The sequence below is a fragment of the Streptomyces sp. NPDC048415 genome (assembly GCF_040651675.1).
In the GTDB taxonomy this organism is placed as follows: Bacteria; Actinomycetota; Actinomycetes; order Streptomycetales; family Streptomycetaceae; genus Streptomyces.
On sequence record NZ_JBEZKJ010000026.1, the window covers coordinates 1 to 100,607 of the forward strand.

Annotated in this window: 82 protein-coding genes, 1 other RNA gene, 7 pseudogenes and 1 riboswitch; of the genes and pseudogenes, 53 read left to right on the forward strand and 37 right to left on the reverse strand. The window is 69.8% G+C overall.

Going from position 1 to position 100,607, the window contains the following annotated elements:
• From AB0D27_RS19065 to AB0D27_RS19085, 5 genes and pseudogenes are all read left to right on the forward strand, one after another.
• The coding region (locus AB0D27_RS19065; protein ID WP_362509689.1) for a DoxX family protein at nt 1-299 on the forward strand (299 nt) is incomplete at its 5' end.
• 250 nt (nt 300-549) lie between these two features.
• On the forward strand, nt 550-882 hold the full coding sequence (locus tag AB0D27_RS19070; RefSeq protein WP_362509692.1) for a MazG-like family protein: 333 nt from the start codon (nt 550-552) through the stop codon (nt 880-882).
• Between the two features lie 9 nt (nt 883-891).
• Nucleotides 892-1,019, forward strand: a pseudogene (locus AB0D27_RS19075) (AAA family ATPase); the annotation flags it as partial.
• Nucleotides 1,020-1,032: 13 nt separating this feature from the next.
• A pseudogene (locus tag AB0D27_RS19080) lies at nt 1,033-1,248 on the forward strand (hypothetical protein); the annotation flags it as partial.
• A gap of 169 nt (nt 1,249-1,417) precedes the next feature.
• Nucleotides 1,418-2,113 carry a TetR/AcrR family transcriptional regulator gene (locus AB0D27_RS19085; protein ID WP_362509695.1) on the forward strand — a complete coding sequence of 232 codons (696 nt, stop codon included), beginning with the start codon at nt 1,418-1,420 and terminating at the stop codon, nt 2,111-2,113.
• 7 nt (nt 2,114-2,120) lie between these two features.
• On the opposite strand, the gene AB0D27_RS19090 is transcribed toward AB0D27_RS19085, so the two are convergent.
• A complete protein-coding gene (locus AB0D27_RS19090; RefSeq protein WP_362509698.1) occupies nt 2,121-2,990 on the reverse strand; it encodes an aldo/keto reductase family oxidoreductase in 870 nt (289 codons plus the stop codon).
• 618 nt (nt 2,991-3,608) lie between these two features.
• Between AB0D27_RS19090 and AB0D27_RS19095 the strand changes: the two genes are divergently transcribed.
• The 3 genes from AB0D27_RS19095 to AB0D27_RS19105 are packed head-to-tail and all read left to right on the forward strand — an operon-like array spanning nt 3,609 to nt 6,634.
• On the forward strand, nt 3,609-4,814 hold the full coding sequence (locus AB0D27_RS19095; protein WP_362509701.1) for an argininosuccinate synthase-related protein: 1,206 nt from the start codon (nt 3,609-3,611) through the stop codon (nt 4,812-4,814).
• 50 nt (nt 4,815-4,864) lie between these two features.
• The gene (locus tag AB0D27_RS19100; RefSeq protein ID WP_362509704.1) at nt 4,865-5,593 is read left to right on the forward strand and encodes a 2OG-Fe dioxygenase family protein; all 729 of its coding nucleotides are present in this window, start codon (nt 4,865-4,867) and stop codon (nt 5,591-5,593) included.
• A 39-nt stretch (nt 5,594-5,632) separates the two neighbouring features.
• Nucleotides 5,633-6,634: a DMT family transporter gene (locus AB0D27_RS19105; protein ID WP_362509707.1), complete on the forward strand. Its 1,002-nt coding sequence runs from the start codon at nt 5,633-5,635 to the stop codon at nt 6,632-6,634.
• Here the strand turns inward: AB0D27_RS19105 and AB0D27_RS19110 are convergent.
• Nucleotides 6,569-7,573, reverse strand: a complete 1,005-nt coding sequence (locus AB0D27_RS19110; protein WP_362509710.1) for a LuxR C-terminal-related transcriptional regulator — start codon at nt 7,571-7,573, stop codon at nt 6,569-6,571. The genes AB0D27_RS19105 and AB0D27_RS19110 overlap by 66 nt on opposite strands.
• A 231-nt stretch (nt 7,574-7,804) precedes the next feature.
• Between AB0D27_RS19110 and AB0D27_RS19115 the strand changes: the two genes are divergently transcribed.
• The 5 genes from AB0D27_RS19115 to AB0D27_RS19135 all read left to right on the forward strand — a co-directional run bounded on the left by AB0D27_RS19115 (nt 7,805) and on the right by AB0D27_RS19135 (nt 12,645).
• On the forward strand, nt 7,805-8,017 hold the full coding sequence (locus AB0D27_RS19115) for a hypothetical protein (RefSeq protein WP_362509713.1): 213 nt from the start codon (nt 7,805-7,807) through the stop codon (nt 8,015-8,017).
• Nucleotides 8,018-8,021: 4 nt separating this feature from the next.
• On the forward strand, nt 8,022-8,843 hold the full coding sequence (locus tag AB0D27_RS19120; protein ID WP_362509716.1) for a hypothetical protein: 822 nt from the start codon (nt 8,022-8,024) through the stop codon (nt 8,841-8,843).
• Between the two features lie 284 nt (nt 8,844-9,127).
• On the forward strand, nt 9,128-11,068 hold the full coding sequence (locus AB0D27_RS19125) for a DUF2075 domain-containing protein (RefSeq protein ID WP_362509719.1): 1,941 nt from the start codon (nt 9,128-9,130) through the stop codon (nt 11,066-11,068).
• A gap of 361 nt (nt 11,069-11,429) precedes the next feature.
• Nucleotides 11,430-11,951 (forward strand): hypothetical protein, encoded by a 522-nt coding sequence (locus AB0D27_RS19130; protein WP_362509722.1) that lies wholly within the window; start codon nt 11,430-11,432, stop codon nt 11,949-11,951.
• A gap of 82 nt (nt 11,952-12,033) precedes the next feature.
• Entirely contained in the window at nt 12,034-12,645 is a 612-nt protein-coding gene (locus tag AB0D27_RS19135; RefSeq protein WP_362509725.1) for a hypothetical protein, read from the forward strand.
• Nucleotides 12,646-12,835: 190 nt separating this feature from the next.
• Here the strand turns inward: AB0D27_RS19135 and AB0D27_RS19140 are convergent, their stop codons facing one another.
• Nucleotides 12,836-13,537 (reverse strand): hypothetical protein, encoded by a 702-nt coding sequence (locus AB0D27_RS19140; RefSeq protein WP_362509728.1) that lies wholly within the window; start codon nt 13,535-13,537, stop codon nt 12,836-12,838.
• 1,302 nt (nt 13,538-14,839) lie between these two features.
• On the opposite strand from AB0D27_RS19140, the gene AB0D27_RS19145 reads away from it, so the two are divergent.
• The 3 genes from AB0D27_RS19145 to AB0D27_RS19155 are packed head-to-tail and all read left to right on the forward strand — an operon-like array spanning nt 14,840 to nt 23,705.
• Nucleotides 14,840-17,947 (forward strand): helicase-related protein, encoded by a 3,108-nt coding sequence (locus AB0D27_RS19145; protein WP_362509731.1) that lies wholly within the window; start codon nt 14,840-14,842, stop codon nt 17,945-17,947.
• Nucleotides 17,944-20,727: a DUF1156 domain-containing protein gene (locus tag AB0D27_RS19150; RefSeq protein WP_362509734.1), complete on the forward strand. Its 2,784-nt coding sequence runs from the start codon at nt 17,944-17,946 to the stop codon at nt 20,725-20,727. Before AB0D27_RS19145 ends, AB0D27_RS19150 begins: the two co-directional genes overlap by 4 nt.
• Nucleotides 20,728-20,729: 2 nt before the next feature.
• Nucleotides 20,730-23,705 carry a DUF499 domain-containing protein gene (locus tag AB0D27_RS19155; protein ID WP_362509736.1) on the forward strand — a complete coding sequence of 992 codons (2,976 nt, stop codon included), beginning with the start codon at nt 20,730-20,732 and terminating at the stop codon, nt 23,703-23,705.
• A gap of 723 nt (nt 23,706-24,428) precedes the next feature.
• On the opposite strand, the gene AB0D27_RS19160 is transcribed toward AB0D27_RS19155, so the two are convergent.
• The 3 genes from AB0D27_RS19160 to AB0D27_RS19170 form a co-directional block, all read right to left on the reverse strand.
• Nucleotides 24,429-24,647: a hypothetical protein gene (locus AB0D27_RS19160; RefSeq protein ID WP_362509739.1), complete on the reverse strand. Its 219-nt coding sequence runs from the start codon at nt 24,645-24,647 to the stop codon at nt 24,429-24,431.
• Nucleotides 24,644-24,850 (reverse strand): hypothetical protein, encoded by a 207-nt coding sequence (locus AB0D27_RS19165; protein WP_362509742.1) that lies wholly within the window; start codon nt 24,848-24,850, stop codon nt 24,644-24,646. The genes AB0D27_RS19160 and AB0D27_RS19165 overlap by 4 nt, the downstream gene beginning before the upstream one ends.
• A 182-nt stretch (nt 24,851-25,032) precedes the next feature.
• Entirely contained in the window at nt 25,033-27,666 is a 2,634-nt protein-coding gene (locus AB0D27_RS19170; RefSeq protein ID WP_362509907.1) for an NB-ARC domain-containing protein, read from the reverse strand.
• A gap of 348 nt (nt 27,667-28,014) precedes the next feature.
• Between AB0D27_RS19170 and AB0D27_RS19175 the strand changes: the two are divergent.
• A pseudogene (locus tag AB0D27_RS19175) lies at nt 28,015-28,797 on the forward strand (site-specific integrase); the annotation flags it as partial.
• Between the two features lie 62 nt (nt 28,798-28,859).
• Here the strand turns inward: AB0D27_RS19175 and AB0D27_RS19180 are convergent.
• The 3 genes from AB0D27_RS19180 to AB0D27_RS19190 all read right to left on the reverse strand — a co-directional run bounded on the left by AB0D27_RS19180 (nt 28,860) and on the right by AB0D27_RS19190 (nt 31,014).
• Nucleotides 28,860-29,513 carry a hypothetical protein gene (locus AB0D27_RS19180; RefSeq protein WP_362509745.1) on the reverse strand — a complete coding sequence of 218 codons (654 nt, stop codon included), beginning with the start codon at nt 29,511-29,513 and terminating at the stop codon, nt 28,860-28,862.
• Between the two features lie 440 nt (nt 29,514-29,953).
• Nucleotides 29,954-30,160, reverse strand: coding sequence for a DUF397 domain-containing protein (locus AB0D27_RS19185; RefSeq protein ID WP_362509748.1), 207 nt, complete (start codon nt 30,158-30,160; stop codon nt 29,954-29,956).
• The gene (locus tag AB0D27_RS19190) at nt 30,157-31,014 is read right to left on the reverse strand and encodes a helix-turn-helix transcriptional regulator (RefSeq protein WP_362509751.1); all 858 of its coding nucleotides are present in this window, start codon (nt 31,012-31,014) and stop codon (nt 30,157-30,159) included. The genes AB0D27_RS19185 and AB0D27_RS19190 overlap by 4 nt, the downstream gene beginning before the upstream one ends.
• Before the next feature lie 141 nt (nt 31,015-31,155).
• Between AB0D27_RS19190 and AB0D27_RS19195 the strand changes: the two genes are divergently transcribed.
• Nucleotides 31,156-31,656 carry an ATP-binding protein gene (locus AB0D27_RS19195; RefSeq protein WP_362509754.1) on the forward strand — a complete coding sequence of 167 codons (501 nt, stop codon included), beginning with the start codon at nt 31,156-31,158 and terminating at the stop codon, nt 31,654-31,656.
• Between the two features lie 74 nt (nt 31,657-31,730).
• Here the strand turns inward: AB0D27_RS19195 and rnpB are convergent.
• The 4 genes and pseudogenes from rnpB to AB0D27_RS19215 form a co-directional block, all read right to left on the reverse strand.
• Nucleotides 31,731-32,144: RNase P RNA component class A (gene rnpB, locus AB0D27_RS19200), an RNA gene on the reverse strand.
• A 142-nt stretch (nt 32,145-32,286) separates the two neighbouring features.
• Nucleotides 32,287-33,066 (reverse strand): annotated as a pseudogene (locus tag AB0D27_RS19205) (DMT family transporter); the annotation flags it as partial.
• 19 nt (nt 33,067-33,085) lie between these two features.
• Nucleotides 33,086-33,913 carry an AraC family transcriptional regulator gene (locus tag AB0D27_RS19210; protein ID WP_362509757.1) on the reverse strand — a complete coding sequence of 276 codons (828 nt, stop codon included), beginning with the start codon at nt 33,911-33,913 and terminating at the stop codon, nt 33,086-33,088.
• Between the two features lie 186 nt (nt 33,914-34,099).
• On the reverse strand, nt 34,100-35,545 hold the full coding sequence (locus AB0D27_RS19215) for an RNB domain-containing ribonuclease (protein WP_362509760.1): 1,446 nt from the start codon (nt 35,543-35,545) through the stop codon (nt 34,100-34,102).
• Between the two features lie 157 nt (nt 35,546-35,702).
• On the opposite strand from AB0D27_RS19215, the gene yaaA reads away from it, so the two are divergent.
• Entirely contained in the window at nt 35,703-36,503 is an 801-nt protein-coding gene (yaaA, locus tag AB0D27_RS19220; RefSeq protein WP_362509763.1) for a peroxide stress protein YaaA, read from the forward strand.
• A gap of 161 nt (nt 36,504-36,664) precedes the next feature.
• Nucleotides 36,665-37,315 carry a bifunctional 4-hydroxy-2-oxoglutarate aldolase/2-dehydro-3-deoxy-phosphogluconate aldolase gene (gene eda, locus AB0D27_RS19225; protein ID WP_362509766.1) on the forward strand — a complete coding sequence of 217 codons (651 nt, stop codon included), beginning with the start codon at nt 36,665-36,667 and terminating at the stop codon, nt 37,313-37,315.
• A 170-nt stretch (nt 37,316-37,485) separates the two neighbouring features.
• On the opposite strand, the gene AB0D27_RS19230 is transcribed toward eda, so the two are convergent.
• On the reverse strand, nt 37,486-38,508 hold the full coding sequence (locus AB0D27_RS19230) for an NAD(P)-dependent alcohol dehydrogenase (protein ID WP_362509769.1): 1,023 nt from the start codon (nt 38,506-38,508) through the stop codon (nt 37,486-37,488).
• 122 nt (nt 38,509-38,630) lie between these two features.
• Between AB0D27_RS19230 and AB0D27_RS19235 the strand changes: the two genes are divergently transcribed.
• A complete protein-coding gene (locus tag AB0D27_RS19235; RefSeq protein ID WP_362509772.1) occupies nt 38,631-39,431 on the forward strand; it encodes a helix-turn-helix transcriptional regulator in 801 nt (266 codons plus the stop codon).
• Here AB0D27_RS19235 and AB0D27_RS19240 read toward each other — a convergent pair.
• The 3 genes from AB0D27_RS19240 to AB0D27_RS19250 are packed head-to-tail and all read right to left on the reverse strand — an operon-like array spanning nt 39,419 to nt 42,576.
• Nucleotides 39,419-40,963: a bifunctional RNase H/acid phosphatase gene (locus tag AB0D27_RS19240; protein ID WP_362509774.1), complete on the reverse strand. Its 1,545-nt coding sequence runs from the start codon at nt 40,961-40,963 to the stop codon at nt 39,419-39,421. The genes AB0D27_RS19235 and AB0D27_RS19240 overlap by 13 nt on opposite strands.
• Nucleotides 40,964-40,975: 12 nt before the next feature.
• A complete protein-coding gene (locus AB0D27_RS19245; protein ID WP_362509910.1) occupies nt 40,976-41,719 on the reverse strand; it encodes a C4-type zinc ribbon domain-containing protein in 744 nt (247 codons plus the stop codon).
• Complete coding sequence (locus AB0D27_RS19250) at nt 41,716-42,576, reverse strand: Nif3-like dinuclear metal center hexameric protein (protein ID WP_362509777.1); 861 nt, start codon at nt 42,574-42,576, stop codon at nt 41,716-41,718. Before AB0D27_RS19250 ends, AB0D27_RS19245 begins: the two co-directional genes overlap by 4 nt.
• Before the next feature lie 267 nt (nt 42,577-42,843).
• Between AB0D27_RS19250 and AB0D27_RS19255 the strand changes: the two genes are divergently transcribed.
• Both AB0D27_RS19255 and AB0D27_RS19260 read left to right on the forward strand, forming a co-directional pair.
• Nucleotides 42,844-44,121 (forward strand): hypothetical protein, encoded by a 1,278-nt coding sequence (locus tag AB0D27_RS19255; protein WP_362509780.1) that lies wholly within the window; start codon nt 42,844-42,846, stop codon nt 44,119-44,121.
• Nucleotides 44,122-44,168: 47 nt separating this feature from the next.
• Complete coding sequence (locus AB0D27_RS19260; protein ID WP_362509783.1) at nt 44,169-44,333, forward strand: hypothetical protein; 165 nt, start codon at nt 44,169-44,171, stop codon at nt 44,331-44,333.
• 259 nt (nt 44,334-44,592) lie between these two features.
• Here AB0D27_RS19260 and AB0D27_RS19265 read toward each other — a convergent pair whose 3' ends face one another.
• The 3 genes from AB0D27_RS19265 to AB0D27_RS19275 are packed head-to-tail and all read right to left on the reverse strand — an operon-like array spanning nt 44,593 to nt 47,520.
• Nucleotides 44,593-45,531, reverse strand: coding sequence for a 3-oxoacyl-ACP reductase (locus AB0D27_RS19265; protein ID WP_362509786.1), 939 nt, complete (start codon nt 45,529-45,531; stop codon nt 44,593-44,595).
• A 24-nt stretch (nt 45,532-45,555) separates the two neighbouring features.
• Nucleotides 45,556-46,632: a Zn-dependent alcohol dehydrogenase gene (locus tag AB0D27_RS19270; RefSeq protein WP_362509789.1), complete on the reverse strand. Its 1,077-nt coding sequence runs from the start codon at nt 46,630-46,632 to the stop codon at nt 45,556-45,558.
• A 30-nt stretch (nt 46,633-46,662) separates the two neighbouring features.
• Nucleotides 46,663-47,520: a MaoC/PaaZ C-terminal domain-containing protein gene (locus tag AB0D27_RS19275; protein ID WP_362509792.1), complete on the reverse strand. Its 858-nt coding sequence runs from the start codon at nt 47,518-47,520 to the stop codon at nt 46,663-46,665.
• A 316-nt stretch (nt 47,521-47,836) separates the two neighbouring features.
• Between AB0D27_RS19275 and AB0D27_RS19280 the strand changes: the two are divergent.
• Nucleotides 47,837-48,094, forward strand: a pseudogene (locus AB0D27_RS19280) (ATP-binding cassette domain-containing protein); the annotation flags it as partial.
• A 93-nt stretch (nt 48,095-48,187) separates the two neighbouring features.
• Nucleotides 48,188-49,468: a sensor histidine kinase gene (locus AB0D27_RS19285; RefSeq protein ID WP_362509795.1), complete on the forward strand. Its 1,281-nt coding sequence runs from the start codon at nt 48,188-48,190 to the stop codon at nt 49,466-49,468.
• On the opposite strand, the gene AB0D27_RS19290 is transcribed toward AB0D27_RS19285, so the two are convergent.
• The gene (locus AB0D27_RS19290) at nt 49,446-51,023 is read right to left on the reverse strand and encodes an alpha-L-arabinofuranosidase B (RefSeq protein WP_362509798.1); all 1,578 of its coding nucleotides are present in this window, start codon (nt 51,021-51,023) and stop codon (nt 49,446-49,448) included. The two genes, AB0D27_RS19285 and AB0D27_RS19290, sit on opposite strands and share 23 nt — an antisense overlap.
• Nucleotides 51,024-51,319: 296 nt before the next feature.
• Between AB0D27_RS19290 and AB0D27_RS19295 the strand changes: the two genes are divergently transcribed.
• Complete coding sequence (locus AB0D27_RS19295; RefSeq protein ID WP_362509913.1) at nt 51,320-51,952, forward strand: response regulator transcription factor; 633 nt, start codon at nt 51,320-51,322, stop codon at nt 51,950-51,952.
• Between the two features lie 22 nt (nt 51,953-51,974).
• Here AB0D27_RS19295 and AB0D27_RS19300 read toward each other — a convergent pair whose 3' ends face one another.
• Together AB0D27_RS19300 and AB0D27_RS19305 are read right to left on the reverse strand one after the other, a co-directional pair.
• Nucleotides 51,975-52,364: a hypothetical protein gene (locus tag AB0D27_RS19300; RefSeq protein ID WP_362509800.1), complete on the reverse strand. Its 390-nt coding sequence runs from the start codon at nt 52,362-52,364 to the stop codon at nt 51,975-51,977.
• 51 nt (nt 52,365-52,415) lie between these two features.
• Nucleotides 52,416-53,846: an MFS transporter gene (locus AB0D27_RS19305; protein WP_362509803.1), complete on the reverse strand. Its 1,431-nt coding sequence runs from the start codon at nt 53,844-53,846 to the stop codon at nt 52,416-52,418.
• A gap of 95 nt (nt 53,847-53,941) precedes the next feature.
• On the opposite strand from AB0D27_RS19305, the pseudogene AB0D27_RS19310 reads away from it, so the two are divergent.
• Nucleotides 53,942-54,352 (forward strand): annotated as a pseudogene (locus AB0D27_RS19310) (helix-turn-helix domain-containing protein); the annotation flags it as partial.
• Here AB0D27_RS19310 and AB0D27_RS19315 read toward each other — a convergent pair.
• Together AB0D27_RS19315 and AB0D27_RS19320 are read right to left on the reverse strand one after the other, a co-directional pair.
• Entirely contained in the window at nt 54,318-55,538 is a 1,221-nt protein-coding gene (locus AB0D27_RS19315) for a lipid-transfer protein (protein ID WP_362509806.1), read from the reverse strand. The pseudogene AB0D27_RS19310 and the gene AB0D27_RS19315 sit on opposite strands and share 35 nt — an antisense overlap.
• Nucleotides 55,539-55,545: 7 nt before the next feature.
• On the reverse strand, nt 55,546-57,708 hold the full coding sequence (locus AB0D27_RS19320) for an acyl-CoA dehydrogenase (RefSeq protein ID WP_362509809.1): 2,163 nt from the start codon (nt 57,706-57,708) through the stop codon (nt 55,546-55,548).
• 213 nt (nt 57,709-57,921) lie between these two features.
• Here AB0D27_RS19320 and AB0D27_RS19325 point away from each other — a divergent pair, with 213 nt between their 5' ends.
• From AB0D27_RS19325 to AB0D27_RS19345, 5 genes are all read left to right on the forward strand, one after another.
• Nucleotides 57,922-59,661 carry an MFS transporter gene (locus AB0D27_RS19325; protein WP_362509812.1) on the forward strand — a complete coding sequence of 580 codons (1,740 nt, stop codon included), beginning with the start codon at nt 57,922-57,924 and terminating at the stop codon, nt 59,659-59,661.
• A 249-nt stretch (nt 59,662-59,910) separates the two neighbouring features.
• Nucleotides 59,911-60,561 carry a class I SAM-dependent methyltransferase gene (locus tag AB0D27_RS19330; RefSeq protein WP_362509815.1) on the forward strand — a complete coding sequence of 217 codons (651 nt, stop codon included), beginning with the start codon at nt 59,911-59,913 and terminating at the stop codon, nt 60,559-60,561.
• Nucleotides 60,562-60,583: 22 nt separating this feature from the next.
• Nucleotides 60,584-61,543, forward strand: coding sequence for an N-acetylmuramoyl-L-alanine amidase (locus AB0D27_RS19335; protein ID WP_362509818.1), 960 nt, complete (start codon nt 60,584-60,586; stop codon nt 61,541-61,543).
• A gap of 172 nt (nt 61,544-61,715) precedes the next feature.
• A complete protein-coding gene (locus AB0D27_RS19340) occupies nt 61,716-62,549 on the forward strand; it encodes a hypothetical protein (protein WP_362509820.1) in 834 nt (277 codons plus the stop codon).
• Nucleotides 62,550-62,653: 104 nt separating this feature from the next.
• The gene (locus AB0D27_RS19345) at nt 62,654-63,664 is read left to right on the forward strand and encodes an LLM class F420-dependent oxidoreductase (protein ID WP_362509823.1); all 1,011 of its coding nucleotides are present in this window, start codon (nt 62,654-62,656) and stop codon (nt 63,662-63,664) included.
• On the opposite strand, the gene AB0D27_RS19350 is transcribed toward AB0D27_RS19345, so the two are convergent.
• Complete coding sequence (locus AB0D27_RS19350) at nt 63,661-64,215, reverse strand: hypothetical protein (RefSeq protein WP_362509826.1); 555 nt, start codon at nt 64,213-64,215, stop codon at nt 63,661-63,663. The two genes, AB0D27_RS19345 and AB0D27_RS19350, sit on opposite strands and share 4 nt — an antisense overlap.
• A 174-nt stretch (nt 64,216-64,389) precedes the next feature.
• Between AB0D27_RS19350 and AB0D27_RS19355 the strand changes: the two genes are divergently transcribed.
• Nucleotides 64,390-64,680 carry a hypothetical protein gene (locus AB0D27_RS19355; protein ID WP_362509829.1) on the forward strand — a complete coding sequence of 97 codons (291 nt, stop codon included), beginning with the start codon at nt 64,390-64,392 and terminating at the stop codon, nt 64,678-64,680.
• A 15-nt stretch (nt 64,681-64,695) separates the two neighbouring features.
• Here the strand turns inward: AB0D27_RS19355 and AB0D27_RS19360 are convergent, their stop codons facing one another.
• The 3 genes from AB0D27_RS19360 to AB0D27_RS19370 are packed head-to-tail and all read right to left on the reverse strand — an operon-like array spanning nt 64,696 to nt 68,329.
• A complete protein-coding gene (locus AB0D27_RS19360) occupies nt 64,696-65,766 on the reverse strand; it encodes a prenyltransferase (RefSeq protein WP_362509832.1) in 1,071 nt (356 codons plus the stop codon).
• A complete protein-coding gene (locus tag AB0D27_RS19365) occupies nt 65,763-66,509 on the reverse strand; it encodes a class I SAM-dependent methyltransferase (RefSeq protein ID WP_362509835.1) in 747 nt (248 codons plus the stop codon). Before AB0D27_RS19365 ends, AB0D27_RS19360 begins: the two co-directional genes overlap by 4 nt.
• Nucleotides 66,503-68,329 (reverse strand): glycosyltransferase, encoded by a 1,827-nt coding sequence (locus AB0D27_RS19370; protein ID WP_362509838.1) that lies wholly within the window; start codon nt 68,327-68,329, stop codon nt 66,503-66,505. Before AB0D27_RS19370 ends, AB0D27_RS19365 begins: the two co-directional genes overlap by 7 nt.
• Before the next feature lie 184 nt (nt 68,330-68,513).
• Between AB0D27_RS19370 and AB0D27_RS19375 the strand changes: the two genes are divergently transcribed.
• Nucleotides 68,514-69,149: a TetR family transcriptional regulator gene (locus AB0D27_RS19375; RefSeq protein ID WP_362509841.1), complete on the forward strand. Its 636-nt coding sequence runs from the start codon at nt 68,514-68,516 to the stop codon at nt 69,147-69,149.
• Nucleotides 69,149-69,324, reverse strand: a riboswitch (TPP riboswitch). Its footprint overlaps the gene before it by 1 nt.
• Nucleotides 69,325-69,385: 61 nt before the next feature.
• Here the strand turns inward: AB0D27_RS19375 and AB0D27_RS19380 are convergent.
• Together AB0D27_RS19380 and AB0D27_RS19385 are read right to left on the reverse strand one after the other, a co-directional pair.
• Complete coding sequence (locus tag AB0D27_RS19380; protein ID WP_362509916.1) at nt 69,386-69,619, reverse strand: ferredoxin; 234 nt, start codon at nt 69,617-69,619, stop codon at nt 69,386-69,388.
• Nucleotides 69,620-69,621: 2 nt separating this feature from the next.
• Nucleotides 69,622-71,079 (reverse strand): aldehyde dehydrogenase, encoded by a 1,458-nt coding sequence (locus tag AB0D27_RS19385; RefSeq protein ID WP_362509844.1) that lies wholly within the window; start codon nt 71,077-71,079, stop codon nt 69,622-69,624.
• Between the two features lie 171 nt (nt 71,080-71,250).
• On the opposite strand from AB0D27_RS19385, the gene AB0D27_RS19390 reads away from it, so the two are divergent.
• The 10 genes from AB0D27_RS19390 to AB0D27_RS19435 all read left to right on the forward strand — a co-directional run bounded on the left by AB0D27_RS19390 (nt 71,251) and on the right by AB0D27_RS19435 (nt 81,810).
• On the forward strand, nt 71,251-72,294 hold the full coding sequence (locus tag AB0D27_RS19390) for an MBL fold metallo-hydrolase (RefSeq protein ID WP_362509847.1): 1,044 nt from the start codon (nt 71,251-71,253) through the stop codon (nt 72,292-72,294).
• 42 nt (nt 72,295-72,336) lie between these two features.
• The gene (locus AB0D27_RS19395; protein WP_362509850.1) at nt 72,337-72,777 is read left to right on the forward strand and encodes a nuclear transport factor 2 family protein; all 441 of its coding nucleotides are present in this window, start codon (nt 72,337-72,339) and stop codon (nt 72,775-72,777) included.
• A gap of 218 nt (nt 72,778-72,995) precedes the next feature.
• Nucleotides 72,996-74,159 (forward strand): serine hydrolase domain-containing protein, encoded by a 1,164-nt coding sequence (locus tag AB0D27_RS19400; RefSeq protein ID WP_362509853.1) that lies wholly within the window; start codon nt 72,996-72,998, stop codon nt 74,157-74,159.
• Between the two features lie 320 nt (nt 74,160-74,479).
• Complete coding sequence (locus tag AB0D27_RS19405; RefSeq protein WP_362509856.1) at nt 74,480-75,706, forward strand: prenyltransferase/squalene oxidase repeat-containing protein; 1,227 nt, start codon at nt 74,480-74,482, stop codon at nt 75,704-75,706.
• Nucleotides 75,703-76,347 carry an SCO2322 family protein gene (locus AB0D27_RS19410; RefSeq protein WP_362509859.1) on the forward strand — a complete coding sequence of 215 codons (645 nt, stop codon included), beginning with the start codon at nt 75,703-75,705 and terminating at the stop codon, nt 76,345-76,347. The genes AB0D27_RS19405 and AB0D27_RS19410 overlap by 4 nt, the downstream gene beginning before the upstream one ends.
• Nucleotides 76,348-76,505: 158 nt before the next feature.
• Nucleotides 76,506-77,603 carry a CbiQ family ECF transporter T component gene (locus tag AB0D27_RS19415; protein WP_362509919.1) on the forward strand — a complete coding sequence of 366 codons (1,098 nt, stop codon included), beginning with the start codon at nt 76,506-76,508 and terminating at the stop codon, nt 77,601-77,603.
• A complete protein-coding gene (locus AB0D27_RS19420; protein ID WP_362509862.1) occupies nt 77,600-79,216 on the forward strand; it encodes an ATP-binding cassette domain-containing protein in 1,617 nt (538 codons plus the stop codon). The genes AB0D27_RS19415 and AB0D27_RS19420 overlap by 4 nt, the downstream gene beginning before the upstream one ends.
• A gap of 98 nt (nt 79,217-79,314) precedes the next feature.
• Nucleotides 79,315-80,106 (forward strand): ECF transporter S component, encoded by a 792-nt coding sequence (locus tag AB0D27_RS19425; protein WP_362509922.1) that lies wholly within the window; start codon nt 79,315-79,317, stop codon nt 80,104-80,106.
• A 406-nt stretch (nt 80,107-80,512) separates the two neighbouring features.
• A complete protein-coding gene (locus AB0D27_RS19430; protein WP_362509865.1) occupies nt 80,513-80,929 on the forward strand; it encodes a transglycosylase SLT domain-containing protein in 417 nt (138 codons plus the stop codon).
• A 194-nt stretch (nt 80,930-81,123) separates the two neighbouring features.
• Nucleotides 81,124-81,810 (forward strand): YoaK family protein, encoded by a 687-nt coding sequence (locus AB0D27_RS19435; RefSeq protein ID WP_362509868.1) that lies wholly within the window; start codon nt 81,124-81,126, stop codon nt 81,808-81,810.
• 209 nt (nt 81,811-82,019) lie between these two features.
• Here the strand turns inward: AB0D27_RS19435 and AB0D27_RS19440 are convergent, their stop codons facing one another.
• Nucleotides 82,020-83,189 carry a steroid 3-ketoacyl-CoA thiolase gene (locus AB0D27_RS19440; protein WP_362509871.1) on the reverse strand — a complete coding sequence of 390 codons (1,170 nt, stop codon included), beginning with the start codon at nt 83,187-83,189 and terminating at the stop codon, nt 82,020-82,022.
• A 445-nt stretch (nt 83,190-83,634) separates the two neighbouring features.
• On the opposite strand from AB0D27_RS19440, the gene AB0D27_RS19445 reads away from it, so the two are divergent.
• A complete protein-coding gene (locus AB0D27_RS19445; protein ID WP_362509873.1) occupies nt 83,635-84,879 on the forward strand; it encodes a cytochrome P450 in 1,245 nt (414 codons plus the stop codon).
• A gap of 299 nt (nt 84,880-85,178) precedes the next feature.
• Nucleotides 85,179-86,690 carry a hypothetical protein gene (locus AB0D27_RS19450; protein WP_362509876.1) on the forward strand — a complete coding sequence of 504 codons (1,512 nt, stop codon included), beginning with the start codon at nt 85,179-85,181 and terminating at the stop codon, nt 86,688-86,690.
• 3 nt (nt 86,691-86,693) lie between these two features.
• On the opposite strand, the gene AB0D27_RS19455 is transcribed toward AB0D27_RS19450, so the two are convergent.
• Nucleotides 86,694-88,739: a bifunctional glycosyltransferase 87/phosphatase PAP2 family protein gene (locus AB0D27_RS19455; RefSeq protein WP_362509925.1), complete on the reverse strand. Its 2,046-nt coding sequence runs from the start codon at nt 88,737-88,739 to the stop codon at nt 86,694-86,696.
• Between the two features lie 383 nt (nt 88,740-89,122).
• Here AB0D27_RS19455 and proP point away from each other — a divergent pair, with 383 nt between their 5' ends.
• The 3 genes and pseudogenes from proP to AB0D27_RS19470 all read left to right on the forward strand — a co-directional run bounded on the left by proP (nt 89,123) and on the right by AB0D27_RS19470 (nt 92,499).
• Nucleotides 89,123-90,502 carry a glycine betaine/L-proline transporter ProP gene (proP, locus tag AB0D27_RS19460; RefSeq protein WP_362509879.1) on the forward strand — a complete coding sequence of 460 codons (1,380 nt, stop codon included), beginning with the start codon at nt 89,123-89,125 and terminating at the stop codon, nt 90,500-90,502.
• Nucleotides 90,503-90,571: 69 nt separating this feature from the next.
• Nucleotides 90,572-91,720, forward strand: a pseudogene (locus AB0D27_RS19465) (DUF2330 domain-containing protein).
• A 107-nt stretch (nt 91,721-91,827) separates the two neighbouring features.
• Nucleotides 91,828-92,499, forward strand: a complete 672-nt coding sequence (locus tag AB0D27_RS19470; protein ID WP_362509882.1) for an O-methyltransferase — start codon at nt 91,828-91,830, stop codon at nt 92,497-92,499.
• Between the two features lie 7 nt (nt 92,500-92,506).
• Here the strand turns inward: AB0D27_RS19470 and AB0D27_RS19475 are convergent, their stop codons facing one another.
• The gene (locus AB0D27_RS19475; protein ID WP_362509885.1) at nt 92,507-92,902 is read right to left on the reverse strand and encodes a hypothetical protein; all 396 of its coding nucleotides are present in this window, start codon (nt 92,900-92,902) and stop codon (nt 92,507-92,509) included.
• Nucleotides 92,903-93,021: 119 nt separating this feature from the next.
• Here AB0D27_RS19475 and AB0D27_RS19480 point away from each other — a divergent pair, with 119 nt between their 5' ends.
• Nucleotides 93,022-93,432: a DUF1992 domain-containing protein gene (locus AB0D27_RS19480; RefSeq protein ID WP_362509888.1), complete on the forward strand. Its 411-nt coding sequence runs from the start codon at nt 93,022-93,024 to the stop codon at nt 93,430-93,432.
• A gap of 122 nt (nt 93,433-93,554) precedes the next feature.
• Here the strand turns inward: AB0D27_RS19480 and AB0D27_RS19485 are convergent, their stop codons facing one another.
• Both AB0D27_RS19485 and AB0D27_RS19490 read right to left on the reverse strand, forming a co-directional pair.
• Nucleotides 93,555-94,232, reverse strand: coding sequence for a hypothetical protein (locus AB0D27_RS19485; RefSeq protein WP_362509891.1), 678 nt, complete (start codon nt 94,230-94,232; stop codon nt 93,555-93,557).
• A 14-nt stretch (nt 94,233-94,246) separates the two neighbouring features.
• Nucleotides 94,247-94,933: a hypothetical protein gene (locus tag AB0D27_RS19490; protein WP_362509893.1), complete on the reverse strand. Its 687-nt coding sequence runs from the start codon at nt 94,931-94,933 to the stop codon at nt 94,247-94,249.
• A gap of 333 nt (nt 94,934-95,266) precedes the next feature.
• Between AB0D27_RS19490 and AB0D27_RS19495 the strand changes: the two genes are divergently transcribed.
• Nucleotides 95,267-95,785 (forward strand): GNAT family N-acetyltransferase, encoded by a 519-nt coding sequence (locus AB0D27_RS19495; RefSeq protein ID WP_362509896.1) that lies wholly within the window; start codon nt 95,267-95,269, stop codon nt 95,783-95,785.
• Between the two features lie 13 nt (nt 95,786-95,798).
• Here the strand turns inward: AB0D27_RS19495 and AB0D27_RS19500 are convergent, their stop codons facing one another.
• Nucleotides 95,799-97,931: an MFS transporter gene (locus AB0D27_RS19500; protein WP_362509899.1), complete on the reverse strand. Its 2,133-nt coding sequence runs from the start codon at nt 97,929-97,931 to the stop codon at nt 95,799-95,801.
• A 166-nt stretch (nt 97,932-98,097) separates the two neighbouring features.
• On the opposite strand from AB0D27_RS19500, the gene AB0D27_RS19505 reads away from it, so the two are divergent.
• Both AB0D27_RS19505 and AB0D27_RS19510 read left to right on the forward strand, forming a co-directional pair.
• Nucleotides 98,098-99,069, forward strand: coding sequence for a peptidoglycan-binding domain-containing protein (locus AB0D27_RS19505; protein WP_362509902.1), 972 nt, complete (start codon nt 98,098-98,100; stop codon nt 99,067-99,069).
• A 628-nt stretch (nt 99,070-99,697) separates the two neighbouring features.
• Nucleotides 99,698-100,363: an HAD-IA family hydrolase gene (locus tag AB0D27_RS19510; protein WP_362509904.1), complete on the forward strand. Its 666-nt coding sequence runs from the start codon at nt 99,698-99,700 to the stop codon at nt 100,361-100,363.
• Nucleotides 100,364-100,607: the final 244 nt, after the last annotated feature.

Genomic DNA, 100,607 nt, shown 5'->3' on the forward strand with positions numbered 1-100,607 from the left:
CTGCGGCGGCCGGCGCGATGGCGGGCGCGGCGACGGTGCACGTACCGAACGGGTTCTTCGCGCAGAGCGGCGGTTACGAGTACGCGGCGTCGCTGGGACTGACCGCGGCGGGCCTCGCGGTGACCGGCCCCGGCCGGCTCTCCCTCGACCATCTGCTGGGCCACACGGTCAACCGCGGCTGGATGGTGCCGGCGGCGCTGGGCGCGACGGCGGCGGCCACGGCGGTGGTCGTGGGCGCCAGGAACAAGAGGCTGCGCAAGGCGGCGGAGGGCGAGCAGGAGACGTTGTTCGAGGAGTAGGCGACGGTGGGCGTGGACCCCGCGAAGGTTGGGGCAAGCCGGCCCCACGGCCGACGAGCAGGCGCCCGGCCCACCAACACTGGGGCAAGCCGGCCCCACGGCCGACGAGCAGGCGCCCGGCCCACCAACACTGGGGCAAGCCGGCCCCACGGCCGACGAGCAGGCGTCCGGCCCACCAACGGTGAGGCAAGCCGGCCCCACGGCCGACGAGCAGGCGTCCGGCCCGCGAACGGTGGGGCAAGCTGGTCCCATGGCTGATGAAGACGTCTGGGATTCGATCGACCGCCTGCACGCCTGGCTGGACGCCCACCGGGCGCACGACGGCCAGGAGGGGCTGCTCCTGCGCATGCTGAAACTGTCGGAGGAGGTCGGCGAGGTCGCCCAGGCGGTGATCGGCGCGACGGGCCAGAACCCCCGCAAGGGCACCACGCACACGTGGGACGACGTCCAGTCCGAACTCTGCGACGTCGTGATCACGGCCCTGGTGGCCCTGCGCACGCTGGCCCCGGACGCCCGCGAGGTCTTCACCGCGCATCTGGCCGGCGTCACCGAGCGCTCGCTCGGACCGGCCCCGACGTCCTGACGGCGCGCCGTGCTGATCATCCTCGGCGGCCTCCCCGCCACCGGAAAGTCCACCCTCGCCCGACTGCTGACCCGCCGCACGGGCGCGGTCCACCTCCGCGTCGAACCATCGAACAGGCCCTGGTCGGCTCAGGCCTGACGACCCACCGGTCTCTACTCCTGGGACGGCGACCCGGCGCATGCCCCGGTCAAGCGCCTCGACCTGCCCACGTCCGACCCCGGCGGCTGGGAGGCGGTCGTCGACGTACCCGACCTCACCGTGCCCGGCGCCCGCGCCCGCGCCCGCGCTCAGCTGATCACGGACGACGGCTCCGCCGACCTGTACGGCGACGGCACGGAGGCCAAGGACCTCACGCGCCCGAAGTGAAAGAAGTCCCGGGCCACGTGGTTCACGGTCACCGGCTGAAGCGGCGCTGCGTTCGGCGTAATCGATGATCGCCGAGGCGGCTCCGCCGCGGTCGTCACCGACCCGGCGCACCCGGGGCCCGCACGCCACGAACTTGTTTTCCACGAACGCGTTCGTTACCTTCTCGGTCATGACCTCAGAGAAGCCGGCCCCGATCAGCAGACGAGAGCGTCCCGCGAAGCCTGCCCTGACCAGGCAGGGCATCATCGACGCCGCGCTGACGATCCTGCGCGAGGAGGGCCTGCACAAGGTGACGATGCGCCGCATCGCCGCCGCCCTCGACACGGGGCCGGCCTCCCTGTACGTCTACGTCCGCAACACCGCGGACCTGCATGCCCAGATCCTCGACTCCCTGCTGGGCCCGGTCGCCGTACCCCCGCCGGAAGCGGGCACCTGGCGCCACCGGCTGAAGACCCTGCTGACCGACTACGGGCAGGTCCTGTTCCAGCACCCGGAGATCGCCCGGATGGCCTTGTCCACCCAGCCCAGCGGCCCGAACTACCTGGCCCTGGCCGACGCGATCCTCGCCCTCCTCGGCGAGGGCGGCGTCCCGGACCGCACGGCCGCCTGGGGCCTGGACCTCCTGCTGCTCCACCCCACCGCCGTAGCCGTCGAACACGGCGACCCCAGGTCCTCCACGCAGAAGACCGAGGACTTCTCCGCCCTCGCCACCAAGATCGCCACGGCGGACCCGGCCCGCTATCCGCACATCGCCCGCCTCGGCGACACCCTCATGTCCGGAGACGGCGCGACCCGCTCCGACTGGGCCCTGGACGTCCTGCTCGACGGAATCCTCGCGGCGGCGTCTCGCGCACCGGCCGAGTAGGCCGCGCTCAGGAGGCGATTCCGTTCAGCTCGGCCAGCTCTTTGGGGGGAAGCTCCAGCCCGGCAGCGGCGATGTTGTCGCGCAGGTGTTCCACCGAGGAGGTGCCGGGGATCAGCAGGATGTTCGGGGAACGCCGCAGCAGCCATGCCAGGGCGACGGCGACCGGAGTGGTCTCCAGACGGGTGGCGACCGCGTCCAACGTGTCCGACTGCAGTGGGGAGAAGCCGCCGACGGGGAAGTAGGGCACGTAGGCGATGCCCTGTTCGGCGAGGGAGTCGATCAGCGCGTCGTCGGCGCGGTTGGCGAGGTTGTAGAAGTTCTGCACGCACACGATCGGCGCGATGGACTGGGCTTCCTTGATCTGCTCGGCGGAGACCGTACTGATCCCGAGATGCTTGATCAGACCCTCCTGCTGCAACTCCGCGAGCACGGAGAACGGTTCGGCGATGGAACCCGGCTCTGGGGCGTCGAGCCCTCCGACCCGCAGGTTGACGACATCAAGGGCGTCCAGGCCGAGGCGCTCGAGATTGTCGTGGACGGCCTGGCGCAGCTCCTCACGGGACAGCGCCTTGGGCCAGCCTCCCTCGGCGTCGCGCCGGGCTCCGACCTTGGTCACGATGTGCAGGTCGCCCGGGTAGGGATACAGGGCTTCCTTGATGATCTCGTTGGTGATGTGGGGGCCGTAGTAGTCGGCGGTGTCGATGTGCGTGATCCCCCGCTCGACCGCCTCGCGCAACACGGCCACCGCGGCATCCCGGTCAGCCGGCGGCCCGAACACGTGCGGGCCGGCCAGCTGCATCGCGCCGTAGCCCACACGAGTGACCGTCAGATCCTCGGCCATGGTGAACGTTCCGCCGGGAAGCGACTGCATCGTCATGTCCATACTCCTGTGCTCTTGGTTCCTGCGGCCCCTCGCCGATGCCCTTGTTCGCTCCGGTCATCAGTGGGGTCGTCATGCCTCAACCCTCCGCCCGGACGGTGCGGGCAGCCAGTGGCCCCGCCTTCCTGGGACTGCCGGTACCAGGCAGCGGGGCGCGGCCGGCCAGCGGCAGCGCACATCGCGCGCACGCCGACAGGGACGAAACGCATGGCCCCGTGGCGCCGCCCCAGGCGCAGGCGGACACCGAGCGCGTGAAGCGGGACCACTGATGTCAGCGTTGCGCCCGTCGGCCACGCCCTGCCTGCGGTCGGTGGATCCGCCGTCCGGGGAGATCCTCGGATCGTTCGCGTCGGTGGCCGGCTTGGTGAACGCCCCGGTACGGCCGTTGTAGACCCACACGGCGGGCGTGTCCTTGAGCTTCCTCGGATGTGCCGTTCCCAGCTTCGGGTCGCGCTCGCCCCGCCGCGCCTGACCACCGCCGTGCGGTCGGCGAGGGCCGGCAACGGGCTTTCCGGGTCCGGCCATGGCCGGGCGCGGCCACCCGGAATCCATTGTCCAGGGCACTCACGCACGGAAGTCTCCTCCCCTGTGACCAGTACAGAGGTTGGAGAGGCCATGCGTCCCCCGCTCATACGTTCTTTCTCGCAGCTCGAAGAGCTCGACCCCGACCGTCCCGTCGTGACCCTGTTCAGCGGCGGTCTGGACAGTTCGTATCTGCTGCTGCGGCTGCGCCGGATGGGCGTGCGCGACGTGCACGCCGTGAGCGTCGACATCGGCGAGGACGAGTCCAGTACGTACAAGCGCCAGGTCGCCGAGGCGCTCGGGGCGACGATCCACATTCTCGACCGGCGCGAGGAGTTCGCAGGGCTGTATGTCGCCCCGGCGATCGCCGCCCAGGCCGTCTATCTCGGCATCCACCCGGTCAGCTCCACGCTGAGCCGCCCGCTGATCGCCCACAGCGCGGTCGGGCTGGCCCGGGGGCTCGACGCCCAGGCCGTGCTGCACACCGCCAACCGCTCGCAGAACACCCTGCGCCGGCTCAACGGGGCGCTGCGGCTGCTCGGTTACGAGGGTGCGTTCGGCAGCCCGTACGACCTGGACCCCGTTACCCGCGACGACAAGCTCGTCGAGCTGCGGGCCGCGGGCATCGACCTGCTCGCCGGGCGGATCGTCAGCGGCGACTCCAACCTGTGGTGCCGCGAGTTCGAGTCGGGCATTCTCGACGACCCCGAACTGCACGAGGTTCCGGAGGAGTTGTACGCCTGGAGTCGGCCGACCGCCGCACCCGGCGAGAGCGACGACCTCACGGTCACCTTCGAGCACGGGCTGCCCGTCGCCCTCGACGGCGAGCCGCTGCCGCTGACCGAACTCGTCGACCGGCTCAACCGGCGGGTCGGCGCGTACGGACTGGGCCGCTACTCCGGGCTCGAGCACCTCGACCACGGCGAGAAGGTCCTCGAGATCCGCGAGATGCCCGCCGCCTGGCTGCTGCTCAGCAGCTACCGGCACATCGAGAGTGCCTGCCTGGACGCCGAACTCATCCTGGAGAAGCGCCATCTGGAGCAGGTGTGGACGCGCGAGGCCCTTGAAGGCCGCTGGTTCGGTGAACTGCGGCTCACCGTCCAGGCTTTCATCGACGCCTGCGCGTCCCGTACCACCGGGTCAGTGACCTGGCGGCTGCGCACCGGCGGCGCCGACACGCGCTCCATCACCACAGGGCAGCCGCTCTATCTGCGCGACCGGGAGGCCTGGGAGGAGCGCGCGATCGACGCCGAGTCGGCGCCGTTCGCCCGAGCGGGGGCGCTGCTCGCCGCTGCCTGATCCGTCGACCGCCTCCCGGACCACCGAACATCAACGTACGGAGCACTTCCATGACCACTGTCGTTGCCCACCCCGTGGCCGTCGACGCCGTCAACGCCCTCGCCGGGCCCGGCGGACACCTGATGCCCGCCGCCGCGCTGTCCGCCCTCGCCGGGGTCGACGGCGCCGACTGGACGCGGTTCGCCGCGCACTGGGACGAGCTCACCCTCGACACGTACATGGCCGACGGCGGCACCTACCGCTTCCGCCGGTACGGCCAGTTCGAACTCGACCCGGCCTCCGGCGAGCTCAGGCTCCTGCCGCACGCCCCGTACCGCCAGGAATCCGACATCAACCCGCTCAACGGCGGCATCGAGCGCGTCTTCGACCCGCTGACCGACTCCTTCGCCGACGACCCGCTGCTGCGCTCCGTGCTCGTCGAACTCGGCCGGATCTTCAGCGCCGTCGACGGTACGACGTCGTGGAACGTGAAGCTCCACCCGTACCGCATCAGTGCCTCCGCCGACCAGAAGGGGCAGCCCGCGCCGGAAGGCAGGCACCGCGACGGGGTCACGTTCATCACCTCGCTGATGATCGGCCGCGCCAACGTCACCGGCGGCGAGAGCGGCGTCTACACCGACGAGGGCGAGCACCTGCTCACCACTACGCTGTCCGAGCCGGGCGACCTGCTGCTCGGCGACGACCGCCGCACTCTGCACTCAGTGACCCCGGTGCAGCCGGTGGAGCCCGAACTCGCCGCCCATCGTGATGTATTGGTGATCGCCTACACCGCGCGCTGAGCCGCAGCCGTTCCGACAGAGTCTGTTGAGGAGTTCCCGATGAGCGTCACCGCGGCCCGCCGTGCCTGGCTGACCGATCTCCCCGTCCTGCTGGTCGCAGTGGTGTGGGGCTCCAGCTACCTCGCCGCCAAGGGTGTCACCACGACGCAGACCGTGCTGGCGGTGCTCGTACTGCGGTTCGCCGTGGTGCTGCCTGTGCTGGTCGTCGCCGGGCGGCGGAAGCTGCGCGCGCTGAGCGGCGCGCAGATACGCGGGGCCGGCGTCCTCGGGCTGATCCTGGCCGGGATCTTCCTGCTCGAGACGTACGGCGTCGTGCACACCTCGGCGACCAACGCGGGACTCATCATCAGCCTCACCATGATCTTCACGCCGATCGCCGAGAGCCGGATGCGGGGGACAAAGCTGTCGCGATCGTTCGTCGCCGCGGCGGGGCTCTCGGTGCTCGGCGTGCTGCTCCTGACACAGGGCGCCGGCTTCAGCGATCCGTCGCTCGGCGACCTGCTGATGCTGGGCGCGGCCGTCGCCCGTACCGTCCACGTCCTCGCGATGTCGCGGATGGAGTCGGTGCAGGGGGCGGACGCGCTGTCGATGACCACGGTCCAACTGGGCAGCTCCGTCGTGGTGTTCGCGTTGCTCTCGGCGATACCGGGGACCGGGAGCACGCCGTGGGCGGCCGCGGCTGACTTCGGGGCCGGAGACTGGCTGGGGCTGCTGTACCTGTCTGCGTTCTGCACGCTGTTCGCGTTCTTCGTTCAGATGTGGGCGGTTCGCAGGACGTCTCCCTCGCGGGTCAGTCTGCTGCTCGGCACGGAGCCTGTATGGGCCGCGGTGGTCGGCATCGCACTCGCGGGGGACCGGCCGGGTTGGCTCGGGCTCGTGGGCGCGCTGCTCGTCCTCGCGGGGACGGCGTGGGGGCGGACCGCGGCTCTACCGCAGCAGCGGGAGGCAGCGGTGGAGCGGGCGGAGCCGGCCGGGTCAGTCGTCGAGCCAGCCGAGCCGGACGGCGCAGACCCCGGCCTGGAAGCGGCTGGCCGCGCCTAGCCGTTCGGTCAGCTCGGAGACGAGGCGGCGGACCGTGCGCTCGGAGACCCCGAGCTTGCGTGCCATCGCCTCGTCGGTCAGTCCCCCGGCGAGCATCCGCACGAGTTCGCGGTGGCGGCCGGTGGGCCGCCAGTCGCCGTCGCCGTCGCCGGGTTCCACTCCGGAGCCCGTGTCGGTCAGCACGCTCGCGCCCGCCCAGCAGTGCTCGAAGAGCTCTCTGAACACGTCGACCAAGGTCTCGCTGCGCAGCACGACCGCGGCGATCTCCCCGTCCGCGGGCTGCGGAGCCGGCACGATCGCCAGCGAGCGGTCCACGACGATGAGGCGCAGCGGCAGCGTGTGCGCGGTGCGCACCTGGGCGCCCGCGCCGCCAAGCCGGCGCAGATAGGCTGCCATGTGCGGTACGGCGGCCGCCGAGCCGAGATGGATCGTACGGATGCCTACGCCGCGGCCCAGGGCGAGCCGGTCCCGTTCGAAGCCCGCCTCGATCATCCCGGCGGGCAGCGCTCGGCCCGGATGCAGTGACAAGACCTCCTCCTCGACGCGCTGCGAGGCGTCCTCCAGGGCCGCGGACACATTGGCCGCGCCCGTCACCAGCTCCATCTGTACGGAGGAGAGTTCGCTGGCGTGCACGGGCTGAAAGTCCGCGACGACCTGCGCGAGCGCGGACCGCGTCCGCTGGACGGCGGTGAGCAGCGCGCTCGTCTGCCGGTCGTCCTCAAGGAGCAGATTGCGCAGGGCGGTGTCCGGGGCAAGCGCCGTCCAGCCGTTGCGGGTGTCGGGCGACGGTACGAACAAGCCCAGTCGGCCCAGCAGTTGGAGCGCCTCGGCAAACTCCGTACCACTCCAGCCCCGATCCTCGGTGAGCAGCTCCGGATGCCAGGAGGCATCGTTGAGGGCGATCCGATAAAGCTCCTGACCCCTTGCGCGTGCGTCCACCCCTGTACGCCCCCACTCCATGGGCCGCTTCCCCTGCGGCCCTCCCCCCAAAAGATCTTAGGAAGCATCCCGTTGCGTGGACAGTGCTGTCCGAATTATGGGCAGCAGGCGCCTGGAAGGCGTCCGCTCCTGGCCATGTCCGGTCCCGGAACTCCCTTGCCCGTAGCCGCTGATGAGCTCGCCGGAACATGCTGGTCACACACCGACCGATCACTTCTGGGGGGAACTTCCATGTCCATATCCGTCTCTTCCACCGCCCCTTCCATCCCTTCCATCCCTTCCATCCCGTCCGCTGCCGCGTCCTGGCGTCGTACGCACCTGCTCCGCGGGGTGTTCGCCGCGCTCGCCCCGGTCCTCGTCCTCGGCGGGGTGGCCGCAACCACGGGCGCCGCACCGCAGGTCGTGACCTCGGCCGCCGGCAATGACTCGCTCATCTGGGGCTGATCCGGTGCCGCGGCCGAGCATCGCCGTCGTCGCCCCGTTGACCGGCCCGCGTACAGCCTGGGGCACGGTCCTTCTCGGCCGGGTCGACCGGGCGCGATCCGCGTATCCGGGGGCCGCCGAGTGGCACGTGCACGACGAGACCCCGGGGGTCGCCGACTCCGTCGCCGACGCCGGTTACACGGCGGTCATCGGCCACAGCGATGCGGACGGCACGTGCCGGGCCCTGCCCGTCTACCGGACCGCCGGGCTGCCCTGTCTGCTGCCGTTCGTACGGGCCGGGGGCCCTGCGCTGAGCTGGGCGCCCAACGAGGACGCACTGGCGCGCACCATCGTCGAGGGAGCGCTCGTGCTGGGCGCGGAGGCGCTCGCGGTGACGCATGACGAGGGGCCGGACTGGGTGGCGCTCGCGCACAGGGTCGCGGCGGCGGCCGCGGCGGCGGGGCTCGCCCTGCGATCGGGAGGCGTGCTGGCCGTTCTGGCGCCGCAGGAACGGTTCGAGCGGTTCCTCGGGGGCGCCGGCCCCGCCGGCCCGGTACTCACCCCCGCAGACTGCGGCCTGGTCTCCTTCGGTGCCCTGGCCCAAGCGGCGGACGGCCGCGAGGTGTGGGCCGTACATCCGCACATGTGCGCGGTACAGCGGGCCGGGACCGCGGTGGCGTCCCTCGCCCAGACCCTCGACGCGGACCCCGCACTGCGCGGGGCGGCCCTGACGGCTGCGGTACGCGCCCGGTCGGGGGCGCTGCTCGCCGCCCAGGGCGGGGTCCTGGGGGACGGCTGGCGGGTGTCACGACTCGGCAGCGTGTGCCCGGCGCGGGAGGGTCTGTGACCCCGCGGACCCGGACCCGAGCCACATCCGCTCCGTCAGCCGTTCCGAGGTGCTGAGCGCCCTGGCCACCGAGGCCAACACCCGCAAAAGCCAGGACATCTGACGCACTGCCTATCGCCGAAGCTGATCGCCAAGGCTCAAGCCCGCCCCCCCCAACCGCCATCGCCCTTCGCCGAGTCCGCCTCATCCCCTCCTCGTGATCCACACACTGACCTAGGATGGCGAGAACCATCTCAGCGGCCCGACGGGCTTCCTGATCCGCCTGCGCGCGGACATCGGAGGACATGCCCCCACCCGCACGAGTCTTCTTCGTGCTGCCTGGGGGCATTTTCTTGCTGTTCCGTGAGTCCGCGGCGTCCGTGGCCGCCCGCATCCTCGAAGGGTCGCTGGCGCTGCATCTGACCGAGAACTTCCGTCACCAGCACGGCCGGAAGCCCGCGCAGGCGGAGATACGTTCCTGGGAGCGCAGCCTCCCCGCGCTCGTCAACGCCCTCATCGAGGCCGGTCTCGACGACGTGGAAGTCATGGTCGAGTACAGCCTGCCCCTCACCAGCAAGCGCGCGGACGCCGTACTCGCCGGCGTGCACCCGACGACGGGCGAGCCGTCGTACGTCGTCGTGGAGCTGAAGCAGTGGAGCGCGGCCTACCCGGAGGAGGACGAGCCGCTGCTATGCCGGATCGACGCGTACGCGGAGCCGGTCCTCAACCCCATCGAACAGGTGCGGGGCTACTGCGAGTACCTGCTGTCGTTCAACGGAGCCCTCGAGCGGATGCCCAGGTCGCTGGCCGGGGTGGCGTTCCTGCACAACGCGACCGAGTTCGGGGTCGCTGGGCTGCGCGCCGTCACCGAGGACCAGCACGGCCGGCTGTACACCGGCGAACAGCGCGGCGCCTTCCTGAACTTCCTTCGCTCGCGGCTCGCCGCGAAGCCCGGAGCGGAGGCGGCGGACGTACTACTCGACGCCAGGATCAGGCCCTCCAAGCAGCTGATGGCCGTCGCGGCGGCCGAGATCCGCGACCGTGAGCAGTTCGTACTCATCGCGGAGCAGCGGGTCGCCTACGAGAAGGTGATGTCCGCCGTACGCAAGGCCAAGCGGTCGAACCACAAGCAGGTGATCGTGGTGACCGGCGGTCCCGGCTCCGGCAAGAGCGTGATCGCGATGTCGCTGCTGGGCGAGCTGTACCGGCGCGGGGTGCCCACGCTGCACGCGACCGGGTCGCAGTCGTTCACCAAGACGATGCGCAGGGTCGCTGGGGCCAAGAAGCGTGAAGTCCAGCAGCTGTTCAAGTACTTCAACAGCTTCATGGACGCGGAGCCGAACGACCTCGACGTACTGATCTGCGACGAGGCCCACCGCCTCCGGAAGACCTCCGCCAACCGCTACACCAAGGCGGAGCTCCGCACCGGCCGGCCCCAGTTGGCAGAGCTGATCGACGCGGCCCGGGTCCCGGTGTTCCTGCTCGACCAGCACCAGGTGGTACGGCCCGGCGAGATGGGGACCAAGGAGGAGATCCAGCGGGCCGCGGCCGAACAGGGCCTCGACTGCGCGGTGGTGGAACTGGACAGCCAGTTCCGGTGCGGCGGCAGTGACGCGTACGAGAAGTGGGTCGTCGACCTGCTCGGCCTGGACGGCGGCACGCCCAGCCAGTGGGAGCCGGACGGCAAGTTCGAGCTGCTGACCGCCGAAAGCCCCCAGGAACTGGAGGACTTCCTCGTCGCGCGCCGCGAGGAGGACTACGGCGCCCGGATGTCGGCCGGCTACTGCTGGAAGTGGACGACCAAGGTCACCCCGAACATGGCGGCGCTGCCCGCCGACGTCGTCATCGGCCAGTGGGCCCGCCCCTGGAACGTGTACGGCGACCGGTCCCTGCTCGGGGCGCCGCCCGCGCCCCTGTGGGCCACCGATCCGGCCGGTTTCGGCCAGGTCGGCTGCGTCTACACCGCGCAGGGCTTCGAGTACGACTGGTCCGGCGTGATCATCGGCCCCGACCTGGTGTGGCGAACGGACCGCTGGGTCGTGGACCGGTCGGCATCGAAGGACCCGTCGTTCACGAAGGCGACGTCGGACGACGACATCAACCGGCTCATCCGCAACACCTACAAGGTGCTGCTGACCCGGGGCATGGTCGGCACGATCGTCCACTCGACGGACCCGGAGACTCGCGAGAAGCTGCGCTCGCTCATTCACCCCGCGTCGGGGGTCGAGGCACCCGCGCTCGTGTAGCCCGGCGCGTGCGAAAGGTGGAACAGCTGCCCCTGCTCCGCAATGTCATCGACGTCGAGGTGTCCATCCCCTTCGCGCACGCTGCTCCGGAGGCCCCTTCTGCCTGTTGCTTGCCTGCAGGTCAAAGCTCTGCGCCGACTGCGCACAGCTGCATCCGTCCACAGATAGTCCACGATGGCGCGGACAGGGTCCGCCAGCTCTGGACTCTCGGCCGGATAGCTGGTCGCTATCCGCATTGGATACATTCCCGCGGGATGGTCGTCCTAGTGGCTCGGTGCTGCACCCGGCGCCTAGCGGGTCGGGCGGGTGCCTCTGGGGCAGGACTGCCAACGATGTGCCTACCTATCAGAGAGGGGTAGCAATGCCTGACGACGACTATGAGGAGGACTGGGAGGACGACGAGGAGCGGGACATTCACGCCCGCATCCACGACGTGGACACCGACAAGGAGATCTACATCTCTACGGTTCGCGATGACGACTACGAACGCTTCGTGGATTGCCGGGTGTACAACCCCTCCCTGAAGGAGTATGGCGAAGGGGTGGCCATCCCCCTCGCGGGGCTCCATGACTTCCTGAAGGTTGTCGAGGATGTTGCCTGGCAAAGGGAGCGGACGGGCCAGATTGATCACCGCTCCCGCGTGTACATGGCCGACGACAAGGAGATCGACGTTTCCACGATTCGCGATGACGGCTACGAACGCTTCGTGGCCTTCCGGGAGTACAAAGTTTCCCTGAAGGAGTACGGCGAAGGAGTGACCGTCCCGGTCGGACTACTCCATGACTTCAAGGACGGCGTGACTGCCGCCTGGCACGCCAACGGATCGGGCAACTGGGAAGGGGACCTGGGGCCCTACATGGGGGCGGAGGGGCCTGATCAATGAATAGTTCAGGCAAATCCGCATTAGCTGGATCCAAAGTGATCAATAGTCAGACCCTGAGTTAAGTGACTATGGAGCTGATCCGATGGAAAATCCTGAGTGGTGGCTGACCGACTACACCTTGGATGACGTCGACTGGGAGCCAGTGGAACAGTGGGGCGGCACGGTGTACGGCCTTGGCTCGGTCAAAGAAAACGGCGGCCATGTGGCCGTATTCACCACCGGTGAGCACGTCGACATCCAGATCGGCGCGTACAAAGAACGTGCTACCGCGTGCCTTAATGCGTTCCTCATTGACAGCATGATGACTGACCCAGGCCCTGGCGCCCTGATATGGGGATCAGTACACCTGTGCAGCAACCTGGAGTCAGGGCGCACATACATCTTCCTCAACCGCGGGGATGAAGAACATGTGCTGAAGGGACGAGGCAGCTACGCAGAGATGGTGATCGAGGCGGCCCGGTTGTTCCTCGAAGGTGCCGAGGAGGGTGGGGAGTACGACAACGACGGGGAGTTGGAGCCTCACGAGTCTGCCGAGCGGAAGGTTGGAGAGGCCTTGCGTAAGCTCCGGGCGGACGGCCTGATATGTGTGGGGAGGGCTACGGAGCCAGCGGTCAGCATGGCCAAGGTGGCGAAGGCTCTCAAACTCTCCCGTACTCACCTCGACAAGATACTCGCAGGCAATGCCTGGACATAACAGCCTCTACCGTGAGACTAGGAGGATTGTTAAGGTGGCGATACTGGCCCTCCTTGGGTATAAGCGAACAGGAGCTGATGCGTCAGGCCATATGTCAAACTCCCTAACTGGCGCAGCCCAGCACCAAGGGTGAGGTTCCCCCGGTGTATGGGAGGTGCTGATTAGCCGGTCAGAGCAGGTTGACGGGATTTCAGTCGGCTGCCAGGGGTTCCAGGTAGTACCTTCCCGGCTCCGTGCAGGGCGGCAGCAGCTCGTCGGCGCGTGAGTTCACGGGGAAGAGTCTGCCCGCCTCAGGGTCGAGGTGGTAGATGAACGCCTTGGCTCTGTCCGCGAAGGCTGCCGCAGGCCGACTGATCCCGCCGCCGGTAATCAGGATCAGCCGCTTCGGTATGTCCTCACCTGCCGCCGCAGCCAAGCCATTCAGACGCTGGATCTCGGACGTTGATAGGGTCCTGGTCCGGTCGCTCCACTCTATGTGGTACGCGTCGGAGTGGATGGGGCTGTTGGATTCGCCCTCGCAGACGTCTCCGAAGCCGAAGGCCGTGAGCTGTTCCAGAACGAGTTCCGCGAGTTCCCGGGAGCCTGGCGGCCGCAGGGCGCGGTCGGATCCGGTCGCGTCCATGAGGAAGACGGACTCCTGCGCATTGGATGCCGGCTCGGCGGATACGCGCGAGGGCTTGGAAGTCTCCCATGGCGCGCCGCACGCGACCCATGCAATCGGCCCTTCGCCGATCAGGTCGGCGACCTGGCTCATGGAAACGTCGGCATGCGGCACGCAGGGCGTCGGGAATTTCCTTCGCCATAGGGAGTAGCCGAGATCGACACGCCTCCAGGCCCCCCACTCCGGGCGGTGCATGTCGACCAGCCAGCCGATACTGGGCTTGATGGACACCCTGACGAAGGCGCAAGGAATTTGGCCTCAAGGTAGGCCCCTTCGCTCCGTCTGCGATGTGGAGCTTGAGCTTGTCACGCGGTCCGTAGGGCAGGTACCCGTTGCCCGCCACAACGCGCCGGGCACGCACGCCACGTTCGACCAGGAGATCGGCGAGCTCGGTTATTTCCGTAGGTTCACTCTCGTGCCAGCACCACGGTGACGCGACCGGCACGCCGGCCAGGTGGGCCAACGCGTGGGCGTGCAAGGCGTCGACGATCACCTCGTCGGATGTGTTGTTCATAGGCCAGACCGAAGGCTCACTGTCCTGCACCGACCTGACGAGCAGCCATACGAACGTGCGGCCGAGCGTTGCCGGGAACAGTCCGACCCCTTGGTCTCCGGACAGTTTGACCTTCAGGTACGGCTTCAGGCCCTCGGAGTTGAAGTCGACCCGCCCGGCCAGCTCAGGGTGACGTTCGAGCAGCAGATGCTCCAGAGCCTGAAAGTGCAGGTGCTGGTCCAAGGCGGCGACCATGTCACTGGGAGGGAAGAGCAAGGAGAAACGCTCCGTGTGAGTAAGCGGTGCAACGGACGATGCCATCAGTTGGGGAAAGACTAGGGCTGGCCAGATTCCTTGATCAACGCCCTTGGCCGGATACGATCCGCATGGTCCGTCGTGGGAGCTCGAGTTCGGTCCGCCTGTCTTGTCGATCGGGGGCTACGCCTCTCTGCTCCACGGGTCGGCAAGTGCGCCACCAGGAACAATCCGCCCCAACCTCACTGCCCCGCGCCCGCTGCACCTTCCTGGCGTTGGTCCGGGATGGAGGGCCAGCAGTACACGTCCAGAGACCCGCAGGTGCGGTCGATGTCGCCGCGATTGTGGCGCTGACGCATACTCACGGGCGCCGGTCGAGCGGGTTCGTGATGCTGCTTCATGTAGATCACGCTTTGATCACACAATCTCCGCATGGCCTCCGCGGTGTGCATGATGATCCACATCGCCGCTCACCAGTGATGTTCCTTGCCGCGGGGTACGTCGGCGACATGCTCAAGAGTGGCGGTCCAGAAGTCTTTGGTCACCAACTCTCCTAGAAAGACGTACAGTTCCGTACGATTTTCTGTGGTGTTCGGGGGGTATTGGGCGCCGCGAGGGACTTCTAGCGGGCGTTGTCGGGTGGGCACTGTCAGTCGCGAGCGGGGTTAGATATGAGAGGGACGGACTCGGACGATCTACCGTCCCCTGGTAGCCAACTCTTCATCGACGGCGGGATGGCTACTGTCGTCGCGGCTACCGGTGCTGGCGATGGAGTCGACCTCGTCATGCGCCGCAGCGACGGCACGCTCACCGACGTTGCGCTGAGCCTCGCTGAGTTGCATGCGGCTGTTGTGCCTGTCAACGACGCCGATGGTGATCCTGCCCGGGCGCTCGCTGCGCTGTGGGGCCGGTGGATGCAGTACGCCGTCCCCCGCATCCGGTCCGCTGTCCTCGCCACGCGCCCGCTGCGGCCGTACGCGCACCAGGACGAGGCCGTGTTCAGCCACATGCTGGCCCAGCCACGCCTGCGGTTCCTGCTCGCCGATGAACCTGGCACCGGCAAGACGATCATGACGGGTATGTACATCGCCGAGGGTACGCGGCGAGGTTTGATACCTGGTAGAACGGTGATCATCGTGCCCGCGCACCTCGTGGAGAAGTGGAAGCGGGATTTGCACCGCTACTTCGCGATCGAGGCGGCCACAGTCACTCCTGACGTCGCCAGGGACCCTCGTGACCTCGATCCGCGCGTCAGCGTGTGGGTCGTGAGTGTGGACCTGTACACCTACAACCCGGACGTCCGGCGCAAGATCTCCGGGGCCCGGGCGTCGTGGTCGCTCACGGTCTTCGACGAGGCGCACCGACTGACGCCTACGTCCCAGTACCTCGGCGCCGCACGGGAAGTGGGGAACCGCACCCACCACTTCCTGCTGCTGACCGCCACGCCGCACCGGGGCAAGGAGCACTACTTCCGTGGCCTGCTCAGCCTCCTCGACCCCACGCTGTACCCCTGGGACCCGCGACAGAGCGAGTACGACAATGCGCTGAGGCCGTCGACTCTGTCCTTTTTGCGGAGGATGAAGGAGGAGCTGAAGGACTTCGAGGGCAATGAACTCTTCCCGCCTCGGTACGCCGAGACGGTGTCGGTCGACCTCAGCAGCCCCGAACTCGCGGCCTACACCGCGGTGATGGACTACGTCGACACTTACTACGGCGAGAATGCAACCCTGGCCCGCTCGATCTACGGCAAGCGAGCCGCCTCCGCACTGGTGGCGGCCGCCGCCACGATTACGCGGCGACACGAGGCACTCAAGGGTCCAGCGTCCAGCCGGGTCGACGGCCCCATACCGGACGAGTTCACTCAGGGTGATGGGTCAGTGAACCTTGCTGTCGAGGACGACGAGGCATGGGAGCGGGCAGAGGGCGTCGTCGTCAACGCCCGTAGCCGCAGCAAGAGCGAAGAGCTCACGGCGATTGATGGGGTCATCGCGACCATTCGACTGGCCACGACCGCTGGCCCATCCACGAAGTGGCTCCGCACCCAGAAGCTTCTCACCCAGCACGGCATCGCACCGGGGCAAGGTCAGCTGCTCATCTTTACCGAGTTCGCTGACACTGCCCGCTGGCTTGCCAGTCAGTTCACCCACGACGGGTATAGCGTCGAGACTCTCGAGGGTGCAGTGAGGCACCATGAGCGCGACCAGCTCCAGCAGCGGTTCCTCGCTGGTGAGTTCCAGGTCCTCGTCTCCACCGACGCCGGCGGCGAGGGCATCGACCTGCAGTCCGCCCACGTCATGATCAACTGGGACATTCCGTGGTCCCTTGTTCGCCTCGAACAGCGCATGGGCCGATTGCACCGTATCGGTCAGACCAAGCCGGTGCACATCTACCACCTCGTTGCTCCTGATACCCGTGAGGGCCGGGTCCAGGAGGTCATGCTCGGCAACCTGGAGGCCGCCGGAGAGGCGCTCGACGGACGGATCTTCGACCTGCTCGACGCGACCGCCGCCCGTGCTGGCTTCGACTACACCCGCGCGCTCATCGACGCTCAAGCCGGTCGGGCCGTCACGGTTCCCGATACGGCCGAGTTGTTGTCCAAGGCTCAGGAGTTGGTCGGCGACGAGGATCGGCTACACACGCCCGCCAACACCGAGGCCGCGCTCGACCGGTTCCGTAGCGATCGCCTCGAGGCGATCAACCCCGTTATAGTTGACGGCTTCGTCGACCAGCTCGCCCGTGCCGAGCAGTGGCGCCTCGGCCCGGGGCCGGCCAAGGGCATCCGCCAGGTCAACTCGGCCCGGCTGCTGCCGCCGACCCTCGGCGGTGAGCACGAGGCGCTGGTCGCTGCTGACGGGACTTCTGTTCGGCAGGCGATCAATGACGGCTCTCGGGGACTGGACGACGTCGTTGTGCTTGGGCCTACCGAAGAGTCGTTCGCCGAACTAACCGACCTTGCGCTGCGTACCGGCGAGAGCGAGCTCATCCGGGGCACGGTCCTCAGCGACCCCGCGTCGCTGACGAACTACACCGTCCTGGTCTACGACGCCGAGGTCGAGGTACATGACGGCATCCGCCGACAGCGGCGAAAGTCCCCGGTCCTCATCCGGTACTCCGGCGCCGGAGCATTCGAGAGCGCTTGGGAGTCCCTCATGTTGCTCCGGCCAACCGGTGCTAGCCATGTCGCGCCGCCCATGTCGCCGGCGCTGAGGCACGACAGCGAACTTGAAGCCCGCGCGGCGCTCACTCGCGAGGTCGCCCGCGCGCGGGCGGAGCGGGAGGCGTGGGTCGACAAGGCGCGCCAGCAGCTTGACCAGGTCGAGTACCGCTACATGGACGAGCTCGAGGATCTGCCCGCCACGGAACGGCGTGAGCGGATGTCCCGATTCGAGGAGCTCAAGCGCCACCGTCTCGCGCAGCTCGATGACATCAACAAGGTCGGACAGAGCGCTCCCCGCTTGGTCGGTTGGGCACACGTCATCGGTGAGGCCCGTGTCGATCAGCTCGGCTACGACCCGGACAGCGAGGCGGTGGCGGTGGCCACCGTCCTGGCCGAGCTGGACCGGCTCGGTTTCGACGTGGACGACCGCCAGACCGCAGGCGTGGGCTACGACCTGCTCGCTCGGCACCGCACGACCCGAGAACAACGCCTCGTTGAGGTCAAGGGCTTCCACGCAGGCTTGGAGCCGGTGTGGCTGGAGCAGCACGAGTGGGCTCAGGCGCAGCAGCGCGGCCAGGATTACTGGCTCTACGTCGTTACCGATTGCGCCATATCGCCGACAGTCCTCGTCCGCGCCCAGGACCCGGCTGGGTTGCTAGCCACCGGGCCACGGCGCATCGAGCGTTTTCAGATCAAGGTTGCCGACCTACGTCGGCTGATGGGAGAGCAACGGTGACCACCACCACCCAAACGCCGTCGACTGGCGCGACGGCCAACGCGGACCCCGTCAGTGACGTACGCAGCCGCCTGATCGACCACTGGTTCCCGTGCTCGTCGGTTGACGCTGCCGTGGGCACTCCGGCGGGATCCGGCCGGAGCGAGAAGGCGCTCTTCACTTGGTTCGCTTCTCGCCCTATCGCGCAGGCCCGTGCCGCCGTACTTACCACCCTGCTACCTGACCGCGATGACCTTCACGCAGATGTCCGACTGGCCGTAGAGGCGGGCAGCAGTGTTGCGCTGGGTCGACTTCGCGAAGCCATCGCGGAGGAGTACCCCTCCGGTCGCCCCGTCGTACTCGATATCTTCAGTGGCCGAGGCATCATCCCTCTCGAAGCAGCGCGCCTCGGCGCGACCGCTGTCGGAACGGACCTCAGCCCGGTCGCAACGCTGGGTGGGCGCCTCCTTGCCGACTACCCACTGCGTGACTGGTCGTCTGAGGCTGTTGTTCCCTTCGCCAGTGGAGCCGAGCCGGAAGACAGACTCTTCAGCGACGATGAGCCGCGGCTGCTGCGCGATGTCCGCGCCGTACTCGCTGAAGTGAACAAGCGTGTGGCCAAGTCTGTCGCGCCCTACTACCCGACCGATAGTCGCGGCAAGGTGCCCTGGGCGTATCTGTGGGCAGTCAGCATCCCCTGTGACCAGTGCCGCCGGCGCTTCCCGCTCATCGGCGGCATGCGGCTGCAGTTTCCGTCTGGGCGTGAGGGGGACTACGGGCAGTCGCTCGAACTCGTCATCGACGGGGACCGGTGGCGTCCCCAGGTCGTGGACGGAGACCCCGCCCAGCAGCCGACGTTCTCGGCCGCGGCGGGCCGCAAGGGCAAGAGCGCTCGCTGCCCGTTTCCGTCCTGCGGACACGTCCACACGCTCGACACTGTCAAGGCGAAGGGTTTCGGTGGTCAGTATGAGGACGAACTCCTCGCCGTCGGTGAGGAGAACGAGGGGGTTGGCAAGACCTTCCGCGCCCCGACGGCTGACGAGATTACAGCCGCGAAGTCCGTCGACCTTGCCCAGCTCGACAGCTTCGGCCCATTCACTGCTGTTCCGGACGAGGCGATCCCGCCTGGCAATCAAGACACAATCCGGGCCAGTGGTTACGGCTACCGCACCTACGGCTCTCTCATGAACGACCGACAGACCCTGCTTTTCGCGGAGACAGTCCGGGCCATCCGCGGCATTCGTTCCGATCTTGTGGCTGCGCGACTCACCACCGACTACGCGGACGCTCTTACGGCCTACGCCGCAGCCACTATGCAGCGGCGACTCCGATACTCCACTCGGGGCGCGAAGCTACGGGCTTTCGGCGGCAACGCATCGCGCAAGGGCACGTGGGTACAGGTCCACGACATCTTTGCGGACGAGAGCAAGGTGTCCTTTCAGTTCGACTACCTCGAGGCTGGCCCGGGCACTGGGCCGGGCACTTGGGAGAGCGTTACTGAGAGCGGCCTGCAGGCGCTTAAGAAGGTTATCCACGGAAGCGATGCAGGACGTCCGGGCCGATTCCGCCGAGCCTCAGCGATAGCGCTGCCCTTCCGCGATGGGTCGGTCGATGCGGTCGTAACCGACCCGCCGTACTACAACATGATCGACTACGCCGATGCGTCGGATCTGTTTCACGTCTGGCTCAAGCGTGGCCTCTTCGACGTGTTCCCTGATCTCTTCGATGTTCCGGGGTTGCAGGACAAGACCGACGAGATCATCGTCAAGCGCGGCAATGCTCAGGGTGAGCACCGAACTCGCGACTTCTACGAGCAAATGCTCAGCCGTGCTTTCGGCGAGGCACGGCGCGTGCTACGCGCAGACGGCCACCTCGTCGTTGTGTTCGGACACTCCGACCCCGACGCGTGGCGACGGCTGCTCGGAGCCCTTCACGATGCCGGCTTCGTCGTCACCAGCTCATGGCCGTCGAGGACCGAGACCGCCTCGACTGGGGTGGCAAGCATCAAGGTCACAGTGGCGATTGGCTGTCGCGTTGCCGCCGTGATCCGACCGGTTGCCACCGCCGCTCAGGTCGACCGTGAGGTCGCAGAGCGGGTCAAGACCGCTGTACGGGAGTGGGACCGTGACGGCTTGGCCCTCACTGACCAGCTCATGGCCGCATATGGGCCAGCGATGGAGGCCTTCGGCTGCTACGCCAAGATTCTCAAGCCTGACGGCAGCCAGGCCGAGCTCGATCGCTACCTCACGCTGGCGCGTACCGCGGTTCGCGACGCCACAGCGCTCAAGCTGGACGCGCTGCCGCTTGAGACGTTTGACGCGCCGACCCGGTTCGCCGTCTTCTGGCAGCGGCTCTTCGCGCGGTCGGACGTTCCCAAGGGCGAGGCCCGATTTCAGGCGCAGGCGGACAACCTCCGCCTGGAGGATCTGCGCGGCGCGCTACTCACGGAAAGTAAGAGCGGCTACAAGTTGCGTCTCGACGCCCCGAGCGCTGTCAACGATAAGTCCTCGACGTTCGAGGTGGTCCGGGCTATGGCTGCCGCCTGGGACCAGGGCGCCACCGAAAGCGTTGCCGCTGTCGTCGCTGAGTCTGACCGGCAGCCCACTGACGCGCACCTATGGGCCGTCGTCGGGGAGATCCTCGCGCAGCTGCCTCCCAGCGACACAGTGGCCAAGGCTCTCACCGCCGTTCAGCGCAACGCAGGCACCATAGCCAACCTTGCGCACCGTGTCGCCACTGAGCTTGCTGCTAGCGAGCGCGACGACCAGCTCACCCTGCCGTTCACCACCAAGGAGTCCTGAGCATGTCGACCGGCACCGCTTCGCACTGGGCCGATGTTCTCCCGCTCCGGACCGAGGTCACCGCGTCCGACGGCTCAGTGGGCGAGCTGCAGATGAGCCTGCACAAGGCTGTCTACCAAACCGTTGACGTGCCCTACCGCAAGGTCGACTACTACGGCGACATCACCCAGCCCACCCCCAATCTCGTTGGCTTCTTCAGTCGCGTTGCTCGCCGGCTAGGCACCGACGCCGAGACCACGGCGCTGTTTCACCTGGACCAAGGCATGGGCGGAGGCAAGAGCCATGCCCTTGTCGGGCTGTACCACATGGCCAACTCACCGCAGAAGTTCTTCGCCACGGAGCTGGGCCGTAAGGTCCGCAGTGAAGCGGGGCAGGGCGGCCGCGACGTAGACCTCACCGGCGCCCAGGCCGTCGTCCTCACGGCCGACTACTTCAGCCCTGGCAGGCCCAGCGAGACATTCGGCCCTGCCACGAACCTCTTTGAGCGGTTTCTCTGGTCGCTGACCGGCGGAGACATGGACCGCTACCAGCGCTACGTCGATGGCGGGCCAAATAAGGGGACGCTGCAACACGCGCTCAGCGACGCGGGACGGCCGGTACTCATTCTGCTTGACGAGCTCATGGACTACGTGCTGCAGCTCGCCGACGCGACCAACGTCGACCGCATGCCCAACGAGAAGGCGTTCCTCAACGCCCTCATGGACGCCTGCGACGACGTTCCTCGCGTCGTGTGCGTCGTGGTCATGATACGCAGCGAGCTGGACGAGCGCGGATATCCGCCGCTCGCTGATGATTTCCGCAGCTATGTGTCCGACCGGCTTGTGCGTAACGGCCCCGATGGCAGGGTTGCGGTCACTGAGTCCCACGACTTCGCCTCGATCATCCAACGCCGACTGTTCGAGCCGGCCGAGGTGGGTGCTGCAGCGTCGCACGTGGCCAAGCAGTACGACACGGCGAGCGAAATTGCTTGGCGAGACAAGGTGCTCGACAAGCTAGGCCCGAACCGTGCGTTGACTGGCTTCGCCGAGCGGGTCGAGGCAAGTTACCCCTTCCACCCCGAGCTCATGCGACTGGTGCGAGAGGAGTGGTCACAGGTCCAGAACTTCCAGCGCGTTCGCTCTACGGTCGCGATCTTCGCCCGGACCGCGCTGCACTGGGTTACCGAGCACCAGGCCGGGCGCTGGGCGCCAGCCCTCATCGGCGTCGGCGACATCCCTCTCACCACCGCCCTGGAGCAGTTGTTGTCCTCCGGCCTCTTCATGGGCAACGACCGGGCCATCCAGGGCTATCGCTCTGTCGCCACCACTGACATCACCAGCACCGACGGGTCCGCAGGACGCGCTGTCGCCATCGACCAGCGGCTGCGCAATGCTGGCGTCACCGCCCACCAGGACCACGCAGGCGTGCGCATGGCCACCGCCCTGTTCTGCTACTCGATGGTCGCCCGCCCGCGAGGCGGTCGGGGGGCGACAAAGGCGGAGATGCTTGCGGCGATCCTCGAGCCGACTCCGAAGCCTGGTTCGCCCTACACCGATGCTGAGGAGATCTTCAACGCCCTCACTGGCGAGGACGGCCTAGGCGCACTTGAGATCACCCAGCCGACCAACGCACCCGGGCGCTATTACCTGTCCATCAGGCAGACGCTCCGGATGTACTTCACCGCCTCCCTTGCGCTCGTGGACCCGCCCTCGTGCGAAAAGCTGGTCTGGGAGCAGACGCAGAGGCTGGCTCGGCGCGGAACCTTCGACGAGATCCGCTTCATCGACGCGCCGATGGCTACCGGGGACATCGACCTCCCGCGCACGTTTGACGCGGTGGACTCGGCCGTCACCCGCCTCGTCGTGCTCGACTCGCGCCGCTGGACTCTACTCAACGGCAAGGACACTGTCAGCCGCGCCGAGATTACCGCTCTCCTTGGGCTCGGACCCGACGCTCTTCGCGTGGACAATGCCGCCAGCTGCGTCGTGGCCTGTGTGAATACACAGCGGCGCGACGTGGCGCGCAAGCGAGCCAGAGAAGTCCTCGCCTGGCGCAGTGTGCTCAAGCAGATCAGCTCTGAGGACGTCGACGAATTCCGCGAAGCCACCACCAAGGTGACCGAGGCTGAGGACAAGCTCAAGAAGGACATCGAAAAGGCCTTCCAGCACTACGCTTACCTCGTCCGCGCCTCGGACGGGCTGCATGTGGAGTTCAAGCGACTCGACGACGACGGCAAGTCATCCTTGCGCGGCGATCAGGTGTGGGCGGCGCTCGTCGAGGCTGGTCGCGCCACGAACACGGCAGGGCTCTCGGCGAACTATCTTGCAGCCCTGCTGGATAATTTCGAGCGCACATTGACACCGCGCGAAGTCGTGCAATCTTTCTACAAGAACTCGATGTTCCCCCTGGTTGCCGCGACCGACGAGATACGCCAGGCAATCTTCGCTCTCCTTCGAAGCGGTTGGGAGTTGGCAGACTCCGACGGTGACAAGCTTGCCATCGCGTCCCCGGAACAAATCTCGATTGGCTCCATCAGCCAGAGTCTTCGCCGCGCTGTCAAGGCGGCCGAGACTGTGCCTGCGGCCGGTGTTCCGTCCAAGAGCACAACGACGATCCCGATCCCTAAGCAGCCGAGCGAGCCAGCCAGAGGCGAGGGGCCGAGCGGATTGTTTGGCGTCGACGACCAGGACTATCGGGCTACGGCAGGACAGGCCAGCGAGGCCGGCACTGGAGATGGCATCCCTGCCAGCTCGGATCCCAACTCCTTCAAGCGATACATCGTTGAACTCACCAACCGCAGTATTACTGCACCAGAGGCCCGTGAGCAGGTCTGGCAACTTCTCAAGGAACTTAGCAAGGTCCTAGACGCACCCAGCGCTAACCATCAGCTCATGAGCCTGAGCGTCACGCTTATCACCACGGAGGGCGCACAGGGAGCCATCGAGCAAAAGGCCAAACAGGCAGGGGCACGCGTTAGGGTCGAGGACGACGACTTCTAGCCAGTCAGGCAGCATGAACGGACGCCAAGGCACTGGTACGCGCAGCCGGGCAGATGATTGCCCTGTGCCGACCCGCGATTGGCCGGAGGCTGAGGGACTGGAAAAGGACGGGGAATCGCAGCGCCCCGGCCGGTGTATCCGGTGTGTTGAGGTCCGTGCATGCACCTGAGATTCCTGCCCGCGCGAACGCTATAGGCAGGAGGCTGAGTCGGGTCGGCTTACTTCTTCTTGCCCTGGGTCATGTCGGGGATCTTGGTAGTTGGGTTTTCGCAGCTCATGGACGGTGGGCGCGTGCGCCTGGTGGTCGTCGTTGGTCGTCCTTGGCCGCTGTCAGGCAACCTCGGACGGCCCAGAGACGGCCCAGCATTGCCGCGCGCGATTGACGGCCGGACCCTTGATGCGCGCCGCCTGAACCTCAGGCGAAGACAGTCAGTCACGACGGCGTCTGCGCTGACTGACCACGCACGCGTATGCCTCGCTGCACCCCCGCCAGCCTCAGCCGCGCTGCCGTCGAGACGAGCAAGCCCAGACGACCGGGGCCTGACGGCAGCAGTCGAGCCCTCAGCTTGGGAAACTTGGGTTCTACGGGCTCGGTAGTCCCGCTGACCTGCTGTCGAGCCGCGTCATGACCTAAGGGCGTCTCTGGCTGGGTGACCGCTGTTCCCCATGGCTCCCCGCAGTATCTGGCACGGGTCTGGCACGCGGCGCGTTCAGGTGGATTAGTCAGTCGCTCTGCGAACCCGGCATGCCGATACCGGATCCGAGATCGGTGGAGGCGGTCAACGAGTGTGCCGCGGCCCTGAGATTGTTCTCCCATCTCGGGAGTTCGTCCGGGCCCATCCATTCGCGGTAGTCGGCTGCGACGGACAGGAACTGTGTCTCCTCCGGTGTGCGGGCTGCGACCGTCATCGACAGCCGGTCGGTCACGTCCTTAGGGCTCAACTCGCCTTTCTGAGACCGAACGCGAGGTTCACTAGGAGCCATCGACCAGCTGTCTCCTCGCCGGGAAGGGGTATGTCGAGTTCGTGCAGGGCTTGGACGTACAGTTCACGGATCTCGGCCTCGTCGCTCCTGCGTGGCAGGCCGGCCAGTTCGCGCAGGGCGGGGGAATCACGCCCGTCGACGAGTGCATGAGCAGCAAGCATCGGGAGCTCCTCGGGTGGGAGTATCCCCGCCACATACCGCAAGCGCTGTGTTGCAAGGGGTCAATGCGCCGTGAGAGCAACGAGACGTCTTGGCCACCTGATTACCGTTCAGGCCTCGGCTTCTTTTGGCCCCGGGACTCACCGGGAATCTTGGTGACCTGCGCGTCGGATGCTCTTGAGACCTAAACCTCTCCCTGATCCTTCAGGGTGCGACTCAGCTTGACGAGGTGAGGGTTCGACGGGTCGCGATCCAATCCCTTCCTCACGATTTCGCTCGCTCGCGTCGCATCCTTCGCATAAATGAAAAGCCATGCAAGGAATCCAAGTTCAGAGGGGGTAGCCTCGTCAATTCGGTCCTCCATCAAGCTGATGAGGTTCATAATGGCGAGATGTCGGGCATCAGGGTCCATCTGAATCAGTTGATTGCTTTGCGCGTGAGCAAAGCAGCTAGCCGCGTTAGCGATCTCCGAATACTCAACCCCGGGAATCTCGGCCAAGAGAGTGCGCGCATTCAATTCGCCGGTAACATCCGACAATCGCCGATTAATCCCGATCAACTTTCGAAGAGCCCTAACGCTTTCGCTGTCCTTTTCTAGGAACCGTTCAATTGATGTTCGGGCATTTACCCAGTCTTCTTCCTTCGAGCTCTCCATGTAGAACTCTGCAATTCGCAACCAAGCGCCAGGATACTGGTCAGCAACGTACTCCAGTGCCCGCATCTGAGTCTCATAGTTTTCGCCGCGCAAGCGGAGCGCATCGATAACCCTAATCATTCGCTCGACACGAGGAGCCATGCCACGGGCAACATCGATGACTTGCATTGGGCCGAATTGCTGAATGAGGGCTGTATCCGCGAGGACTGCAGCTCTAAAGGGGCTGAGCTTAAGCTTGCTCTGACCAAAGACGCTGGCCGTGACAGGCGTGCGAAGAAATTCTCCACCTTGTTGGTCCGTGACAACTTCAATCATCGAGTAGCGTTCAAGCTGGCTCAGCGCATCGCTCACATCGATTGTGTCATTCTGCGGCCTGAGTAGCGCTGCTTCGAGGGCCATACGTGGAACAAGCGAGCGCCAGTTGCTGAGGGTCAGAAAGACGCGCTGCGCCGCCGGGGTCAAGAGCCCGTAAGATCGTTCAAACAGAGCCCTGAGTGAATCCTCCTTATTTAGAAAAAGATGCTTAACGGGTACGGCCTTACCTTCTCGCTGGGCGTCACCTAGGAGTATTTTGGCAAAGTATGGATGCCCATCTGTCTCGTCGTAAAGTGAATCAATGTAGGCGTGATTTAGCAGGCCTTCTATTCTCAATTTCCGAGCGGTGTTCACCACGAGGTCTTCAAATTCGTCGCGTTTGAGTCCGCGGATCTCCACCGGGAAGTCCGCTTTAAAATCTCGCATACGCGTGGTTATGAGAACCTTGTTGGGGCACCGCACATAGGAATCGATGAACTGGTAAAGCTCGATTGGATGCGCAGCCGTCTCGAAGTTGTCGAATACTAGCAAAAGACGTCGATTTGGATCGCGATCAGAGAGGCTGCTAGCGAGATACTCAGTCGCTTTGAACCCCTTCTCCTTGGATGAGCTGGGATGCATCAACGCGGCAAACTGCTTAGCAATATCTTCTTTAGAGAGGACCGCAGGGCGGACCGGCTTGGGCCCCGTAGATAGCAGGTCAATATCGCGGGAACTAAACCAAAGGATGGCGAAGTAGTCGCCGGAATCGGCCAACTTATGAAGAACCTCGAGTGCGAGCGAAGTTTTACCGATCCCGCCTCGTCCGACTAGAGTAATAATTGGGTAGCGGTCAGCCTCTTTGAGGAGGTCGATTACTTCATTTTCTATGTCAGGTCGTCTGATGTAATCCGGCAGGCCTGGGGGAATATTGGCAAATGAGTTGCCGTCGACATCGAGGTTCAGCTTCCCCTCGGTCTCGCTGGGGGGAAGTGACTCAGGTGGCGTCTGGTAGGCTTCGGCGTTTTTCCGATGCCGAGTGTCCGAAATGTAGGAGAGCAATTCATAGCTTGAAGTGGGAACCTGGGCAGATTTCGACTTATACCCACCGTTGGCAACAAATACATCTTGGACGTCCACGTCGCTCGACATTAGTGGAACGGCCAGTAGACGATCAGCTATTCCAATGTAGACACCATCCTGGTACGCGTGATCCCTTTCGTTTTTAAGGTATGAATATCTCTCAATGTTTCCGGCGATCAAGGAGACCCGATATTTTCCAGAAATGTTCCGATGGAGATAGATCCATGGTGTAGAAAATATTGAGCAGCCAATCAGAAGTGCTGTTATCGACTTTTCTAGTGACGGTGCAGCTGCAGAGCACTTAACTCCGGTGATTGCGCCATGCCCCCGCGTCCTATTGCGCAGTGCGGCAAACGCGGTGGTCCACCATTGAATGTTGGATTTCCGTGGCGCTTCCTCTAGGGTGTCATCGATGGACTTCGCTGCAGCGCTTAGGGCGTCAATTGCGGTACGTTGCCATGAATCTGATCCTTGGGAAAAGTTTTCCGTGAACTCGCGCACGAATGGGCGCGCCTCAGTGGCAATGAAAGCGCTAGCCGGTCCAACGAGAACCTCACTGAAAGCGCGACTCCACTCGCCAATTCCGTCTGCGCGAGATAGCTGGTATTCAATTTTGTAGCGCTGTCGATCGCGATCGCTCTCAACGCATGCCAATGTGGCCACGGTCATCAGCTTTACCGCAAGTTCGCCTAGCAGCATGAGATCATGGAAGTAAGCGATATCTGAATCGAGCTTGCTCTGCTCAACGCGTTGCCACATGCGGTCGAGAATTTTGGAGTCGAACATCGTCACGCGCCCCCCAACGTGAAGAAACCCGGTCAAAGTATTGAGAACCCGCCCAAACGACCTACCGCACCAGCAGGCTTGTGACCTGAACTGGGGTCGTTCGCGCTGTCGAGAAGAATAGCGCCTCTTGTGGCTCAAATGGGGTACGGGGACCACAACTTGTGGGCGCGTCAGGTCATCCCACCACTAGATGTGGGGATAGCTGCGAGCCTTTCAGGCTACTGGCAGCCACTGACAGCGGTTGGCGTAGCGGCTTGGGGGGATGATCGTGGCCCCTTGAGATTCCCGCGCGTTGGACGGTCTGTAGACCTACCTCCTTCACTCACCACTCACCCCAGCTCCCGGTTGACGCTCGTCAACGCTGCCAATTACGCGGTCGACCTAGGGGAGCTGCGGGAGAACCCGATCACGGCCGTCCGCTGGCAGAAGCCGAAGGTGTCCAACCAGGTCGATCCACGGGTGGTCGCCAACCCGGAGCAGGCTTGCAATCTCCTGGCGGCCGTTTCCTACGTGGGCGGTTATCGGCGTGCTCGTGGCCGGCGCCTCGTGGGTTTGTTCGCTGCCATGTACTTCGGCGGGCTCCGGCCGGCTGAGGCGGTCGGCCTCGCTGAGATGGATCTAGGCCTTCCCGAGCAGGGCTGGGGATCGGCATTGCTCCATCGGACTCGTCCGTCGGTCGGCAAGCAGTGGACCGACTCGGGGGAGACCCACGACGACCGCGGGCTCAAGAACCGACCGACCGAGGACGTCAGGCGGGTGCCGATCCCGCCTCACCTCGTAGCCGTGTTCCGCGAGCACCTGGCCACCTTCGGCACGGCAGACGACGGGCGGCCTTTCTTCAGCGAGAAGGGCTCGGTCGTCCCGTCCTCCACCTACTACCGGGTCTGGCAGGAGGCTCGGCTCCTGGCTCTCCCGCCAGCCGCCGCGGCCTCGCCGCTCGCAAGTCGCCCATACGACCTACGGCACTCGGCGCTGTCGACGTGGCTCAACGCTGGCGTCGACCCCACCGAGGTCGCCGAGCGCGCCGGCAACAGCGTTGAGGTCCTGCTAACCCGCTACGCGAAGTGCCTCGACGGGCGGCAGGACGTCGCCAACCGGCGAATTGAAGATCTGCTTCGCGAGTACGAGTGAGTCACAGCAACCGCATCGACGCCCTCGGCAGCGTGCCGGGGGGGCGTCGTTTGCCTGGGCCGTCAAGCTGAGCGAGTGGCCTGGGCTTGCTCCGAGGCGAGCAGACGTCTAAGGCTCCTTCGCTCGCTATTGAGCTCAGCAAGCATCCGAGAGCTATTTTGCGCGAAATCGGGCTGGACTTCGACGCCGAGGTCCTGACGCAGAGTGACCCGCAGGAGGTACACGCCGTCGGACAGTGGACCGCTGAACCAAGTTCCGGCACGGGTGTACGCCCCTACGAGATCGGGACTGGTCGGCAACTGCTTTACGACGGTGTACCCGACTCCGAGCGCCCGGTTGAGGGCCGAGGCGATCTCATGGACGTCTTTCGGTAGAGCCATCTGTGCCACCGAGTAGTTCTCCAACCAAGCGTCCTTGGCAGCGTCAAGGGTTGCGGGTTCCGCGGCCTGACCGCGCTCGGCCGCTCGGACTGCGTCTCGGGCAGCGACGCGGTAGGCGCGAGCCGTGGTGTTCAATCGTGCATAGAGATCCCGTCGGGCCTGCTGCGCTCGGTCGTGGCGGTCTTCTGCCCGTTCACGATCGGCCCGCTGGTTCTGCTCGCGGGTGACGCGCTGGCTGAGCACTGCCCCACCGAGAGTTCCGCCCAGTGTCCCCACAACTCCGATGAGTGCGACGGCAAGCGTGGTCACGTCCACGAGATCCCCCAACTCGTCCATTCATCTGCCTGCGGACGGCCTAAGACGGCGTGACAGGCGCATCAAGGCTTGGGCTCCCCACCCGAGCACCGTCCGACATCGGGACGAAGATAGCGGGGAGGGCGGCTGCATGGCGTGTAGGTGACGCGCCACCTGCGGCGATGCCCCAAGATCCCGTCCACGCCTCGTCCACAGCCCCCGACATACGCCCGCTCCGAGCGGCACACGTCTGCACATACGCGAAGACCCCGGCCTCAGCGTTTCCGCTGGTGACGGGGTCTTTGGACACCTCATAAGGGGTGCCCCCGGCAGGATTCGAACCTGCGCACACGGCTCCGGAGGCCGTGACCGCGTCCCGTGCCGCGCGGCGGACAGTTATGGTGCGCCCAACTGTTCACCCTCGGCTGACCTGTCAGTTACGGAGGGGCTGCGACTGCTCGTTCGTAACCCTTCGTTGTGCGTCATAGCCCTGCAGCGAAGTCCACGAAGGCGGCCCACTCCGAGCTCCGGAAGGTGAGTTGGGCACGGGCGGAAGCCTTCGAGTCTCGGACATGGACAGTGCCGGGTGCAGCGGCGACCTCGATGCATTCGCCACCTTCACCACCGCTGTAAGTGCTCTTGAACCAGGCAAGTTCGGAGGCGGACTTCGCGGCTACCTCGGTGCTCATCGCTCTCCCAACTGGTCGTTGATCAGGGCAAGGGACTCGCGTGGAGTAAGAGCCTGCCCGCGAATGCTGCTATAGCGCGCGGCCAGGATACGCACCTCCTCCGGATCCGCGATCAAGTGGCTGGCGCCCTGCACCTCCAGGTACGCGACCTGCGGCTTCCCTTTGGGAGTCAGGAGGACGAAGGGACCATCCACACCAGGGTTCTCGTCGCATGCCAAGGGCAGTACCTGAAGGGCGATGTTGCGTAGTCGGGCCAGGCTGAGCAGGTGCCGCAACTGGTCCTCCTGGACCTTCCTTCCGACGATCTCGCGCCGTAGCACGGCTTCATCGATGACCGCCGTGACCATCGGCGGAGGCCAACGGGTCAGAATCTCCTGGCGGGCCAGCCTCGCAGTCACCCGCTGTTCGATCGTCTCCTCGGCCCACAGTGGCTGCCGCACAGTGAACGTGGCACGGGTGTACTCCTCCGTCTGCAACAGCCCCGGCATTGTGACCATGCTAAAGAAGTTGATCTCAACCGCACTGTCTTCCAACCGTGCATAGTCTCGAAACCAAGCCGGATGCCGAACCCGCGCCTTCGCCTTGGCCTTTTCCACGTCCTCGATCGTGGCCTTCAACAGCCCACTGGCGCTGAGTAGTTCATCCGCCGCCTCCAGGAACTCCCTCTGCGGAGTCCGTCTTCCCCGCTCCAGCGAGGAGATCAGGTCCTCGCTGTATCCGAGCCGCTCCCCCAGCTCCTTCTGCGTGAGGTCGGCCCGCTCCCGAAGTAGCTTGACCTGCTTGCCGATTGCCCGGCTCAAGTCGGTGGCCTGCTCGCCTTCGTCGTAAGCCTCCTGCGGCTCCGTCACCGTCATCCCAGCACCGCCCTGCCGTCTTTCACCGCCACCACGTCACGGCCGACACCCCGTACAGGACACCGTCCGTACCGGTACACACACCCTGCGTACCGAAGGATTCCCTGGTCAGGGTAGAGCGAGGCGGCCACGCTCAGTGACATGAAGTCAGAAATCTCCACCCGGCAGTTCAGTCAGCTCCTCAGCGCCACGCCTCGCGGCGCACGGCTTGCCCGGCTGCTGGCCGTGCAGCAGATCGGTGAGTGGGGCTGGCCGCCCAGCTGCACGGTGAGCGAGTGCGCAGGGGTGGTCGTCGGTGAGCTGGCGGCGAACGCGGTCGCGCACGGGCGCGTGCAAGGGCGCGGGTTCCGGCTCACGCTCACTGTCGGGGCCTCCGACACGCTCCGTATTGAAGTCGCCGACCCACGAGGCGATCGGCGGCCCCTGGTGCGTCGTACCGCGAGTTCCAGCGACGAAACGGGCCGCGGGCTGCTCCTCGTCGAAGCGCTGGCTGCCCGGTGGGGCAGTGAGCCATGGCCGCCGTCCGGAAAGGTCGTGTGGGCGGAGATCGATCTCACCTGCCCTGTGACCGCCGCTTTCGCATGCGCCGATCAGCCGGCAACCGGGACTGTCCCGGCACCTGCACCCGAGGCGGCAGACTGATGACGGAGGAGGAGCGTCCGGCTTCACAGAAAGGGCCCCGACCAGGTCATAAGACCAGGTCAGAGCCCGGATGGCAGACGAGTCGGGCTATACGCCGGGTTCTGTCGCCCGGTCGCCTCGCGGCGGCCGGGGAGACGGCCATCCATCTAGGGCCGACGTTGCCGTCGGCCTCGTGCGGTCTACCCGCGGACTCGGGCGGGCAGCCCTCGAACGTCCGCGCAGGGTCGCCCCTTCTTTCGAAAGGGCGGCCCCTCTTGACCTTGCTCCGGGTGGGGTTTACCTAGCCGCCTGAGTCGCCTCAGGCGCTGGTGGTCTCTTACACCACCGTTTCACCCTTACCGAGAGCCGGAGCTCTCGGCGGTTTGCTTTCTGTGGCACTGTCCCGCGGGTTACCCCGGGTGGCCGTTAGCCACCACCCTGCCCTGTGGAGCCCGGACGTTCCTCGGGGAGGTCCACAAGAACCTCCACGCGGCCGTCCGCCCGGCTCGTCTGCCGTATCGACCATGATACCGGGCGTGCGGCTCGCCCCGGTCCCGCCGTCGCCGTCGCGGTCGCGGTCGCGGTCGCGGTCGCCAGGACCGAGCCTGCCAGGATCAGGGCGAAGGCGGCGAGGATGCCGGGAGTCAGGCTTTCGTCCAGGAAGGCGGCGCCCGCCGCGACCGCGACGGCCGGGTTGACGTACGTGATCACCGTCGCCCTCGTCGGGCCCGCCTCCTTGATCAGCTCCAGGAAGGCCACGAAGGCGATCGCCGTGCACACCACGCCCAGGCCGGCCAGGGCCGACAGGACCTGGGGGGAGGGGATCGCGGAGGGCCGGGTCATGACGGCCGCGGGGGCGTAGACCAGCGCCGCCAGGGTCAGGCAGGGGGCCGTGAGCTGGAGGGACGGTACGTCCTTCAGGTGGCGGGCGGCTATCACGGGCGCCGTCGCGTAGCCGACGACCGTCAGCAGGACCTCGGCGAGCGAGCGGGCGTCTCCGCCGGTCAGCCGCGGGATGGTGAGGACCGCCACGCCGGACAGGCCCAGGGCCAGGCCGGTGACGCGGCGGGCGCCGAGCCGTTCGGTGTCGCCGAGGAGGCGGGCCGCGGCCACGCCGACGATCGGCACGCCCGCGATCAGCAGGCCCGCGGTGGAGCTGGACAGGTGGCGCTCGGCGTCCGTCAGGGTCCACCACGGGGCCACGACCTCGATGCACGCGAAGGCCAGCATCGGGCGCCAATGGGCCCGTACGGTCCGGATCAGGCCGCCTTGCGCGAGGGCGAAGGGAAGCAGGAGCACGGCGCCCACCGCGCAGCGCGTGAACACCACCACGGACGGGGACACACCGTCCACCGCCACCTTGATCATCAGATAGGGGATGCCCCAGACCACTCCCATCAGGGAGAACAGGAACCAGCCGCGTGCAGTCATACGGGCAGTGTCGGCCGGGTCAGCGCCCACCGTCTTGAACGCTGTTGCGGTACGCCGCCGGGGTCACGCCCACCACCCGGCGGAACCACCGGGTGAGGTGCGCCTGGTCCGCGAAGCCGACGAGCCCCGCGACCTCGGCGGGGCGCAGCCCGGACTCCAGCAGCCCGCGGGCCCGGTTCACCCGGTACTGGGCCAGCCAGGCATAGGGCGGTATCCCCATCGTCGTACGGAAGGCTCGTAGGAGCTGGTAGCGGGACAGGCCCAGGTCGGCGGCGAGGCAGGCGAGGGAGGGGGGTGCCTGGAGTTCGTCGGCGAGGCGGTCGCGTACGGCGAGGGCTATGGGGGCGGCTCCCGGGACCGTGTCGCAGGCCGGGCGGGACGTGGAGTGGCGGCGAGCCAGCGCCGTGAGCAGCCACGGGACGCGGGACTCGGCCTCCAACGGGTCGGGGCACGCGCTCAGTTCGGTGTGCGCGGCGCGCAGAGCGGCGGCCAACTCGGGGTCGTCGAGGAGGGGTTCGCGGAAGTGCGGGAGGCCGCCGAGGGTGCCTTCAGTGAGGAGGGTGGGCTCCGCGTACAGGGCCTGGTAGGCGTAGCCGTCGCAGGCGGCCGGGCCGCCGGTGTGCATCTCGCCGGGGGCCAGCACGACGATGGAGCCCGGACCGGTGTGGATGCGGCCGCCGCGGTAGTCGATGATCTCGGAGCCGCCGACGCAGACGCCGATGGTGAACTCGTCGTGGGCGTGCGGTGCGTAGCGGTGCCGGTCGAAGCGGGCGGTCAGCAGGTCGAGGGGCCGGCCGTCACGGCCGAGGGCGGCCCGGGTCCAGCGGGCCTCTTCGCGTACGGTCACTGTCGCCTCCCCGTGTGCTGCTCTCAGGGGTGCAACGCGTGCGTCCTCCGATTCCATGCCGAGAGTTTTCGCCCCCTCCGCCCCTACCCGTCCCGTATCTGGGGGGGCTCCGCCCCCCAGACCCCCCGTATCGCGCTTCGCGCTCGTCCTCAAGCGCCGGACGGGCTGAAAGCGGACTGAAAGATCTCAAGCGCCGGACGGGCTGACAGGCCTGAAGCGGACCTTCGCCGTGCCCGGGTCGGCCTGGGTGAGGCGGACGCGGAGTCGCTCGCCCAGGGGGAGGTTCGTCGTCCCGCCCTCGATGCGGGCGACGACCGCCGGGAACTCCAACTGCACGGTTCCGACGGTGGGTTCATGCTCGTGTACGTCCACCACGCAGCCCTCGAAGAGGTCGCCCACCCGGTCCTTGAGCAGCACGGCCTCCACGATGTCGACGCACTCGCGCTCGACCGTGCCCGCGCGCCGGGTGCCCTCCGCCATCTCCTTGGGGAGGTCGTCGAGGGCCGCGAGCACCCATTCCGGAGGTGATTGGCCGGTGGCGGCGGCGAGGCAGATCTCCGAGGCGTAGCGGTCGGCGAGGCGGCGCAGGGGGGCCGTGCAGTGGGCGTAGGGCGCGGCGACGGCGGCATGGGAGGTGACCTCCGGCAGGACCCCGTCCCGGAACACCGTGTAGCCCGCGCCGCGCAGCAGCGTCGTGCACTCCTGGAGGAAGGCCGCGTGGTCCGGCCGGTGCGGGTCGAGGGTGCGGATGAGCTGCGCGTACGAGACATGGTGCGGCCAGTCGATGCGCAGGGCCGTGGCCGTACGGCGCAGCCGGCCGACCGCGCCGTCGGGGGCGGCGGGCAGCGTGCGCAGCACCCCCGTGCCGTGCGCGAGCATCAGCGCGGCCGCCGTCATTCCGGTGAGCAGGGAGATCTGCGCGTTCCAGCCGTCGGCGGGCAGCGGGGCGCGGTACGCCGGTTCGTACGTCCCGTCCTTCTCGACGATCTCCTGCTCGGGCACGTTGAGTGAGATGCCGCCGCGTTCCACCTCCAGGCGCTCGCGCAGCACCCCGATGTCCTTGAGCAGGGCGACCGCTTCCTCCGCCGTCCCCGCGTCGATCCGCTCCTGAACGTGCGCGTAGTCCAGCTTGGCCCGGCTGCGGACGAGGGCGCGGCGGACGTCGGCCGACTGCGTACGGCCGTCCGCGTCGAGGTCGATCGTCCACAGCACGGCCGGGCAGGTCTGGTCCGGGAGCAGGCTGGCCACGCCCTCGGAAAGCCGCGTCGGGTGCAGCGGGACCTTCTCGTCGGGGAAGTAGAGGGTCATCACGCGCCGGTGCGCCTCGGCGTCCAGGGCACCGCCGGGGGTGACGAAGGCGGCGACGTCGGCGATGGCGTACCGGACGCGGTAGCCGCCGGGGCGCCGGGACAGGTGCATCGCCTGGTCGAGGTCGGTGGACGTCGGCGGGTCGATGGTGAACAGGGGGATGTCCGTCGCGTCGTACGAGGGGAGTCGGGGTGGCCGCCCGGCCTCCTCCAGCACCTCGGGCGGGAAGCTCTCGGGCACATCGAGCTCGGTACGCAGTGCGCGCAGCGCGGCCCGCAAGGGGGCCTCGGCTGCGCCGGTGACACGTATGGGGCGGCGAGGCATACAGCGAGCGTAGGCACAATCCGGCCCGTCCGGCGTGTGAGGAGGAGGCCGTTAGGCCGATACGGGGGTGCGGGGGCGGAGCCCCCGGGGGCGGGAGCGGCCCGACGGCACCCCTTAGGCTGGCGCCGGGCCAAGTCCACCGTGAGGAGAAACAACCGTGCTCGTGCTGCTGCCGCCCTCCGAGGGAAAGGCCCCCTCCGGCCGGGGAACCGCGCTGAAGCTGGAGTCGCTGTCCCTGCCGGGCCTCACCGAGGCGCGGCGGGCGGTCCTCGACGAGCTGGTCGAGCTGTGCGTGGGCGACGAGGAGAAGGCGCGCGAGGTGCTCGGACTGAGCGAGGGCCTGCGCGGCGAGGTCGCCAAGAACACGGGGCTGCGGACGGCGGGCGCGCGGCCGGCCGGGGAGATCTACACGGGTGTCCTGTACGACGCGCTCGACCTGGCCTCGCTGGACAGCGTGGCCAAGCGGCGCGCGGGCCGCTCGCTGCTGGTGTTCTCGGGCCTGTGGGGCGCGGTCCGGGTGAGCGACCGGATCCCCTCGTACCGCTGCTCGATGGGTGTGAAGCTGCCCGCGCTCGGGGCGCTGGGCGCGTACTGGCGTACGCCGATGGCCACCGCGCTTCCCGAGGCGGCAGGCGACGGACTCGTACTGGACCTGCGGTCCTCGGCGTACGCGGCGGCCTGGAAGCCCAAGGGCGAGGTCGCCGGGCGGACGGCGACCGTGCGGGTGCTGCACGCGCAGATGGTGAACGGGGTCGAGAAGCGGTCCGTCGTCAGCCACTTCAACAAGGCCACCAAGGGCAAGATCGTCCGCAGTCTGCTCACCGCCGGCGCGGCACCGAGGAACCCGGCGGAGCTGGTGGAGGCGCTGCGGGACCTCGGATACGTGGTGGAGGCGGTGGCGCCGGTCAAGGCGGGCAGGCCTTGGGCGCTTGACGTGGTGGTGACGGAGATCCACTGAGCGGCCTTCCGCCGTACGTCATCCGCTGAGCACCGTTCCGCCGCACGTCATCCGCTGAGCGCCCTTCGCCGCATGTCATCCGCTGAGCACCCCTCAGCCGTATGTTGCAACATGTGCAATGACCTTTGCGCATGTTGCTCACCCCGGGCAGGATGAGGGACATGACCTCGCCACTGCCCCCGTCTTCGCCTGCCTCCGTACTGGATCTCGCACCCGTCGTGCCCGTGGTCGTGGTCACGGACGCCGCCGATGCCGTGCCGCTCGCGCGGGCGCTGGTCGCGGGTGGGCTGCCGGCGATCGAGGTGACACTGCGGACGCCGGCCGCGATGGCCGCGATCCGAGCGATCGCTGCGGAGGTGCCGGACGCGGTGGTCGGCGCGGGCACGGTTCTTACGCCGCAGCAGGTGGCGGACTCGGCGGCGGCGGGCGCCCGCTTCCTGGTCAGCCCCGGCTGGACGGACGTACTGCTCGGAGCCATGGAGGCGTCCGGGGTGCCGTATCTGCCGGGGGTGTCCACCACGTCGGAGGTGGTGGCGCTGCTGGAGCGCGGCGTACGCGAGATGAAGTTCTTCCCGGCTCAGGCGGCGGGCGGTACGGCGTATCTCAAGTCACTGGCGGGCCCGCTCCCCCAGGCGCGGTTCTGCCCGACGGGCGGCATCGGCCCCGCCTCCGCTCCGGAGTATCTGGCTCTGCCCAACGTCGGCTGTGTGGGCGGGAGTTGGATGCTCCCCGAGGACGCGGTCGCGGCGCGGGACTGGGGGCGGATCGAAGCCCTCGCCCGCGAGGCCGCCGCGCTCAGGACACGCGGGTGACGGCCTTGGCTCAGGACCCCGGGTGACGGCCTTGGCCCAGGACACCCGGTGATCACCTTGGCCCAGGACACCCGGTGATCACCTTGGCCCAGGACACTCGGTTGATCACCTTGGCCCAGGACACCCGGGTGACACCTTGGCTCAAGACACCCGGGTGACGATCTGAGGACTCAGGACACGCGGATCACGACCTTGCCGAAGGCGACCCCGCTCTCGTAGTACGAGAACGCCTCGCGCACCTCGTCGCTGCCGAAGCCGAAGACCCGGTCGACGACGGGGCGCGTTCCGTGCAGCGTCAACGCCCTGTTCATCGACTCGAAGTGGGCCCGGCTGCCGACGAACACCCGGCGGATGGTCGCCAGGCTCGCCGCGTACGCCGCGTTGGAGATCTCGATACCGGGCCTGCGCGGGTTGCCGGTGATGAGGAGCACGATCTGGCCGTAGAGCGCGGCGGCGCGCATCGACTGCTCGATGGTGTCGGGGCCGTTGGTCTCGACGACCAGGTCGGCGCCCCGACCGCCCGTCAACTCCCGTACCTCGAGCCCCCATTCAGGGTTCTCGGCGTAGTTGACAACGTGGTCGGCGCCGAGCGCCTTGAGGCGGTCGGCCTTGACGGCGCTCGACGTCGTCGCGATGACCTCGGCGCCCAGCATCTTGGCGAACTGCACCACGAAGAGGGACAGCGCGCCGGTGCCGAGAGTAAGCACGCTCTGGCCGGGGGCGAGGCGCTCGCCGCCGGTGAGGGAGTGCCAGGCGGTGACCCCGGCGCAGGGCAGGCAGGCGCCCTCCTCCCAGGTCAGGTGGTCGGGGACGCGTACGGCGGCCTCCTGGTCGAGACGGGCGTACTCGGTGAGCATGCCGTTCAGGGTGGCGCCCGGCTGGTCGAAGAGGGCCGGGGTGATCCGTCCGTCGAGCCAGTTCGGGAAGTACGTGCTCGCCACCCGGTCGCCGACCGCGAACCGGGTCACCTCCGCTCCCACCGCGACGACCTCACCCGCTCCGTCGCTCACCGGAATCACGTCCGGCACTGCCTTCAGCGGGTACGTCCCGTTCAGGAGCAGGAGATCGCGCTTGTTGAGGGAGACGGCGCGGACGTGGACGAGGATCTCGCGGGGCCCGGGCTCGGGGCGGGCCGACTCACGCGGGACGATGCCGTCGATACGGCCGAGCATTTCGAGGTGGTACGCGCGCATGTCCGCTCCCTGGGGTCCAATGGGGGTCCGTGGATGCGTCCATGCTGCTCGGGCGGGGTACGGCGCTCAATTCCCGGCCGGGTATGACGGCGACGTCGTACCCATGACGTACAACTGATCCCATGACGGCCAGCATCTCCACCGAGCCTCCCGCCTTCGCCCGGGAGCTGTTGCGCTGGCGCACCACGCGCCGGGTCAGTCAGCTGGAGCTCGCCTCACGGGCGGGGACGACGCAGCGGTACGTCAGCTTCATCGAGCGTGGGCGCTCGGTGCCCGGCAGGGAGATCGTGGTCAGGCTCGCCGAATCGCTGGGCCTGACACTGCGGGAGCGCAACACACTGCTCCTGGCGGCCGGTTACGCGCCCGCGTTCGCCGAGTCGCCGCTCGACGCGGTCGCGCTGAGACCCGTACGGGAGGCGCTGGACAGCGTCCTCGAAGGGCATCTGCCGTATCCGGCGGTCGTCGCGGGGCCGCGGGGTGAACTCGTCGCGGCGAACGCGGCGTTCGACGTGCTCACCGAGGGCGCGGACGCGTCGCTCCTCGCACCGCCCGTCAATGTGCTGCGGCTGGCGCTGCATCCGCGCGGGATGGGGTCACGGGTGGTGAACCTGGACGCGTGGGGGCAGCACATCGTGGAGAACCTGCGCGCCCGGGCCGTACGCAGCCCCGATCCGCACCTCGACGCGCTGGCCGAGGAGTTGGCGGGGTATGTACCGGCGAGCGAGCCCGGCGCGGACTACCTCGGCTTCGCCGTACCACTGCGACTGCGCTGCCCCGAGGGCGAGTTGAGGCTGCTCACCACGCTGACGTCGTTCGCGACGGCGGTGGACGTCACGCTCGCCGAGCTCCACCTGGAGGCTTTCCTCCCGGCGGACCGGGAGACCGCCGAGATCCTGCGCGGCCGCGCCGCTCAGCGCAGGTGAGAGGTGTCGTTGAACAGCCGTACGCTCGCGTTGCCGTCCGCGTAGTACGCCACCGCCGAGAGCGAGGCCGCCGACAGCTCCATGCGGAACAGGGACTCCGGCGGAGCGCCGATGGCCAGGCGTACGAGGGTCTTGATCGGGGTGACGTGGGTGACGAGGAGAACGGTGCGGCCCGCGTACGAGGCGATGAGCTTGTCGCGCGTGGTCGCCAGGCGGCGGGCGGTCGCCGCGAAGCTCTCGCCGCCGCCGGTCGGTTCCGCCTTCGGTGAGGCGAGCCAGGCGTTCAGATCGTCGGGGTAACGCTCCCGCACCTCGCCGAATGTCAGCCCCTCCCAGGCGCCGAAGTCCGTCTCGCGCAGTCCGTCCTCGATGACCACGTCGAGCCCGAGGCGGGCGGCGACGGCTCCCGCGGTCTGCCGGGTCCGGGCGAGCGGCGACGACACGATGGCCTCGATGGTGCCGCGTGCGGCGAGCGCGGCGGCGACTCGTTCGGCCTGTTCCCGGCCCACGTCCGACAGCGACGGGTCGCTGCCGCCGCTGCCGGAGAACCGCTTCTGGGGGGTCAGCGGGGTCTCGCCGTGCCGCAGCAGTACGAAGGTGGCGGGGGCGCCCATGTCGGGGGCGGCGCCCCAGCCGACGGTCGGCGCGGGCGCCCCGGTCGGCGCCGTCGCCACGTTCCCCGCCGCCCGCACGTCGGCTCCGGCCTTCGCGGCTTCGCCACCGGGGTCCGTCTGTGACGGGGGGCCGCTGCGAGTCGCCAGACCGCCGGCCGGTGGCGGAGCCGCAGATGTCACAGCCCCGCGCCCCGGATGGGGCGCTCCCGTGCCCGGCGCTTCAGAGGCCACCGGGCTGCTGCCCGCACCCGCCAGCGCCGCCCGTGCCTTCGCGGCTTCGCCGCCGGGGTCCGCCTGTGACGGGGGGCCGCTGGGAGTCGCCAGGCGGCCGGCCGGTGGCGGAGCCGCGGATGTCACAGCCCCGCGCCCCTTGCGGGGCGCCAGCGCCGCGCGGGCCTTCGCCGCGCCCGCGGTCGCGTCGCCCGGCGGGCCCGGTGGCTCGGGCAGCGCGGACCGTGTTGCCGCCGCGTCCAGCTCCGCCGTGGAAGTCGACGGTGACCACTGCTCGCCGCGCCGTCCCGCGTCCATGGCCTCGTTGGCCAGGCGGTCGGCGTGTTTGTTGTGCTCGCGCGGGATCCACTCGTAGGTCACCTGCGCGGGCGGGAAGACCCGGGCCGCCTCGGCGGCCAGCGGTTTCATGTCCGGGTGCTTGATCTTCCAGCGGCCGGACATCTGCTCGACGACGAGCTTGGAGTCCATGCGGACCCGGACGCGCGCGGTGGGGTCGAGCTCACGCGCGGCCGTCAGCCCGGCCACCAGGCCCCGGTACTCCGCGACGTTGTTGGTGGCGATACCGATGTACCCGGCGCGCTCCGCCAGCGTCTGGCCGGTGGCCGCGTCGATGACCACGGAGCCGTAGCCCGCGGGTCCCGGGTTGCCCCGGGAACCCCCGTCGGCCTCGACGATGAACTCCCGCACGCGACAGGCTCCTTACAGACCGGACTCGGAGGTGCGCACCAGGATGCGGCGGCAGTTCTCGCAGCGCAGCACGGTGTCCGGGGACGCCGCCTTCACGTCGTTGACCTCGGTGATGTTGAGCTCGAGACGGCAGCCCTCGCAGCGGCGCTGGTAGAGCCGGGCGGCGCCGACGCCGCCCTGCTGCTCGCGCAGCTTGTCGTAGAGCTTGAGCAGGTCGGCGGGGATCGTGCCGGCGATGACCGAGCGCTCCTTGGTCGCCGTGGCGGCCTCGCCGTCGAGCTGCTCGAAGGCGGCGTCGCGGCGCCCGGTCGCGTCGTCGATCTTCGACTGCACGGAGGAGACGCGCTCGGTCAGCTCGGCGACCCGCTCCTGGGCGGACTCGCGGCGCTCCATGACCTCCAGGACGACGTCCTCGAGGTCGCCCTGGCGCTTGGCGAGGGAGGTGATCTCGCGCTGGAGGTTCTCCAGGTCCTTGGGCGAGGAGACGGCGCCGGAGTCGAGGCGCTTCTGGTCGCGGACGGCGCGCTGGCGCACCTGGTCGACGTCCTGCTCGGCCTTGGTCTGCTCGCGGGCGCAGTCGCTCTCCTCGGTCTGCGCGGCGACGAGCAGATCGCGCAGCTGGGTGAGGTCCTTGGTCAGCGACTCGATCTCGGCGTGCTCGGGCAGCGACCTGCGCTTGTGCGCGAGCTGCTGCAGACGGGCGTCGAGGGCCTGGACGTCGAGAAGTCGGATCTGGTCGGCGGGCGCGGCGTTCAGTTGGGGGCTCCTGATGTGTCGGTCGGTGAGGCCGCGTGGGCGGTCCAGGGGTCGGTGACCGTCTTGGAGACGTGGACCCTGAGGCCCCATCCGTGGCGGTCGGAGATCTCGTCGAGCTGGGCGGCGGCCAGCTCGCACCAGGGCCACTCGGTGGCCCAGTGCGCCGCGTCGAGCAGCGCGAGAGGACTGTGGGCGCGGTCCGCCATGAACTCTGCCGCAGGGTGATGGCGCAGGTCCGCGGTGAGGAAGGCGTCCACGCCGGCGGCGCGGACGTCGTCGAGGAGGCTGTCGCCGGAGCCGCCGCTGACCGCGAGGGTCCGTACGAGCGCCTCGGGGTCGCCCGCGACGCGGATGCCCTGCGCGGTGGCGGGCAGCCGCTCGGCGGCGCGGGCGGCGAGTTCGCGGACGGTCAGCGGGTGGTCCAGCTCGCAGACGCGGCCGAGGCCCCGGCAGCCTTCCGGGTCCGTCGGGTCCGGTACGAGGGGTCGCAGGACCCGCAGGTCCAGCGCGCCGGCGAGAGCGTCCGAGACGCCCGGATCGGCGCGGTCGGCGTTGGTGTGGGCGACGTGCAGCGCGACGTCGTTCTTGATGAGGGTGTGGACGGCCCGGCCCTTGAAGCCGGTGGCCGCCACCGTCGTCGTACCGCGCAGATAGAGCGGGTGGTGGGTGACCAGCAGGCCGGCTCCCAGCTTCACCGCCTCGTCGACGACGTCCTGGACCGGGTCGACGGCGAACAGGACGCGCGTGACCTCCTGGTCGGGGTCGCCGCAGACGGTGCCGACCGCGTCCCATCCCTCGGCCCTCTCCGGTGGCCAGAGGGCGTCGAGCGCGGCGATGACTTCAGACAGACGGGGCACGAGGAAAGGCTACCTGCCTTATGTCCGTGCCCGACCGGTCGCGGGTCACTCGACCAGCGCACGGACCGCGGGCGGGCGCAGGTCACCCGGGCTCCACCCTGCCTCCCCACCACCGTTCAGCACATCCGCCCCCGTTTCCTCAGGCGAATCCCGACATGGCCACCCTTATGTGTGAAGCGGCAGCCCGTCGGTCCCCCGTCTGTGCGTACGAAAACTAGCTTCGTCGCCGGAGGTGACCGAACGATGACGGTCTGTGCGACGGAGCGCGTGACGGAGAATGACGACGAGCACGAGGACGAGGACGAGGATGGCGTGCACGTCGAGAACTTCGAGCACATCGAGAAGGTCCAGCGCATCGACAACGTCGAGGACGAGTGGACCGCCCGTCCCGCCTGTGTGATCACCACTGACGGCACGTACGCGGCACGCCTCGCCCTCGACGGCGAGTCCTGGTATCCGGAGCGCTGGACGCTGGACGGCCCCGAGCCGTACGCCGTACCGCTGCCCGCCCACCAGCCGGAGGAGCCCGGCACCGAGGTGCTGCCGCTCACGGACGGAAGGGTGCTGATCCACCGGGTCGCGGACCGGCGGCATACGTTCTCGCTGCTCTACCCGACCGGACCCGGCACGGGCGAGCTGCTTCTCGGCGCGGTGGAGTGCCCCGACGAGGGCACCCGGCTGCGGCTGCTGCCGCCCGCGCCGGGCGGGGAGCGTGCGTACGCCCTCGCCGTGGGCCGGGGCTCCACGGCGGTGTGGCTGGTGGCGGGCGGCGCGTTCGGGCCCGAGCATCTGGCCGAGGTGCCGGGCCACTGCTCGGGCGGGGTGTGGCTGGGCGGCCCGGAGCGGCTGCTCGCCCTGGACCGTTTCCGGGACGGCCGCACCAAGACGGTGGTGGTGGACCTGGAGCGGGGCGGCGAGATGTCGCCACTGCTGCAGATCGCCGAGCACAGCGATGACCGTCTGCTCCTCGCGGACGCGGACAGCGGGCTCCTGCTCATCCGCTCCGACGCCGCGTCCCCGGGCCACCACCGGCTCGGCTGGGGCGTCCTGGGCAGCACTCTTCCGATCCGCTTCCCGGACTGTCTGCGCGCGACACAGTGCGCGGTCACCCCGTTCGCGATCCAGCCGGGCCAGGTGCTGACCCCCGAGACCTGCGCCGTCGCCCTGCGCATCGACGGCCCGACCGGAACCTGGCTGGGCATCTGGCGCCCCGCCGAAGGCCAAGTCCACCATCTGCCAGCCCCACCGGGCTGGTTGGCCGGGACGGGCCGGTGGACCACGGAGGGAGTGCTCCAACTGCCGTACGCCACAAGGACAGTGGCGTGCGGAGTGGCGCGGCTGGGCGCGCCCGGGCGGGCGGTGGAAGGGGAACGGGGCCCTGACCGGGACGACGCCGGTCCGGGCCCCGAGCCACGGACGGCGGCCCGTCCGGTCCCCCTGCAACAGGCGCCGTTGAAGGGCCGGGTGACCTTCCCCGCCCGCCCGGCGTTCGAGGGCGACACCGCCCGCTCCCCCGCTGAAACCCCGTCCATGACCGCCGGTTAGAATCCCCCGGCTGTAGAAGGATCTTGCATACGGGGTGAACACTTCAGATGAGCGACACCAACACCATGGAATGGCCGGTCACCACCTACGAGGACACGGCCCGCGACGAAGGCCACGGCAAGCACCGCGGCCCGGTCTCCGGCCACGACGACGAGGCGATCCCTCAGGGCCGCCACCGCAAGCCGTCCGACCAGACGGACTTGTCTGTCTGACGGACAAGCCTGCCTGACGGAGAGATCCGCCTGACGGCACGCTTGAACCGGCACACGGCCCCGCTCGCGCATGGCGAGCGGGGCCGTTTGGTACAGGGCTCCCCCAGGCCTCACGCGCGGGCGACGTCCGACTCATTGAGTCGCTCGTGTCTTTGAGGCACTCGTGTCATTGAGTCACTCGTGCCATTGAGTCACTCGTGCCATTGAGTCACTCGTGCCATTGAGTCACTCGTGCCATTGAGTCACTCGTGTCACTGAGTCACTCGTGTTTGAGCCCCAGTACCTCCGCCGCCGCGAACGTCTCGCCCGTCGGCCGGTCCGCGTAGTACGACGTGAGCAGCGTGTCCAGTTCGTCGTAGGTGAAGACGTCCTGCTTGGTGTCGAACTTGGCGGCCACCCGCGGGCGTTCGACGACGGCGACCATGCCGCCGTGCACGACGAGGAGCTGACCGTTGACGTGGGCGGCGGCGGGCGATGCCAGGTAGCCGACGAGCGGGGCGACATGCTCGGGCGCGAGCGGGTCCAGTCCTTCGTCCGGCTGCCCGAAGCCCGCGAAGACGTCCTCGGTCATACGGGTCCGGGCGCGCGGGCAGATGACGTTCGCCGTGACGCCGTACTTCGCGAGCGCCAGTGCCGTGGACGTGGTCAGCCCGACGATCCCGCCTTTGGCCGCCGCATAGTTGGGCTGTCCGGCGGAGCCCGCGAGGAAGGCCTCGGAGGAGGTGTTCACGATCCGCCCGTACACGGGTCCGTCGGCCGTCTTGGAGCGCGCCCGCCAGTGCACGGACGCGAAGTGGACCGTGTTGAAGTGGCCTTTGAGGTGCACCCGGACGACCGAGTCCCACTCGTCCTCGGACATCGAGAAGACCATCCGGTCGCGCAGGATGCCCGCATTGTTGACGAGGATGTCCAGCTTCCCGAACTCGGCGACCGCCAACGCGACGAGGGCGCCGGCCTGTTCGTGGTCGGACACATCGCCGGTGTGGGCGACGGCCCGTCCGCCCGCCGCGCGGATCTCAGCGGCGACCTCTTCGGCGGGTGTGGCCGACGCCTCGCCGGACCCGTCCCGCCCGGGCTGCCCGTAGTCGTTGACGACGACGGCCGCACCCAGCCGGGCGAGTTCCAGCGCCTCGGCCCGGCCGAGCCCGCGTCCGGCGCCGGTGACGATCGCGCTCAGCCCTTCAAGTGGCAGTGACATCAAGGTCCTTAACGGTTGGGAGGGTCAGATCTCGATGCACGTACGCAGGGCGGTGCCGCTGCGCATCTGGTCGAGGGCCTCGTTGACCTCGGCCAGCGGCACCCGGTGGGTGATCAGGCCCTCGAGGTCGATACGGCCCGCGCGCCACAGGGCGACGGTCCGCTCGTAGGACCGCAGGACGTCTCCGCCGCCGTACATCGAGGGCAGGATCCGCTTCTCGTCGAAGAACAGCTCGAACATGTTGAGCTGGAGGAAGTCGTCCATGGCCCCCGCGCCGACGACGACGAGGGTGCCGCCCCGGCGGGTGTGGTCGTAGGCGGTGCGCGCGGTGGCGGACTTTCCGACGACCTCGAAGACGTAGTCGAAGCCCTCGCCACCGGTCACCGACTGCTTGGCGTCGGCGAGTTCGTCGGGTGAGACCGCCTTGGTGGCACCGAACTTGAGCGCGGCCTCGCGGCGCGAGGCGACCGGGTCGACGGCGACGATCTCGGCGGCGCCCTTGAGTCGTGCGCCCTGGATCGCGGAGATGCCGACGCCGCCGCAGCCGATCACGGCGACCGACGAACCGGCCTCCACATCGGCGGTGTTGAGGGCTGCGCCCAGGCCGGTGGTGACGCCGCAGCCGATGAGGGCCGCGATGTCGTAGGGCACGTCGTCGGGGATGGGGACCGCGCAGCCCGCGTCCACGACGACCTCCTCGGCGAAGGTGCCGGTGCCCGCGAAGCCGAAGACGTCTCCCCCGGGGCGCCTGAAGTTGGGGGTGCCCGCGTTCATGAACCCGGCCAGGCACAGTTCGGTCTGGCCGCGCTTGCAGGCGGGACAGACTCCGCAGGCGGGCAGCCAGCAGACGACGACCCGGTCGCCGGGCTTCAAGTGGCTGACACCTTCGCCGACTTCGGTGATCTCGCCCGCGCCCTCGTGGCCGGGCACGAACGGCGCGGGCTGCGGCAGTACGCCGCTCATCGCGGACAGGTCCGAGTGGCACAGCCCGGTGGCCCGCACTCGAATCCTCACCTTGCCGGGTCCGAAGCCCACCGCCTCGATGTCGTCGAGGACTTCGAGCTTGTCCTGGCCTATCTCGTGCTGTACGGCTGCGCGCATGGTGCGGCTCCCCTCAGAAATGGGCTGGGCTCACGAGTGTTCGACGATGGTGTCGGCCAGCACCGGTGCGTCGTCGCGCTCCATCGCGCTCACCGCGACCTGGACCCCGCCGGTCCGCCGCCACATCCGGATGCGCAGGGTCTCGCCGGGGAAGACGACACCGGCGAAGCGTGTGGTGTATGAGCGGACGCGGGCCACATCGCCGCCGAGCACCGTGTCGACGACCGCCTTGAGCGTCATGCCGTACGTGCACAGCCCGTGCAGGATCGGCCGGTCGAACCCGGCGAGCTTGGCGAACTCGGGGTCGGCGTGCAGCGGGTTCCAGTCGCCGGAGAGCCGGTAGAGCAGGGCCTGCTCCTCACGTACCGGGCGCTCGACGACCCTGTCGGGCTCGCCCGTCGGCGGTTCGAGGCGCGCGGACGGCCCCCTGTCCCCTCCCCACCCGCCTTCTCCCCGTACGAAGATCTGGGCGTCGTTGGTCCACAACGGGCCGTCGGCGTCCGCGACTTCGGTGCGCATCACGAGGATCGCGGCCTTGCCCTTGTCGTACACGGCGGCGATGCGTCCGGTGGCGACCGCCTTGCCCTCGACCGGGATCGCGCGGTGCAGCCGGATGGTCTGGCCGCCGTGCAGGACGCGGGCGAGGTCGACGTCGACGCCGGGCATGGAGAGGCCGCTGATGACGCCCGGTGAGCCGGCGCCCGCGACGGTGGCGAAGCTCGGCAGGACGTGCAGCCGGGACTCGAGGGTGTAGCGCAGCTCGTCGGGGTCGGTCGCGGGGACACCCGCGCCCAGGCCCAGATGGTAGAGCTGGACGTCCTTGTGGCTCCAGGCGATCTCCCCGCTCCGGGGCTCGGCGGCGACGGCCTTGGCGGCGTCAATGGGCATGGGGCTCCTGATCACTAGGGCCGAAGACCTCGGTGCGGCCGTCCGCACCGTCGGCCGCACCGAGGTCGACACTGGGCCGAGGAACCGCCCGTTCTAGAACGCGTTCCAGTCCGGCGACCCCCTGTATAGCCCAGCGTCCAGTACTTGTGAAGACTACTGACGCCATGTCAGATCCGTCGGTCGTGGCAGCCGCGGGTCGTGGCAGCCACGCCATGTCGGATCGGTCGGTCATGGCAGCCGGCCGTGACATTTGTCCCGGCCGATTGCCTACAAGTGCATCTGCCGGGGCCGGCTTCCGGCTCATAGCGTCGTACTCATGACGCAGACGACTGGGACACGGCCCGCCGTGTCCTTCACGGGGGCGGTCAAGACCTTCGGCGACGTGCGCGCCGTAGCCGGGGTGGATCTTGACATCGGGCGCGGCGAGACGGTCGCACTGCTCGGGCGCAACGGCGCCGGGAAGTCGACGGCCATCTCGCTGCTGCTCGGCCTGGACGAGCCCGACGAGGGCTCGGTCGCGCTCTTCGGCAGGCCCCCCGAGGAGTCGGTGCACGCCGGGCGGGTCGGCGCGGTCGCGGTGCTGACCGCCTGGCTGCTGGTGTTCGGTTCGTACGCCGTGGTCTCCTACCGTCGGTCCGCGCGGACCGTCTGAACGGGGAGCAAAGACATGTCCTGGACGCGAGAGATCACCTGCCAGGTGAACGAATGGCGGGCGGCACGGGCGCGCTGGAAGGCCGACATGGAGCGGTTCAAGGCCGAGCAGCGGACCGCTCGCAGAAGTGGCGGGAAGATGCCCGAGAACCCGGGGCCGCCGGCCACCGGCTTCGCGCTGCTGCCGTGGCTGCTGATGGGCATGGGCGCCTTCTCCAACCTCTTCCAGGGTGAGACCCCGCAGCCCTGGATCGGCGGCACGGGCCTGCTCGCCTTCAACTCGCTCTATATCTTTGTGACGTTCCGCGCCTTCGTGAAGGAGAAGCGGGAGGCCCGCTCCACGCGGGTGGCGCTGGTGCTGATGGGCCTGGTCACCTGCGGGCTGGCCGCCGCGTACGGCGGCAGCTGGCTGTACTTCTTCCCGCTGCTCGGGCTGGCCGCCGGGGCCGTCGTGCGGGGCCCGTGGCTCGGTCAGATCGGCCTCGGACTGACCGTGCTCGCGGCGGTGGTCTCCTCGTTCCGGGCGGGCTGGGACGCGTTGAACGTCGCGTACGGCACGTTCCTGTCGACGATGGTGACGGCCGCGATCCTCTCCCTCGCCGATGCCGTACGCCAACTGCGCGCCGCCCGCGAGGAGTTGGCCCACCGTGCTGTCGAGGAGGAACGCCTGCGCTTCTCCCGCGATCTGCACGACCTGCTCGGCCACACGCTGTCGGTGATCGTGGTGAAGTCGGAGGCGGCCCGTCGGCTGGCCCCCCGGGACATGACGGCGGCGCTGACCCAGATCACCGACATCGAGTCGGTCGGCCGCCAGGCACTCACGGAGATCCGCGAGGCGGTCACCGGGTACCGCGAGGGCAGCCTCGCCACGGAAGTGGACCGCGCCCGTTCGGCGTTGTCCGCGGCGGGCGTCGAGCCGGTCGTACGGCGCTCGGGGCCGCCCCTCGTCCCGCGGACCGAAGCCCTGCTGGGCTGGGTGGTCCGCGAGGCCGTCACCAACGTCGTACGGCACAGCGGCGCGACCCGCTGCGAGATCACGCTCGACGGCACCCCCGACCGCGTCCGCCTCACCCTCACCGACAACGGCACCGGCATACCCGCCGCCGAACCCCAGCCCGGCATCGGCGGCACCGGCCTCAAGGGCCTGACCGAACGCCTCGCGACGGCGGGCGGGTCCTTGCGGGCCGGCCCGTCGCCGCGCGGCGGCTTCACGGTCACCGCCGAACTTCCGGTGGAGGGCGAACTCTCCCCGGAATCGGCGCAGCTACCACTCTCTAAGGCGCCCAGGGCGCGGTGACCACCCAGCTCACGTCGTCCGTCCACGAGGTGGCGCTGTCCCAGGTGTTCGATCCGCCGTCACTGGCGACGTAGACGTTGTAGTTGTAGTGCCGGAGGTATTTCGCCGGGTAGTTGTAGGACGCGAACGAGTACCCCTGGCCGTTCTTGCCCGACTGCGGACAGAAGGTCGCGTCGGATCTGAACTGCGCGGTGCCGGCCATGGGTTGCCGGTAGAGCTGGTAGTTGTAGTGCCGCAGGAAGTCGCCGGGGTAGTTGCGCGACTCGAAGGAGACGCAGGAGCTGTCGGCGAGACCCCGGCGCACGATCCAGGTGGCGTCGTTCTTGTCGAGGGTCGAACTGCTGGAGGTGATCTGCGAGACGACCGCCGCGTTGGTCTGGTGGCGGATGTAGTCGGTCGTGCAGCACGAGGTCGTCGCACGCAACGAGATCTCCGCACCCGGCGTCAGCGAGCCGGTGGTGCCGGTGGAGCCGCCGTAGCCGACGGAGACGATGTTGGCCTGCACGGTGTTGTCGGCGGCGTCCGTCGGGATGCCCGAGGTCATGACGCCCTCGAAGAAGGAGCCGATGGAGCCGTTGCTGTTGTCGCCGCCGGTGCCCAGGACGATCGCGCCCTCCTGGTGCATGGGCGAGTAGCCACTCGTGGTGGGTTCACCTCCGGAATAGGTGGTCGTGAGACTGCCCGATTGCGCATTGCCGTATTTCAGCGCGAAATGGTCCTGACCGTTGTTCTTCAGCAACGCGGTGACGAACGGTATCGCCCCGGTGCCGGTGTTGGACGAGTTCTTGCTGTAGCCGGAGTCCGACTGGAACAGCCCGTTCTCCAGGTCGGCCTGCACCCAGGGGCCCTGGCCGTAGCACGGCGAGAACCAGCACTCGGTGCCGAAGTTGATCGCGTCCATGTGGCCGTTGCCGGTGTCCTTGTTGTTGGTCTCGGCGTTGCCGTAGTCGAAGCAGCAACTGCCGTTCACATGGGTGCCGGACGTCACCATGTACATCCCCTCGGGCTGCCCGTTGACCGCGACGCCCGACGTGGAGTTGTTCCGGTAGCCCATGCCCGCCGAGATCTCCAGGCCGTAGACCTGATGCCCGCCGACGGTTACCGGCAGGGCATCCGCGGGCGCGCCGACATCGGCCGCTCCCGCGCCGCCGGCACCTTCGACGGTGAGGTCGTTGTGGCGCGCCGACTGATCGTAGATCTTGGTGACGATGCAGGTGGTGCCGGAGCAGAAGGAGTCCTGCGCGGCCGCGTTGGCGTAACCGCCGGCTGCCGGCACACCGATGTTCGCGGTGGCGCTGTCGGAGGCGCGCTGCACCTGATAGAGCGAGCCGCTGTATGACGAGTAGAGCGCTCTGACGAGGCTGTGCGCGGCGACACAGGGCGTGCCCGCGGCGGCGTAGATGTCGCAGGGGAGCGATCCCGCGGCCGCGGCCTGCGGCGCGCCGACGCCTATCGACAGGCCGACGGCGAGCGCGAGGGTCGCGAACGCCGACAGCAGGGACGTGGCTGCGCGTGTGAGGCGTGGTGATCGCGAGCGCCATAACTGCAAGAACACGGTGTACCTCTTCCGTTCCTGGTAGGCAGTGCGGGTACCTGGCCGAAATACCGAACGCCGTTCGGTCGATATGCCGAACCGATTCCCGGTCGAAATGTCGAACATTTGCGGACTCGAATCGGCACAGGAATGACAAAGAGTGGTCGCTGAATGCCGACCCGATTGTTTTCCCGGAGCCAGTGGCCGTCAAGACTCGCGGAGCCGAAGAAGGACGACTCTTTAATGAGCCGCGAGAGCGAGCGCTACCGGCCCGTCAGGGCCGGGCCCCACGCCTTACTCTTGGCCCCGTGAACGAGATGCCCCGGGATCACCGGCCCGCCAAGTCCATTCGCGTCCTGCTCGCCGAGGATCAGGGAATGATGCGGGGCGCGCTCGCTCTGCTGCTGGGGATGGAGGCGGACATCGAGGTGGTCGCCCAGGTCGCGGCGGGCGACGTGATCGTGGACGCGGCGCTGATCCACCGGCCGGATGTGGCGCTGCTGGACATCGAGTTGCCCGGGATGAGCGGGCTGGACGCCGCCGCCGAACTGCGCGAACAGGCGCCCGACTGCCGGGTGCTGATCCTCACCACCTTCGGGCGTCCCGGGTATCTGCGCCGGGCCATGGAGGCGGGGGCCGCCGGATTCCTGGTCAAGGACGGACCCGTGGAGGATCTGGCCAAGGCGATCCGGCGGGTGCTGACCGGCGAGACCGTCATCGATCCCGCGCTCGCCGCGGCCGCGCTGAGCGCCGGACCCAATCCGCTCACCGCCCGCGAGTGCGACGTACTGAAGGCCTCGGTCGACGGCGCGACCGTCTCCGACATCGCCTCGAAGCTCCACCTCTCCGAGTCGACCGTGCGTAACTACCTTTCCTCCGCCATCGGCAAGACGGGCACCCGCAACCGCATGGAGGCGATGCGGGAGGCCCGTCAGCAGGGGTGGCTGTAGCCGGACCCCGGCGCCGCTCACCTCACTTCGTCACCGCCACCGACTTGAAGCCCTTGCCCTCCGGGGCGAGGCACACGAACCAGTGCGGCCCGGAGCCCGCAACCGGGAGGATCTTGGGCTCGCGGTACTCCAGGAGGCCGTCGCCCCCAAGCCCCTTGCCGACGACGCTCGTTGTGCCGTCGTCCCAGGTGCAGGTGACCTGCCGGGCGGTCGGGGCGACCTTGCCGATCACGAGGCGCTGGGGTGCCTTCGATGTGCTGGGGCCAGGCGGTTCCAGCGCCATCGCGCCGGACACGACATCCTTGCCCGACATGCCGTCGCCCTTCTCGACCGCTCCTTCCATCACCATCCTCGGGAGCCCTTCTCCCACCCTCAGGGTGACGAAGAACCAGCCCTTGCCGCGATCCCCCATGGGCACCTCCTAGATGTTCAAAGGAGTCCATGAGGACCGGATTTCGTTGCCTCAACGAGCGGAAATCTTTCGCGGCAGCCACACCAGCATCAACACCGCTCCGCCCAGCAGCAGCCCCCCGCTGGTGCGGAACGCCAGCGCGTACCCCGCGGTCAGGGCATCCCCCGACGAGCTGCTCCCCGTACAGGACGCCGCGATCGTGGACATGATCGCGAGCCCGAGCGAACCGCCCATCACCCGGGAGGTGTTGACCAGCCCGGACACCAGCCCCGCGTCCGCCTGTGCCGCGCCGGAGGTCGCGAGCGCGGCGAGCGGGGTCGCGGCCAGTCCCGCGCCCGCCATCATCAGGATCCCCGGGACCATGATCGCCATCAGATACGAGCCGTCCGCCGTCATCGTCGACTGCCAGCCGAAGCCCGCCGCGGCCACCAGCGTGCCGAGCGCCGCCACATTGCGCGCCCCGACCACCGGCATGAAGCGCGGCGCCACCTTCGAGCCGAGGACGACCGCGAGGGAGCTCGGCACCAGCGCGAGCCCGGCGCCCAGCGGCGAGTAGCCGAGCACGTTCTGCGCGTACAGCGTCATGAAGAACCACATGCAGAACATCGCGGAGCCGGAGAGGAACATGGCCGCGTTCGCCGACGACACCGATCGCACCCGCAGCAGTGTCAGCGGCATCAGCGGTGCCTTCGTCCGCGCCTCGAGAAGGAGGAAGAGGCCGATGAGCGCGAGTCCGGCGCCGAGCGGCAGCAGAGTTGCCGCCGAAGCCCAGCCCTCCGCCTCCGTCTGCACGATCCCGTACGCCAGTGTCGCGAGCCCCGACGTCACCAGCAGCGCGCCCGGCAGGTCGAGGCGCCGCCCGTCGCCGGCCCGGCTCTCGACCAGCCAGCGGGCGGACCCGGCGAGCACCACCGCGCCGATCGGCACGTTGATGAGCAGCACCCACCGCCACGACAGCCCGTCGACCAGCAGTCCGCCGACGAGCCCGCCCGCCGCGCCGCCCCCGGCGCCGACCGCGGTCCAGGTCGCGATGGCACGCGCGCGTGCGGCGCCCTCCGGGACGGCCGAGGTCAGGATCGTCAGCGTCGAGGGCGCGAGCACGGCGGCGCCGAGCCCCTGTACGGCCCGCGCCAGCAGCAGTTGCCAGCCCTGCTGCGCGAGACCGCCGCCGAGCGAGGCCAGCGTGAACAGGGCGAGCCCCACCAGGAACATCCGCTTGCGCCCGTACAGGTCACCGGCCCGTCCGCCCAGCAGCATGAAACCGGCGAAGGCGATCGAGTACGCGTTGACCACCCACTGCAGTCCGGGGGCGCTCAGCCCCAGGTCGCTCCGCATGGACGGCAACGCGACATTGACGACGGACACGTCCAGCACGACCAGGAACTGCCCGGCGCACGCGAGCGCGACCACCACCCACGTGGGCGGAGCGATACGTCCGGATATATGGGTGTCGTCTTCAGCGGCTCGGAGCATGGGTGTCATGCTCTCAACCGGCCAGCGGTCCTTGCACCGGAATTTCGTCGCACCCCGGCAGACCTAGGAGCTCCTCAACCGCTGACGGCCTCAGGCCCGCATCCGCCGGGCCGCGTCGCCGCACCCCCGGCCTGCGTCGGGAGGAGGCGGCGCAGCTGGCGTACATCTCGACCGAGTACTACACGCGCCTCGAGCAGGCCCGCGCGCCCCGCCCGTCCCGCGAGGTGCTGGCCGGTATCGATCCCGAGCTGACCGCACTGGTGAGTGAACTCCTCGACGGCAGTGAGGAGTTCGCCGAGCTGTGGGCCTCGCACGACGTGTCCGTCGAGCCCACCCTGCGCAAGACCCTCCAGCACCCGCTGGTCGGCCCCGCGACCGTCAACTGCGACGTCCTGGACATCACCGACCGGGACCAGCGCGTGGTCATCTACACCGCCGACCCCGGCTCCCCGGCCGAGGAGGCGCTGCGGCTGCTGTCGGTCATCGGGACCCAGCGGATGGACGTACCCGGCTGACCGCCCGGAGCAGGGTGACCACCGCCGCCCCGCCCAGCCCGATGTTGTGCGCCAGCCCGACCCGTGCGCCGGGTGCCTGCCTGTGCCCTGCCTCGCCCCTCAACTGCCACACCAGTTCCGCCACTTGAGCGATCCCGGTCGCTCCCAGCGGATGCCCCTTGGAGATCAGTCCGCCCGACGGGTTCACCACCCATCGTCCGCCGTACGTCGTCGCCCCCGACTCGACGAGCTTGCCGGACTCCCCCTCCCCGCACATACCGAGCGCCTCGTACGTGAGCAGTTCGTTGACCGAGAAGCAGTCGTGCAGTTCTACGACGTCCACGTCCTCGATGCCGAGTCCGGACCGCTCGTACACCTGACGCGCGGCCTCCCGCGACATCGGCTGTCCGACGACGTCGATGCACGAGCCGGTCGCGAAGGACTCCTCGGTGTCGGTGGTCATCGCCTGGGCGACGATCTCGACGGCCTTGTCCGCCAACTCGTGCTGCTCCAGGAAGCGTTCCGACACGACCACTGCCGCGGCCGCTCCGTCCGAGGTCGGCGAGCACTGGAGCTTGGTCAGCGGCCGGTGCACGGTCCGGGCGGCGAGGATCTCGTCGACGGAGTACACGTCCTGGAACTGGGCGTACGGATTGTGCGCCGAGTGCCGGTGGTTCTTGGCGCCGACGGCGGCCAACTGGGCCTCGGTCGTCCCGTACCTCTCCATGTGCTCGCGGGCCGCGTCGCCGAAGATCTGCGCGGTGGGCGGGGACATCTCGAAGCCGTGCCGGGCGGCCATGATGCCGTAGTGCCGGGCGACGGGAGACGTCGTGAAGTCACCACCGTCGGCCCCGCCCCCCAACGCTCCCTTCTTCATCTTCTCGAACCCCAACGCCAGGACGCAGTCGGAGATCCCGCCCTCCACGAACTGCCGCGCCAGCATCAACGCGCTTGCCCCCGTGGCGCAGTTGTTGTTGACGTTGTAGACGGGCACGCCGGTCAGGCCCAGTTCGTAGGCGGCGCGCTGGCCCGCGGTGGAGGCCTGGAAGCAGTAGCCGACGGGGACCTGCTCGACGAGGTCGTAGGAAATCCCGGCGTCCGCGAGCGCGTTGGTCCCCGCTTCCCGCACCATGTCCCAGTACTGCCACTCCCGTGTCTCGGGCTTCTCGAACTTGGTCATCCCGACGCCGACGACGTACGCCTTCATGGCACTCCTAGTCTCGTGGCAGGCCGAGGATGCGCTCGGCGACGACATTGAGCTGAACCTGGGTGGTGCCGCCCGCGATGGTCAGACAGCGGGAGAGCAGGAAACCGTGCACGGCCCGCTCGCCCGCGCCCTCGCACAACGCACCTGCCGGACCGAGGAGTTCGAGCCCCAGCTCGGCGACCTTCTGCTGGTGCGCGGTCTGTATGAGCTTGCGTACGGAGGCGCCCGCCCCCGGGTCCACACCGGACACCTGCCGCAGGGTCGTGCGCAGCCCGATGCAGGTCAGCGCGTGTGCTTCGGCGAGCAGAGCACCCAGCCGCGCCCCGTCGAGGTCATCGGCCCGGGCGATCAGCGCCTCCAGATCCGTGTCGAAGGTCAACTGGTCGGCCATGTACACGCGTTCGTTGCCGAGCGTGTTGCGGGCGACCCGCCAGCCGTCGTCGATCTCGCCGACGACCGCGTCCGGGGGCAGCAGTACGTCGTCGAAGTACACCTCGTTGAAGAGTGAGTCCCCGGTGATCTCCTTCAGAGGGCGGATGTCGATGCCCTCCGTGTTCTTCATGTCGACGACGAAGTACGTGAGCCCCTTGTGCTTGGGCGCCGCCGGATTCGTCCGGGCGAGGAGGATCCCGTAGTCGGCCCACTGCGCCGAACTCGTCCACACCTTCTGGCCGTTGATCCGCCAGCGCCCGTCGGCGGTCCGCTCGGCGCGGGTGCGCAGGGAGGCCAGGTCTGATCCGGCGCCCGGCTCGGAGAAGAGCTGGCACCAGAGCAGGTCCCCGCGCAGGGTGGGCAGCAGACAGCGATCCTTCTGCCGGTCGGTTCCGTACGCGATCAGGGACGGCACGACCCACGTGGCGATCCCGAGATCACTGAGCCTTACGCCCGCCGCCGCCAACTCCTGCTGTATGACCAGCTGGTGGACGGGTCCCGCACCGAGACCGTGGGGCGGGGGCAGGTGCGGGGCGGCGTAACCCGTGGGCGCCAGCAGGCGCCGTACGGCCGCCGGATCGAGGCCGCGGGCTCCTTCGATCACCTCCCGGGCCCGCGCCCGGTGCGCGGACGCCTCCTCGGGCAGCTGAAGGCGCAGCTCCCGCCGTACGCCGTCCCGCGCGAGCCGGGCCGCCCGCCGCAGGTGCCCGGCGCCGGCCCCGAGCAACTGGCGCGCCACCACCGCCCGGCGCAGATACAGATGGGCGTCGTGCTCCCAGGTGAAGCCGATCCCGCCGAGGATCTGGACGCAGTCCTTGGCACAGGAGCAGGCGGCGTCGAGCGCGGTACCGGCCGCCAGCGCGGACACCAACTCCTTTGCCGCATCCCCCTCTTGTATCGCCCGGGCCGCGTCCCATGTGAGCGCCCGCGCCTGCTCCAGCCGTACGAGCATGTCGGCGCACAGGTGCTTCACGCCTTGGAAGTGGCCGATGGGGCGGCCGAACTGTTCGCGGACCTTGGCGTACTCCGAGGCGGTCTCCAGCGCCCACGTGGCGGTGCCGCAGGCGTCCGCGGCGAACACGACGGCGGCGAGATCGCGGACCGTGGTCGAGTCGACGGTGAGGACGCGATCGGCGGGGACCCGCACCCCGTCCGCCCGGACCTCGGCGCACGCCCGCGTCGGATCGGCGCTCTCGTGCGGCCGTACGAGGAGGTCGGCGGCGTCCACGGCCAGCCACACGGCGCCTCCGGCCGATTCCGCCGCCAGGATCAGCAGATCCGCGTCGGCGCCGGACAGCACGGGCGGCGCGGTCCCGTCGAGCACGTACCCGGCGTCCGCCGCGACGGCGGTCAGGGAGCCCGCGCCCAACGCCACCGCCCCGACGCGCTCCCCGCACCCCAGGGCCCGCACGAGACGCTCCGAGCCCTGCGCGTCCCCCGCGCCCGCCAAGACCACCGACGCCAGCACGCTCGCCATGTACGGCCCGGGTAACGCAGCCCGCGCGGCCTCCTCCACGACGACGGCGAGGTCGACGAGGTCGCCGCCGCCACCGCCGTACGCCTCGGGAAGATGCACGGCGAGCAGCCCCTGCCCGCCGAGTGGGTCCCAAGAGGACGGTCTGCCGCTCGCGGGCGCGTCGAGCAGTTTGCGGATCTCCTCGGGCGGCACGGCCCGCGCGATCCAGCCGCGTACGGCCTCGGCCAGTTGCCGTTGCTCCGGTGTGATCGCCATACCCATGCGCGCCTCCCCAAGGCCCAAGGTGCGCGCCAGACTAGAACACGTTCCATTCTGACGGTAGGTCAGATCCTCATGAGAAGGTCAAGAATTCGTTAGTACGCCAAAGCATCGGAATAGTTGCCCGGGCACACCGGGTTCTCCTTGCACGTATCCCGCCGGTATCCCGCACGGATCGCCACTCCCTCTCCCCCTTCGGCCTGGAGGCCCCACGCAATGACGCACACGACGACCGACCAGCCCATGCGGAGGCCGAGCGGCGCGACCGTGCCGGTGCTCGCCTTCGCGGGCATCGTTGTCGCGGTGATGCAGACCCTGCTCGTCCCGGTCATCAAGGACCTGCCGACGCTGCTGAGCACCGCGCCCAGCAACGCCACCTGGGTTCTGACCTCGACCCTGCTCTCGGGAGCCGTGGCCACGCCGATCATGGGGCGCCTCGGCGACCTCTTCGGCAAGCGCCGCATGCTGCTCACCAGCCTCGCCGTGATGGTGGTCGGCGCCCTGGTCAGCGCGCTGACCAGCACGCTGCTGCCGATGATCGTGGGCCGCACGCTCCAGGGCTTCGCGATGGGCGCGATCCCGCTCGGCATCGGCCTGATGCGCGACATGCTGCCCCGCGAGAAGCTCGGCTCCGCGATGGCCCTGATGAGCTCCTCGATCGGCGTCGGCGGTGGCCTCGCGCTGCCCGCCGCGGCCCTGGTCGCGCAGCACGCGAACTGGCACGCCCTCTTCTACGGCGCCGCCGGCCTCGGCGTCCTGTCGATCCTTCTCACCCTCCTCGTCGTGCCGGAATCCCCGATGCGCGCCGAGGGCACCTTCGACGTGCTGGGCGCGATAGGTCTGTCCGTGGGCCTCGTCCTCTTCCTGCTGCCGATCACCAAGGGCAGCGACTGGGGCTGGAGCTCGGCCACCACGCTCGGCCTGTTCGGCGCGTCGGCCGCCGTGCTCCTGCTGTGGGGCGTGATGGAGCTGCGCATCAAGGCTCCGCTGGTGGACCTGCGCACCACAGCCCGGCCCGCGGTGCTCTTCACCAACCTCGCCTCGATCATGGTCGGCGTCTCCTTCTACGTCGTCTCCCTCGTCCTGCCCCAGTTGCTCCAGCTGCCGAAGGCCACCGGTTACGGCCTCGGTCAGTCGATGGTCGTCGCGGGCCTGTGCGTGGCGCCGCTCGGCCTGACGATGATGTTCACCGCGCCGGTCTACGCCCGTCTGTCGGCCAAGTACGGCCCCAAGGTCACCCTGATCCTCGGCATGATGATCATCGCGATCGGCTACGGCGCCGGCCTCGGCATGATGAACGCCGCCTGGCAGACCATCGTGACCTCGGTCGTCCTCGGCGCGGGCATCGGCCTCGCGTACTCCTCGCTCCCCGCGCTGATCGTCGGCTCCGTCCCGGCGTCGGAGACGGGCGCGGCCAACGGCCTCAACACCCTGATGCGCTCCATCGGTACGTCGGTGTCCAGCGCCGTCATCGGCATGGTCCTCGCCAACACGGCGAACCACATCGGCGGCGTGGCGATCCCGACCATGCACGGCTTCCACGTCTCCTTCCTGATCGCCACGGGCGCGGTGGCGGTCGGCCTGCTCATGGCCCTCTTCCTGCCCGGCCGGCGCCAGGCGACCAAGCCGCAGCTGCGCGCCAGCAGCGAGGAGGACGCAGCGCTGGAGCGGGCGCACGAGATACTCGGCGGATTCCGCGGCCGGGTCATGAACGCCGACGGCGACCCGGTCGCCCGTGCCAAGGTCACGCTGATCGACCGGCGCGGCCGCCAGGCGGGCGCCACCCTCTCCGGCGAGGACGGCAGCTACGCGCTCGCCGTCCCCGCCCAGGGCCCGTACGTCCTCGCCGCCAAGGCCACCGGTCACGGCCCGCTCGCCTCGTCGGCCACCCACGCCGGCGACGACCGTCCGATCGAGGTCAACCTGGCCCTGCCGGGCGAGACGGTTCCGGCCTGACGTGACCTGTGCACACCCCCGTCGCCCACGCGGCGGGGGTGTTCGCGTATTCCTTCGCGTATTTACAGAAACCGGGCCGGCGGCGGTGTGCCCAATGCCCCCCCAGTCGACGATCACCTTCCGACCTCAACCGAGGTTGAGCTCAAGCCGCCGGAACAGAGGTGAAGCCGCCGGGACAGACGTGCGAGGCGCCATGCCACCATGTGTCCCGCGCACAGATACGTAGAAGTCCACCCCTGGAGGAACCCCATGCCCGCGGCACCCAAGCCGGAGACTCTCGCCGCCTTCGAGGCCGCGAAGGGGTTCATGCCCGTGGGCGAGGGGCTCGCGCTCTACGAGGCCGCCGTCGAGGCCGGGCGGCTCGGGCTGCCGCTCCTCGAGGTGGGCACATACTGCGGCCGCTCCACGATCCTGCTCGCCGACGCGGCACGCGAGGCGGGCGTGACGGCGATCACGGTGGACCATCACCGGGGCAGCGAAGAGCAGCAGCCGGGCTGGGAGTACCACGACCCGTCCACGGTCGACCCGGAGATCGGCCGGATGGACACGTTGCCCACCTTCCGCCGCACACTCCACCGGGCGGGCCTGGAGGACCACGTGGTCGCGTTGGTCGGCCGCTCGCCGCAGATCGCCGCCTTCTGGCAGACCCCCCTCGGCCTCGTCTTCATCGACGGCGGCCACACGGACGAGCACGCGAACGCCGACTACGAGGGCTGGGCCCCGCACGTCGCCGACGGCGGCCTCCTCGTCATCCACGACGTCTTCCCGAACCCGGCCGACGAGTTCACCGGCCAGGCCCCGTACCGCGTCTACCTCAGGGCCCTGGAGTCCGGCGCGTTCACCGAGGTCACGGTGAACGACTCGCTGCGCGTGCTGCGGCGAACGGGAGCGGGGATCTGACGGCACGGTTAGAGTCGCAGACGTGTCGTACGTAGGCCCTGACTTCGATCCTCCGCGGCCGCGCCGTTCCCGGCGTGGGCCGCTTGTCGTCGCGGTTGCCGCGCTGGTGCCGGGGGCGCTGGCCGGGTGGCTGGTATGGCAGGCGGTGGACGGGAACGGGTCGGGGGGTGGGGCCAAGAGCGCGGGGGCACCGTCGTCGTCCTCCGCGCCCGGCAGCCCGAGCACGTCCCCCACGGACGACGGCAAGCCGCGTACGTCCCCCAGCCCCAGCAGCCCCACGCCCTCCGCGTCCCGCCCCGCCGCCACCGGCCCCCTCAAGGGCAAGGTGATCGTCATCGACCCGGGGCACAACCCCGGCAACTTCCAGCACGCCGCCGAGATCAACCGCAAGGTGAACATCGGCACGAACTGGAAGGAGTGCGACACGACGGGCACGTCGACCAACGGGGGTTACACAGAAGCCCAGTTCACGCTCGATGTCGCGCGCCGGATGCGGACGATTCTGCAACAGCAGGGCGCCACGGTGAAGTTCACCCAGGATGGCGACCGTTCCTGGGGCCCCTGCGTCGACGAGCGGGCCCGGATCGGCAACGCGGCGCACGCCGACGCCGTCGTCTCCGTCCACGCGGACGGCTCGGCCGCCGGCAACCGCGGCTTCCACGTGATCCTCCCGGCGTCCGTCCACGCGGGCGCCGCCGACACCCGCCCGATCGTCTCCCCGTCCCGCGATCTGGGCGAGCGCATCGCAGGCCTGTTCGTCCGCGAGACGGGCAGCGCGCCCTCCAACTACGTCGGTGACGGCACCGGACTGGTGGTCCGAAAGGATCTCGGTGGTCTCAATCTGTCAACGGTTGCGAAGGTGTTCATCGAGTGCGGCAACATGCGCGATAGCAAGGACGCGGCGTTGCTGACCAGCGGCGCGTGGCGGCAGAAGGCGGCGCGTGGGATCTCTGAGGGAATCGTGAGTTTCCTGCACGGGTAGCGATCACCGGATCCAACCCGGCGGACACCCTGATCGAGCGGGCGATAGTGTCGTCCCTACGATGAGGGGCCACCCCCGCGCTTCACACCGAGGCCTGACGGCGACACCATGACGGCGACACGGTGACAGCGACGCCTCCACCGATGACGAGACGACTGACGAAGGACCTGAAGTGAATATCCGCTCCCTCACTCGAGGCGACGGCGTGGTGATCGGAGCAGCGGTGTTGCTCTTCATCGCGTCGTTCCTCAGCACATACGACCCGTCGGGCAGCAACTCCCTCAATGCCTGGGACAACCTGGGCCTTGTGATGAGCATGTACATCGGCGGCATCGTCGGTGCGTCCCTGATCGTTGTCGCCCGCGCGCTCCCACAGCCGCGCAAGGTCATCGGGCTCGACCTCGGCCAGCTCGGGGTGGCCCTGACGCTCTTCGCCCTGTGGACCTCGTTCTGGACCATCATCGATCCGCTGGGCGCGTTCAGCGACAGCTTCGGCAGCTCGAACGTCGGCGCGGGCTCCGGTCTGATCCTCGGCCTGATCGCCGCCCTGGTTCTGGCCGGCGCCGCGATCGCCACCCCGCTCGTCCCGGCCCTGGGCGCCGCCCTCGTCGGTGCCCCCAGGCCCATCGCCCCCCAGCCCTACGGCGCCCAGCCGCAGGGTGGTTACGGCTACCCGGGTGCCCAGCCGGGCCAGCCCTACGGCGCCCAGCCGCAGCAGGCGCAGCCGTACGGTCAGCCGCAGTCCCAGCCGCAGCCGCAGCCGCAGCCGCAGAAGGCCGACGTGCCGCAGGCGCAGCAGCCCGCCGGTGACTTCTCGCCGTTCTGGTTCGCCGTGCCGGTGCCGCGTCCGCTGTTCGCGGAGGACGGTTCGCCGACGCCGATCGCCGAACTGGCGCCGGGTACCTGGTACTTGGCCGTCGAGCAGCGTGGTGCGACGCTGGTGGCGCAGACGCAGGACGGCCGTCGTGGCGTTCTGCAGGACTCGTCCGGGATCCAGCGCGGCTGAGCTCCACTCCTCACCGACGGCCTCTCGCCCTTCCGGGCGGGGGGCCGTTGTCGTACAGTCGCAGCACCCGTTGACTGACGGCCCGTCAGAAATGTGGAGGCGGCATGCGGCTCGGTCTCGCACTCGGCTACTGGGGTCGCGGCCCCTCGGCGGACCATCTGCCGCTCGCCCAGGAGGCGGAGCGGCTCGGCTACCACTCCGTGTGGACCGCCGAGTCCTGGGGCTCCGACGCCTTCACCCCGCTCACCTGGATCGCCGCGCACACCTCGCGCATCCGACTCGGCACGGCCGTCGCGCAGATGGCCGCCCGCTCCCCCACCACCACCGCGATGCACGCGCTGACCCTCGACCACCTCTCGGGCGGGCGCATGATGCTCGGCCTCGGTCTGTCCGGCCCGCAGGTCGTCGAGGGCTGGTACGGGCGCCCGTTCCCGAAATCGCCGCTGACCGCGACCCGGGAGTACGTGAATGTCGTACGCCAAGTTCTGAGGCGTGAGGCGCCTGTTGAGCTGGACGGACGCTTCCACTCCCACCCGTACCGTGGCGCCGACGGCACGGGCCTCGGAAAGCCCCTGAAGCCGATCACTCATCCCCTGCGCCCCGAACTGCCCGTCCTGCTCGGCGCGGAGGGCCCCAAGAACATCGCGCAGACGGCCCGGATCGCGGACGGCTGGCTGCCGCTGTACTGGTCGCCGACGCGCCCCCAGGTGTACGAGGCCTCGCTCAGCGACCTGCGCGACGGCTTCCTCATCGCCCCCATGGCCCGCGCCCGCGTCTGCGACGACGTCGCCGAAGGGCTGCTGCCCGTCAAGGCGATGCTCGGCTTCTACATCGGCGGGATGGGGCACGCGGCGCGCAACTTCCACGCCGATCTGATGGCCCGCATGGGCTTCGAGGAGGAGGCCCGCCATGTCCAGGAGCTGTTCCTCGCCGGTCGCCGCGAGGAGGCCGTCCTCGCCGTCCCCGACGCCTTCGCCGACGAGATCTCCCTCGTCGGACCGCGTGAACGCATCGCCGAACGGCTGGAGTTGTGGCGCAAGGGTCCGGTGACCGACCTGCTGGTCCTGTCCCCGGACCCCCACACGCTACGGGTCCTCGCAGAGCTCAACTCCTAGCCGGCCTGGAGCTGGGATGCCGACGGCACCTGGTCCTTGACCTCGGCGCCCGCGCTCTTGCCGGCGCCCTTCACCTTGGTGATGACGTCGTCGAAGGAGCTCGCCGCCGAGTCGTCGCCCTTGCGCAGCTTGGACGGCAGATTCTTGAGGCCGTCGATGCCCGCGGTGAGCGGGGCGACGGCCCTGGAGAGCGTGGGGTCGCCCTGGGCGTTCCTGGACGCGGCCTTCAGGCGGTTGTAGGCAAAGGTGCCGGCAAGCCCTGCCTTGGCCAGCGCGAGGGTCCGGCCCTTCGCGCCCTTCTTGAACTTGCCGGCCTTCCAGGGCTTGACGATCCACTGGTAGGTGGCTCCCGCCGCGAGCCCCGCGTTCGCCACGAAGCGGGTCTTGGCGAGCTTCTGCTTCTCGATGGAGCTGGAGCTGGTCGGGGTGGCGGTCGCGGCCACGGCTGCGGTGTCCCGCGTGGTGCCGTCACCGCCGCACGCGGTGGCCCCGGCGAGCAGGGCGCAGGAGAGGGTGAGCGCCACGATCAGGCGCCGTATCGGTACGGGCACGGGGTCCTCCGGGGACGGGAACGGGTCTCCCTGGGCCAACGGTTCTGGCCCAACGGTTCTCCCTGGTCCCGGGAGAACACGGCTCTCCCGGCAGCCTCACCCGTGCCCCGCGACTGCGCCACTTGAGCGAACCCGTTCGGGTTTCACCCACGCCAGTCGGGCAACCCGCAGGGCATGTCCCCTCGATATCGCAACGGTAATCAGGCGGGGACGGTCATCGCGATCGTCGCGGACATCATGGCCGTCATCCTCGGTCTGTGGATCCTGATGTATCTGCTGGACGCCAACCGCGCCAACGACCTGGTGCAGTTCGTCCATGACGCGGCAGCCTGGCTGGCCGGCTGGTCCCGCGATCTGTTCACCTTCGACAAGGCCTGGGCGCGGGTCGTCGCGGGCTACGGCCTCGCGGCCGTCGTGTACCTCTTCGTGGGCCACGCGATCGCGAACCGCATCCACCGCCACTGACCCACCGGACGGGTCCTAGTCGCAGCAGTCGGGGTCCAGGCCGGTCGGGAGGCGTTCGCCGCCGAAGACCGCGCAGGTGGGCTCGTCGCCGCCCAGCGCGGCGACGGCCAGCAGGAGCGAGCCGGCGGTCCAGCTGGTGAGTTCCTCGGGCCAGACGGCCTGGTCCTCGAAGACGTACCCCGTCCAGTACAGGCCGGTCTTCGGATCGCGCAGGTGCTGGATGGACTGGAGGATCTCCAGGGCGCGGTCGGACTCGCCCACCGCCCACAGGGCGAGGGCGAGTTCGGCCGATTCGCCGCCGGTCACCCATGGGTTGGGGACCACGCAGCGCACACCGATGCCGGGGACCACGAAGCGGTCCCAGCCCTCCTCGATCCGGGACTTGGCCTCCGCTCCGGTCAACGCGCCGCCGAGTACCGGGTAGTACCAGTCCATCGAGTAGCGGTCCTTGTCGAGGAACCGCTCGGGGTGGCGCCGGATCGCGTGCCGCAGGGCGCCGACCGCCAACTCCCAGTCGGGCTGCGGCTCTTCACGCTGCTCGGCGATCGCGAGCGCGCAGCGCAACGCGTGATGGATCGACGAACTCCCGGTCAGCAGCGCGTCGTCGACCGGCGTGCCGTCGTCCTCGCGCTTCCAGCCGATCTGCCCGCCGGGCTGCTGGAGCCCGAGCACGAACTCCACGGCCGCGTAGACGGCCGGCCACATGCTGTCCAGGAACGTGTCGTCGCCGGTGGCCAGGTAGTGGTGCCAGACGCCGACCGCTATGTACGCGCAGAAGTTAGTCTCGCGTCCGCGATCGGTGACGTCGGCGAAGTCCCCGTCGGCGTACGCCGCGTACCAGGAGCCGTCCGCGTTCTGGTGCCGCGCCAGCCACTCGTACGCGCGCTCCGCCGCCTCGTGCTCCCCCGCCGCGTCGAGCGCCATCGCGGCCTCGGTGTGGTCCCACGGGTCGAGATGGTGCCCCCGGAACCACGGAATGGCCCCGTCCGGCCGCTGCACCCCGAGGATCCCGCGCACCGTGGCGGCGGCCTGCTCGGCGGTGAGGACCCCGGGCAGGACGAGGTGTTCTGTCCGGGGCGTCGTCACGAAGCGGCCACCGTGGCGGCGTCGACGGGCCGGTGCGGCTTGGTCGCGTACGCCACGAAGCTCTTGCCGATCAGGGGGTTCAGCGCCTGCTCGGCGACTCGCGTGGCCAGCGGCTTCTTCATGATGTCCCAGACCAGCAGCTTGTGGTACGCCCGCACGGGCAGCGCCTTGTCGTTGTCGACGCCGAACGCGCACTTCAGCCACCAGTACGGCGAGTGCAGCCCGTGCGCGTGGTGGGTGCCGTACGGCTTCAGCCCGGCTTCCCTGATCTTGGCCAGGAGTTCGTCCGCCTTGTAGATGCGGATGTGGCCGCCCTCGACCTCGTGGTAGGCGTCGGACAGCGTCCAGCAGACCTTCTCCGGTCCGTAGCGCGGCACGGTGATCGCGATACGGCCGCCCGGCCGGAGCACCCGGACCATCTCCGCGAGTACGCCCTTGTCGTCCGGGATGTGTTCCATCACCTCGGAGATGATCACGACGTCGAAGGACTCGTCGGGGAAGGGCAGCGCGAGGGCGTCGCCCTCCATGGCCGTCGCGGTGGCCCCGGCGGGCGCCTCGCCGGCCTCCTTCATCGCCGCGAACCACTTGGCGACCTCGCGGATCTCCTCCCCGTTCTGGTCCAGCGCCACGACCTGCGCGCCGCGCCGGTAACACTCGAACGCGTGCCGGCCGGCACCGCAGCCGAGGTCCAGTACGCGGTCGCCCGGGGCGAGCGGGAACCGGGAGAAGTCGACGGTCAGCACGTGGCCCTGCTTTCGCGGTCGGAGGTGGGGGTGGCGCCCGTCGCCGGGGCGAAATCCTGGGGGGCGGGGGTGGTGCCCGCCGGGGAGGTGACGTCCGCGGCGCCTCCGGAACGGCCGGGAGGCGTGACGTCGGAGCGGCCGGGAGCCGTGACGTCGGAACGGCCGGGAGCCGCCGCGGGGGCGACGTCTGCGGCGCCCGCGAAGCCGCCGGAAGCCGTGGCCGCCGAGACGACGCCTGCCGGGCCCGCGAAGCCGCCGGAAGCCGAGGCCGCCGAGACGACGCCTGCGGAGCTCCCGAAGCCGCCGGGAGCCGTGGCCGCCGAGGCGACGCCTGCCGGACCCGTGAAGCCGCCGGAAGCCGAGGCCGCCGAGACGACGCCTGCCGGGCTCGCGGAGCGGCCGGAGGCCGTGGCCGCGGGGGCGACGTCTGCGGAGCTCGCGGAGCGGCCGGAGGCTGCCGCCGCGGGGGTGGCTGTTGCGGCTGCGGAGTGGCGAGGGTCGGTGCGCCCGGAGCAGGTCATCGCCTCGCGGTAGCGGGCCACCGTTCCCTCGGCGGCCCGGGCCCAGGTGAAGCGCTCCAGTACGCGCGCGCGCCCGGCGGAGCCGAGCCGCGCCCGGAGTTCCGGGTCACCTAGGAGCCGGCTCAGCCCAGCGGCCAGCGAACCGGCGTCGCCGGGCGGCACCGCCAGGCAGGTCTGACCGTCGGGCCCGGCGACTTCCGGGATCGCCCCGCCAGTCGTGGCCACGAGCGGCGTCCCCGTGGCCATCGCCTCGGCGGCGGGCAGCGAGAACCCCTCGTACAGGGAGGGCACGCAGGCGACTTCGGCCGAGCGCACGAGGTCGACGAGTTCGGCGTCGGAGATGCCCTTGACGAACTCGACGGCGCCTTCGAGCCCGTACCGCTCGATGGCCTGGGCGACCGGCCCGTCCTCGGCACGCCTGCCGACGACGACGAGATGCGCGCCGGGGTGCTCGGTGCGCACCTTCGCGAGCGCCTCGACGAGGAAGACCAGCCCCTTGAGCGGCACGTCCGCGCTGGAGGTAGTGACGATCCGGCCCGGCACCTGCCGGATCGCCGGATCCGGCGAGAAAAGGTCGGTGTCCGCGCCGATGTGGACGACGTGGATGCGCTCGTCGCGTACGCCGAGGTGGTCGACGATCTCCTGGCGCGAGGTACCGGAGACGGTGAGCACGGACGGCAGCCGGCGCGCGACGCGCTTCTGCATGCGCGTGAACGCGTACCAGCGGCGGACGGACGCGCGGCGCTTCCAGCCCTCGGCGGCGTCCAGTTCCAGCTGCCGGTCGACGGTGATGGGGTGGTGGATGGTGGTGACGAGGGGCGCGCCCACGTCGCCCAGCAGGCCGTAGCCGAGGGTCTGGTTGTCGTGGATGACGTCGAACTCGCCGCGGCGGGCCCGCAGATGGCGGCGGGCGCGCAGCGAGAAGGTCAGCGGCTCGGGAAAGCCCCCGGTCCACATCGTGCCGACCTCGAGCGCGTCGACCCAGTCGCGGAACTCCTCGCGCTTCGGGGTGCGAAAGGGGTCGGGCTGGCGGTACAGATCGAGGCTGGGCAGCTCCGTGAGGCTGAGGTTGTGGCTCAGCTCGGGAAGACCTTCGTCGAGCACGGGGTAGGGCTGGGAGCCGATGACCTCGACGTGGTGGCCGAGCCGGGCCAGCTCGCGCGAGAGATGCCGTACGTACACGCCCTGACCGCCGCAGAACGGGTTTCCCTTGTACGTGAGGAGCGCGATGCGCAGGGGCCGGTCGTCGTCGGCGGCCGCACCCTCCCCGGGGCCCGCCTCCATGGCCTCAGCGGTCACTTACGGCCCCCTTCTCCCTGCACTTTCCCGCGAGATTACGCCGGGACGCTAATCTAGAACAAGTTTCAGACTTGATCGTTCAAGGAGCACTGAATCTACCGGCAGGTAGCGCCGCTGTGAGCGGTGGATCAGGTGATTCACGCCACGACGAAGCAGTCGGGCCGAACGTCACGGAACGGGACTTATGCCTGCGGAAGCCAAGGTGGACACTGCCCGGTCGACGTCATCGGTGTCGCCCCCGCTCACCGAGCGCCAGGAGGCGCGCCGCCGCCGGATCCTGCACGCGAGCGCGCAGCTGGCGAGCCGGGGCGGTTTCGACGCCGTCCAGATGCGCGAGGTCGCGGAGTCGTCACAGGTCGCCCTGGGCACGCTGTACCGCTACTTCCCCTCGAAGGTCCACCTGCTGGTCGCCACGATGCAGGACCAGTTGGAGCATATGCACGGCACCCTGCGCAAGAAGCCGCCGGCCGGGGACACGGCGGCGGAGCGGGTGGCGGAGACCTTGATGCGGGCGTTCCGTGCCCTGCAGCGCGAGCCGCACCTCGCCGACGCCATGGTCCGCGCGCTCACCTTCGCGGACCGCAGCGTCAGCCCCGAGGTCGACCAGGTCTCCCGGCAGACCACGGTGATCATCCTGGACGCGATGGGTCTCGACGAGCCCACCCCGGCTCAGCTCTCCGCCGTCCGCGTCATCGAGCACACCTGGCACTCGGCCCTGATCACCTGGCTCTCCGGTCGCGCGTCCATCGCCCAGGTCAAGATCGACATCGAGACGGTGTGCCGCCTGATCGACCTGACGGAGCCGGAGAAACACGACTAGGACCTACGAGGCGGGTTCCCTTCGCCGGCATTGTCCGGATCAGGTACTGGGGGTCGCCTTCTGGCCTTACTGCTGCCGTCCGGCCTCTCAGCTCTACCGTCGATGTCGGCCTCAGCGGATGCTGATGCGTCTCGCCAAAGTCGGCTACTCCGGTCGAACTCCCTCACTCGTCTCGTAGGCCAATTACAGAATAGAACGTCCAGCGCCAGACAGAACCCCCCAAAGAGGATTTTTTTTCAATCCTCGGGCGGAAACACCGGTTCCCCGCTCTCCAGCAGCGTGATCATGATGGCCTCCACCGGGCAGCCCTCCGCCGCCTCGAGGATCTTCTCGTTGGCGTCGGTCCCCGGTTCGACGGGGTGGGACTGCATGCCGGTGTCGAGGCGGAAGGCGTCCGGGGCGTGGTGGACGCACTGGGCGGAGCCGATGCAGACGGACCGGTCGACCTCGACCTGCCAGCGGTCGCCCATGCTCACGCCTCCCAGCCGGCCGGCAGATGGATCATCTTGTGCTCGAGGAACTCGCCGTAGCCCTCGGGCCCGAACTCCCGCCCAAGGCCGGAGTTCTTGTAGCCGCCGAAGGGGCCGAGCATGTCGAGGCTGAAGGTGTTGACGGAGTAGGTGCCGGTACGGACCTGCCGGGCGACGTCGATGCCGTGCGCGACGTCCGCCGTCCAGACGCTTCCGCTCAGCCCGTAGTCGGAGTCGTTGGCGATCTTTACGGCCTCGGTCTCGTCGCCGTAGGGGAGCAGACAGATCACCGGGCCGAAGATCTCCTCCCGCGCGATCCGCATGGAGTTGTCGACGTCGCCGAAGAGGGTCGGCTCGACGTACCAGCCCCGGTCGAGGCCGCGCGGACGCCCGCCGCCCGTAAGGATCTTGGCGCCCTCCTCCTGGCCGATCCGTATGTAGTCGAGGTTGCGCTGCTGCTGCCGCTCGGCGACCAGCGGGCCCACCTGGGTCGCCGGGTCGAGCGGGTCGCCGACGACCAGCGCGCTCGCCGCCGCCGCGAAGGCGTCCGCGAACTCGTCGTAGCGCGAGTGCGGCAGAAGGATGCGGGTCTGCGCTACACAGGCCTGCCCGTTGTTCATCCAGGCCGCCGAGACGATTGAGGGGACGGACGTGTCGAGGTCCGCGTCCGGCAGGACCACGGCCGCCGACTTGCCGCCCAGCTCCAAGGTCACGCGGGTGAGATGGCGGGACGCGACCTCCATCACGCGTTTGCCGGCCGCGACCGAGCCGGTGAAGGAGACCTTGTCGATGCCGGGGTGCCCGACCAGGTACTCGCTGACCTCGCGGCCGGCCGGGAGGATCGACAGCACACCCTCCGGCAATCCGGCCTCCCGCGCGATCTCGCCGAGCAGGTAGGCGTCCAGGGGCGATTCGGGCGACGGTTTCAGTATGACGGTGCAGCCGGTCAGCAGGGCGGGCGCGAGCTTGGCCGCCGCCACGAACTGCGGGACGTTCCACGGCACCACGGCCGCGACGACGCCCACCGGCTCCCGGCGGACGAGGATCTTGCCGAGGACTCCGTCGCGCGTCTCCTCGTACGTGTAGTTCCGCGCGACCGTGATCGCCGCATCCCACACCATCATCGCGCCGAGGGCCTGCGCGAGGACGCTCCAGGAGTACGGGGAGCCGTTCTCGCAGGAGATGACGCGGGCGATCTCCTCGTGCCGTACGGCGATCGCGTCCTTGATCCGGGTGACGACCTCGATCCGCTCGTCGAGGCTCATGCGCGGCCAGGGGCCGTCGTCGAACGCCTCGCGCGCGGCGGCGACCGCCCGGTCGACGTCCGCCGTGGAGGCGTGCGGCACCCGCCCGATGACCTCTTCCGTGTGCGGCGAGATCACCTCGATGACGTCCTTGCCCAGGGGGTCCGTCAACTCCCCGCCTATGAACAGCTGTCCGTGTTCCACGAGCTCGGTCATGGCCGACTGCCTCCCCGGAAGCATTCTCTGACGCTGCATCAGATACGAGAACTGATACCAGTTCCCGTCGGATGAGTCCACGGGCCGGACCCGTCCGGAGAAAGGTCGACTTGGGCTCCCATCGAAACCTGTTCTAGTTATAGTGGCCGGAACGCGGCGATTGGGGAGCCCATGGCGCAGGTGTCCGACCACGGCGGAGGCGTACAGTCCATCGAGGTCCCCATCCCGGACAATCCACTCGGCCACACGCTCGTGTACGTCGTCGACACCGATCGCGGCCCCGTCCTGATCGACACCGGCTGGGACGACCCCGCCTCCTGGGACACCCTCGCGGAGGGCCTCACCGCCTGCGGCACCTCCGTCGCCGAGATCCACGGCGTGGTCATCACCCACCACCACCCCGATCACCACGGCCTGTCCGGCAAGGTGCGCGAGGCGTCCGGCGGGTGGATCGCGATGCACGCGGCGGACGCGGCGATCGTCCGGCGGACCCGGGAGAACCGGCCCGAGCGCTGGTTCGCCTATATGGCGGCCAAGCTGGCGGCGTCGGGCGCCCCCGAGGAGCATGTGGCCCCCCTGCGCGAGACCGGCACATCACTGCGCCGCCCCAGCACCCTCCCCGGCTTCTCCCCCGCCCTCCCGGACCGCGAGATCGTCCCCGGCGAACTCCTCACCCTCCCGGGCCGCCGCCTGCGCGCGATCTGGACGCCCGGCCACACCCCGGGCCACGTCTGCCTCCACCTCGAGGAGACCCACCCGGCCCAACTCCCTGGCCGTGGCCGTCTGTTCTCCGGCGACCATCTCCTGCCGAGGATCACTCCGCACATCGGCCTGTACGAGGATCCGGACGACGCCACCGTCACCGACCCCCTCGGCGACTACCTCGACTCCCTGGAGCGCGTCGGGCGCCTCGACCCGGCCGAGGTGCTCCCGGCCCACCAGCACGCCTTCGCCGACGCCCCTTCCCGCGTACGGGAGTTGCTCGCCCACCACGAGGAGCGCCTCACCGGTCTCCTCGCCCTCCTCTCGACCCCGCTCACCCCCTGGCAGCTCGCCGAGCGCATGGAGTGGAACCGTCCCTGGGACCAAATCCCCTACGGTTCAAGGAGCATCGCGGTCTCGGAGGCGGAGGCCCATGTGCGGCGGCTGGTGAAGCTGGGGCGCGCGGAGGCGGTGACGGGGAGCGACCCGGTCACGTACAGAGCCGCCGTATAAACGCATCGAGATCCCGGGCCCGCAGCTGATACCAAGGGGCCCATGGATCCCGTCGAAGACCTCCTCGCCGAGCGCGCCTGTGAACGGCTCGTCCTCGACTTCGTCCGCCGCCTGGACATCGGTGAACCCGGCACGGTCGCCGACCTGTTCACCGAGGACGGCACCTGGCAGTGGCCGGAGGGCGACCGCGTCGTGCGGGGACGGGACGCGCTGCGGGAGTACTTCGGCTCTCGCCCCGCGGACCGGCTCTCGCGCCGCGTCATGACCAACATCATCGTCACCCTGGCCTCCCCCACGACAGCCACCGCCACCTCGTACTTCACGACCTACCGCGTCGACGGCCACACCGGCGGCATGGTCCCGGCCGGCCATCCCGTCCAGGTCGGGAACTACGAAGACGTCTTCCGCAAGGCCGGCGGCACCTGGCAACTGACCTCGCGCACCCTGTTCCTGCCGTTCGGCGGCCCGACACCCCGCCAGTGACGTACACCGTCGAGCGGCGCCGCGACGGGCAACAACTCCTGCTGGGGCGCGCCCCGCCGAGGACCGCTGCTCCGACGTCGGCCTGTTCCTCGGTTCCTCGGGGTGGCGGACGGTGACCCGGCCCCACCTGCGCGAGCTGACGGGTGGGCGTGCGGGCGATGATTCCGCGGCGCGGCGAGAGTCTGTATGGCGACCGCATTCTTCGGAAAGGTGAACCGATGAGTAGCCTGCGCGACCTTCTCCAGGCGTACGTCGACGACGGCACGGTGCCGGGAGCGGTGGGACTGGTGGCCCGCGGCGACCGCGCCGCCCGCGTCGACGTACAGGCCGTCGGCTCCGTCGACGTCGAGGGCAGCGCCCCGATGGCCCGGGACTCGATCTTCCGTATCGCCTCGATCAGCAAGCCGATCACCGCCGCGGCCGTGATGATGCTGGTCGACGACGGCGTGATCGCGCCGGAAGAGCCGGTCGACGGGTGGCTCCCGGAGCTGGCCAAGCCGATGGTCGTCCGTACGCCGTCCAGCCCCGTCGACGACGTCGTCCCGGCCGCGCGGGCGATCACCGTCGCCGATCTGCTGTCCTCCCGGGCCGGCTGGGGCTTCCCCTCCGACTTCACGCTGCCGCAGGTCCAGGCGCTGTTCGAGGTGCAGAAGGACGGCCGCGAGCCGCAGGCCTTTCCGGCGCCGGACGCGTGGCTCACGGACCTGGCCCGCATTCCGCTGCTGTACCAGCCGGGCGAGGCCTGGCTGTACGGCACCTGCTCCGACCTCCAGGGCGTGCTGATCTCACGGGTCGCAGGCCGTCCACTCCCGGAGTTCCTGGCCGAGCGGATCTTCGCACCGCTGGGCATGACGGACACCGCCTTCGAGGTGCCGGTAAGCAAGCGCGACCGTTTCACCAGCTCCTACCGAACCGCCCAGGACGGCGGCGGTCTCGAACTGGCCGACGCCCCCGAGGGGCAGTGGAGCAGCGTTGCGCGGTTCCCCTCCGGCGGCGGCGGACTCGTCTCGACGGCCGACGACTGGCTGGCCTTCGCGCGCATGCTGCTCGCCGACGGTACGGCGGGTGGCCGTCGCCTGCTGTCCTCCGATGCGGTACGGCAGATGACCAGAAACCACCTCACCTCCGCCCAGCGCGACATCGGCGCGCTGTTCCTGGAGGGCCAGGGCTGGGGCTACGGCGCCCAGGTCGACATCGAACCCACCGACCCCTGGAACACCCCGGGCCGCTACGGCTGGACCGGCGGCACCGGCACGACCGGCCACCTCGTCCCGTCCACCGGCACGGTCACCCTGCTGCTCACCCAGGTCGCCATGCAGAACCCGACACCGCCCCCGCTGATGCGCGCCTTCTGGCGCCACACGACTCACGCCCCGCACTGAAGCAGCGCCCGCCTCACAGGCGGCCCTCAGGTGAATCCCTACGGGCCGGTAGAGTGAGCGGGTCGTCATCACACCCGTACGGGGGGAAGCCGGTGCGAATCCGGCGCTGACCCTTCCCCAGCTCTCGGCTTCGCTCGAGCCGGGGAGACCCCAATCGTGAACCGCCGCCCCGGTGGTGAGCCGGATCGCCTCGCGTGGGACGTGACCGGCTCGTGCCCTCGGCAGCCCGCCGATGGCCGGCACCGTCGAGGGATACGGAGCCGGAGTCGCCCGGATGCTTCTGCGTGCCCGGTGCTGCCCGGCTCCCCGCAGGGAGAGTCATGATTGTTCGCCGCAGCGCCGCGGTACTGGCCGTCACCGCCGTGATCGGCACGGCCCTCGCGCCGGCCGCCTTCGCGGACGCGTCCCCCGCTCCGTCCCAGGCGATTGCCTCCGGCCTCTACGGTTCCACCGCCCCCACCTACGACGGTGTCTGGCGGCAGTCGCTCGCGCTGCTCGCCCAGCACACCGTCGGTGTGAAGTCCCCGGCGAAGGCCGTCGACTGGCTGACCGGCCAGCAGTGCGCGGACGGGGCGTTCGCGCCGTACCGCGCCGACGCCACGACGAAGTGCGACGCCAAGACCGCGGTCGACACGAACAGCACGGCCGCCGCCGTACAGGCCCTCGCCGCGCTCGGCGGCCACGACACCGAGACCGGCAAGGCCGTCGCCTGGCTGAAGTCCGTACAGAACAAGGACGGTGGCTGGGGGTACGCCCCCGGCGGCGGGGCCAGCGACACCAACTCGACGTCCGTGGTGATCGGCGCGCTGGCCTCGGCCGGCGAGAAGCCCGATGAGGTCGCCAAGGGCGGCAAGTCGCCGTACGACGCCCTGGTGAAGCTGTCGATCCCGTGCGGCGAGGACGGCGGGGGCGCGTTCGCCTACCAGCCGGACAAGAAGGGCAAGCTCGCGGCGAACGCGGACGCGTCGGCGGCGGGCGTGCTCGGCGCGCTCGGCAAGGGGTTCGTGACGACGGCCGGGAAGGCGCCGTCGGACGGGTACGTCTGCGGCGACGCGAACGGCCTCACCCCGGCGCAGGCGGCCCACAACGGCGCGGCCCATCTCTCGGTCGCTCTGCACGACACCCCCTACCTGAAGTCCGCGATGCCAGGCGCCAAGGACCAGCCCGACTACGGCAACACCGCGGACGCGGTCGTCGCGCTCGCGGCCGCAGGCTGGACCACGTACACGAAGAAGCCGCTGGCCTGGCTGGAGAAGAACTCCGGCACCTGGGCCGCGAAGGCCGGTCCGGCCGCGTACGCCCAGCTGATCTTCGCCGCCCACGCCACCGGCGCCGACCCGCGCGACTTCGGCGGCGCGGACCTCGTCAAGCAGCTGGGCGCGACCGGCCCGGCGACGGACGCGTCCGACTACTCGGCCGCCCCGAGCGACGAGAAGAAGAAGGACGACGGCAACGGGCTCGGCGTCTGGTGGATCGTCGGCGTCGGTCTCGTCGCCGGCATCGGCGTCGGCTTCCTGATCAGCGGCCGCAACAAGAAGCAGCTGTGAGCCGTCGCCGGACGCCCGCGCCGGCCTTGGCGGCCCTGCTGCTCCTCGTACTCGGCGGCGCGGGGCAGGCCCACGCCGTCGGCTACCGCTACTGGTCCTTCTGGGACCTGACCGGCGGGAAGTGGACGTACGGGACACAGGGCCCGTCGACCGAGCGGCCGTCCGACGGTGACGTCCAGGGCTTCCGCTTCGCGGTGAGCGAGGACTCGCGGCACGCGGTACGGCCGCGCGGCGACGCCGAGTTCGCCGGCATCTGCGCCAAGACGCCTGCCCGGTCCGGCACGAAGCGGGTGGCCCTCGTCATCGACTTCGGCGTCCCCGCCGACGCGCCGTCCGCCGAGACACCGCCGTCCCCGCGCACCGCCTGCGCCCGCGTTCCCTCCGACGCGACGACGGCCGACGCCCTCGCCTCGGTCGCGAGGCCACTGCGCTACGACAGCAACGCCCTCCTGTGCGCCATCGCCGGCTATCCGCACACCGGCTGCGGCGAGCAGGTCTCGGCCACCCGGCCGACGAGGTCCACCGCCTCCCACGCCAAGCCGGCCCACCACGGCCCGTCGCTGGGCCTCCTGGCGGGCGTCACCGCGGTGGCCCTCCTGGGCGGTGCCGCCATCTGGCAGGCGCGGCGCCGTCGAGGGTGAGGCGGGTGGGGATGATGACCAAGGGCGACCGTGAAGCCGCTGGCGCTGCGGGCAATCGCGGCGCAGGGCGACGGGGGTCCCCCCGCTCGAGCGAAGCCGGGAGTGGGGGAGGCTGGGCACAGCCACCAGCGCGGGGTGCCGGCCAGACCCAAGGCCCACTGAAGCGCCGTAGAACCCCGGAGGCGAACCGCAGCAACGCCCTCCACCCAGGCGCCTGGTGGATCTGGGCCCTCGGCCTGGGGACAGCCGCCTCCCGCACCACCAACCCCCTCCTCCTGACCCTGCTCATCGCCGTAGCGGGATACGTCGTGGCGGCACGCCGCACCGCGGCCCCCTGGGCCCGCTCGTACACCGCGTTCGTCAAGCTCGGCATCACCGTCCTGGGCATCCGGCTGGCCTTCGCCGTGTTCCTCGGCTCCCCCATTCCCGGCACACACCTCCTCGTCACGCTCCCCGAAGTCCCCCTTCCGCACTGGGCGCAGGGCATCCGCATCGGCGGCCGGGTCACCGCGGAGGGCCTGGTCTTCGCGCTGTACGACGGCCTGAAGCTGGCCACGCTGCTCATCTGCGTCGGCGCGGCGAACGCCCTCGCCAACCCGGCACGGCTGCTGAAGTCGCTGCCGGGAGCGTTGTACGAGGCGGGCGTCGCGGTGGTCGTCGCGCTGACCTTCGCGCCGAACCTGATCGCCGACGTACAGCGGCTGCGGGCCGCGCGCCGGCTCCGCGGCAGGCCCGACCGGGGCCTGCGCGGACTGCTGCAGGTGGGACTCCCGGTTCTGGAGGGCGCGTTGGAGCGTTCGGTCGCTCTCGCGGCGGCGATGGACGCGCGCGGGTACGGGCGTACGGCCGAGGTCCCGCCGGCCGTACGCCGTGCCACCACCGTACTGACGCCGGCCGGACTGCTCGGCGTCTGCGCGGGCACGTACGGACTGCTGACCGCCGAGGGCGCAAGCTACGGTCTGCCGCTGCTGCTGGCCGGGCTGGCCGCGGCGCTCGGCGGGCTGTGGCTGGGCGGCCGCCGCTCGCTGCGTACGCGGTACCGGCCGGACGTGTGGGGCGTACGGGCGTGGCTCGTCGCGGGGTCGGGCATCGCGGTGGCGGCGCTGCTGGTCGCCGCCGCCTCGTACGACCCCGCCGCGCTGCGCCCCGGCGTCGTACCGCTCGTGGCCCCCTCCCTCCCGCTCTGGCCGGCGGCGGCGATCCTGCTCGGCCTTTTCCCCGCCTTCGTCGCCCCGATCCCCAAGGAGCCGTCGTGATCCGCTTCGAGGATGTCTCCGTGACGTACGACGGAGCGGCCGAACCCACCGTCCAGGGCATCGACTTCGAGGTCCCCGAGGGGGAACTCGTGCTGCTGGTCGGCCCGTCCGGGGTCGGCAAGTCGACCGTGCTGGGCGCGGTGAGCGGCCTCGTCCCGCACTTCACGGGCGGAACGCTGCGCGGCCGGGTCACGGTCGCCGGGCGGGACACCCGCACCCACAAGCCGCGCGAACTCGCGGACGTGGTGGGCACGGTGGGCCAGGACCCGCTGTCGCACTTCGTCACGGACACCGTGGAGGACGAACTCGCCTACGGCATGGAGTCGTTGGGCCTCGCGCCGGACGTCATGCGGCGCCGCGTGGAGGAAACTCTCGATCTCCTGTCCCTGGCGGACCTCCGCGACCGTCCGATCGCCACGCTCTCCGGGGGCCAGCAGCAGCGCGTCGCCATCGGTTCGGTGCTGACCCCCCATCCAAGGGTCCTGGTCCTCGACGAACCCACGTCGGCCCTGGATCCCGTCGCCGCGGAGGAGGTCCTCGCCATCCTCCAGCGCCTGGTCCACGACCTCGGCACCACCGTCCTGATGGCCGAGCACCGCCTGGAACGCGTCGTCCAGTACGCCGACCTGCTCGCTCTCCTCCCCTCTCCGGGAGCCGCCCCTCTCCTCGGCACCCCGTCCGAGGTGATGGCCGTCTCCCCGGTGTACCCCCCGGTGGTGGACCTCGGCCGCCTGGCCGGCTGGTCCCCGCTCCCCCTGACGGTGCGCGACGCACGACGAAGGGCGGGGGCGCTGCGCGAGCGCCTGTCCGGGGCGGCACGCGAAGGCACCGCGGCTCCAACACCGCCACCGCCCGTGCCCGTGCCCGTGGCCGTGGTCCAATCCCTGGCCGTCCGGCGCGGGCGCGTCGAGGCGCTGCGCCGCGTCGATCTCACCGCCGCCCCCGGCGAGACCATCGCGCTGATGGGGCGGAACGGGGCCGGGAAGTCCACGTTGCTCGGCGCGTTGGTCGGGCTGGTGGAACCCGCCGCCGGATCCGTCCGGGTCGGCGGGGCCGTGCCGCATCGCACGGCGCCGCGTGAGCTCGTACGGCGGGTGGGCCTCGTACCGCAGGAGCCGCGGGATCTGCTGTACGCGGACACGGTCGTCGCCGAGTGCGCGGCGGCGGACCGGGATGCCGGGGCCCCGGCCGGGACGTGCCGGGCGCTGGTCTGCGAGCTGCTGCCGGGGATCGGGGACGACACGCACCCCCGGGACCTGTCGGAGGGCCAGCGACTGGCGCTCGCGCTGGCCGTCGTCCTGACGGCCCGCCCCCCGCTGCTGCTCCTCGACGAGCCGACCCGCGGCCTCGACTACGCGGCGAAGGCCCGGCTGGTCACGATGTTGCGCGGGCTGGCCGCCGAGGGCCACGCCATCGTCCTGGCGACCCACGACGTGGAACTCGCCGCCGATCTCGCCCACCGGGTGGTCATCCTCGCGGAGGGCGAGATCGTCGCCGACGGCCCCACCGCCGAGGTGGTCGTCGCGTCTCCGTCCTTCGCCCCGCAGGTCACCAAGGTGCTGGCCCCGCAGCCGTGGCTCACGGTCGCCCAGGTCAGGGACGCACTCTCGTGACAGGACCCGAAGCACGACGGCAGCCGGAGTCCCACCGCGGGCCCGAGTCCCAGCCCCACCACCACGCCCACCCCCAGCCCCCACCCCAATCCAAAGCCATCCCCCTGGGCCCCCGCTCCCTCACCGCCCTCGCCCTCGTCAGCGTCACCGGTCTCGCCGGATTCGCGTGGCCGCTCTTCGCGGGACCGGGGTCGCAGGTGAGCGCGCATGCGCAGGACGCTCCGTGGCTGTTCGCGGGGCTGCTCGTGCTGCTCGTCGCGGTCGTCGCGGCGGCGATATCGGAATCGGGGCTCGGGCCGAAGGCGGTGGCGATGCTGGGCGTGCTGGCCGCGACCGGCGCCGCGCTGCGGCCGATCGGGGCCGGGACCGCGGGAATCGAGCCGATGTTCTTCCTGATGGTGCTGAGCGGACGGGTCCTCGGACCCGGCTTCGGCTTCGTCCTCGGGTCCGTCACCATGTTCGCGTCGGCGCTGCTCACGGGAGGGGTGGGGCCCTGGATGCCCTTCCAGATGCTCGCCATGGGGTGGTTCACCATGGGCGCCGGGCTGCTGCCGGGCCCCGGCCGGCTACGGGGGCGCCCGGAGCTGGTGATGCTCGCCGCGTACGGGTTCCTCGCCGCCTTCGCCTACGGCACCGTCATGAACCTGGCCGGCTGGCCCTTCATGGACGCGCTGGCCTCGAACGTCGCCTTCGACCCGCACGACACCGTCCCCGCGAATCTGACCCGCTTCCTCGCGTACTGCCTGGCCACGTCCCTGGGCTGGGACCTGGGCCGGGCGGTCGTCACCGTGGTGCTGACCCTCACGCTCGGCGCGACCCTCCTCAAGGCCCTGCGCCGGGCCACGCGCCGCGCGGCTTTCGAGACGCCGGTCGCGTTCGAACCCGAGTGACGCGAGACGCCGGTCACATCCGAGCCCCGGCGGCCTGCGGCCCCCGTCACACCGCTCGGACGCACCCCGTCGACGTTCGTTCGCCGTCCGTGACGCACGGGGTGAAGCGGCCCACAGGACCTAGGTCACATACGAAGCGCGGTCGTAGTGAAATCGACGTGGCATGAACGCGTCGTCAGGCCCTCTGACCTGGGGTTTGAGAGCCAGATCACATGAAGGACTTTCTCCTCGGATGCGACCACCACTAGTAAAAGGGGTCATTGCGGACAGCCCTCGATCCTGTTTCTCTGGAGCAGTCGCAAGGCGCCGACGAGCCCTCCCGGGCCGCGGCGCCGACGTATGCCACCGCCACCTCCGGGTGGCCGGCACACGTACGACTCCATGTCCCCGAAGAAAAAGGTTCTCCGTGTCCGTCTCTTTCATCCGCCGCATCGCCACTTCTCCGAAGAAGGTCCTCACCACCGCCGCCGTGGCCGCCGCCACAACCGGCATGGTCCTGGCAGCGGCCCCCGCCCACGCCGCCACCACCTCGACCTCCTCCGCCCAGGCGATCGCGCACCAGATGATCCCGGACGCCGCGCAGTACAACGCCTTCAGCAAGATCGTCGAGCACGAGAGCGGCTGGAACATCAGCGCCACGAACTCCTCGTCCGGCGCGTACGGCCTGGTCCAGGCCCTGCCCGCCTCGAAGATGGCGTCCGCCGGCTCCGACTGGAAGACCAACCCCAAGACGCAGATCAAGTGGGGTCTGGACTACATGAACTCCCGCTACGGCAGCCCGGCCGGCGCCTGGAACTTCTGGCAGGCCAACGGCTGGTACTGACCGGCCCAACGGCTGGTACCGACCGGCCCCACCGCACGTGAAGGCGGCGGCCCCCGATCCCCGGGGCCGCCGCCTTCGCCATGCCCTGCCGCCATGCCCTGCTTCTGTGTCGCGCCCGGCGAGGAACGCCCCGACCTGCCCCGTATCCGTGGTGGACTTGGGTCCCCGCGCCCGCCCCGCTGACCGGAGGCTGCATGACCACCGAGACGGAGAAGCCGTACGACCCGGAGGCGCGCGGACTGCGCCTGGTGGCCGTGCTGTTGGCGCTGACCGTGGTGAGCGGGATGATCGACGCGGTGAGTTACCTCGGCCTCGGGCATGTCTTCACCGCGAACATGACCGGCAATGTGGTGGTGCTGGGCTTCGCCGCCGCCGGGGCACAGGGCTTCTCGGTACCGCACACGCTGACATCGCTGGTGTCCTTCCTGGTGGGCGCCACGGCAGGGGGGCGCGTCGCGGTGCGGTTCGGCGGCGCTTCGCGCCGGACCTGGGCGCGGGTCACGCTCGCCACCGAGGCGGTGTTCGTGGGCGCCTCGGCCGTTGTCGCCTTCGCCGCACCGGGCGCCACCGGCACGACGTACACACTCATCGCCCTCACGGCCTTCGCCATGGGCCTGCGCAACGCGACGGTACGCAAGCTGGGCGTACCCGACCTGACGACCACGGTCCTGACGATGACCCTGACCGGCCTCGCCTCCGACACCCGCCTCGCGGGCGGCAGCGGCCACCGCTCCCCCCGCCGCGCGGCCGCGGTGGTCGCGATGCTGGTGGGCGCCACCCTCGGCGCATGGCTGGTGATCCACCACGACCTGGGCATCCCGCTGCTGATCGCGGCACTGGTGTCGGGTGCGCTGGCCGTGGTGGCGTCCGGGCGGGAGTAGCCAAGCGGCCCCCGGACCAGCCCCCCGGCCCTCCGGACGCGATTCCTTTCCCGGGCGTGTGAGGTCTGTCCTCGTGGAGGCTCTCGCTTCCCCCGGACCGGATGGCCCCACGGCCGCCCGGCCCTCCGGGTGCGAGAGCGGAGCGTGTGACGACAAGAACCCCAGCGGCACGGTGCTCACCGTCTTCGCGGCGTTCACCGAGTGGAGTGCTAAAGCCGCTGAATGATCGTGCCCGTGGCCAGCCCCCCACCCGCACACATCGTGATCAGCGCGAACTCCTTGTCCCGGCGCTCCAGTTCATGCAGGGCGGTCGTGATCAGCCGCGCCCCCGTCGCCCCCACCGGATGCCCGAGGGCGATCGCGCCGCCGTTCACGTTCACCTTCTCCAGGTCCTGTTCGAAGACCTGAGCCCAGCTGAGCACCACGGACGCGAACGCCTCGTTGATCTCCACGAGGTCGATGTCCTTCAGCGACATCCCCGCCTTGCCCAGCACGGCCCGCGTCGCGTCGATCGGCCCGTCGAGGTGGAAGTGCGGGTCGGCGCCCACCAGCGCCTGGGCCACGATCCGCGCGCGCGGGCGCAGCTTCAGCGCCCGCGCCATCCGCTTGGACGCCCAGAGGATCGCGGACGCGCCGTCCGAGATCTGCGACGAGTTGCCCGCCGTGTGAACGGCTGTCGGCATCACCGGCTTCAGCCGGGCCAGCGCCTCCATGGACGTGTCGCGCAGCCCCTCGTCCCGGTCGACGAGCCGCCACATGCCCTGTCCGGCCCGCTGTTCCTCCTCCGTGGTGGGCACCTGCACGGCGAAGGTCTCCCGCTTGAAGCGCTCCTCGGACCAGGCGATGGCGGCGCGCTCCTGCGAGATGAGGCCGAGCGAGTCGACGTTCTCGCGCGTCAGACCACGATGGCGGGCGATCCGCTCCGCCGCCTCGAACTGGTTCGGCAGGTCCACGTTCCACTCGTCGGGGAACGGCTTGCCCGGCCCGTGCTTGGACCCCGACCCGAGCGGCACCCGTGACATCGCCTCGACGCCGCAGCTGATCCCGACGTCGATGACACCCGCCGCGACCATGTTGGCCACCATGTGCGAGGCCTGCTGCGAGGAACCGCACTGACAGTCGACGGTCGTCGCGGCGGTCTCGTACGGCAGGCCCATGGTGAGCCAGGCGGTGCGCGCGGGGTTCATGGACTGTTCGCCGGCGTGCGTCACGGTGCCGCCGACGATCTGCTCGACGCAGTCGGCGTGGATACCGGTGCGGCCGAGGAGTTCACGGTAGGTCTCGCCCAGGAGATAGGCGGGGTGCAGATTGGCGAGCGCGCCGCCGCGCTTGCCGATGGGCGTGCGTACGGCTTCGACGATCACGGGTTCCGCGGCCATGGGGCTAGGTCCTCTCCTAGGGCCTGTCCGGCGGATCAGGCCTGGGGCGCGGGGTCTGGGACGCACATCTGCGGCGTTGTCGTCACTCGCCGACGCTCCGCGTCGACTCCCTCCTCCGCCTTGCAGACGCACGCCCCAGACCCCGCTCACCCACGTTTTTTGGGTGCCGTTGGCCGAGTCCAGCCTGATCCGCCGGACAGGCCCCGCTGACCCGCGCAGCGCGGGGCGTCCCGGCCCACCCACCGCGCAGAACTAGAACGCGTACTAGTTCTGTGTGCAGTTTGCTGAGCGGAGCGCCCGCGCCGCAAGGGTCGTGCAGCCCCGGAAGCCGTGATCTGCACGAATTCCGCACGCAATTCGGGCCGCCGCACCCCTTGCCAGTTATAGAACCCGTTACTACCTTCACGGCAGTTCCTGATGGACCGTCAGATGGCTGGAGTTGCCGATGCCCTGTCCAGCGCTGCCCGACGGGTTCGATTTCACCGACCCCGACCTGCTGCACCACCGCGTGCCCCTGCCGGAGTTCGCCGAGCTGCGCCGGGCCGAACCGGTCCACTGGATCCCGCAACAGTCCGGTGTCGCCGGCTTCGACGACGACGGCTACTGGGCCGTCACCCGGCACGCGGACGTCAAGTACGTCTCCACGCACCCCGAGCTCTTCTCCTCCTTCCTCAACACCGCGGTCATCCGCTTCAACGAGCACATCCAGCGCGAGCAGATCGAGGTGCAGCGGCTGATCATGCTGAACATGGACCCGCCGGAGCACACCCGGGTCCGCCAGATCGTGCAGCGCGGCTTCACCCCGCGCGCCATCCGCTCCCTGGAGGACGCCCTGCGCGCCCGCGCCGGCTCCATCGTCGAGAGCGCGCTCGCGGGCGCGGGCCCCGACGGCGCCTTCGACTTCGTCACCCAGGTCGCCTGCGAACTGCCCCTCCAGGCGATAGCCGAGCTCATCGGCGTCCCGCAGGACGACCGCGCCAAGATCTTCGACTGGTCCAACAAGATGGTGTCGTACGACGATCCGGAGTACGCGATCACCGAGGAGATCGGAGCCGAGTCGGCCACCGAACTCATCTCGTACGCGATGAACATGGCCGCCGACCGCAAGCAGTGCCCGGCCAAGGACATCGTCAGCACACTGGTGGCGGCCGAGGACGAGGGCAACCTCGCCTCCGACGAGTTCGGCTTCTTCGTCCTGCTGCTCGCCGTCGCGGGCAACGAGACGACCCGTAACGCCATCACCCACGGCATGCACGCCTTCCTCACCCACCCCGATCAGTGGGACCTCTACAAGCGGGAGCGCCCGAAGACCACCGCCGAGGAGATCGTCCGCTGGGCGACCCCCGTCGTCGCCTTCCAGCGCACCGCGACCCAGGACACCGAACTGGGCGGCCAGCGGATCAACAAGGGCGACCGCGTCGGCATCTTCTACTCCTCCGCCAACAACGACCCCGAGGTCTTCGAGGGCCCCGAGCTCTTCGACATCACCCGCGATCCCAACCCGCACCTCGGCTTCGGCGGCGGAGGCCCGCACTTCTGCCTCGGCAAGTCCCTGGCCACCCTGGAGATCGACCTCATCTTCCACGCCATCGCCGACGCGCTGCCCAATCTGCGTCTGGCGGGCGACCCGCGCCGGCTGCGCTCGGCCTGGCTGAACGGCGTCAAGGAACTCCAGGTCAGCCACGCCTGACCCGCTCGGGCCGACGGCCTCCCGGTACCCGTCGGCCCGTCCGAGGGAGGCAGGGGCATCCCCCTACGCCCCGCCCCTGCCTCCCCCGCGCCCGCCCGCGCCGAAGAGCCACGCAGGCCAACCATCCTGTCGCCCCGCACGTCTTGGGATATGGAAGTCTGTCCCCCGACGTCGAGCGGAAAGCAGTGGCTGTGGGCTCCGCGCAACTCTCGTCCGTACGAACCGAGGACAGCTCCACAGGAGGGAAGGGCCCCCTCCACCGGTTCTACGAACGCCGACGCGTGCCGATTCTGGCGACCTTGTCCATCTTCCCGCTGTACATCGTGTGGGCCGTGTTCCTGGCCACGGGCGGCGGGGACCTGGCGGCACAGGACGCCTGGGCCGGATTCGCCGCGCGGCACCCCGGTTCCGCGTACAACCTCTTCTGGTACGGCGGAATGCACACCGCGAACTACAGCCTGCTGTCACCTTTCCTGATGGCCTGGGCCGGGGTGCGAACGGTGACGGTCGTGTCCGGGCTCGCGGGCTCCTGGTACGCGGCTCGCCTGCTGGAGAGGACGGGGATCGACCGACCTCTGTGGCCGGCCCTGCTCACCTCCGCGGCGCTCTGGTGCAACGTCGTCTCCGGTCGCACCACGTTCGCCCTCGGCGTGGCGATCGGCCTGGCCGGATGCGCGGCCGTCGTCGGCCCGCGCAGCCGGCCGCTCCTGGCCGCGACGGGCAGCGCGCTCGCCACGACGGCCAGCCCCGTCGCCGGGCTCTTTGTCGTGGTCGCAGGTGCGGGCTACCTGTTCGCCAGGCGGTTTCGGGAGGCCGCCGCACTGATCATTCCTCCGTTCCTGGTGGTCGTGGTGACGACGGTGCTGTTCCCGTTCCAGGGCGAGCAGCCCATGCTCGCGGGCCGAATCTGGCCACCCGTCCTCTACAGCGCCGCCGTCGTCCTGTTCGCTCCGCGTGAGTGGCGTGTGCTGCGGCTGGGGACCGCCGTCTACGCCGCCGGTGTCGTCCTCGCCTATCTGATCCCGTCACCGGTCGGCACGAACGTCGAACGGCTGGCGGAACTGATGGCACCGGCCGTCCTGCTCGCCGCGGCCATGGCGGCGCGGCGGTCCCCCGCACGGTGCGCCGCGCTCGTGGTGGCGCTCGCGTTGTCCGTCAACTGGGTGACCCACAAGACGATCGACGACCTGCGCGTGTCGACGTCGGTGCCCGCCTGGGCGGCCGACACGAAGGGGGTCGTCGCCGCGCTGGAACGCCTGGGCGCCGACCGGACCCGGGTCGAAGTGGTGCCGGCCCGCAATCACCGCGAGGCGAGTGGTCTGGCTCCCTACGTCAACACCGCCCGCGGCTGGAACCGGCAACTGGATGTCGAACGCGGTCGGCTCTTCTACGACGGCTCGTTCTCGCCGAGCGCCTACCGTGCGTGGCTGAACGGCTCAGCGGTGGGATACGTCGTCCTGCACGACGGCAAGCCCGACGGGCCCGCGGAACAGGAGGCGACGCTCGTCCGCGGCGAACCCGACTGGCTCGAGCCGGTCTGGAAGGACGCCCACTGGCGCGTCTACCGGGTGCGGGACGCGGTTCCGCTCGTCTCACCGCCGGCGACCGTGGTCCGCTCCGACGACGCGGAACTGGTGGTCCGTGTCGAGCACCGCGGTTCGGTGACGGTGCGCGTCGCCTACTCGCCCTGGCTGTGGTCGGACAAGGGCTGCCTCCAACAGGTGGGAAGGTGGACCATGTTGACCGCCCCCGCACCGGGCGAATACCGCCTGAGCTCCCGCTACCGGCTGCCTTGGGCCAACGGGTGTTAGAAGTCAGTGTCCCGAGGATGCCCGGTCGGCCTGCGCGGCCCGGGCCTCGGGCAGGTGTTCGTCCTTGACGACGATCCTGGACGCCGCACGCGGCCCCGACAGCAGGTAGGTCAGACCGAAACCCGCGCCGACCACTACCGCGCCGCCGACCGCGTCGAGGACCCAGTGGTTGGCGGTCGCGACGATCGCGGACAGGGTGAACAGCGGATGCAGCAGCCCGAGCGCCTTCATCCACCACTTGGGGGCCAGGACCGCGATCAGGATGCCGCACCACAGTGACCAGCCGAAGTGCAGGGAGGGCATGGCCGCGTACTGGTTGGTGACCGCGGTCATCGCGCCGTAGTCCGGCTTCGCGAGGTCCTGGGCGCCGTGCACCGTGTCGATGAATCCGAGACCTGGCATGAGCCGCGGCGGCGCCAGCGGGTAGAGCCAGAACCCGAGGAGACCGATCAGGGTGGCGATGCCGAGCGTACTGCGTGCCCAGCGGTAGTCGGCCGGGCGCCGGGCGTAGAGCGCTCCGAGGATCGTCAGCGGCACCACGAAGTGGAACGACTCGTAGTAGAAACCGAGGAAGTGCTCCAGCCACGGCAGCTTGACCACCGTGTGGTTGGCCCACTGCTCGATGTCTATGGAGAGAGCCTTTTCGATCGCGTGGACCTGGTGCCCGTGCTCTTCCGCGACGACGCGGCCCCCCGTAGCGGCCAGACGCACGGAGGAGTAGGCGGCGTAGAAGACCCGGATCAGCAGCAGTTCCAGCAGCAGATTGGGTCGGGTGAGCACGCGGCGCCAGACCGGCAGCAGCGGCACCCAGGAGAAGCGGGCCGGGACCGGCGTCGCATAGTCGGTCGGGATCGGCGAACGGTAGTACGGCGACGTACGCGGCAGGAACGGCACGACGGTGACCGCGGCGAGGGCCGCGAACAGCACCACGTTGTCGCGCAGGAAGTAGGCCGCCGGCACATTGGGCAGCATCATCTTCGCCGGGAGCGTGACGACCAGGACGACCGCGACCGGCCAGACGTAACGGTCGGAGGCCCGCTTGCCGACCCGGCCGACCACCGCGAGCAGAACCCACAGCAGCTGGTGCTGCCAGGTCGTGGGCGAGACGGCGACGGCGACACAGCCGGTGACCGCGACGGCGAGCAGCAGCTGCCCGTCCCGCGCGTAGCGCACCGCGCGGCGCAGACCGAGGACGGCGACGGCCGCGCCGAGCAGCAGGAACAGCCCGATCTCCAGCGGGCCGGTGAGGCCGAGCCGCAGCAGCGCGCCGTGCAGTGACTGGTTCGAGAGGTCGTTGGCCTGCTTGCCGAGGCCGACGCCCGCCAGGTGATGCACCCAGTACGTGTTCGAGTCGTGCGGCATCGCGGCCCAGGCGAGCGCGGTCAGGGCCCCGAAGGTGATCCCGGTGGACGCCGCGGCGCGTCTGCGCCCGGTGAACCAGAGCAGCGGCGCGAAGAGCAGCACGGTCGGCTGGAGCGCCGCCGCGAGGCCGATCAGGGCGCCGCTGGCGCGCTCCCCGCGTACGGTGAAGCAGCCCAGCAGGACGAGCAGCACCGGGATGATGCTGGTCTGGCCGAGGTAGAGGGTGTTGCGCACCGGCAGCGACAGCATCAGCAGACTGATCGCGACCGGCGCGGCGAGCAGCGACGTACGCCGGCTCACGGGCTGCGGCAGGGCGCGCGCGGCGACCAGGCCGAGCGCGACGACCAGCAGCAGGGTGCCGAAGGTCCAGCCCCAGCCGAGGGCCTGTTCGGCCGCGCGCGTGAGGGGCTTGAGGACGAGCCCGCCGAAGGGAGTACCGGTGAAGCGCGTCGAGTCGTACAGCGAGCCCTTCACATGCAGGACGCCGTTCGGTCCGACCCAGGTCTCCAGGTCCGTCAGCCGCTCGCCCTTGGGAGTGCTGAGGACCACGGTGAGCTGCCGTACGGCCAGCGCCGCGGCGATCACCCACAACCCGATGCGGACGGTGTGCAGCCGTGCCCTCGCCGTCTGTGCCGCCCCCGCCCCGAAGGCATTACCCGCTCCTCCGCCGTGCTCCGCGTTCGCCACGCCCCGCCGGCCCTCCCGCCCCAGTCGTCCCGTGCGTCTCATCCTCTTGAGACCCTAAGAGACTCGCACTACCCCCACTGAGAGACGCAGGCAACCCCTGCTTCACCTGACGGCCTCTCGCCTTTTGTCCGGATGACGATAGTGCGCGCAGCGTTCGGTTCCCCTTCGCGGGCGACATGGATCACAGACAGCGCCGCGGAAGGCCGTTCGGCACCCGGTCGTCCTCCCTGCGTAAGCGGCATTTATGCGCACTGCGCAGTGGGTCGCGTACGGCACGTAATGCCCGCGAGTGCCCCTATGGTCGCTGTTTGGCCCGCTTCCGGGTGGGCCGCTCCGGTCCGCCCCGGTGGACCGCGTCCCTGTCCCCTTCGGAAGGAAGGCCCTTGCCGACCGCCACCGCAGTCGCTCCCACGCTCCCCCGCCCCCGTACCCCCGCTCCACCCGAGGTCACCGTCACCGATCCGGCGCTGGTCAAGCGCGCCGTGAAGGCGGCGGCGCTCGGCAACGCGATGGAGTGGTTCGACTTCGGCGTCTACAGCTACATCGCGGTGACCCTGGGCAAGGTCTTCTTCCCGTCGGGCAACCCCACCGCGCAGCTGCTGTCCACGTTCGGTGCCTTCGCCGCGGCCTTTCTCGTCCGCCCGGTCGGCGGCATGGTCTTCGGCCCGCTCGGTGACCGGATCGGCCGCCAGAAGGTCCTCGCCATCACCATGATCATGATGGCGGCGGGCACCTTCGCGATCGGCCTGATCCCGTCCTACGCGACGATCGGCGTGGGGGCGCCGCTGCTGCTTCTGGGGGCCCGCCTGGTGCAGGGCTTCTCCACCGGCGGCGAGTACGCGGGCGCGTCGACCTTCATCGCCGAGTACGCGCCCGACAAGAAGCGCGGCTTCTTCGGCAGCTGGCTGGAGTTCGGCACGCTCGCGGGTTACATCGGCGGCGCGGGCCTGGTCACCCTCATGACCGCACTGCTGTCGACCGAGGACCTGCTGGCCTGGGGCTGGCGGATCCCGTTCCTGATCGCGGGCCCGATGGGCATCATCGGCCTCTATCTGCGGATGCGTCTGGAGGAGACCCCGGCGTTCGCGGCGGAGGTCGAGAAGTCCGAGGCCGAGCGCCCCAAGGTGCCGCTGCGCGACATGATCACCGGCCAGTGGCGCGCGCTGCTGCTGTGCATGGGCCTGGTGCTGGTCTTCAACGTCACCGACTACATGCTGCTGTCCTACATGCCGAGCTATCTGACCAGCGAGCTGAAGTACGACGAGACGCACGGTCTGCTCGTCGTCCTCGGTGTGATGGCGCTGATGATGATCGTGCAGCCCTTCGCGGGCGCTCTGACCGACCGGATCGGCCGCCGCCCGGTGATCGCCGCCGGCTGCGCCGGCTTCCTGGCCCTGTCCGTCCCGGCCATCCTGCTGATCCGGCAGGGCAGCCTGCTCGCGGTCGCGCTCGGCATGGGCGCCCTCGGCCTGCTGCTGGTCTGCTTCACCGCCGCGATGCCCGCCGCGCTCCCCGCGCTCTTCCCGACGAAGGTCCGCTACGGCTCGCTGTCCATCGGCTTCAACATCTCCGTCTCGCTCTTCGGCGGCACCACCCCGCTGGTGGTCACCGCGCTCATCGGGGCGACCGGGAACATGATGATGCCCGCCTACTACATGATGGCCGCGGCCGTGATCGGCGGCGTGGCGGTCTGGTTCATGGCGGAGTCGGCGGGCCGGCCGCTGCCGGGCTCGGCCCCGTCCGTGGCCCCCTCGGAGCGCTGACCTGGAACCGCAGCCTCCGTCGTGCCGTCTGAGAACCCGTCCGACGGCACGACGGAAGGGCTACGGGGGATGGATTTCGTACGAGGGCGTGTACTGGTCGTCGTATGGGCGCTGTTGGGGATCCAGTTGGGGTCTCTCGTCGCACCGGCGTATGCCTGCGGGTGCGGCGCGATGGTGCCGGACAGCCAGCGGCACGTCACGGTCGACCGCGAGATGTCCGCGGTCCGCTGGGACGGCCGCCAGGAACAGATCGATGGGGGTCCCCCCGTTCGAGCGTAGTCGAGAATGGGGGAGAGCCTGACGGTCGCCGGGGACGCCCACAAGGCCGCGTGGATCATGCCGGTCCCGCACCGGGCGACGGTGAAGCTGGGCGACAGCGAGCTGTTCGACCAGCTCGGCGCGGCGACCGCGCCCGAGCACCGCACCCGCCACTACTTCTGGCCGCGCGGCGGCGACTGGCCCTTCGCCGACGGCACCGAGAGCGCCGCCGCCCCGCGGACCGGCGCGAGCGCACCCTCGGTGAGCGTGGTCGGCCGTGAGCGCCTCGGCCCCTTCGACGTCGCCCGCCTCACCGCCACCGACTCCGACGCGCTCGGGAACTGGCTCGCCGACAACGGCTTCCGGCTCCCGCCCCGCCTCGACACGGCGCTGCGTCCGTACGTCGACCAGGGCTGGGAGTACGTGGCGATCCGGCTGGCCCCCGAGGACGCGAAGGCCCCGCTCGGCGGCACCCTCGACCCGCTCCACCTCAGCTTCGCCAGCGACGAGCTGATCTACCCGATGCGGCTCTCGCGTCTCGCGCACACCCCGCAGTCTCTCGGCCTGTACGTCCTCGCCGCGCACCGCATGGAACCGGCGTCGGCGATCGGCGGGGACCGGCCGCAGGTCTCGTACGCGGGCCGTATCGGCGCGACCACCGGTCCGCTGGCCCGGCTGACCCAGGGCACCGACTTCCTGACGGCCATCGACCAGCAATTCCCGCAGCCGTCGCGGATCTCCGGCGACCACGTACTGCGGCCCACGGCGACGGACGCGGCCTACCGTCGGGTGATCTACGACGACCGACTGCTGAAGGCCGGCGGGGTACCGGTGTGGCTGCTGACCGTGGGCGGCGCGCTCGCCCTGGTGGCCGTGGCCCTGGTGATGGGCGTACGAGCCCGCAGGCGCCACCCGATCCCGCCGCCCCCGCCGGTGCAGGCACCCCCGCCGATCGGCTGACTCGGCCGTGAACACCCGAAATCCCGCTGACAGGGGCGGGCGGTCGCGACTAGATTCACCCGAGGACTAGTTAGGGCATCTAACTAGCCATACGAAAGGCATGGTGCATGACCGAGTCGCAGCTCTGGAACGACGTCGACGACTACTTCACCACCCTCCTCGCCCCCCACGACGACACCCTGACCGCCGCGCTGCGCGACAGCGACGCGGCCGGACTGCCACCCATCAACGTCGCGCCCAACCAGGGCAAGCTGCTCCAGCTCCTCGCCCAGATCCAGGGCGCGCGCCGCATCCTGGAGATCGGCACCCTCGGCGGCTACAGCACGATCTGGCTGGGCCGCGCGCTCCCGGCCGACGGGCGGCTGATCACCTTCGAGTACGACCCCACACACGCCGAGGTCGCCCGCGGCAACCTCGCCCGCGCCGGCCTCGACAAGATCGCCGAGGTGCGGGTGGGCCCCGCCCTGGAGTCCCTGCCGAAGCTGGCCGAGGAGAACCCGGAGCCGTTCGACCTCTTCTTCATCGACGCGGACAAGGTGAACAACCCGCACTACGTCGAGTGGGCCGTCAAGCTCGCCCGGCCCGGCAGCCTGATCGTCCTCGACAACGTCGTACGCGGCGGCCAGGTCACCGACGCGAGCAGCACCGACCCGAGCGTGCGGGGCACCCGGGCGGCACTCGAACTGATCGCCGGCCACCCCAAGCTGAGCGGAACCGCGATCCAGACGGTCGGCAGCAAGGGATACGACGGGTTCGCGCTGGCGCGCGTGCTGGCGTGACCCTGCGCTAGGCCTCGTGGTAGAAGCCCACGTTCACCGTGCGCGGGCCCGTGCGGTCCTCGATGACGAGATCTCCGGAGCCGCCCGCGGGCAGCTTCGCCGTCCCGCCGTACGGGAGGGGCTGGGGCGGCAGGCCCGCCAACGTCAGCCGCACCTCGGAGGACGGCTCGGAGTGGGAGCCGCGCAACCAGGTGACCTGCCACGAGCCGTCCGGGCCGCACAGGAACTCGAGATGGACCCGGGACACGAACAGCCAGTCGTCGGGGGTCGCGAGACGGCACACGGCCCGGTCCCGGCCCACCCGCAGCACGGCCCCGGGGTCGCTCGGCGCGTCGGCCATCAGCATCCCGGCCGTCGCACCCGCGTCCGCCCCGGACACCGAGGCCATGGTGAGTTCGAGCACGCGCGCTCCTTCGTCTTGGGCTGGTCCAATTGTCCTCGCGCGGAGCGTGGTTGGCGCACCGCCGCCGCATGATAATTCGACCCGTCGCCCCGCCGTGTGACGTCCGGCACAATGGACACATGACCGAGCGCAAGCCACCCGGTGTCAGCTTCGAGTCCTGGATCGACAGACAAATCCGTGAGGCGCAGGCGCGCGGCGAGTTCGCGGAACTCCCCGGCGCGGGCAAGCCACTGCCGCACATCACCGACACGTCGTACGACGAACTGTGGTGGATCAAGCGGAAGATGGCCCGCGAGGGGCTGTCCGTGCTGCCGCCCACCCTCGCCCTGCGCAAGGAAGCGGAGGACGCGCTCGCGGCGGCCTCGGCGGCGCCCTCGGAGCGGGCCGTGCGCCGCATCGTCGAGGACATCAACGCCAAGATCCGCGAGGTCATGTTCAAGCCCCCGCCGGGGCCTCCTCTCGGGCTCAAGCCGTACGACGTGGAGGCGGTCGTCCGGGAGTGGCGCGAGGCGCGGCAGAAGCGGGGGTAGGGACGACATGGTGAGGCCGCGTCCCGGGGACATGGTCCGGGACGCGGCCTCACCGTCGGGGATGTGGGCGGGGGTGGGGCGGGGCTCGACCGTCGGTGATGTGCGGCGGGTTTCGGCGGAGCTCAGAACCGCAGGAGCCGCTCCGTGAACTCGCGGTAGTCCCGCAGGGCGAGGCGCAGTTGTTCGGTGTCGCCGGTGGCGGACTCTCCCGCGTCGGTGGCCTGCCAGGACGCGCGCAGGGTGCGGCGGCGCCGCGTCACCGCCTCGGTGAAGCGCCCGGCCAGCTCCTCCAGTACGTGATCGGCCTCCTCCACGGCCGTCCGGGGCCCGTCCACGAACCCGCCGACCGCGTGCCGCATCCGCAGCGAGAACTTGTCGCCCTCGTCCCGGCCAAGCAGCGGGGCCTCATGCCCGGCGGGCCGCCCGGGAATCGCACGGTCGCCGGCCGCGCGGCCCTCGTACGCCTCGGGGGCCTCGCCGGCGGAAACGCCCGGGCCCTCTCCGCGCCCCGTGCCGGTGCCGGAACGCCCCGGCTCTCCCGCACGCGCCGCCGCGCCCTCGCCGACCATGGCCTTGTCACCCGGCACGCGCTCGGCCGACACCGGACCCACCCGGCCCTTCATGGCCTCCCGCGCCGATGCCTCCCCGGCACCGTCGCGGGCCTCGCTGCTCCCGCGCCGCGCCGCGCCTTCGCCCACCATGGCCTTGTCACCCTGGACGGGCTCGGCGGCGGCCGGGCCCACGCGGCCCTTCATGGCCTCCCGGTGCGGTGTCCGCTCGGGGCCCTGACCTGATGTCATGTCGGTCATCTTCGTCAACTCCCCTTCGCATGGCGCCTGGTGAAGGACCAGGGCAGGTGGGAGTGGCTGTGCTGGGCGGACTTCGCCGGGCGGACGGCCGGGGTCTCGGCGCCGTCCGCGCGGTGCCGGGGGGTGTCCTGGCGGCTCGGGGTCACCAGATCCTCGAAGAGGGCACGGGCCTCGACCAGGGCCTCGCGCATCTCCTCCGTGCCGGCCCGGCCGTCCGGCGACCCGTCGACGCGGGTCCGCGCGACCCGGTGCACTCGGCGGTAGCCGTCGACGTGGGGTCCGTGGTGGACGGAGAGCGCGGCGAGCTGCTCCTCGTAGCGGCCGCCGTCGGGGAAGCCTCGGGCGCCGGCCAGCTCACCGAGCAGCCGGTCCACGTCGGCCACCGCCTCCCGCGGCGACTCGACGAAGCGTTCCTGGGCGGCCGTCCAGCGGGCCGCGTACTGCTCGCGGACCGCGGGCTCCAACGGCCGCTCCGTCAGCGCGCCGTGCTGCCTCACCCGCTCGGCGAGGTCGCGCTCGGCGGCCTTGGCGTCACCGTCGTGCCGGGCGACGGTCCGGTCGTACTCGGGCCCGAAGCGCCGCCGCAGATTGCGTCCGCCCTGCGGCCTTCGGGCGAGGAGGGTGAGGGCAGCCGCGACAACGACAACGGCCGCCACGATCACGATCAGAGCGATGATCAGGCCTGTGGACATGGGTGCCTTCCGGGTTTCTCGACCCAACGGGCCGGTTCGCTCCCCGGGTTGCCCGCAACGCGTCCCTCAAACGGCTCCCGTCAACGCACGGAGGGGCGTGCGGCTCGTCACCGAGCACGGTGATCCCACCGGCGTACCCCTTGCGCCGCAGCGCCTCCGCCGTGGAGAGCCCGGGGGCGGACCCACCCACCACCAGCACCCGGGCCGGGGCCTGCTCGCTGGTGCCGCCCCTTGTTACTCATGCGTGACTCCCGTTACAGGCAAGCCCGGTGACGGACGGTCAGCAGAAATCCGCTTGCGGGCCGGAGGTCCCACCCCCCGACAATGACGCCCATGACCGGTGCACGTACGACGGCCTCCTGGACCGTCGCCCCCGAACCCTTCGACTCCCCCGTGGCCGCCGCGCTGTGGCGGGCGTACTACACCGAGGTCAGCGACCGCTGGTACCGGCTGCACGAAGGGCGTACGACGGATCCCGACGAGCTGGAGCGGGAGATCGCCGCGCGCACGGGCAGCGAATTCGCCGCACCCACCGGGGTGCTGCTGGTGGCACGGTACGACGGCGAGCCCGGGGGCACAGCGGGGGTCCGGATGCTCGACGGCACGACCGGCGAGCTGAGCCGCGTCTTCGTCCGCGAGGACCTGCGCGGCAGGGGCGGCGCCGCCATGCTGCTCGTGGCGGCCGAGAAGGAGGCCCGCGGCCTGGGCGCCGAACGGCTGATCCTGGACACCCGAAGCGACCTCGTGGAGGCGCGTGCGCTGTACGCCCGGCACGGCTACGAGGAGACCGAGGCACACAACGACGACATCTATGCCGGGCACTGGTTCAAGAAGGACCTGACGGGCGGCTGAGCGGCCCCGGTCCTTACCCGGCCCTGCTCTGCGGCCGTGCCGCCGTCCGCTCGTGCGGCCGCTCCGCGTCGGAGCCGCACATCTCGGAGTTCAACTCCTCGACCAGCTTGACCAGGTCGGTGGGCCGGTCCGGGCCCCACCAGTCGCCGAGCAGCTCGGCGAGGGACTCCGCGCGGGCCTTGGCGAGGTTCTCGGCGACCTCGCGTCCCTCGTCGGTCAGCACGAGGTCGAGTCCCTCGCGGACGGCGAGCCGGCGCTCCTCGACCTGCCGGGCCGCGGCGATGATGACGGACAGCGGCACGGTGCTGCGCTCGGCGAGCTCCGCCGGCTCGGCCCACCCGTACTTCTTGATCCGCAGCAGCAGCCAGCTCGCCGCGGGCAGCAGGTCGTACCCGGCCCGCGCGGTGATCTTCTCGTAGATCTCGCGCCGCCCCTCCCGCGTGCCGAGCGCGGACAGCGCCCGGCACACCTCGTCGTACGACGACCGCTCCACCGGATTGCTGGCGAGCGTCTCCGTCACGTCCGGCGCCCTGACCGACCCCCGCAGTCTGTCCTCGCGCAGGAACCAGGCCAGCACGAAGCCCAGTGCGGCGACGGGAGCCGCGTACAGGAAGACGTCCGTGATGGACGACGCGTACGCGTGCAGCACGGGCTGCCGCAGCGCGGGCGGCAGACCGGCGATGCCCTTCGGGTCGGCCTTGAGGGAGTTCGGGGTGATGCCCGCGGGGAGCTGATGCCCGCTCAGCGCGGTCGTCAGCTTGTCGCCGAGGCGGCTGGCGAAGACCGTGCCGAAGATGGCCACGCCGAACGAGGCGCCGATCGAGCGGAAGAAGGTCGCGCCGGAGGTGGCGACGCCCAGATCCTCGTACGACACCGCGTTCTGCACGATCAGCACGAGTACCTGCATGACCAGGCCGAGGCCCAGACCGAAGACGAAGAAGTACGAACTCATCTCGCCCGTGCTGCTGTTCTCGTCGAGCTGGTGGAGCAGCAGCAGGCCGATGGTGAAGACCGCGGTGCCCGCGATGGGAAACACCTTCCAGCGGCCGGTACGGCTGACGATCTGCCCGGAGATCGTGGAGGACAGCAGCAGGCCGAACACCATCGGCAGCATGTGCACGCCGGACATCGTGGGCGACACGCCCTGGACGACCTGGAGGAAGGTCGGCAGATAGGTCATCGCGCCGAACATCGAGAAGCCGACGATGAAGCTGATGACGGCGGAGAGCGAGAAGGTGCGGATGCGGAAGAGTTTGAGCGGCAGGACGGGTTCCGCCGCCCGCTGTTCCACCGCGACGAACGCCGCGGCCAGCACTACGCCCAGCACCGCGAGGCCGATGATCTGCGGCGAGCTCCAGCCCCATGTGGTGCCGCCGAGCGAGGCCACCAGGATCAGGCAGGTGGCGACCGAGGCGATCAGGAGCGTACCGAGGTAGTCGATGACGTGCTGGGCGGACTTCTTCGGGATCTGCAGGACCGTCGCGATCACGGCGAGCGCGACGACCCCGACGGGCAGGTTGATGTAGAACACCCAGCGCCAGCTGAGATGCTCGGTGAAGAGCCCGCCGAGCAGCGGTCCGAGCACGCTCGTGGCGCCGAAGACCGCGCCGAACAGCCCTTGGTACTTGCCCCGTTCGCGCGGCGGGACGATGTCGCCGACGATCGCCATCGACAGCACGATCAGCCCGCCGCCGCCGAGTCCCTGCAGCGCCCGGAAGCCGATCAGCTGGGGCATGTTCTGCGCCATGCCGCACAACGCGGACCCGATCAGGAAGATCACGATCGCCGTCTGGAACAGCTTCTTCCGGCCGTACTGGTCGCCGAGCTTGCCCCACAGCGGGGTCGCCGCCGTCGACGCGAGCAGGTACGCGGTGACCACCCAGGACAGGTGCTCCAGACCGCCGAGGTCGCTGACGATGGTCGGTAGCGCGGTCGACACGATCGTCTGGTCCAGCGCGGCGAGCAGCAAGCCGAGCAGCAGCGCGCCGATCGAGACGAAGATGCTGCCGTGCGGGGTGCTGCCGGCGTCGACTGCCGCCGCGGCGCGGCGCCTCGCGGCGGACTCGTTCACGCGCTCGGGCGTGTCCGGGCCGCCCGGCGCGTTCGTGTCCGACGGCGTGTCCGCGCCGTGCGCATCCCCGGTCATGCGGCCTCCCTGAGCCCCGAGGGTCTCGGTCACCCTCCATCCTGGTGGGTGTGACCCGTTATGGCCTGTTGAATCCTCCGGAGGGAGGGATTCCGCCGACCTCTGGAGATTGCGTGAGGGACATCCGGATAACCTCTGGAGTTCTCCAGGGGGGAGGGACCCACGCGTGACCGAACCGAACGGGCATGTCTGTCCCGAGTGCGCGACACCCCGGGCGCCGGACGGCACCCCGTCCTGCGCCTGCACCCAGCGGGCGTCCGACGCCCTGCGCGACGCCCGCACGGCGGAGGCGGCAGCGGCGGAGGACTTCGATCCGCTGCGAATACGGCCGTATGTGGAGCTGGGGGCGGAGGAATCGGGGGCCGCTGTCCCGAGGCGCACCGGAACCTCGGAGGGGAATGCCGCTGCCGACGGGGCGTCCGCGGCCACCGTGCCGCCGGCCGCGCTTCCGTTCGAGCCGCGCGCCGCCGCCGCTAACGGGCGCCTCTTCCCGGAGCGGCCGCCGGGGCCCGGCAGTCCGTCGGCCGCCGGGGATCCGCGGCCCCGGCGTCGGCGGCGTACCGCGGTCCTCGGTGTCGCCGGGGCCGTGGTGACGGTCGTGGCCGCGGCGGGGTTCGCGAGTGGACTTCTCGCGTACGACACTCCCGTGCGGGACAGGGCGTTGCCCGAGGACGTGCGGGCGAGTGTGCCGGAGGCGTCGTCGGTGTCGCCGTCGACGAGCGCGTCGTCCACGGCGCCGGCACCGGCGTCGGCTCCGGTCGCCCCGGCGCCCTCGCACAGCGCGAGCCCGTCGCCCTCGGCGTCCGAGTCCAGCGCGTCGCCGTCCCGGTCGGCGACCCCGACCCGGACGACCACGACCGCGAGCGCCACGGCCTCGCCGACGTCCACGCACGCGGGTTCCGGCGAACGCCGGGTACCCACCCTGAGACTCGGCGACAAGGGCCCCGAGGTCACGGAACTCCAGCTGCGCCTGCGCCAGTTGGCGCTCTACACGGGTGACGACGCCGGCCGCTACGACGACCGGGTCGAGGAGGCCGTACGCCGCTACCAGTGGGCGCGGGGTATCACCGCCGACGAGCAGGGGGTGTACGGCGGGGCCACGCGGGCGAGCCTGGAGTCGGAGACGGCGGAGCCGTGATCGCCTTCCGCCGGTGGGGGGTCGGGGCCGCGCCGGTACATCCGCCCGCATCCGAACGGATCGACTGTGGGTGAGGAGGGTGCCGTATGCCTTTGATCCGTCCGGATGCGGGCATTCGATGTACCGACACGGCCCCTTCCGTGGGGGGGCGGGTGCGGCCCGGTGGGGGCGGGCGGGCGTGCGTTGTGCCGCCGCGGCCCCGGTCGGCAGTCTTCAGCCCGTCCGGCGTTTGGGGCGAGGCCGTCAGCGCGATACGGGGGTCTGGGGGGCGCGCAGCCCCCAGGGACGAGAAGGGGCGGCCCCCAGGGACGGGAAGGGGCGGCCCCCAGGGACGGCGGGGGCGCAGAGGATCCGTTCCACCCATCCCCTCGGTCGACGTGCGGGGCCGTCACGGGGAAGCCGACGTCGACTCGGTGTCCTCGGGGTGTCCAGCGGGGGTTGTGGGTATGGCGCTGGTGTGGTCGGGGGACTGAAGCGCAGGTCGGGCGTGGTGGCGCGGAGGGGCTGTTGTTTTGTATCGTGTAGGAACAAAGTGGCTCCCGCCCGCACTCCCTGACCGGCGGGCGGGGCCGCCTTGTTTCCCGGGGGGCACGCTGAACCCCGTTTCCCGCGCCTTGGAGCATGCCCGATGACGACGGCCACCACCGTTCTGACCGCCCGCGCCCTCCTGCTCGACATGGACGGCACCCTCGTCAACTCGGACGCCGTCGTCGAACGCTGCTGGCGTCGCTGGGCCGACCAGCACGGGCTGGACGGGGACGAGGTCATGAAGGTCGTCCACGGCAGGCAGGGGTACGCCTCGATGGCGGTGCTGCTGCCGAACCGGCCCATGGAGCAGAACTACGCGGACAACGCCCGCATGCTCGCCGAGGAGACCGCCGACATGGACGGCGTCGTCGCGATTCCCGGCGCCCTGGAGTTCCTGGCCTCCCTGGCCAGGCTGCCGCACGCGCTCGTGACCTCCGCGGATGTGGGGCTGTCCACGGCGAGGATGGCTGCCGCGGGGCTGGAGCTGCCCGATGTACGGATCACCGCCGAGTCCGTCGGGGCGAGCAAGCCGGATCCCGAGGGGTTCCTCAAGGGCGCCGCCGAGCTGGGGGTCGCGCCTGAGGAGTGCGTGGTGTTCGAGGACTCCGGGGCGGGGATCGCGGCGGGCCGGGCTGCCGGGATGCGGGTCGTCGGGGTCGGGCCTCGGGCGGGCTTCCACCGTCCGGATGTCCTCGTGCGCGACCTTACGCAGGTGCGGGTGGAGGCTGCGCAGGACGGGACGGTTCGGCTGCACGTCGTCGGCTGAGGGGGGAAGGGTTTTCGCCCCCGCCGCCCCTACCCGTCCCGTACCTGGGGGCTCCGCCCCCAGACCCCCGTATCGCGCTGACGCGCTCGTCCTCAAACGCCGGACGGGCTGAGGACTGCCGACCGGGGCGCCGGCGGCACACCGCACGCCCGCCCGCCCCCACCGGGCCGCACCCGCCCCCACACGGAAGGGGCCGTGTCGGTACATCGAATGCCCGCATCCGGACGGATCAAAGGCATACGGC

Bases quoted from the DNA above. Each gene is read 5' to 3' on its own strand.
- AB0D27_RS19070 (WP_362509692.1), top strand. From the start codon at position 550: ATGGCTGATGAAGACGTCTGGGATTCGATCGACCGCCTGCACGCCTGG.
- AB0D27_RS19085 (WP_362509695.1), top strand. From the start codon at position 1,418: ATGACCTCAGAGAAGCCGGCCCCGATCAGCAGACGAGAGCGTCCCGCG.
- AB0D27_RS19090 (WP_362509698.1), bottom strand. From the start codon at position 2,990: ATGACGATGCAGTCGCTTCCCGGCGGAACGTTCACCATGGCCGAGGAT.
- AB0D27_RS19095 (WP_362509701.1), top strand. From the start codon at position 3,609: ATGCGTCCCCCGCTCATACGTTCTTTCTCGCAGCTCGAAGAGCTCGAC.
- AB0D27_RS19100 (WP_362509704.1), top strand. From the start codon at position 4,865: ATGACCACTGTCGTTGCCCACCCCGTGGCCGTCGACGCCGTCAACGCC.
- AB0D27_RS19105 (WP_362509707.1), top strand. From the start codon at position 5,633: ATGAGCGTCACCGCGGCCCGCCGTGCCTGGCTGACCGATCTCCCCGTC.
- AB0D27_RS19115 (WP_362509713.1), top strand. From the start codon at position 7,805: ATGTCCATATCCGTCTCTTCCACCGCCCCTTCCATCCCTTCCATCCCT.
- AB0D27_RS19125 (WP_362509719.1), top strand. From the start codon at position 9,128: ATGCCCCCACCCGCACGAGTCTTCTTCGTGCTGCCTGGGGGCATTTTC.
- AB0D27_RS19130 (WP_362509722.1), top strand. From the start codon at position 11,430: ATGCCTGACGACGACTATGAGGAGGACTGGGAGGACGACGAGGAGCGG.
- AB0D27_RS19135 (WP_362509725.1), top strand. From the start codon at position 12,034: ATGGAAAATCCTGAGTGGTGGCTGACCGACTACACCTTGGATGACGTC.
- AB0D27_RS19145 (WP_362509731.1), top strand. From the start codon at position 14,840: ATGCGCCGCAGCGACGGCACGCTCACCGACGTTGCGCTGAGCCTCGCT.
- AB0D27_RS19155 (WP_362509736.1), top strand. From the start codon at position 20,730: ATGTCGACCGGCACCGCTTCGCACTGGGCCGATGTTCTCCCGCTCCGG.
- AB0D27_RS19165 (WP_362509742.1), bottom strand. From the start codon at position 24,850: ATGCTTGCTGCTCATGCACTCGTCGACGGGCGTGATTCCCCCGCCCTG.
- AB0D27_RS19170 (WP_362509907.1), bottom strand. From the start codon at position 27,666: ATGTTCGACTCCAAAATTCTCGACCGCATGTGGCAACGCGTTGAGCAG.
- AB0D27_RS19180 (WP_362509745.1), bottom strand. From the start codon at position 29,513: ATGGACGAGTTGGGGGATCTCGTGGACGTGACCACGCTTGCCGTCGCA.
- AB0D27_RS19185 (WP_362509748.1), bottom strand. From the start codon at position 30,160: ATGAGCACCGAGGTAGCCGCGAAGTCCGCCTCCGAACTTGCCTGGTTC.
- AB0D27_RS19190 (WP_362509751.1), bottom strand. From the start codon at position 31,014: ATGACGGTGACGGAGCCGCAGGAGGCTTACGACGAAGGCGAGCAGGCC.
- AB0D27_RS19195 (WP_362509754.1), top strand. From the start codon at position 31,156: ATGAAGTCAGAAATCTCCACCCGGCAGTTCAGTCAGCTCCTCAGCGCC.
- AB0D27_RS19215 (WP_362509760.1), bottom strand. From the start codon at position 35,545: ATGCCTCGCCGCCCCATACGTGTCACCGGCGCAGCCGAGGCCCCCTTG.
- eda (WP_362509766.1), top strand. From the start codon at position 36,665: ATGACCTCGCCACTGCCCCCGTCTTCGCCTGCCTCCGTACTGGATCTC.
- AB0D27_RS19230 (WP_362509769.1), bottom strand. From the start codon at position 38,508: ATGCGCGCGTACCACCTCGAAATGCTCGGCCGTATCGACGGCATCGTC.
- AB0D27_RS19235 (WP_362509772.1), top strand. From the start codon at position 38,631: ATGACGGCCAGCATCTCCACCGAGCCTCCCGCCTTCGCCCGGGAGCTG.
- AB0D27_RS19260 (WP_362509783.1), top strand. From the start codon at position 44,169: ATGAGCGACACCAACACCATGGAATGGCCGGTCACCACCTACGAGGAC.
- AB0D27_RS19265 (WP_362509786.1), bottom strand. From the start codon at position 45,531: ATGTCACTGCCACTTGAAGGGCTGAGCGCGATCGTCACCGGCGCCGGA.
- AB0D27_RS19270 (WP_362509789.1), bottom strand. From the start codon at position 46,632: ATGCGCGCAGCCGTACAGCACGAGATAGGCCAGGACAAGCTCGAAGTC.
- AB0D27_RS19275 (WP_362509792.1), bottom strand. From the start codon at position 47,520: ATGCCCATTGACGCCGCCAAGGCCGTCGCCGCCGAGCCCCGGAGCGGG.
- AB0D27_RS19285 (WP_362509795.1), top strand. From the start codon at position 48,188: ATGTCCTGGACGCGAGAGATCACCTGCCAGGTGAACGAATGGCGGGCG.
- AB0D27_RS19295 (WP_362509913.1), top strand. From the start codon at position 51,320: ATGCCCCGGGATCACCGGCCCGCCAAGTCCATTCGCGTCCTGCTCGCC.
- AB0D27_RS19300 (WP_362509800.1), bottom strand. From the start codon at position 52,364: ATGGGGGATCGCGGCAAGGGCTGGTTCTTCGTCACCCTGAGGGTGGGA.
- AB0D27_RS19305 (WP_362509803.1), bottom strand. From the start codon at position 53,846: ATGACACCCATGCTCCGAGCCGCTGAAGACGACACCCATATATCCGGA.
- AB0D27_RS19315 (WP_362509806.1), bottom strand. From the start codon at position 55,538: ATGAAGGCGTACGTCGTCGGCGTCGGGATGACCAAGTTCGAGAAGCCC.
- AB0D27_RS19320 (WP_362509809.1), bottom strand. From the start codon at position 57,708: ATGGGTATGGCGATCACACCGGAGCAACGGCAACTGGCCGAGGCCGTA.
- AB0D27_RS19325 (WP_362509812.1), top strand. From the start codon at position 57,922: ATGACGCACACGACGACCGACCAGCCCATGCGGAGGCCGAGCGGCGCG.
- AB0D27_RS19330 (WP_362509815.1), top strand. From the start codon at position 59,911: ATGCCCGCGGCACCCAAGCCGGAGACTCTCGCCGCCTTCGAGGCCGCG.
- AB0D27_RS19345 (WP_362509823.1), top strand. From the start codon at position 62,654: ATGCGGCTCGGTCTCGCACTCGGCTACTGGGGTCGCGGCCCCTCGGCG.
- AB0D27_RS19355 (WP_362509829.1), top strand. From the start codon at position 64,390: ATGTCCCCTCGATATCGCAACGGTAATCAGGCGGGGACGGTCATCGCG.
- AB0D27_RS19375 (WP_362509841.1), top strand. From the start codon at position 68,514: ATGCCTGCGGAAGCCAAGGTGGACACTGCCCGGTCGACGTCATCGGTG.
- AB0D27_RS19380 (WP_362509916.1), bottom strand. From the start codon at position 69,619: ATGGGCGACCGCTGGCAGGTCGAGGTCGACCGGTCCGTCTGCATCGGC.
- AB0D27_RS19385 (WP_362509844.1), bottom strand. From the start codon at position 71,079: ATGACCGAGCTCGTGGAACACGGACAGCTGTTCATAGGCGGGGAGTTG.
- AB0D27_RS19390 (WP_362509847.1), top strand. From the start codon at position 71,251: ATGGCGCAGGTGTCCGACCACGGCGGAGGCGTACAGTCCATCGAGGTC.
- AB0D27_RS19395 (WP_362509850.1), top strand. From the start codon at position 72,337: ATGGATCCCGTCGAAGACCTCCTCGCCGAGCGCGCCTGTGAACGGCTC.
- AB0D27_RS19400 (WP_362509853.1), top strand. From the start codon at position 72,996: ATGAGTAGCCTGCGCGACCTTCTCCAGGCGTACGTCGACGACGGCACG.
- AB0D27_RS19405 (WP_362509856.1), top strand. From the start codon at position 74,480: ATGATTGTTCGCCGCAGCGCCGCGGTACTGGCCGTCACCGCCGTGATC.
- AB0D27_RS19435 (WP_362509868.1), top strand. From the start codon at position 81,124: ATGACCACCGAGACGGAGAAGCCGTACGACCCGGAGGCGCGCGGACTG.
- AB0D27_RS19440 (WP_362509871.1), bottom strand. From the start codon at position 83,189: ATGGCCGCGGAACCCGTGATCGTCGAAGCCGTACGCACGCCCATCGGC.
- AB0D27_RS19445 (WP_362509873.1), top strand. From the start codon at position 83,635: ATGCCCTGTCCAGCGCTGCCCGACGGGTTCGATTTCACCGACCCCGAC.
- AB0D27_RS19470 (WP_362509882.1), top strand. From the start codon at position 91,828: ATGACCGAGTCGCAGCTCTGGAACGACGTCGACGACTACTTCACCACC.
- AB0D27_RS19480 (WP_362509888.1), top strand. From the start codon at position 93,022: ATGACCGAGCGCAAGCCACCCGGTGTCAGCTTCGAGTCCTGGATCGAC.
- AB0D27_RS19485 (WP_362509891.1), bottom strand. From the start codon at position 94,232: ATGACATCAGGTCAGGGCCCCGAGCGGACACCGCACCGGGAGGCCATG.
- AB0D27_RS19490 (WP_362509893.1), bottom strand. From the start codon at position 94,933: ATGTCCACAGGCCTGATCATCGCTCTGATCGTGATCGTGGCGGCCGTT.
- AB0D27_RS19495 (WP_362509896.1), top strand. From the start codon at position 95,267: ATGACCGGTGCACGTACGACGGCCTCCTGGACCGTCGCCCCCGAACCC.
- AB0D27_RS19500 (WP_362509899.1), bottom strand. From the start codon at position 97,931: ATGACCGGGGATGCGCACGGCGCGGACACGCCGTCGGACACGAACGCG.
- AB0D27_RS19510 (WP_362509904.1), top strand. From the start codon at position 99,698: ATGACGACGGCCACCACCGTTCTGACCGCCCGCGCCCTCCTGCTCGAC.